Genomic DNA, 115,343 nt, shown 5'->3' with positions numbered 1-115,343 from the left:
AGCCATGATTGTGCCGGACAATCAAGGACAGGTCGGCACCGCGGCCGAGCGCTGTCTCAACCCGGGATACGAGACGCTCGAACTCGGCTGCGGCCCTGCGAACAGCCCGGGGAGCACCGGACTTGGCCAGCCTCAGCAGCACCATGTTCCGGATGGCCAGCGTCTCCATGTCGTCCGACCCGTGGCGTTGCTCGTACGTGTCAGCCAATGCCAGTGCTTCTACGTCGTCGCCGGTCGCCGCCACCCACTGGGCATGGAGGCGCAGTGCGCAGGCGGTGACCGGATCATCCTCGCCCAGGGATTCGGCCGCTGATTGGTGCAGCGCGCCGAGTCTCGCTGCGGCGTCCACGGGGTCCCCGAGCAAGCCGGTCACTTCGGCGAGGCGGATGCGGATGTTCAGTGTCAGCGGGTGTTGCTCACCGAGACCGGCGGACGCCGTCTCTGCGAGCTCGGTCAGTTCGTCGACGTCGGTCTGTTCGGTGGTGGTTACGGTGCGCCACCAAAGCGTCCGTGTCCATGCGGCGAGCGTCCATGCGTGGTCGCGGCTGAGGGCGATGCTCAGGCGGTCGGTGAACCCACGGTAGAGCTGGGCTCCTCGGGCTGGGCCAAGGTCGGCGGCGGCAGCGTCCAGGTCGTGGATGGTCCAGTTGAATACCGTTTCCGATTGCGGGTGGTCAGTCCCGAGGAGCCGGATCACATCCCCGAGCACATCCTGGGACAAGCGTGCGGCGTCCCCCGGTCGGCCGCGGGTTTTGAGCGTGTCCGAGCAACGGCGTGCTCCGGCGAGCGTTGCGGCGACCTCCGCGTGCATGGGTCCCGCGCAGCGGACAACGGCGTCGAGGAGGTCGCGAAGTTCTACGCAAGCGCTCTCGGGGTCGGCTCCGGGGTGCGCCGAGTCAGCCAGCCACCGGGCGGCGGAGCGCCGCGCCCGCAGCGTATCGATGTGATCCGTGCCCAAGACGTGGGCGCGTTCGCGTGCCAGTGACCGCTGTTCGCGCTCGGCGCGCGCCGGATCACCGGAGCCTCCGCGCGCGTTGGCAAGGATGAATCGCGCGAAGAGGGCCTCGGGTGAGTCAGAGCCCCGGGCTTCCGTGAGCCGCTCGGCCAACGCCGCGACCTCGGTTACCGTCGGGCGGAAGTCGCGGGTGGCGCACCCGCGCCAGTCGGCCAGGCGCACCCGCGTGCTGAGCTCGGCGACGCCGCCTTCGTGGCCCTGCCTCACGATTTCGTCTCGGAGCGTGGTGAGCGCGTTCACAGCGCCTACCGGGTCACCGGCGCTCCCGGCCTCCCAGGCCCACTCATGGGCGAACCCTGCGAGGCGCTGGGTTCGGGGAGCGTTGGGGCCCCACACCTGCGCCGGCCACGCCCACGCCGCAGCGGCAAGAGCGGCGGCCGGAAGGGGCCCCTCGTCGGTGTATGCCTGGTGTGCGCACGCGGCGATCCAGTCGTCTAAGGCGCCGAGAGACTCGTGCTCGACTCCGAGAACGGTCGCGGTGTCCACGAGGAGCGCGCCGAATGCCGCGGCGGCTGCGCTGTGGCGGCTCGCGAGGTGCAGAGCGTGGGCATGGGCGTGCCGAGCGGTGCGGGTCTTCTCGTCGAGTCGGCCCAGGGCGCGGGTGAAGGCTGCAACGACATCGTCGAGCTCCTGCGCCGCTTCCGCGGGTACACCGACCTGGCTGCGGAGGGAAGCGAGAATGGTCCTAGCATTCAGGGTGTCCGGTTCGTCCCACCCCAATGCCTCCGCCATGTCCTGCACGAGGAGGGCGAAGTGCGGGATGGCGTCCGTGGGGGTGTCCTGCGGGGCGCCCCAGAGATAGAGATCGCCGCGCATGTTCAGCACGTGCCGGTGCAGCGCCCCCAACACCTCGGTAGCGCAGGTCACCAGCACGTCGATCGCGGCGGCCGCACCGGTTCGGTCGGCGGCTGCGGTCTTCTGGAGAAAGTCGTGGCAGTCGTCGACCAGCCGCGCCGCGGCGTCAGTGCCACCAGCGGCCGCCGAGGCCAGGGATCGTCGCAGCACGTCAGCCGCCGCATCCGGCCTGGACACCTTGAGGCACGACGACACAAGCATCATGGTGATCATGGCACCCGGGACGCTGCCGAAGCCGACGTCCGGACCTCCGGGCGGTGCAGTGTCTGCTCCGGGCGGTCGCTCGATACCGAGCTTGCCGAGGTCCTCAAGGACCTGCAGCGCCTGGGAGGCATCTGCCTTCTGCGTGCCTCCGAACAACGAGATGATGTGGTGCATGGCCTCAGCGATCGAGTCTTCGCCGCGCAGCATCCGCCCCAACGCCCGCATGAAGTCAACGTCGCGAGGGGAGTTGTCGGAGAAATCGGCGGAAACTCGCGCGGCCACCGCGTCCATGGTGGTTCCCAGCGCGGCGAGTTCCGGATCGGCGACGCGTTCGGAAGGCACGAAGCCGGGGGCCCGCGTAACCTCCCGCACGTGATTCATCACGCTTCCGAGCACCGCGTAAAAATCTGTGGTCACGGCGACCGACGCAGCCGAGCCCAGTATCCGTTCCGCGTCTGCCCGCACAGCGGCGAGCTCGTCCACGGCTTCCGGGTCGCCGTTCCACATCCGAAGCATGGCCAGATCGGCCCGCGTGCGGAGAACATCCGGAAGGCTGGAGCCATCGAGCCCGGCCACGGGCTCAAGCATGCGCAACGCAGGCAATGCCGCAGCGTAGTTCCCTCGCTCCATGTGCAAGGCGAAAAGGGCACGCGCGCACGCGATGGTTTGTGGGTGGTCGCTGCCGAGGGCGTCCGCCATGGCACGCATCACCTGGTCATACAGCTGTGCCGCCTGGTCGGGATCACCGGAGCGGAAGTACCAGTAGGCGATCGATCGCTGGGTCACCAAGGCGCCGACGTCCCGGCGTCCGTACAACCAGGCCTGATCGGCAGCGGTTCCTTCCAGCAGCGCGATAGCGCGCTCGTGTGCGCCGGATTCGCCGTACCAGCGGGCGGTTCGCATGTGCACGTTGATGGTCCGCCAGTCCGAGGCTCCGAGTGCGGCCTCGTGACGTCGGCTCAGCTCCTCAAACTCGGCCACCGCGCCAGCGGCGTCACCGTCCGCACCGGTCAGGTGCGCCAGCAGGACACACGCTTGCAGGGTGGCAGGCCCGTCCTCGCTGAAGACCTGCGTCAACCTGGGCAGCAGCGCGGTCAGCTTTGCGCGGGCCTCGATGCGGTCGTCGGCGTCGATGAGGAACTGCGCCTCGGTCAGGCATACATCCAGGGTCCGCGGGTCGTCGTGGCCAAAGCGAAGCTCGCATTCCGCCCGATGCTGCCCGAAGAATTCGGCCGCGGCCTTCTGGTACCCGGCCTCCGCAAGCCCGAACCCGATGGCTAGCGGCAAGGAACTGGGCTGCGGATGCCATAGGGCGTCACCCGCGACGGTCAACAGGTGCTTGGCGTTGGCCCGCATCCGTGCACCCTCCGGGAGGTGCTGCGAGAACATGCCCCATACGCCGTCAACTGCGTTCAGACATACAGCGAACCGCGCATCGGCCTGCTCAGCCGTGAATTGCTCGCAAACGACACGCTGGACCAGGGAGTGTACGCGCACCTGCTGGTGCGGTCCGCCCGTGGCTTCGTCTGCGAAGTCCAGGAGGTTGAGGCGACGAAGTACCTGCAGGGCGTCGGCAACCTCGTCTCGGGTGACGAAGCGGGCGTCGTCGGCCCCGATGCAGTCCAGCCCGGCGGCCCACGCTCGCTCCTGGGACAGATGGTCGCAAACTGCTGGGGCGGTCAGTACCGCCAGGGGGATCCCGCCGGGATCGAGGCAGGCGGCAAGGTCCAGCAGCGGACCGGCCATGCCCACCGGCTCCGAACGGTTCGCGAGCTCCACCGACATCGACCATGTCGCGGTGATGACGTGATGCCCGTCGCGCAATTCGTCCGGGCCGGGCATGGATGCGGATAAGAGCCGTTCGCGGAGTCGCCGCCGATACTCGTTGCAGGACAACTGGTTGTCGACGATGTATGCGGCCGCTTGCGCCAACGCCACAGGGAGTCGATCCAGATCGGCGGCCAGACCGGCGAAATCGGACATGGTCCCTGACCCGCGGGGACTCAGTACTGCTGACAGATATGCCACGGCCTCGGCACGCGTGTACAAGTCGACCGGCCAGAGCTCCCGCCCTTGCTCGCCGAGGACCGCGCTACGGTGCTGCGTCGTCGTCACAGTCACACAGCCCGGACGCGTCGGCGGCCACAGCTCGCGCAAGTCGGCAGGGTCGGCCAGGTTGTCCAGGACAACCAGCCAGGGCCGGTCGGCTGTGTGGAGCCAGCTCAGGAACCGCCGCGCAGCGGCCTCGGGCTCGGGTTCGGCGAGCCCGGTGATCGCGAAGGCCGCGTTCGCGTACCTCGTGACCACGTCGAGCCGCGAACCCGCGTCACACCACACCACCAGGTCGGCCTGCCGCCCGTCCCAGACTCGGTGGGCGAAGTCGGTGGCCAACTGGGTCTTTCCGACCCCGGCGGCCCCGCTGAGGACGACACAGCCGCCCCCTTCGGCGCCCGCCAGCTCGGTGAGTTCACCCGACTGTCGCCGCTCCTGGAACGCATGTGCCCGCGCCGGCAACGGCCCGAGCATCATCGGCCACTCCGGCACGTGGGACGGCAGTACTACTTGCTCGATGTGCTGCGCGGCCACACCCGTGCCCGCGGCATAAATGTTCAAGGGCCCGTGGCCGTACCCCGAGAGGTCACCGGTGCGGTGGCTTGCTACGAATCCGCTGGCCTCCCAGCCGCTCCCGGAGGGTTTGTCGGGTTCACCGCCCCGTTGATCACCCCGGCCGCCACTCCGCTTTGGGTCGCGGTAATCTTCACGTCTCCGGCCGCCGCGAACCCGCGGTCGCCGGCGACGGCGCCCGATCCGCCGTCGGTCATCAACCCCGCCCCTTGCTGCGCTACCTGCGCGGCCTCAGACAGCACCTCTGCGATGCGCCGCTGCTCGTCCTCGTCTGCGGACTCCAGCAGCCCGACGAGCCGACGGGTCCATGCCTCGCTGACGCTCTGCATCAACTCGGTGCCACTGCCCGCTTGTTCGGCCTCCGCCAGCGCTGCTCCGTCGCGCTCGAGCAATTCGACGGTCATGTCCACCACAGGGTCGGGATCAGTTCCCCCGCGCCCGAACAGCCGGGCGATCCGGTCCCTGACCACCGTCCACACATCTGTCCCGGCCGCCTGCACCACGGCCATCCCACCCGCGCCGGCCGCTGCCGATAGCGCCTCCACCAACACAGAACCCTCCCGTGAAGCCGTAGATCCGCCTTGCTGGTCCGGGCCGATGCCCGTGCAACGACAACATGCGGGGCCGACGGCCCGGTTCCCGCGTGACGTCAGCGTAACGGGGGACCAAGTGCTTGATACCCGATTCCGCGATGCTGACGGCCCACATGCGGTGCCCGCTGCGAAGGATCCACACGGTCGTGGCAGTCCTCTCCGGTGCCGGCTGCAGCATGTCCGCAACGATGACGATCGTGGGTGACGTCGTCTACCTGGTCGACGTGATCACCGGTTCCGCCGCCACCCTCACCTCGCCCGACGGTGTCTAGGACGTGCGCGAGTGCGGCCTGGTGGTGCCGCCGTGATGCCGTCCAGGGAGGGGCCGATCTCCTTCCAAGATGTGATCCCTCAATACCCCGTTATAACGGGGGTGCATGGTCTATCCTGAACAGGTCGCCTCACCTCTCCAACCACCCATGAGGCGGCCTCGCAGGGAGGTGCGATGATTCAGATCACTCTCGGCAAGAACAAGGACGTCGACCCGAACAGTGATCCTCTCCAGCGTTCACAGACCGGCTGGAGCGACGGACTGTCCGACCGGCAGCTCCATGAGATCGCCCGCGGAGTCTGGGTGATGCCCGGATCGCGCGTCCAACGAGAGCGGTTCGCGGTCGTCAACGGCGGCGGGATCATTCGCCAGGCCATGGAGATCGACCGGGTTGTCGACGTCCCCGGGGGGCGACGGGCCTTCGAAGGCCGCATCCTCGGCCCCGGGCATCCGGTCCACGACCATTACGTTGGCAAGCCCGCCCCGAACGGCGCCCAGCAGAACCCCATCACCTACTTCGACTCCCCCCTGGGCAACCGCGAGTGCAACTGCGGATGCGGCAAGCCCATTAGCCGGGGCGACTTCCTTCCCGGCCACGACCAGCGAGCCATCCACGAGAGGATCGCCCGCGTCGGAACCGTGATGGACTTCATCACCTGGTTCGACCAGACCTGGAAGCCGGAACAGGACCAGCGAGACGACGCCGCGTGAGGAAATGCCACCGAAGCGAGACGGAAACTGCGGGACATTCGATGAGACAGCAGCACAAGCAGCAGGTCACCGCAGTCTCGAATGACAACGGCGGCCGGAACCTACACGGCCACGACGCCGTCATGGACGAAGGAGAGTAGACCGTGGGGGACATCGAAGAGGCCCTGGAGCGCGCCGATTTCGAGGTGTTCACCCGGGAGCCGCCCAAGGGCCTCCAGGCCCGCGTCAATTTCCTGATCAAGCAGTTCAAGACCACCAAGGCCGTCGCCCGGGAGCTCGGAGTCACCCAGCGTTCGGTGGAGCGCTACCGCACGGGCGAGCGGAAGAAGCCGCCGAAGCCCATTGAGGACCGCATCGATGCCGCCGTACGCTCGCGCTGGCAGCCCCAGGTCCGCAAGCGGCGCCGCAAGCAGGCCGCCACCGCCACCGGCATCACCGTCGAGACCCGCGCCCGCTTCGGCTACACCGCACCGATCGGCACCACCGACGACGGCCGGGTCCGCCGGCTGACCGTGCACCTCCCGCCGCAGTACGCACAACAGCTCTTCGACGCCCAGCAACAGGGCGCCACCGACCAGCAGATGCGCGCAATCGTCGCCGAAGGACTGCAGGAAATCTATTTCAAGGACGGCGGACGCCGAGCCGACAACCTCGAAGTCGAATTCACCGACATCGACTACATCGACGTCTCATTCTGAAGCGGACACGCGCCGCGCCGCGCCGATGCCGATGACCAACCCTGCACCCTGCACCCTGCACCCTGCGCCGAGAAGCTGCGAGAACCGGACAGATAACCCGCTCCGGACGAAAGCACCTCGTACGGACGAGGCAACAGCTCGCGCAGGACATGGGCGTGGCTCTGGGCACCGTTCACAACAAAAAGCCGTACGCGGCCGAGGGCCCCCGCGCCCATCGGCTCAAAAGGTGCCCGGGTGATGCTGTGGGGCAGCGAGCAGACCGAAGCCTTCCTGGCCGACGAGCCGACGCCCGACCTCCCACCTTCCACCTTCCACCTTCCACCGTCCACCTGGCGGAGCCGACGATGACCTACTGGACCGCCAGGAAGCTGCTGCCGAAATCTCCACGTCACGCCGAAGACTTGGGACGACTACAGGCGGGGTTCGTGCGGGGTGAGCAAGCGGCAGATCCAGACGGCGGCCCTGGGCGGCGCGGACTAGGATGAGCCGCTGAGCTGTTGCTGGAGGCGATCGAGCTGGACGCCTTCCGCCGCCGCCCTTGCATGACACGGTTTGGTGCGGGCTGCGGCTCGGCGGCCGTGGCGCCCAGCTGACCCCGAACGGGGCCGCATCGGCACCAGGCGTTCGCGCGGCCCACCGAGCGGTTCGCCATGGACGCGTGCGCGATGACGGAGCGAGGACCATCCGTCCGTACGGGAGATACTCGACTCCCACGCCTGGCCGGCCGAAGGGCCGGACGCCTGGATCCGAATCGGCGTTGGAGACCGGCTACACCTCGCTGACCTCGACGGTGTCGGTCCGCACCGCCCTCGCCTCGGCGTCGCCCTTCCCCGCTGGGCGTGGCAGGTTCCTCCGACCGTAGCCGAATCGGCGTCTCCTCCTACAGGAGAAGGGTGGAGGTCGACACCGACGGATTCCGCCGCCCGACGCCGGGCTACGTCCCTAGGTCAGGCAGCTGCCGCATCGGCGCGCGGCGATGAGGGAGGTGTTCCCCTCGGTGGCCTGAACGGGACGCGTGGGGCGGATGTCCTCCCACAGGCCCGGCGCTGGTTCCGGTATCCAGCCCCAGCCGGCCGCTCGGTGACTCTGCTCCGGGTGGTGATTGCACTGGTCCGGAAGGTGAGCCACGCCGTGTGGGGAGATGAGAATCCTCTCGGGTGGTACAGCAGGGCCTCGCACAGCCTGAGCAGAGGCTGTGGCTTGCCGAGCTCGCGGCACGGAGCCGTCTTCCGGGCAGTCACAGCCCTCGCCGATGAAGAGGTCACAGCGGTCACATCGCTTGGCAGCCATGACGGTCATGGTTGCAGCCGCCTCTGACAACCGTGCTGAGGGCTGCTCCCACGCGCACGTTTGCACTTCCGTGCGCCGTGAGTGGCCCGCGTGTGGTTCGGTGCGTGGGGAGCACTTCATCGCGTGCCTCGATTCGGGAGGCACCGGTCGAAAGAAAGCGGGACGAGCTCATGCGGTCACACACTGACCCCTGGCTCACCGAACTATCGGCGCTACCTACGCAGTCGTGGCGATCGACCAGCCCCGCTGGACGCTGTCGCTGGTGGCCTTCCAGCGGCCCGGCGCAGTCCAGGAACTCATCCCCGTGCAACTCGGCGGCGTCCTGGTCGGCCTTGGAGCGGTTGGTCTTGGCGGCGACGGCGACCAGGGAGCGTTCGGCGCCGAGGGCGAGGGCGAGAGCGAGGGACTGGGCCTGGGCATTGGGCGGGCGGGCAGCCGATGGCCGTCCCTGCCTTGTGACGAAGCAAAAAGTCAGACGAAGGCCGCCCTCCCGCCCGCTGAACAGCGAATCACTGATCAAGTGCGAGTCGCGTCCGAGTCGCGTCCGAGTCCGGACCATAAAAGACAAGCTAATAAGTAGGTGTTTCTGATCCCCGACTGGCCCAGCCGTGTGGACAACAACCCGAAGGGCTCTGCGCGCCGTTCTCGACACCCCGCTGTCTGGGCGGAAGCATGATGACCATGAAATGCGAGGCTGAAGTGGGGCGGCGTAAGATACTCGAGGGTATTGCAATCATGGGTCTCGGCGTGGCTGCCACTGGTTGCACCAGCGGGCAGGTCTCCACAAAAGCCGAGGCAAGGGAATCTGATTCCAGCAGTCAATATATTTTCGGATATGGGTCATTGATTCAAAAGGAATCCCGAGAGGAGACCTGGTCGAAAGCGGGAAAGTCCTTCCCGGTCTCCGTCCAGGGCATCACGCGTGGCTGGTACGACCGGGTTGACACTGTCAGCTGGGGGCCCACTTATCTGGGAGCCTTTCCGGATCGGAGGTCGACCTGTAACGGCGTAATCTTCCAGGTGGCGCAAGGTGAATTGAGGGAATTCGCCGATAGAGAGGAGGGGTACAAGCTGATCCGCATTCCTCCTGGTGACATCACCATGCTGGATGGCAGATCGGCTCCACCACCCGGAAGTTTCTGGTACTTCGGGAGCGCGTCGCGTAGATACGTCAGTCAGGATTTCCCCATTGTTCAGTCGTATGTAGATGTATGTGTGAGTGGATGCCTGGAGGTTGAGGATGAATTTCCGGCATCTCGCACAGCAAAGTTTGCCCAGAACTTTTTCACCGCTACGACCGACTGGAAGACTCCCTGGATCAATGACCGCATTTATCCGTGGCGGCCCTTTGTTCATGTCCCGCAGGCCAACAAGATCGACACTCTGATCCGGGATCAGCTTGGCGAAAAAATGTTCCGCTCCATTTCCCTTCCCGGTGCCAGAGTTTAAGCGCTGTCCCGTGAGCGATGTAGAAATATGCCCTGTCGACCTCATGGAGTTCCGGCCAGGTGGAGGGCCAGGTGACGAGGTTCAAAATCGGTTCGCGACCCGGGCGTCTTCGCCGACGCGAACTACATGCGGGTGCAGGTGTGGACGGTCGTGCTGCCGCTCTCCTCGATGTGCCGGATGCGCAGCACGCCGTCCTTGCTGTTGCAGGTCACGTCGAGCTTCTGTCCGTCCATGGCGTCGGGGGCGCCCGGCGGTTGCCATGGCATGGTCAGGGAGACGGAGTCGCCCACCGTCGCGGGCACGTTGGTGACCGCGGCATCGTGCAGGCTCTCCGGTCTGTCCGGCGACTCGGGTGCCTGCAACGCCAGTTGGCTGCCCTGGAGGGACCAGGTGCCGTGCAACGGCTCTTCGTCGGGGAAGGTGATGGACCAGGTGCCGTCGTCGATCCTGGCGGTGCCGGTGATCTTGTCGTCGCCGGGGTCCTTCCATTCGACCTTCCACGTGCCGCGCACGAAGGCGGCGAACGCCTTTCCGGTGGGACCGGACGTCGCCGACCCGCCACCGGCCGCACCGTTGCTGCCGCCCGCCTTCCCGCCGTCCACCATCGACGAGGTAAGAGCGGCCCTCCAGGAGCTGCGACCGAAGGGAGCTGAACTGAAGTGACCGACCGGACGTCATCCCCCATGCTGAATCGTCTTCGCGCGGTTGAATGGATGGGGGACTGGGACTACGCGTTCGGGCATGTCATGTCACGCCGCATTCTGTTGCGTGAATATATGCGGCGGGCGGCAGTGTGGGCCCGGTTCTACTCGGCCGAGAGCGAGTGGCCTTTCTTTGATGTCACCCAGTATGCGCACCCCGAACTTCAACTTCCCCCGGAATTCGCTGCAGAGCTTGAAGAATCCCTGAGCCATGTGCCCAGCGGACCCGTCAGGCGCACTTGCGCGGGTGCGGTGCGCATGGCGGAACTCCGGGCACAGAACCCGGCCGCGGTTCCCGACCTCCCCGATCTCTACGAGCCACTGGTCCTCTTCTACGAGCGGGGAGGCGAGTTCTTCCGTGACAACGCCGGATTCCTCGATCTGACAGGCGTGCTGTTCCGGCCCGGAACCCTCCAAGGCCACCTCCGCACCCCGCCCCTCAGCACGCTCCGCGACACCGTCCTCGATGCCGTCGACGCCGAGGGGCACATTTCGTACTACACGGCAGCCGATGGCCAGGGGCCGCTTCTGAGGCGTCGCGAGCTGCGGGACGAGCAGCGCGACGAGCTGTTCAGCGGGGACCTCCGATGGAAGCCGATGCATCCGATCCCCAGCTCTGAAGAGGGGGCGAAGAACGCAGGCTTGGTCAAGCTCGACGAGATCGCTGCGGCCAACCTCATATGGGCGGCCGTGGTCGGCGCTGCCCGATGAGCGGACCACCAGGGCGCATCGGCCCCGACGCCGACTCCTGCAAACGGTGGCTGAGCGGCGGTATCGCGACTGTGGCGGGGATCTTCGGCCTGATGGCGAACCTGCATCGTCGTCCTGTGTCATGTCGACGCTGCCCTCTGCCCATGGGGCCGCTTTTGCCGCTGCCACGGCCATGGTCATAGCGCACGGAGTGCGCCGGACACGTTCACCCCGTACCGGGTCACCGACTCCCCGGCCCTGCTCTCCCCTGCGTACAGCCGCAGCGGTGGCGGCAGCGGCCCCGTTCTCGTGGTCACCGCGGTGACCACCACACCGCGAGCGCTCAGCGACCCCCGCGCGCACGCGGGGGCAACGCCCAAGTCCTCTCCTCCTGTGCCTGCTCCGCCTGCGCAGCCCACCGACCGGCGCGTTCGGGCCCGCCAGGCCCTCGGCGCCGACGCACGACGGGCGCGATGACGAAGGCCCTGCAGCCCATCACGGCGAGGCTCAAGGACGGGCAGAAGTGCTGGCCCGAGAAGGTCAGAGAATGACGTCACAGCGTCGGGAAGCGGACTTCCTGATCCGGATCGGCTTCGCGGCCGACGCCGCCGGGACGGCTTCGAAATGGCCCTGCAGGCAGGGCTCTGATGAACGCCGGTGTTGAGGCCTACTTGGCTCAACTGAAAGCGAATCGATGAGAGTTGGTATCTGCGCGACAATGATCTGACGCAGCGTCAAAAAGCTGGCGTGGATGCTAAGATCGACCTATCCGCATTACGTGCGACGGAGCAGGCCGCCACATGACACTCCCCATCGACCGGGAAGCCCTGGAAATGGTGTTCACCCCGGAAGAGCTGTGCACGCTGCCGGAGGAAATGCTGGCAGGCATCGAAGATGAAGCCAGCGTGCACTTCCTGCGCGACATCGGCCTGCCCTCCCGCCCCACCCCCTGGTTCGACCTCATCGATGAGTCGGACAGCGAACTCGGGAAGGTCGGCGCCTGCTATGCCGACATGAGGGACCGCTGGGATAACTTGCCCGATAACGCGGGAGATTGGGTACTCATCGGTATGGTTCCCTACGACGATATCGCCCTGGATGTCGCCACCGGGGCTGTCCAGTGCCTCCCCCAGGACGGTGAGGTCTACCCGCTCAACAAGGACCTCCGCTCCTTCGCGCATTTCCTCTACCTGCTCGAGCGGGAGCGCCCGAACTATGACGAGGAACTGGAACAAGAACTCGACCCCGAGGGGGCAGTGCGGCGCCTGACCGCGCAGATGCAGCAAATCGACCCCGAAGCCCTGAACGTTCCTCATTCCCGCTGGCACGACATCCTGGACTGGGTTGCCTACCCTGACGCACGGTAATTCCCGTACCCTGCCTGCACCTGCGGCTGTTGCCATAGCGTCAAACAGACTCCAGAGAGCTGTCCATGGCCGCGCTTGAGGGCATGGGCGGTGCGGCGGCAGCCGCTCACGCCGCTTACGCCGCCCGAGGCACTCACGTCATGCCGCTGCCTGCGTCATCGTGCTGCCCGCGTCATCGTGCTGCCCGCGTCCCCCTGACGCCTACGGGTCCTGCGCCGTGTGTGTCGCTGGTGTCAGGGATCCGCCAGGGCGTCAAAGGGGCTGGTGCCGCGGCGATATGCTGCCTGCGATGTGCTCTTCTTGTATGACTGCAGCGATGTATGTGCGGTGGCGGCGGGGGGTGTCTGCCCGTCGGCACCGGTGCGCTGCCTGTTGTCTTCGTGGCTCGGAGGACTTGTGACCGAAGGTTTGGATCCCCGTAACACCGGTGTCGTTGCGCCTCCCGGATGTCCCGCGCACGGTCTGGGGCAGGAGGGTATACGCCGTCTGTACGGGGAGGGTGAGTCCGATCCGCGGGCGTTGCACGAGCGGTTGCGCCGGGAGCACGGGCCGGTGGCTCCGGTGCTGTTGCACGGGGATCTGCCGGCGTGGCTGGTGTTGGGCTATGACGAGAACAAGTACGTGACGACCCGCCCGCTGCAGTTCACCCGTGACTCGGGCCAGTGGACGATGTTCCGGCGTGGTCTGGTGCCGGCCGACTCCCCGCTGCGGCCGACGCTCCAGCCGCAGCCGGTGTGTGTCTTCGCCGACGGGGAGGAACACGCGCGGCTGCGTGGTGCGGTCACCGACAGCCTGGAGAAGTTCGCGCTGCGCGGCATCCGCCGCTACACCGTCCGCTACACGCAGCAGTTGATCGACGAGTTCGCCGCCGACGGCCGGGCCGATCTGATCAGTCAGTTCGCCGAGCGTCTGCCGATGATGGTGATGACGCGGCTGCTGGGGATGGCGGAGGCCAACGGACCACAGCTGGTCAGTGCGGCCCTGGACCTGATGCGTCTGAGCGAAACGGCGATGCAGTCCAATGACTTCATCGTCCAGACGCTGCAGGACGTGGTCAGGCGCCGTCGGGACAGGCCGGGCCAGGATCTGCCGTCGATGCTGCTGTCCCACTCCTCCGGCCTGACCGATGACGAGGTCCTGCAGCACCTGCGGCTGATTCTGGTGGCGGCGAACGAGACCACGGTCAACCTGATGGCCAACACGTTGCGCATGGTGCTGACCGACCGGCGGTTTCGGGCGAGCCTGTCGGGCGGGCACATGACGCTGCCCGATGCCTTGGACCAGGTGCTGTGGGACGCCCCGCCCATGTCGGTGGTCCCGGGGCGGGTGGCGAAGGAAAGGTGTGTGCTGGGCAACTTCGAGATCCAGCCGGGAGACCTTCTACTGCTGGGTCTGGCGGCCGGCAATACCGACCCGGCCCAGCGCCCCGACCTTGCCAAGCCGCTGCACGGCAACCGGGCGCACCTCGCCTTCAGCAGCGGGCCGCACGAGTGCCCGGGCAAGGACATCGGCCGGTCCATCGCCGAGGGAGCCATCGATACGCTCCTGGCGCGTCTCGCCGACCTGCAGCTCGCCGTCGACGAGAGTGAACTGTCCACGCGCAACTCCTGGCTGACGCAACGCCAGGAAAGGCTGCCGGTGGTCTTCGCGCCGCAGCCGGGCGAGGACACCAGGACCCGTCTGCCCCTTCCGCCGGTGGCCGAGCCCCCGGTTCCGGTGCCCGCGCCGACGACCCCCGCACGGGCCGGCGGTGCGCGCCGCCCGTGGTGGAAGGACCTGCTGGGCAGGGCCAACTGACACCTCTTGTTCACCTTTGGCCTCATGTAGTCGCGTCCTTCACGTGAGACACAGTGGTTGAGATTCCGGTTGGTCAGTACGATGCCGCTCGGTTGATCACTGCGACGCCCTGTCAATCTGACTGTCTTGGCATGGACAGTCCACATGGCGTCGAGATGGAGGTAGCAGCCGTGGGGCCCGATTTCATACCCGCCCTGTGGGCTCCGGTCCCACCGGCAATCCACCCTCGCTACGCGGACATCAACGCCGCGACCGCCCGCTGGGCGCACGCCTACAAGGTGGGTTCCCCGCAGCTGCGCGGCCGTCTGGTCACCCAGGACATCGGCCTGTTCGCGGCGCGTATCCTGCCCGACGGCGACGAGGACGTCATCACGCTGCTGTCGGACTTCGTCCTGTGGCTGTTCGGCGTCGACGACGGCCACTGTGAAGAAGGCGCACTCGGACGGAATCCCGGGGAACTCAACGCCGCCCTGCACGGGTTGCTGCGCATAGCCCAGCAACCCGGCACGCCGATGCTTGTCGACGATTCTCTGGCCTGGGCCCTGCGTGACCTGAGCCGGCGCATCGAGGGCCACGCCACCCCCGCCCAGACGGCCCGCTGGGTCGATGCGCTGCGCGAATACTTCTGGTCGGTGGTCTGGGAGGCCCACCACCGCTCGGCCGGCACGGTCCCGAGCCTGAACGACTACACCCTGATGCGCCTGTACGACGGAGCAACCACGGTGGTGCTCCCGCTGCTGGAGATGGGCCACGGCTACGCGCTGGACGCCGACGAACGCGACCACCCCGCCGTACGCGCCGCCGGCGAGATGGCCTCCTTCGTCATCACCTGGGACAACGACCTGCTCAGCCACCACAAGGAGCACCGCTCCGGCGACTACTACCTCAACGTGATCCGTGTCCTGGAGCACGAGAGGGGCTGCACCACCGGCCAGGCCCTCGCCACCGCGGTCGCCCAACGCGACCGTGTGCTGCGCCTGTTCCTGCGCCTGCGCACACACCTGGAGGCCCAGGCCGGCCCGGAGCTGCGCCAGTACCTCGAGAGCCTGGGCCGCTTCATCCGCGCCAGCCAGGACTGGGGCATCTCCTCCCTGCGCTACACCACCCCCGACGATCCGGCGCCGCTGCCGAGCACCTTCAGCAGCCGGCCCACCGACGACAGCGACGATGCGCTGGACATCCCGGTCATCGCCGAGTGGTGGTCCCTGCTGCCCGCGGCCACGCACGAGAGCGTCTCTGCCTGCACTGCCCCCTGACCGGCGCTCACCATCATCAACAGAAAGGGTTCTTCGGTGACACGACGTGACGCACTGGGCGTACCCCGCGCCCCAGGCGGCCTGCCTCTGCTGGGCCACACCCCCAAACTGGCCCGCGGCCCACTGCCGTTCCTGCGCTCGCTGCGCGAAGTCGACGACCTGGTCCGGGTCGATCTGGGCACGATGCCGATGTACGTCGCCACCACCGCGGACCTGATCCGCGAGATCACCACCACCCAGGCCCGCTCCTTCGAGAAGGGCCGCCTGTACGACCGGGTCCGTCCCCTGGTCGGCGACGGCCTGGCCACGGCGAGCGGCGACACCCACCGCCGCCACCGGCGGCTGATACAACCGGTCTTCCACCACGAGCGCATCGCCGGCTATGCCGAGATCATGAGCGAACGGGCCCGCGCTCTGGCCGACTCCTTCAGCCACGACCAGCACATCGAACTCCACGAAGTGATGGGGCACTTCGCCATCGAGACCCTCGCGGCGACGATGTTCTCCGCCGACATAGGCCGCTCCGCGGTGGAGTCGGTCCGCCGCGATCTGCCCGTCATCCTGCGCACCATGCTCGTACGTGCCGCATCCCCCAAAGTCCTGGACTGGCTGCCGATCGGCCCCAACCGGGCCTTCGACCGCGCGGCCGGCACCATGCGGCAGGTCATCGACGAGGTCATCGCCACCGCCCGCCGGACCGAGGGCAGCGAACGCACCGATCTGCTGTCCCTCCTTCTGCAGGCGCGCACCGACGAAGGCGAGGGCCTGAGCGACGAGGAGGTCCGCGACGAACTCGTCACGATGCTGTTCGCCGGCACGGAGACCACCGCATCCACACTCACCTGGGCGCTGCACGAGCTTGCGCACGCACCGCAGGCGGAGAAGGAAGTCCTCGCCGAGATCGACGATGTCGTCGGGCAGGGCCCTGTGACCATCGAGCATGTCGGCCGACTCCCCGCCATCCGGCGCGTGCTGGACGAGACGATCCGCCTGCACGGCGTGACCCTGCTGATGCGCCGTACGCTCGAGCCGGTTCACCTCGGCGGCCACCGCCTGCCCGCAGGCACCGAGGTCGCCTTCAGCCTCTACGCCCTGCACCGCGATCCGAACCTCTACCCGGAGCCGGACCGGTTCGACCCCGACCGGTGGAAGCCCGAGCGCCAGGACGACCGGCCGCGCCACGCCTATGTGCCCTTCGGCAGCGGCAACCGCAAATGCATCGGCGACGCCTTCTCATGGACCGAAGCCACCATCACCCTCGCAACCCTCCTGTCCCGGTGGCAACTGCGGCCGACCGGCGAGCACACCACCCGCGAGGCCGCCTCTGCCATGGCGCACCCCGACCGTGTCCCCATGCGGATCGTCGCCCGCACCCACTGACGCAACGAGGCCGCGCCGGTGACACAAACCCGTCACCGGCGCGGCCCACGCCCCGGCGCCGGCCCGGTACGGCGCCTGGGCGTGGGCAGTGATCTGCCTGACGGCACTGCCGTGTACGGAGCCGGCCGCACCGAGTTCGCCTCCTGGCTGCATTTCGCGGCCACGCTCCTTGGACGCACCGCATACACAGAGCGTGTCGCCGCTGCGGAGCCGGGCATGCCGTGGCGGGTGGTGTAGGCCTGGTGGCGCCCCAGGGGCGCTGATTCGATCTCGAATCCGGCGAAGAGCGTCCGGCCCCGCCCGAGGACGCGCACTGACCCACCCAGCCCCAGAAGGCGTTCGACGCCCCCCCCGCGGAGCAGGACGACGAAACCGATGGCGTCCCTGGGCCGGCTGACGGTGTCCAGGCCGCTGCACAGCCGGCGCCGCTTGTGTCGTCCGGGAGCCGTTCTGTGTGTTGACGGGGTACGACGGTGCGCTGCTCCCGTTTCACGTATTGCCGCAGCGCCGTGATTCCGCGCGTGAAGGCGTCCAAGGACCTGCCGGCGCCAGTGGCCGCACTACCCAGTGGCTTCTGCCAGCCCGTCCTCACCACGCGGGTCCCCTGAGTCAGGGACGTGGCTCCGGCGCCAGACCCGCCGAATGCTGCATGAGCGACGCGGTGAACGCGTGCCGCGGCGCGGTGCGCACCTGTTGCGCCGGTCCGAGCTCGACGAGTTCACCGGCGTCCAGTACAGCGATCCGGGCGGCCGCCGCCGCGGTGTCGAGGTCGTGGGTGATCAGGACCAGGGACAGCTCCTGCCGCTCGCGCAGCAGCGCGGCGAGGGTGTCGAGCAGGCCGCGCCGGGTGACCGTGTCGAGTCCGGAAGTGATCTCGTCGCAGATCAGCACGCGCGGCCGGGCGAGCAGGGCGCGGGCGAGCGCGGCGCGCTGCAGCTCGCCGCCGGACAGCTGACCGGGTCTGCGCCGTACCAGTTCCTCCGTAAGACCGAGGGCTGCCAGCTCACGCAGAGCCTCGGCCAGGGCATCGTCGGGAGACGCTCCTCGTAGCCGTATCGCCGTGCGTGCCACCTGGTCCAGGACCGGCCGGTATGCGTCGAACGCGGCCCTCGCGTCCTGGAAGACGTACTGGACCGCGGCCAGTTGCCCAGGGGTGCGGGCGCGCAGGCTGTGCGGGAGCGGAGTGCCGTCCAGCAGGACATCCCCGTCATGATCCCGGTGGAGTCCGGCCAGACAGCGGGCGAGAGTGGTTTTGCCGCTGCCGGAGCGGCCGACGACGGCCAGGCACTCGCCGGAGAGGAGGGTGAGTTCGGGGAGGTGCACCACTTCGGTCGTACGGCGGGAGCCATTGCGGTGCCGTGCGGTGAGGCCCCTTATCTGGAGCACCGCGCGCCCTCCCGCAGCGGGCGGACCGTCGGCCACCGTGCGTTCCGCCGCCAGGAGTTCGGCGGTCCATGGATGCTGCGGTGCGAGCCACAGCCGCTCGGCCGGACCGGCCTCCACCACTTGGCCGCCCCGCAGGACAACAACCTCGTCGGCGAGGGAGCGGACGACATCCAGGTCATGGCTCAGCAGCACCACGGCGATGCCTTGCCGGGCGACCGCCGCCAACCGGCCGACGATGCGCCGCTTCGTCACCGCGTCCTGCCCCGTGGTCGGCTCGTCCGCCACCACCACCCTGGCGCCGAGCAGCAACGCCTGCGCCAGAACGACGCGCTGCTGCTGACCACCCGACAGCTGATGTGGATGGCGACGCAACAACCCCTCGCCGTCGGGGAGTTGGGCCATGGTGAGGGCCTGCAGGACGCGCTTGTGGGCGGCGGCCCGGCGCTCGGACCTGGGCAGGCTCCGCACCTGGCCGCGGGCGATGTCGTGCAGCAGCGCGCCCACCCGGCGGGCGGGGTTGAGGGCGGCCCCGGGGTGCTGGGGTACGTAACCGACCAGGCCGTCGGGCACCCGTACGTCGCCGGTCACCCGCGAGCCCGCCGGGTACTCGCCGAGCAGAGCGAGACCCGTGGTCGTCTTGCCGCTGCCGGAGGCACCGACAAGCGCGGTGACCTGCCCCGGCCGGACCCGGAGGCTCACCCCGTCGACAATCGGCCGGCCGTCGATCTCGACTCGCAGGTTGGTGATCTCAGCGACCGTGTCCACACCCGATTCCCCTCTTCCGGTACGGCTTTTCCAGTGCGGCGTCGAAGAGCAGGTTGCTCCCCATGGTCAGGGCGATGATCAGCAGCGCCGGCACCACCACCGCCCAGGGCTGGAGGAACAGCCCCGTACGGTTGCGGTCCACCATCACCGCCCAGTCGGCGGCATCCGGCGCGACACCGACGCCGAGAAAGGCCGCCGTCGACACCAGATGGAGCACACCCGTCAGCCGCATGCCGGCGTCGGCGGCGAGGGTGCGCGCAGCCGATCTGCCGACATATCCGATGGCCATGCGCCACCATGACTCGCCCTGCATGCGAAGCGCCTCGACCGCCGGACGGGAGGCCGCCTCGGCCGCGGTGGCGCGCACCATCCGCGCGGCGTCCGGGACGTTGACCAGGGCCACCAGCAGCGCGAGGCCCACCGCACCCGGTGAGACAACGCAGGCCACCAGCAGGATCAGCAGCAGCGACGGCACGGCGAGCAGCACATCCAGGGGCCGCATCAGCAGCTCGTCCAGCCATACCCGGTGCGTGAGCGCCCCCGTCAGTCCGACGGGCAGCGCCACCAGATAGGCCAGGCCGGTCGAGACCAGTGCGACAGCGACCACGGACCGTCCGCCCAGCAGTACTTGCCGCCAGGTGTCCCGGCCGACGAAGTCCGTGCCGAGCCAGTGTCCGCCGCCGAGGGCGAAGGAGGGGGCTCGCGGTCCGGGCCCGCCCGCGAACAGTGGCCCCAGCAGAGCGAGGGCAACGGGGACGGCAAGGATCAGCAGGGCGAGCATGAAGCGTCCCGGCCGGGCGCCCGCGCGCGTCATCATGCGGCCACCCCCGCCCGCGGAGCGAAGCGGTGGGCCACCAGGTCGGCGAGAAGATTCAGGACGACGGCGGTCAGGCCGAAGACCACAGCCAGGCCCTGCACCACCGGAACATCGCGTTCCGCGATGGCATTCATGAGCACCGTTCCCAGTCCGGGGATCACATACAGCGCCTCCACGACGACGACCCCGCACAGCAGCCAGTCGATCGTGCGGGCGAGCTGCTGGGCGGCAGGCGCAAGGGCGTTGGGCAACGCATGCGCGTACCGGATACGGGCGCCCGGGATGCCGTAGCGGCGGGCCTGGGCGGCGTACGGCGAGGCCAGCGCGTCGATCATGCCGGCGCGCACCAGGCGGGCCAGCGAGCACACCGGCCGCGACAGCAGGACGAGCACCGGCAGGACGAGCGCCGCCGGGTGGGCGAGCAGGTCGGTGCCGTACCCGACAGCGGTCGGTGGCAGCCAGGCCAGACGCAGGGCGAACACGCTGACCAGCAGCACGCCGAGGGCGAACTCCGGGACCGCGTACACGCCGAGCGTCAGGGCACTGACCAGCCGGTCCACGAGACGGCCCGCGTGCCGGGCGGCCAGCACACCGAGGCCGACCCCGGCCGGTACCAGCAGCGCCACCGTCAGCACGGCGAGCAACACCGTCGGCCCGAAGCCCTCCGCGAGGTACGAGCTGACGGGCCGCCCCGAGGTCAAGGACGCGCCGAGGTCACCGTGCAGCAGACCGGCCGCCCAGTGCGCGAGACGGACGTACGCGGGGCGGTCCAGATGCATCGCCGCGCGGATGGCCGCGATCCGGTCCGGGTCGGGCTGGTCGCCGGCGAGAGCCACCGCGGCGTCGCCCGGCAGCGCCTCGGTGAGGACGAAGACGAGCAGCACCACGGCCGCCGTCTGCGCGGCACCGAGCAGCAGCCGCCGGGCGACCCAGGAACGCGGCCCGCTCACGCCAGCCAGACCTTGTCGAAGCGCGCCCAGTCGAGGGAGTTGGCCGGAGCCCTCCGCTCGACGCCCCGGACACTGCGGGCGGTACCGACGATCCAGTCGGCGAATCCCCAGACCAGGAAGCCGCCCTCCACGTACAGGCGGCGCTGCATGCGCGCATAGACGGCGGCGCGGTCCTTCTTGTCCTTGGTGGACTGGGCCTGCTGATACAGGGCGTCGAAATCCCTGTGCCGCCAGTGGGTGGCGTTGGTGGTGGAACCGGTCAGCAGGCGCTGGGAGACATGGGATTCGATGGGCATGGCGCCGGAGCGGTAGCAGCACAGCGTCCCGGAGTCGAGGATGTCCGTCCAGTAGCTGTCCTTGCTGCCGGTCTTGATCTCTATCGTCACGCCGGCCCTGGCCGCCTGGTCACGGAAGATCGTCGCGGCCTCGGTGAAGCCGGCGGCGACGGGGGAGGTGTCGAGGGCGACCTTCAGCCGCTCGGCGCCGGCCTGCTTGAGCAGATGACGGGCCCGGCCGAGGTCCTGTTCGCGCTGCGGCAGACTGCCGGCGTAGTACTCGTAGCCCTTCCCGAACAGATCGTTGCCGATCTCGCCGGCGCCGGACAGTGCGCCGTCGACCAGCTCCTTGCGATCGGCGATCAGGAAGAACGCCTCCCGGACCCGCTTGTCGTCGAACGGCGGGCGGTCGGTCTTCATCGCGAAGGCCTGCATGGCGCTGTTCCGCAGCCGGACGATCCGGATCCGGCCCCGGCCCTCATGCGCGCGGGCGGTGGCGGGGTTCAGCTCGTGGGCGTACTCGACCTGCCCGCCCAACAGGGCATTGACGCGCGCCGATTCCTCGTTGGCCACGACGAACTCCAGCTCGTCGAGATACGGCGCACCGTCCCAGTAGTCATCATTGCGCCGGAAGACCGCGGACTTGCCGGGGGAGAAGGACACACAGCGGAACGGCCCGCTGCCGACCGGCTTGTGGTCGAAGTCCTGCGCGCCGTCGGGGACGATGTACGCACCGAACGCGGCGAGCACATTGGGGAATTCGGCGGTCGGGCGGGTGAGGACGAACTCGACGGTCCGCTCGTCCAGAGCCCGGCTGGCCTTCAGGTCGATGGGCTCCAGCGACGCCTTGGCCCGGAACGCCTTCCTGGGGTCGGCGATGCGGCGGTAGCTGTAGAGGACGTCCCGGGCGGTCACCGGGCTCCCGTCGTGGAACGCCGCCTTGCGCAGGGAGACCTTCCACCGGTCCAGGGCCGCGTTCGGCTCCCACGCCGAGGCGAGCCGCGGCCGGGCGGAGAGGTCGGGGCCGTAATCGGCGAGCTTGTCGAAGAGCGCCTTGGCACGGGCCGCATCGGCGAAGAGGTTGGCCAGATGCGGGTCGAGGGTCTCGCTCGCGCCACCGCCGGCGAAGGCGGCACGGAGCCGTCCGCCGCGCCGCGGCTTACCGTCCCCCTCGGCGTCGGCGCCGGCACGCGAACCGGCGCAGCCGGCTAGGGCGAGCGCGCCGAGCCCGGCGGCCCCGCCGGCCGCAACAAGGAAGCCACGGCGATGAAGGCCGGGGAGGCGGGGGCCGGGGAGGCTGGGGTCGGGGAGGTGGCGATTCGGGAGGTGGGCCTCGGGAAAGCGGGGGGTGGGAAGGCGGGGGGTGGGAAGGCGGGGGTCGTTGTCGGGGACGTGGGCCATGAAGGTGTCCTTCGGGGAGTCGCAGGGGAGAATGCTGGCGGCCCTTACGGAGGGTGATTGCTCGACGCAGAGGGTGACAGTGAGGGAACTAATCACTCTCCGTAGTCGTTGCCGTGAAAGAGGAGGAGGGCAGGCGGCAGGGCGGCGGGCGGGCACGGAAGCGGGCAGGAAGGGGGCGGGAAGGGGGCGGGCAGGAAGTGGGGCGGGCGCAGGCGGGGAGGAGGGCGTGCAGGGGAGGCCGGGCGCGGGGAGGCCGGGCAGGGGGGCGGGAGTGAACGCCCTTGGCTCGCAAGGGCTTTGACCGCAGCAGCTTTGGCGCGCAAGGTCCTCGAAGTGTGAGCGTGACGTGAGCAGACGCGATCAGGTGCTCTCCGCGAGGCGGGCGACGAGATGGAGCCGGTCGCCATCGACCGTGGCAGCGGGCGGATCTCCCGCACGCCAGGGCGGCTCGGTGCGCGGCCCCGGCCCGTCGTACAGGGCGAGCATGTCGAAACCGTGCGCGGCAAGGACATGGCGCAGCTCCTGGGGAAAGAGAAGCCGCCAGGCCGAGTGCTGCTCAATGGGTGGTGACCCGTCGGCGGCGGTCCACACCCGGGTACGGCGCAGCAGTTGCGCGGCTCGGTCCACGCGCAGGGTGGTGGTGGACCGATAGCTGACGCCCTGCCAGGCGAAGTCGTTGACGGACGCGCCGTCGAGCGTTTCGGTACGGCCGAGGAAGAAGGCTCCGTTACGCATCTCCGCGATGAGCAGGCCGCCGGGGCTCAGAGCCCGCTGGCAGGAGACCAAAAAGCCGTCGAGCTCGTCGTTGGTGTGGCAGTACAGCAGGGCGCTGTCCAGGCAGACCACGGCGTTGAAGGGCCGTTGCCTCAGGTCCAGGTCGAAACGGCGCAGGCCGGCCCGGATGTACTCCGGGCCGGGGTGGTGGGCGCGGGCGTGGTCCAGCATCGCCGCGGACAGATCGGCGCCGACGACCGTACGGCCGGCCTCGTGCAGATGGGCGGCATCGCGGCCGGTGCCGCATCCGATGTCCAGGACCCGAGGGCCGGCCCCGTACCGCCGCAGGCAGTCCTCGGCCCAACGCCCGGCCAGCTGTTGGGAGTCGGGGAAGCGGGCCTCGTACAGGGCCGGGTTGTCGGTGAGCAGATTGGCGTCTCTCGGGAGCAGGTTGGTGTCGCTCGCGAGCAGATTGGTGTCTCTCATCCGTGTCTCCGCACGCATCTGTGCCTCCGCACGCATCGATGCATCTGCACGCATCGATGCGTGCGGATGTATGGGGGTCTGCGTATGCATCCGTGCCTCCGCACGCATCCGTGTCTCCTCATGAATCGGTGGCCTCCCTGCCTCTGCACGCATCGCCCTCTCCTCATGTCTCTCCTCGCCGTCTCCACACGCGGGTCCCGTGCGGGCCAAGCCGGCACCCGTGCGGGGCACGCCGGCACCGGTACGGGGCACGCCGGCACCGGTACGGGTCACGCCGCCACCCGTGCGGGTCACGCCGCCACCGGTACGGGTCACGCCGCCACCGGTACGGGTCACGCCGCCACCCGTGCGGGCCACGCCGGCACCGGAACGGGTCACGCCGCCACCCGTGCAGGCCACGCCGCCACCGGATACGGGCCAGTCGACACCGGTAGGACTCACGCCGGCACCCGTACCGGCGCCACCTGCTCGGGCAGGGAGCGGAGGCTGTGCAGCCAGGCGATCGCTGTGGCGGAGACGAGTCCGAAGGTCAGGCAGCACGCCCAGGGCAGCCACTGCGTCCCCGTGCGTTCGCCGGTGTCCATGGCCCAGCCGACGACCGCGTTGCCCGCGGCCGCGGCGACGCCCGAGACGACGTAGAACAGCCCGAAGTAGGTGCCGGTCAGTTCGGGGCGGCCGAAGCGGGGGATCAGCTCCATCACGAACGGCTGGGCGATCATGATGCCCAGGTAGAGGAGCAGCGCACCGGCCAGGACGGGCAGCGCGCCGAGTGCCGCCGCTGCGGGGCCGCCGTGTGCCGTCCCGGATCCCGCCACCGCCATCGGTGGTACGAAGCCCAGGCCCATCAGCGCAATGCCCGCGCCGATCCATCGCGCCCGGCTGGCCCGTTCCTTCAACGCCCGGGTGAGGCGCAGTTGCAGCGAGAGGTTGGTGAGGGTGCCGACGAGGAAGACGATGCCCGCCGCGCCGTCCCAGCCGGTGGCCCGGCGGGCGCCGTCCGGGAGGAGCAGATAAAGCTGGTTCTCCAGGGTGAACATGCCGACCATGGCCAGGGCGAATGCCAGGAAGCCGCGGTTGCTGACGACTTCCCGCCAGTCCGCGACGACGCTGTTCCCGGACGGCGCGACCTCGTGTGCGGGAAGCACGACGGCCTGGGCAATGGTGAGCACCGCGAAGACTCCGGCCGCCGTGAGCGCGGAGGCCCGGAAGTCGACCAGCAGCAGGGCGCTGCCGAGCAGCGGCCCCACCAGGGCCCCCGTGGTCGCGAACACATTGAACAGGGCGAACGCCTCGGCCTTGCGTTCCCCCGACTCCAGGGCGAGGTACGTCCGCACCGCCGGGTTGAACAGTGCCCCGGCCAGGCCGCTGAGCACCGACGCGGCCAGCAGTACGGCCAGTCCGTCGCCGAGCGCGAAGAGCCCGAAGCCGACGGTGCGCAGCGCGCAGCCGGCGATGATGACCCGGCGCGCTCCCAGCCGGTCCGCTGCCGATCCGCCGATGAGGAAGAGGCCCTGCTGGCTGAGGTTGCGTACGCCGAGCACGATGCCGACCGCCGCCGCCGACATCCCGAGGTCGTCGCCCAGGTGGACGGCGAGGTATGGAACGAGCAGGTAGAAGCCGGTGTTGACGCCGAGCTGGTTGACCAGGAGGAGCCGTATCGCGGTGGGGAAGCCGCGTATCTCGTGCCAGGTCTTCATGACGGCTGCCCTTCGCCGACGCGCGGACGTATCCCGAGGCCGGGGGCGCGGCTCGCCCGGACACTGCCGTCGGTGCCGCCGATGCCGGTCCAGGGATCGTGGGCGAGCAGCAGATGCCCGTCGAGGTCGGTCCACCGGGCCCGGTCGGCGAGATGGACGGCGGGGGCGATCCCGAGCGTGCTGGCGGTCAGACAGCCGAGCATCAGCTCGGTCCCGGACCCGTCGATCAGTTCGGCGATCCGCAGTGCCGCGCTGACGCCGCCGCATTTGGGGAGCTTGACGTTGATGCCCTGTACCCGGCCCGCGAGCCGGCGGGCATCCTCGTGGTCGACCGCGTCCTCGTCGGCGATGACCGGCAGCGGCGAGCGTTCGGCGAGCCGCGCGAGCGCCTCGGGGTCGCCCGGCGCCAGCGGCTGTTCGACGGCCTCGATTCCCAGCTCCGCGAGGCGGGGCAGCAGGCTCTCCGCCACACCGACGGTCCAGGCGCCATTGGGGTCCACAAGCAGCCGCGCATCGGGCGCCGCGGCACGTACGGCCCGTATACGCAGCAGATCGTCCTCGGGGTCCGGGGCACCGGCCTTGATCTTCAGGACCGAGAAGCCGTCCCGGACCAGGCGTCCGGCCTGCTCCTCGGCCTGCTGCCGAGAGGTGATGCCGATGGTGCGGGCGGTCGCCGCGGAGGGCGTGTCCGGTGTGCCGAGGAGCTGGTGGACGGGGGTGTCCGCGCGCTTGCCGGCCAGGTCGAGCAGCGCCGACTCGACCGCCGCGGTCACGGCGGGCGGAGTGCCGTCCGCCGGCAGCGCGCCGCTGCGCAGGGCCGCCAGTGCGGTCTCCGGATCACCGAACCGGCCCAGTTCCAGGGCGACTTCGTTCAGCAGGCGGGTGATGGTGGCGGCGTCGAGACGGTAGTACGTACTTGCCACGACTTCTCCGTGGCCGCGCTGTCCCTGGTGCTCGATGGACAGCCAGACGGCGTCGCGGGCCGTCATCGTCGAGCGGGAGATGCGCAGTGGCTCGGCGAGTTCGAGCCGTACGGTGCGCTGACTGACCTTCACAGGTCCTCTTCCTGGTCGTTCTGCTGGTCGATTGCCACATCTGCTCTGCCGGCCGTTCGCGGCAACGGCCCCCGCAAGGGATCCGCCACCACCCGGCACCGGGCCCAGCCGGCGGCCTCCACGGCGCTGGGGTGCGGGATCTCGATGGGGCGGGTGGCGGCGGTGGCCGGATCGAGACCGTGAGCGGCGAGGAAGCCGTCGTCGTAGACGCTGCCGAGGTAGCGGTACGCCCCGTCCGGAAAGACCGCGGCGACGACGGCTCCCGGATGGATCCGGGCGGCCCAGGCCGCCACCAGGGCGACCGCCCCGGTGCTCCAGCCGCCGCCGACGAAATTGCCGCGCGCCAGCCGACGGCAGGCGCCGATGGCCTCGGCGGGGCCGACCCAGTGGACCTCGTCGAATGCCTCGTAGGCGACATTACGCGGATGGATGCTGCTGCCCAGGCCGCGCATCAGCCGGGGCCTGGCGGGCTGGCCGAAGATGGTCGAGCCGGTGGCATCGACGCCGATCAGCCGCAGCCCGGGCCAGTGCCGCCGCAGCGGGCCGCTGACCCCGGCGCTGTGACCGCCCGTGCCGACGCTGCACACCAGCACATCGAGGTGGTCCAGCGAAGCGGCCAGTTCGGCGGCGAGGGAGGCGTAACCGGCCACGTTGTCGGGGTTGTTGTACTGGTCCGGCCAGTACGCACCGGGCAGTTGCGCCAGCAGTTCCCGCAGCCTCGCCAGCCGCGCAGCCTGCCAGCCGCCCTCGGCCGCCGGGCGGTCGACGACTTCCAGCCGGGCGCCGTACGCGCGCAGCAGCTGCCGCATCGAGGGCTCCAGCTCCGCGTCGCCGACCAGCACGATCGGATGCCCGAGGGCCTGGCCGGCGAAGGCCAGCCCGACGCCGAGCGTGCCGGACGTGGACTCCACCACCGGCGCCCCCGGCCGCAGTTCGCCGCGCTCCTTGGCGCCGAGCAGCATGGAGACGGCCGCCCGCGCCTTCATCCCCCCGACGCCGAGCCCCTCGAGCTTGCCCCAGAATCCGGGCTGCGGGCAGGGCAGGTCGGCGGTGATACGGGCGAGCGGAGTTCGACCGAGCAGGGCGAGAAGTTCCCGGTTCCCGGCGGGGCGGAGAACGGCCGTGGTCACAGGGCGGCCCCGCGTCGCTCGTCACAGCCGTAGCGGTGAATGATCCCCGGACCGCCGTCCAGCCAGAAGAACGGGTACGGCTCGGCGCACACCGCGCTCACCCCGGCACCGAGGAAGCGCGGCAGCACCGCGCTGCCGGTCTGGGCGAACATCACCAGCGGCTTGCCGTACCGCAGCGCCTGCTCGCGCAGCGGCTCGAAGCTGCCGTTGCCGAGCGTCATTCCCGACGCGAGGACGGCGTCGCAGCGCTCCAGCTCGGCCAGTGCGTCGGTCCGCACCGGCTCGCCCCACTCCGTCGTACCGCCCTTGAGATCGCAGGGTATGTACGGCACACGCCGCGCGCGCAGCGCCTCCAGCAGCGAGTTCACCACTCCCACGACGAGCACGGTGTGCCCCGGTGGGACGGTGAGCAGCCCGGCGACGGCTCGGGCCCTGGCCCGGGACTTCTCCAGCGAACTCCCGGCGGGCAGCGGCCAGGGCCGTGCACCGGCCGCGGGCCCATGGGGCAGGACATGCATCAGATAGGTGTCCAACGCGGCCACGCGCACCGGCAGCAGCGGGTGCTCCAGCAGCCGGGCGACATCCGCGCCGACGCAGTCGGCGACGGCACCGTCGGGGAGGGCGCCGGGCTCGACCGCGCACGAGCCCACGGCTTCGGCCAGGCGCAGGCTCAGCACCTCGTTCCGGTAGCCGCTGCTGCGCCCGTCGTGCCGTACGGCCTGGCACGTGGTGAACGCCACGGCGATCCGCTGGGTCCGCGGATCGGGGCCGAAGCCGCCGCGCAGCACGCGGTCGACGAGTTCACCGTACGAGGCCGCGACGGTATCCGCGCTGGTGAGGGCGGTGCTGGTGAGGGCGGTCATCGGCCGACCACCTTCGGGCACAGGGCCGGGAGCAGTGCCTCGGTCCGGTCGCGGGCCCCGAGTCCCTCGGCGTCGCCGGCCATGACGTGGCCCAGGTACTCGTTGTTGCTGCCCGCCGCCCTGACCGTCGTGCCGGGCTCGGACAGCTGGACCTCCAGCACGCCCGCGGCCGTGCGCACCTCGTCGGCACCGTCGATGGACTCCAGCACTCCTGCGGTGTCCGGCACCAGGAACCCGATGGCGGCGCTGCGCAGCCCTGTTGGGCGCCGGCGCAGGTCCGGTTCGCGGCCGAGCGCCACATCGACGCAAGCGGCGGCAAGGTCGATCCCCGTCACATGGCGGATCAGTTCCGTGATGCGATTGCCGGCGGGGCGCGCATTGACCTCGACCACACGCGGTCCGTCGGCCGTCAGTTTGATCTCGGTGTGCGCCACGACCGCGTCCAGACCGAGCGCCGTCAGCGCCCGAAGGGCCGTCTCGCCGGCCGCCTCGGCCTCCCCGTCGGCGAGTGCCGCCGGAAACATGTGGCCGGTCTCGACAAAGGCCGGCGCGCCGCCGACGCTCTTGTCGGTCACCCCGACCACGTGTGCCGCACCGGCGAACGACACGGTCTCGACGCTGACTTCGGGTCCCCGCAGCAGCTCCTCGAGCAGGACGGCGGGCGCGCGCCGCTGGCCTCGCGCATTGACGGGGAAGTCCGCGAGCGCCCGATAGGCGCCGGCCAGCTCCGCCTCGTCGTCCACGCGCCGCACGAACATCCCGGCACACAGGTCCACGGGCTTGAGTACGAGGGGATAGCCGATCTCCCGCGCCGCGCAGGCGGCCCCGGCCCAGTCGGCGCAGACCGCGAAACGCGGCCCCGGCACTCCGGCATCGGCCAGCACACGGCGGGTCGTGTCCTTACGGCAGGCATTCCCGACCGCCGTGGCGGCGGGGCCCGGCAGCCCCAGACGGCCGGCGATCCGCGCGGCCGTCGGCAGGTAGTAGTCGCAGGACGTGACCACCCCGTCGAAGCGCAACGCGGCGTGGGCGCGCTCGACGAGAGGCAGCAGCGCCTCGATGTCGTTGGTCTCGGCCGTCAGCACATGGCGGGCCGAGAGCAGCGGGTGCGCGGCGCCCTCGGGGGCGGAGCGCAGGTAGTGGTGCAGATCACGGGTGACGAAGGTGAACTCGTGCCCGCCCTCGCGGATCGCCCGAGGCAGCAACCTGCTCATCGATCCGACCCAGCTCTCGACCATCAGCAGATGGGCCACGGCTTCCCCTTCTCAGTACGCGGGTTGGAGGCATGACGCGTCGGCGGCAGCCGTCCGGGACGGCCGGCTCGCCTTGACGAACCCCACGTTATCGATAATCGTTTTCATTGTCATCTAGCCATCCGTCGCCACTCTGCTCCGCCCACCCCTTTCACCGCGCCCGGCCTCTTCCCATCTCCTCTCGCCTCCTCTCGTCTCCTCTCGTCTCTCCTCGTCTCCTCTTCTCCCGTCCGCCGATTCCCGGAATGCGAGCCCCGTGACTCCCGCCCTGCGCTGCCGAAGCCTCCTCTGCGCCCTCCTGGCAACCGCCGCCATGACTCCGGCCACCCCCGTCCACGCCACCACCCCGCCCCCCTCGCTCCGCTTCGGCGCCTGCCCGGACTCCGTACCGGCCCCGCCCGCCCCCGACCGCGTCGAATGCGGCCGGCTGAGCGTCCCGCTCGACTGGGCACACCCGCACGGCAGGCACATCCGCATCGCCGTCTCCCGCATACGCGCCTCGGGACCGCCGGAAGAGCGGCGCGGCATCCTGCTCGTGAACCCGGGCGGGCCCGGCGGCCCAGGGGTCCCCTACGCCGTCACCAAACGCGCCAGGCTGCCCGAGAGCGTGCGCCGCTCGTACGACGTCATCGGATTCGACCCCCGCGGCACCGGACAGAGCGCGCTCGCCGACTGCGGCCCCATGGGCGGTCTCTTCGCCGGCCCCGGCCCGGATCCGGTGCCGGCCGGCCCCAGGGCGGAAAGGGCGTACCTCACCTCCCTGAAACGCCTGGCGAAGGACTGCGCCACCGGTATCGGCGACGCCCTGCCCCAGCTGTCGACGACCTGGACCGCCCGCGACATGGACGCCCTGCGCGCGGCGCTCGGCGAACAGCGGATCGGCTTCCTGGGCGTCTCGTACGGCAGCTACCTCGGCGCCGCCTACGCCGCCCAATTCCCCCGGCACGTCGGGCGGATGGTGCTCGACAGCGTCGTCGGCCCCTGGGACTGGTACGACTTCGACCTGCGGCAGAGCCGGGCACTGCTGCGCCAGCGCGAGGTGTTCTTCGCCTGGACCGCGCGGCACGCAGCACGCTTCGGCCTCGGCACCGGCGCGGGCCGGGTACGCGCCGCCTACCAAAGCGCACGCGACAGCCTCGCCACCCACCCCGTGAACGGCTTCGGCCCGGCCGAGTTCGACCGCGCCGTCTACCGCGCCCTCGGCCGCACCGAACGCTGGGCGGCCCTCGCCTCAGGCATCCACGCCTACCTGCGCGACGGCAGCACCGAACTCCTCCGCCCCGACACCCCCTTCGACGGCGCCGCATCACGCACGTACGAGTCCGCGAACCGCGCGGTGAAGTGCGCGGACGGTCCCGGCCCCACACCGCGACGCGTCACGGCCGACCTGCGGCGCATGCGGCGACTGGACCCCCGGCCGATCCTCACCGGCATGGAAGCCGCGGCCTGCGCCTACTGGCACCACACCCCCGCCCACCGCACCCGGCTCGGCGGCCCGGACGCTCCCCCCATCCTGCTGATCGCCTCCGAACACGACCCCGTCACCCCCCTCGCAGGAGCCCGGCAGCTCCAGCGCCACCTTCCCGGCTCACGCCTGGTCACGCTCCACAACGACTACTCCCACGGCGTGTTCGCCAGCCGGGGCAACGCCTGCGTGGACGGCGCGGCCGCCTCATATCTCGTCGACGGGACGGTCCCCGCAGCAGACGTGGAGTGCGCCGGGCCCGGCCTGCCGACGCCATGAACCCGACCTGCAGCGCCAGTTACTGTGGGGTCTGAGCTCCGTAACGCCACTGCGCTGGGATGGTCACCTCATGGATCGCACAAAGGGGCCCGGCGCTGAGGTGCTGCTCTTTACGCCTGCGGAGTACGTGGCGGTACAGGCTGCGGTCGCTGCCGGAGCCGGTGGCCGGGCCGGCGGACAACCCTGCACACTCAACTCCCTTTTCGAGCGGTGGAGCGCTGTGGTGCTGGAGTTGGAGGAGGGCTATGCATGGTCGGCGCCCGAGTTCGACAACGACATCTGGTGCCGGAGCGCACTGGGCACGGTCTGGCCCCAGCTGCCTCCACGGGTGCGATCCGTCCGGCAGCCAGAGCTCGACGGACTCGACGACCGGTTCCGCGCGGCCACGGTTCCCTGGCCCGGCCGGCGCGGGGAGGACGGAGCGTGGTGGAAGTGGCGCATCCCCCGGCTACTCGAAGCTGAGACAGGGGACCGATGCGCCCAAGGTTGGCCCCTGGGCTGGGACATGATGCCGTTCCCCAAACCGGGCGCCGTCACTGTCGTCGTCTGAGCGTCGTCGATGCGCGAGGGCCACGAGCCGCGAGGTCCACCGTGCCGGGGCCGGACCCATGCGCCCCTCGCGTACACACAGCCGACGACAAGCCGACAAGAATCTGACGAGAATCCGAGACGAGGTTGTCACACGAAAACCGGAATGCGCGGCCAACTGCCGCTGTTCTGAGCTGACATGACTGTGGGAGTAGCACTCAACGCAACCGACGCCGACAACCAGATCGACGCCACCGTACGGCTCGCTGCGGAGGCCGCGGCCGCTGGGCTGCGGTCCGCCTGGTTCGGGCAGACCTTCGGCGCCGACTCGCCTCAGCTGGCGGCGATCGTCGGGCGGGAAGTACCCGACCTGCACGTCGGTACGTCCGCCATCCCCGTCTTCGGACGTCACCCGCTGCTCGTCTCCAGCCAGGCGCAGACCGCGCAGGCGGCCACACACGGCCGCTACCACCTCGGACTCGCACTCGGCACCAAGCTGCTGACCGAGGCGGGCTTCGGCATCCCTTACGAGCGCCCCATTGCCCGCCTGCGGGAATTCCTGATCGCGCTGCGTCAGCTGACCGAGACCGGCGCCGCCGACTTCCGCGGTGAGCTGCTCACCGCAACCACCCCCGTCCCCGCGCGCGTGCCGGGCGCCGAGGGCGGCGTGCCGCTGCTCGTCGCCGCGATGGGCCCACAGGCACTGCGGGCCAGTGGCGAGCTGGCGGACGGGATCCTGCCGTATCTCGCCGGGCCCCGAGCCCTCGCCGAGCACATCGTCCCGGCCGTCACCGCAGCGGCCGAGGCCGCAGGCCGTCCCGCGCCCCGGATCGTGGCGCTCGTACACGGTGTGGTCACCGACGATGTCGACTCCGTACGCGAGACGGTCACCGAACAGCTCGCGTTCTACGAGCAGATCCCCTCCTACGCCCGGGCCATCGAACTCTCCGGCGGCAAAAGGGCCGCCGATGTGGCTGTGATCGGCGACGAGCGGACGGTCGCCGCCGAGGTGCAGCGCTACCGGGACGCGGGGGCGACGGAGGTGGTCTTCTCGGGAACGGAAACCGCCGGCGACGCTGCCCGGCGCCGTACCTGGACACTCCTGGGGGAGCTGGCAGGCTGAGCGCAGAGGTCGGGGCGATCGAAGCCGGAGACAGTTGTGTGGAGTTGTCCTGGCTCGCTGAGGGGCCGCGTCCGGGATCAGCCGGCCGTCTGCCGCAGCACCATGCAGACGAAGCCCCAGGTGTCTCGGTAGATTCGCAGCCACTCCGAGCGGCGGATGGAGGCTGTCTCCAGCACCTGCGGGCTGTCCGGGGCGGCGGGGTGGTCCAGGGCCCATGAGGCCAGCGACCCCCAGCAGGTCCACTCGTAGTCGTCCAGCTCGCGGCGCGTGCTGACGTGCCCGTGGACAGGAGTCCACCCGTCGGCGGCGACGCGGTCCACCGTGGTGGCCAGGTCGGTGAAGTCCCCCAGCATCTCCACCGCCTCCTGTGAAGGCCGGCGCTCCCAGATGCCCTCACCGATGAGCACGCGTCCGCCGGGAGCCAGGTGCTTGCGTGCGGCCGCGAGGGTGGGGAGCAGGCCACCGAAAGCGTGCGTGGCCCCGACGCTGAGCACCAGGTCGAACGAGTGCGGAGAGGAGAAACTTTCGGCTTCTTGGCAGTGGAGGCCGAGGCGCTCTTGGACGCCGAGGCCGAGCGCGGCCCGGCGGGCCTGCGCCAGGGCGTCCTCGGACACGTCAACCCCCTCGGCGTGAAGCTGCGGGTACGCAGTCAGGGCACGCAGAAGCCATTCCCCGGTGCCGCAACCGAGGTCGAGCACACGCTCGTTGCCGCCTGTGAGGCCGCGTTCCAGCAGTTGGCGCACCGAGTCGTCGTCGAGCGGGGACTTTATCGGGTGGCCGGCATGGGCGATCCTGGAGATCTGGTCACGATTCACCGGCGCAGCCTGGCAGCGTCAGAGACCGCACACACCTTATTTTCTCGGGCCTCTGAGCAGAAGCGTGCACCCATGACGTGGCGGGGGGACCCCCGGACGCCAGGCCCGTGGGCCGGGGCAGACTCCCCGGCCCATGGACCTTCCCCGTTCGCCTTACACGGACCCGTTCGCGGCAGCGCGCACGATCCGTACGACCTCCTCGGCGCTTACCCCGGGACGGTCGAGGGCATCCACGTCCTCCGCGCCCGCCTCCCGCAGATGGGCACGGGCCGCTTCGACGTCGCCCTGGCGGGCCGCCACCTGGGCGTAGAGCCGGTGCGCCGTCCGATGACGGGAGCTCCGCTCGAGGATGACGTCGAGCTGCTCACGGCACTCCTCGTCCGCTTCCTGCGCGCAGAGCACCTCGGCCAGCTCGAGCCGGGGATCGAAGAGCGAGGTGAGCATGAACCCCGAGTAGCGGGACCGGACATAGCCGTGGATGTCGACGGCCGTACGCAGCCAGGTCACCGCGTCGTCGGGCCGCCCGAGCGCGCGGAAGGTACGTCCGAGCCAGTACGCGCCCTCCGGGACGTCCTTCTCGTACGCCAGCCGCAGCAAGGGCTCCGCCTCGGCGGCGTCACCGCGCAGGAACAGCGCGCGGCCGGCCTTGAAGGCGGGCATGCCGTGTCCCTCCTCGGCGGCCTGCCGCCACAGCCGGACCGCCTCCTGCTTGTCGCCGTAGTCGTCCGACCGCTCGGCGCACCACCAGGCCGCCGGCCCGCTGCCGAGCCGGGCGGCCCGGCGCAGCCAGCGCTCGGCGCCGGTCTTGTCATCCATGTCCAGATACAGCTGGCCCAGCTCATCGGTGGCCTCCGGGGCGAGCTCGGGGTTCTCGGCGGCCGGGCGGTAGTGGTCCAGCAGGCGCTCGGGCCGGGTCCCCATGCCCTTCAGCATCCGGCCGAGAGCCAGCCCGGCCCCGGCGTGGCCGGCCGCGAAGGCGCGCTTGTACCACGCGATGGCCTCCGGGAGGTCCCGCTTGTGGGCCAGGAGGTCGGCCAGTTCGGTGGCGGCTTCGGCGTCGCCGGCCTCGGCGCGGGGACGCAGGGCGAGCAGGCGGGACTCGTCCTCCGGAGCGAGCACATTGTCCGGCTCCTCCCGCAGCTCATCGAGGTGTTCGAGCTGCTCCTCGTAGCCCTCGTGCTCCGACCGTTCGATCCATGTGTACGCCTCGTCCAGGCGGCGCCGGCGCTTGTAGAGCAGACCGAGGTTCCACTGGGCCATCTCGTCGCCGCCCTCGGCTGCCTTGAGGTACCACTGCTCCGCCAGCGCTATCTCGCCGCGGCCCTCGCGAAGGACGGCGAAGACACGGGCTCCGCGCAGGCTTCCCCGTTCATGGGCGCGCAGGAGGAGGGCGTCCGCCTCCTCGAAGCGGTTCTGTTCCCGTTCGATCACGAGCGCGTGATCGACGAGGGCGTGGTCGCAGCCGAGTTCCGCCGCCCGTTCGTAGATCTTCTCCGCGTCGGCGACCAGCCAGGGGTAGGCGCGGAAGACGTTCTTCTCGTACAGCAGGTCCTCGATGGCATCGAACGCCTCCTCGGCGTCCTCGGCCTCCGTCAGCTCGTCCGCGTACTCGACGAGCTTGCCCTCGGCCGTGTCCATCGCGTCGAGGGCGTGGTGGGCGATGTGGTCGCCTGCATCGGCCGCCTCCCAGAGCTGCTCACGTGCCGCTTCCTCCTGACCGTTTCGGGCCAGCAGCACCGCACCGTTGGTCTTGCAGGCGAGGCTGCCGAGCGCCGCGCCGCGGCGGTACCACTCGGCGGCGCCCTCCAGATCTCCGCCCTCCTCCAGGAAGTTCGCGAGCCCGAAGGCGCAGCCGCCGTCGGTGTCCGCGGCGGAGCGGTACCAGCGCTCGGCCGTCTCCCATTCGCCGCGGTCCTTGGCTGTCACGGCCCGCTTCCGGGCGGCCGTGGCGAGGCCCGCTTCGGCGCCGCGCTCCAGCCACGGCACGGCCTCGTCGACCCGGCCGGTGGCGATGAGCAACTCGCCGTAGGCCGCGGCGGCTTCCGGACTGCCGGACTCGGCCGCGGTGGACAGCAGCGGCTTTGCGGCGTCGTAGTCGTCGGCATCGAGCAGCCGCCGCCCGTCGGCGAGGAGTTCTTCGGTGCTCTGAGCCGGGAGGTCGGTGCTCAACTGCTTTCCTTTTCTGCGGAGACGGGGCTGCGCCGACTGGGGCAAGCGGGGCTGCGCCCGCCGGGGCAGGTGGCTCCCGAAGACTACTGACCTTGAATGCGTGGTGTCGTGGGGGGGCCGAGGGATGGTGATCCTGGTGCGGATCAAGACCCTGACCGGGCACCGGCTCCACAAGAGCTACCCCCCCGATCCGGAGGAGCTGGTCGCTGATCGCCGCTGTCCGGCGGGACCGGCTCTTGCCCCCCGCCTGACCATTCACAGGGCCGCCCCCGTTCAAGCTCACCATGCATTCGAACGCGGGTTCCTGGCACCAGATGATCATTGATACGGTCCCGCCACGGCTGACGCAGAGGGATCACCGAGCGGCCCCGGCCGGTTCCCTGGAGTGGGACTGCACCCACGTCCCGTTCGCGTGGAGCCGTAGGAAGCCGGGCGGCCCGGCGAATGCAGTCTTCGCGGACCGCGAGGCCGGATCGGCCGGCCTGCTGCAAGTACTTGATGCCGGCGGCGGCTTGCTGACCGCTTCCTCAGCCGGAACCGCCTGTCGGTGTGGACCTCGAGCAGCGGGAAGGTCGGACAGCCGGCCCGCCAATTGGCTGTCAGCAACTGGCTGTCAGCAACTGACGCAGCCCCGTCCGGGCGGCGGTGGGGCGTCGCCGCTGCCCCGCCCCGAGGCACATACACTTCCCGCGGATGGTGGCCAACGAGTGCGGAAAATCTGGGGGATGAGCAATGCGTGCAGGGGTCTATCTCGCGCACCCGCGACCGGGCAGCTTCAACCATGCGGTGTTCGATGCCGTGGTGGATGAACTGCGCGGTCGTGGCTGCCAGGTGCTCGCGCACGACCTCTGCGCCGAGGGCTTCCCGCCGGTACTGGCCGCCGACGAGACGGAGACGGTGCAGTCATCCGCGTCGGCTGCCGACGCGCACGTGGCATTGCACCGGGAGGAGGTGGCCACGCTCGATGCCATGGTGTTCGTGCATCCGAATTGGTGGGGTATGCCACCTGCCGTTCTTACGGGCTGGATGCAGCGCGTGCTGGTACCCGGCGTCGCCTACAAACTCGGTACTGCAGAAGGTGAGCCTGCGGGGCTGCTGAAAGCCGGCCGGGCGCTCGTTCTGAACACCTCCGATACTCCCGCCGGCCGGGAAGAGAGCGAGTTCGGGGATCCGCTGCACAGGATCTGGTCGGCATGCGTGCTGCCGTACGTAGGGGTCACCGACGTTCGCCGGGTCGTCTTCCGTACCGTCACCGATTCCATCCAGGAAGCACGCGCCTCCTGGCTGCATCAGGCGCGTGAGCAGGCCGCCGCGCTGCTGGTCTGACACCGACGGGTAGGACACCGACGGGTAGGACACCAGGGACATCCGCGGCGGTCGTGGTCTGCGCCTTGAGTTGGGGCTTGTGAGGTGCCCGGTGCCCGGTGTCCGCCCCGCAGCGGGTCGGAGCCCGCTCCACGCAGGGGACAGGTTCCGACGAGCGTGGCATCGACCTCGGGGCCGTCCAGGAGGAGGACGCGCCGGGCCGTGCGGAAGGAAGCCGTAGCCGTTCCTAGCCGTTCGTGGCCGTGGGTATCCTTCCGCGCCCCTTCACCGTGCCAGCCGTTGGCACAGCGTCACAATGTCCGCGCGAACCCGCCCCGCCGCCGCGCGGCATACGGGCAACATGGCCCGCCCCGTAACGGGAGCGGCGCTCCGCTGCCCCGCCTGCCGTCGCGGCGCCACCCGCACCTTCTTGTGCGGCCGCGTCACCCGGCGGTGCGGCGGCGCGGATCGGCGTGGGTGCACCGTCTCCCGCGGAGCACCCACCGGCAGCGGAAAGCTCACCGTCCGCCGCGGCGGCACGGCCGGCGCCGTTCGGCGTGCCCCGCGGCCGCGCTGACGATCCTCGGCCTTCGACGCCTTCGACGCCTTCGCTGCCTTCGCTGCCTTCGGTGATGTCGGCGTCTTCGCATCCCTGCGCGGAGTGGTGACCAGCCGCTCTCGCACTGGGCGGTGAGAGATGCCCGGACCCTGAGGAGCCTCAGCGATGGTGTGCGGCGGTGAGGGCGACGGCGCCGTCCGTCCGCCGCCTGGATGGGGCCCCACCATCGTGCAGCCGCACAGCCCTACGAGCGCCAGCGCCACCAGGGCGCGTACCCGAGCCGCCCCGAGAACCGGCGACCGCGCCACGGCCACGGCACCCTGCCCCCGGCCGGACATTCCCACTGCCGCAGACCGGCGCCAAGTGATCACGACCTGACCAACGGCCCGCGCCCGTGGGCGTCACGCCGTATGTGAGGCGAGTCCGTGCGACTCCCTACGCGTAACGGATGACGTCCGCGTGGTCCGGCGCAACTTCCTCTCGGCCGTTGACCGTTGCCTCTACCGGCCTATCGCGCCATCGATCCGCTCTCGGAGCAGGTCGGCGTGTCCGTTGTGCTGGGCGTACTCCTCGATCATGTGGATGAGGACCCAGCGCAGTGACACCGTTCCGCGCCACGCATCGTGGCCCATGACGTCGAGGTCGGGCGCTTCCGCGACGAAGCGATCAGTGAACGCTGTCTCTGCGCGCCAGGCTTCCCACGCCGCGGCGACAACGGCAGGATCGGGCACCGCCCCGTCGAAGTCCTCGTCAGGGTTCGCGTCCGAGGAGAAACGAGGCCTCGCCTCCTGCTTGGCCAAGACATGCCGGAACCAATGACGCTCCACATCGGCGAGGTGTCGCACCAGTCCGAGCAGCGAGAGAGTGGAGGGCTCCACGGACCGGCGGGACAGCTCCGCCTCCGCGCCCGTGCATTTCATTTCCAGCGTCCGGCGCTGGGCCTGGAGGAAGTCAAGGAGCATATGTCGCTCATCGCCGCTCATCGCCGCTCGTCGGACCGGCGAACCGACGGTCGTGCTCGGTACCAACGAACAGTTCGGCTCTTCTGGTGGGCTTGGTCATACCTGCCATCATCAACTCCGGCCAAGGGAAAGCCGAACCCACCGGCGGACGAACCGACTGCCGCCACGCCCGACTGCCGCCACACACCTGAGCCCGCACCTGCCCCCGGTGGGAACCTTCAGGGCCCTTGCCGGGCCCCGGAACCGGCATGCCGCGTGCAAGAGCAATCTCAGTGGCGCAGAGGCTCAGTTCAACCGGCGGCTCAGCGAACCGGAGGGGGAGGTTCTTCCTCTTCGCCCATCTTTCGGTACTTCTTGTAGGCGGGTCGCTGCATCAGTATCCGCTGTACGACGTGCACCGCGTCCGCCACGTCGGGGGTGTCCGACGGATGTGTCTGGGGCAGTGCGAAGAACGCGGCTCCGGCGCGGGCCACCAGGAGCCAGCAGTCGGCCTCCTCCTCGGTGAAGCCCAGGCGTAACACCCTGCGCCTGTCACGCAGTTCGGCCGCCGTCCACCGCCCCGGGCCCCCTCCGCTGCCTCTTGCGCCGGCGTCGGTCCTCTCCTCCACGTGGCCCTTCGTGCGCGCCCCGTCCGCCGGTGTCGCTGCCGCCGGTGCCGCTCCCGCTCCCGTGGCCGCCGCCCCCGCCAGGCCGGCCGCCGAGCGTACCGCCACCCGTCGCGATATCTTTGTCATGCTCACCACCATCCCACGGTCGCACCGCCATCGCACGACCCCGGCACCACGACAGCTCCACCACCCACGCGGTCACCCGCGGTCTGCCGCTGGTCGGAGCGCCGGGGCCGTCGTCGGGTGTACGTGACGGAAGCCTGGAGCCGGTCCCGGAAGGGGCGTGACACGTGCGCCGTGGGCAACGGACGGCATGGCTGCCGCAGCGGTGGTCACTGGGGGAGCGGCAGGTCATACCGGCACCAGCGACACCCCTGCGCGCGTGGCAACCGCGCGCAATGCGTAGCCTCATGAGGGTTGCGGGGGCGAGGGATGGTGGGATGGAAGAGCCGGTCGTCGAATCCGTCAGGTACACCGCTGTGTGCACGGGCTGCGGTGCGCAGCTGGAGTGCTGGGGCACCCAGGGCTTGGTCGCGGGCTCGTTGCGGTGGGACGTGGAGTCCACGTGTGTGGCCTGTGGGCAGACGACGGCCGTGTGCGGCGCCGGCATCCCCCACCGGCTGAGGGACCGGCTGCTTGCCGAGCATGGGCCGGCAACGTTGCAGCTGACGGACCCGTCGGTGAAGCGTGTCGTCCTCATGCGCGTGCTGCGCGCCGAACTCGGCATCGGTCTGACAGACGTCAAGGCGGTCCTGCACCGGGTGCTGGCCGGTGCCTGTTCAGGAACGCTGCCCGAGGTGGAACATCTCGCCCGCACGCTGCGTAGGGCCGGGGTTGGTGCGGTAGCCGCCCGCCCCTGAGGCCGACCGACCGCATGGCGTCGGCCGATCCGGCGGAATGTCAGGCGGCGGGCCTCATCGCTCTCGTCGGGACTCCGGACGGACGGCCGACGGGTCGGGGATGCGGCCCCCGGCCGTGGCTGTGCGCGTCAGCCGCTCGTCCCCTCGGTCAGCCCCGCCGGGTCCTGCCGAGGCGACGTACGTCCCCTCGAAGCCGTGGTCACCGTGCACGCCGACGGACTGGGCCGCCAGTTTGTCGTCGGACACCTTGGTGACGTACACCATGTCCAGCTCGGTTCCCAACGCATGGGCACAAGCGACCAGTTCGCCTCGATCGGGGCCTCGCCTGTTGCGCGTTCCGTTGAGTGTTTTGTTGCGCGTTCTGTTCCGCAGGCGGTCATCAGCACGGACGACATGGGCAGTGCGAGAAGCGGCAGCACCCTTGGTATGCGGGTCATGCGCGCATCATGTCCTACGGGTTCGAAGGAGAAGCCCTGTGCTGCCGGGGCACAGGCTCCGCGGTAACAGGGATGGCGTGCCCACAGCACGCGGACGAGGAGCGGGGAACCTCGTAAGAAATCGGCAGAGGCCACCGCCGACCCCAGTCGAGCGTATTCGTCCGGGCCTCCTGGCGTCGGCAGTTGCCCATACGTCCTCGGGCCGGAAGCCGTGCGTGAGTTCATGGATCCGCTAGGGACGCGAGGTGTGCGCGGTGTGGGGGAGTCTCATCGACGGGCCTCCGTATCGGCATCCGCCAGGGGAGTGGCAGCCCCGCCGCTCTGCGGATCGGTCGTGCGGGGCGCGGGCGGCAGACCGAGCACGCCTCGAACTGCCCTTTCGGCGAGTTCGACGTCGAAGGGGGCGTGCCCGGCAAGTTGGATCACCAGCCCCGAAAGCGCGCCGAGATAGGCGCGCGCCGTCTCCTGGAGCGGCGGGCCCGGTGGGATCGTTCCGCTTGCGCGTCCGGCAGCGATCCGACCGGTACAGTCGGCAACGAGCCGATCGCTGATCTCCTCGAGCGCCCGGCCGACCGGATGGTCCTGCCCGGCGAATTCGATCTTCAGCGTCATCATGACGCGGGCCACGTCCCGGCGGCAGTAGACGGCGTGGCCCCGTGCGATCGCGATCAGCGCATCGACGGGGTCGGCCTCCTCGGCGGCGAGTCGGCCGACCTCGGCATTCCAGGTCTCATCGACCCACTGCACCACCGCCAGCGCCAGCTCTTCCTTGTTGGCGAACTGGTGATACAGGGCCCCACGGGTGTAGCCCGCCTCACTGGCCACGCGCTGCAGGGCCAAGTTGGCGTACCCGTACGTGGACAGTCCGCGCGCCGCGGCCTCCAATAGGGCGCTCCTGCTACGCGCGCGCCGGTCCGCCTGCGTCCGCCGGTCCCTCTCCGCGTTCTCCATCGTGGTGGTCACCTTCCCGCACATACATTCATGCATGTATGTTACTTGCGTGGACGCAGTGCCGCCACTGGGACTGACCGAAGGGAGCCAGGCGTATGAACGTCGGACCGGAAACGCACCGTGGCATCGGCCCGAGCAGCTCGATGGAGAGGACTTCCGTGCCATCCGCCCACCAACAGCACGAAGTCCCCCAGGCGATCCGCTCTTTCAGCACCATGGCCGACCCCGACTACGTCGACCTCTTCACGCTCGAGACGAGTGATGCCGGGGGCTGGTCACCCGAGCAATGGGCACGGGCAATGTTCGAAGACGTCGCGGGCGAGCAGGGGCAACGCGTCTGGCGCGAACTCCTCGGTCTGCGCCTCGAACGGCCAGGATCGCCGGGCTGCGTGGCCGGTTGGAGGATCGCCGATCGCGGCGACAGCTGGGTCAGGGTCGAGGCAAGCTCCTCGTTCCTGACGGCGCATCTCGTCATCCAGATCGGCGACGGTCAGGTGTCGTTCGCCACGTTCATGCAGTACGACGGTCCAGAGGGGGCACGGATCTGGACGCCGGCGTCCCCGCGGCATCGCGGAGCGGCGCCCAGCCTGTTGGAGCAGGCGTATCACTTCCTGCAGTCGAGGCCGTGCTGACGATCCACCCGCGAAGTACGGCGCTTACTGCTGCTTGTGCGGAGGGGGAGGAGGAGTGCGGCGGGGCGCAGGAGCAGTACAGGAGGGGGAATCCGCGTGGGCAGGGCGATCACCGGCTCGCCCGCCGCGCAGCACGGTCGGCGCCTGGCGGCGAGCTGTTGGTCCGCGTACCCGCGCCGACAGCTCGCCGGCAGCCGGTCGTGGATCTCGTCCTGACCGCACAGCCGGCCTGATGCTCGGCGTGGGCGACGACGCTCGCGAGCGCTGATTCCCCCAGGTGCCCGGCCGAACCTCACGCTGTTCCCGGCCCGCCCGCACCACCGCCCCGGTCCACCGTCATCATCTCGACGTGCTCCCTCGGCACCGCAGTGGCATGTGCCGCAGCGCCCCCGGTGTCCCGCTCCATCGCGGTGATGACAGCAGTGCCCGGTAGGGCGTGCCCTCCAGCGCGTTGAGGAGGACGTAGTCACGGCCGGGACCGGTGGCAACCTCGCGGATGCGGGCCCACGCCTGCTCCTCGGTCGGGAGCGCGAGACCGAGCGCGGAGGCTACCGCGTCCCGCTGCTCAAGGAGATCGGGTTCGTCCTCCAAGTGCTCCTCGGCTGCCTCCCGGCTCTCCTCGACCGTGAAGTCAGTGCAGTCCCGCCACCAGGGCACTGTCAGCAGAAGCAGGACCAGTTCGGTCAGGCCGATCGCGACAAGCGCCGCGCCGCCTTCCGAGTCGGCGTACAGGATCGGGCGTTCCTCGCCGCCGTCACCGCAGAAAAAGTACGTACCACCGCTGCCGTCCCCGGCGAGAGCCTGCAGCCGCTCACCGGAGGCAAGCCGAGCCTGTTCCACGCGGTCCGCCCGGTCGAGGTCGAAGTCCCCAGGCCACAGCAGGAAGTCGGCCGCAGGCTCGTGATCGCGAATGGCGCTGAGCAGCGATGACATGTCCGCACCCTGACGCGGCTTGCGACGGGTGAGGCACACAGGGGAAGTGAGCACGTGTCTCGTCGTATCGGCGGCCGCCGAAGACACCATGAGCTGCTCCCCGAGCAGGAGCAACGGCCCTGGAACGTTCCGCCACCGCCCGCGACTTCGGCCGCGGTCGCCCCTTCCGCGGCGGCAACCACCGGCCCCTGGCACCTCCGTACGCCGCGCTCGCGCTCGCGCTCGGGCTCGCGCTCGGGCTCGGGTTCGGGTTCGGGTTCGGTACGCCACCGGAGACCTGTCCTTCCGTCGTACGGAGGAATGGCTGCGCCAGATCTGGCCGCGCTGAACGTTCCACCGGCAGCTCGTACGAGGGGACCGCTGCCGGCCGTCAACTTCGCCGGCTCATGGGGGCTGGCCGGCGCCGACCGGGTCAGGCCGTGATCCGGCCGAGGACCAGCATCAGGATCAGCAGCGCCGTCAGTATCCCCAGGCCGATGCCGCCCGCCCTGGCGCCGCGGCGGGAGAGGAAGATACCGAACACCGTTCCCAGCGTGGTGAGGGGCACCGCAGTGTGCGCGATGACGAGCAGCACCTCACCGAAAGGCAGCGGATCGCGGACACCGTCCTGGCACGTATCGCAGGCGATGGCCAGCAGCGGTCCCATCACCCCCGCCACGGCGCCGACTGCCAGCACTGCTACGGCGAGGACCAGCCGCCCGAACCACTCGGCGGCGCTGCGCGGACGGCTCGAAAGGTCCGGTTCGGAGGCGGCGGAATCGGAGATGAGGTCGGAGGTTTCCATACGGCGGACACTACGAAACGCGTGCGGCGGCCGGAATCCGTTTTCGTACTCAGATCGCCATGGCCCCTGGGGGCCGTCTCATGTGGTGCGCCGACAGCCAGGCCATCGACACAGCCGGCGTCTTGGAGCGGGAAGGGCTCCGGAGCTCCCCCACATGCTCATATGCCCCCGGCGCGACAGCGGGGAGCCCCGTCGTCGCGCCGGAGACAGCAGATGTGCCGTGCGGGGACCCTGACCGGGGCCGTCCTCCAGGCGTTGGCCGGGCTTCCCCGAGAAGCCTGGCCATCGGCCTGTCATCGCGACTGTCGATCGGACGACGCCCGCGCCCGGGCCCCATTCATCAGCCCTTGTCTTCCTTGTCTTCACTACCCCCCTTGTCGTCCTTGTCTTCCTTGTCGTCCTTGGCGGTGAAGGAGTTGTTGCAGCCCATGGACGAGCCCATCTTGGTGCTCTGCGCACCCGAGTCGCCCTCGCCGCCGAGCGCGCTGCCCAGCGCGCCGTTGAGGAGTCCGACCTCGCCGAGAATGTCGACGTTCGTGTCGTGCGACCGACATGAACTTCCCTGCTTGATGTCGAATTCGGTGCCGCTGCTCCCGCCGTCGGCGTGGGCGGTGCCGGCGCCAAGGAGGCCGACGGTACCGAGGGCAGCGACCACAACAGCGGCCTTGCGAAGCTTGCGCATTTCATCTCCGGTGGATTGAACTGATACGACCAGTAATTGGTCGACTTCGTACAGTTACGAGAGGGTAGTGCGAATATCACGTCATCGCGTGGGGCGACGCGCCGGAGCCACGATCGTCGCGAAATGACGCCTGCCCGGGAAATCCCGCATCCTGAGCCGGTCAGGGCATCGACTCGCTTGCAACAGGCGAAGGCGCCGACGCGGCCTCAAGGTGGCGGCCGGCGCCGGCACGGCGACCGGGAGGTGCGGGCAGCGCTCCTGTGCGTGGCCATGTCCGGCTGTACCTGGCAGCAGTTGTCTACCTGGGACGCCACCGACGGGTCGTTGAACGGTCCATGGCCTGCACTCTTATCTGCTCCCGGCGACCTACCGGATGCGGACCCCTATCGGGGATCAGGCCGGCGGCGAGCGAGAGGGATTCCCCCGGGCGTGCTCTCGGCTGAGCCGAGAGTCCTGTGTGCCTCGACGGTGAGGCCGGCATCGTCGAGCCAGGCGGTCACTTGGCCGGGCCGGCGACGATGGGTGTGGACCTTCATCAGGTGGCCGCCGCAGTTCATTCCGATTCCGGCGATCGCAGGCTGCCCAACAGTCCACATGAGATGGCCTCTTGGTAGCCGCAGTGCAGTGCAGTGCAGTGCTGAGCGCGCCGGCGGTGGGGTGTGTCGTCTCAGGTGGCGCCCGCGCCTGGGAATCCCTTGGTCACGGCGGAGGTTGGGGTGGGGCTACGCCTCGAAGCGTGCGGTGTTGTCCCCGGCAGGCCGCCCGTCAACGCACCCACCACACCCGGACACCGCACCTCACCGCGCCGCCCCACCGGCCTGGACGGCTGTGACGACGACGCGCCGGCCACCGCCTTCTCGAGAGCTGCCGCCCGGAGAGCCCGGCGTCGGTGTGGTCGCCGGGCACGGTCTACGTGGAGCACGGCGACCCCAGCCGCGCCGTCGACATCATCCGCAGGTGTACATGGGTGGCGGGCGTCGCCGCCGGTTTGACGGTTTGCCCGCCACACCCGGGCGCGTGTACGCACCACCTGCGGCACGCTCAGTGCTGGTTCTTCTCCAAGGCGTTGATGTAGTTGTTGATGAAGTGGTCGCGGACGCCGTCGGATGCGGGTGCCAGTGCATCGGCGGTGAAGCCCCGGGCGTGGTCGAGGAGGCCGCCGACCACGGGCATGGCGTCGCGCAGCTTGCCCTTGGAGTCGATGTACCGCAGGGCGTCGACATGATGGAAGACCGGCTCCGGCGGGAGTTGGGGTACCACGTCGTTGTTGTTCACGAAGCGGTACATCCGGTCGGCGAAGGCCGTATTGAACTCCTGGGCCAACTGCCGGTCGCAGGTGCGTGGCTGGCCGAAGGTGTAGATCCCGTCGGCCTTCAGGCGCGGCTCCTCGAAGTGCAGGCGGGCACCGGCGAGCATGGCGAGTGCGCCGCCGAGGCTGTGGCCGGTGAACCAGATCGTCTGGCCGTTGTCACGGAACTCGTCGATGGCCGCATGGACCTGTGGCCAAATGGCGTCCAGCGCCTCGCCGAAGCCGTAATGCATGAACCCCTTGCCGCCGGGACCGGGCCACGGCGGGGTGGTGGCATCGGACAGCCAGTCGCGCAACTGCGCCGGCTCCGTCCCGCGGAAGCCGGTGATGATCATGTGCTCCCCGCCGAGGGTGTATGCCTGGGTGTCCTCCAGTGGGAACGGGGGGCGAAAGCGGCTCTCGTGATGGCGCACTCGGCCGAAGCCCCACTCGCGCGCCTTGCTCTCGATGGTCTTCTCGTCCTTGTAGGCGAGGTCGGCTGCATGGGCCATGCACAGTGCGTGGCCGAGGCTGTAGCCGGTGGCGTGCTGGTCGATGGTGAGAGAGGTCAAGGGGGCTCCTCAGGGGGACGGGGAGGCCGGCGCCGAGAGCGCCGATCACCAAGCGTGTTCATCGACTACAGAAGGTAGTCTTCCCCTGGTCCGGTGCCCCTCATTTCTCCGGGCGTGGCGCGGTCACGAGCGGGTCGGCGGGCCCTGTCCTCGTGGAGCTGCCGCCGCCCGGCGTATCACACTCGTCGCCGCAGATGAAGGGCTGAATCACTGGCCTTGGCGGCCTCGGCGAGTCTGGGCCACCCACTCCCGCGCCGGCTCGGCATCGCCGTATTCGTCGTGCCAGTTCCACCATTCGTACGGCGGGGTCTGGGGGTAGTCCTCGGGTGAGTCCTCCCATTCCTCCTGTCGCCCGAGCGCGGTCATGTCGAGGTAGCTCCAGGTGCTCCCCAGTGCCTCGTCGCCCCGGGCGTTGATGAAGTAGGTGCGGAACACGCGGTCGCCCTCGCGGATGAAGGCGTTCGTGCCGTGCCACTCGTCGACACCGAAGTCGGAGTCGAAGGCGTCGGTGATGGTGTACCAGGGCGTCGTCCAGCCCATCCGTGCCTTCACGCGCGCGATGTCGGGCTGCGGTGCGCGCGAGGCGAAGGCGAGAGTGGTGTCGCGGGCGTTCAAGTGGGCGAGGTGGCCGACGTGGTCAGCCACCATGGAGCAGCCGCGGCAGGCATGGTCGGGCCAGCCGAACACGTCGGGCTCGAAGAAGGCCCGGTAGACGATCAGCTGACGACGCCCCTCGAACAGGTCCAGCAGACTCGCCTTGCCCTCGGGTCCGTCGAACTCATACTCCTTCTCCACCGCCAGCCACGGCATGCGCCGACGTTCGGCGGCCAGTGCGTCACGGGCGCGGGTCAACTCCTTCTCCTTCACGAGCAGCTGCTGGCGCGCAGCCTCCCACTCTCGCGGCGAAGTGATCGGGGGTGTCTTCATCGTGACGTCCACCTTCCAGTTCGGTCCGGGCCCATGCGCCGTGCAAGGGGTCGGAGCGGGCCGCCGCTCGGCAGGGCCTCTGCGTCCAGGGTCGGCCGCCATCGAGGAGGGCGCACGCCGATGGCATAAAATCGAACATACGCACCCATGGGTGGGGGTTCCCGCCCTGAGTTGCGGTACGGCGAAGTGCGTGTGCGCGGGTGGCCGGTGGGAGAGCGGCGAAAAGGGCCGACCGTGCGGCTCAGTCGCGGTCGGTTAGGGTGACGGTGGGGGCGTGAGCTGGGCGTTTCGGACGAATCGACGGCCATGGTGCCCCGGGGGACTTGGGGGATGCCATGCAGCCGACAGCACGTTCCGTACGCGCCGTGAACCGGCTCACCGCGCGGTGGGCGAGGAGCCAAACGGGACCGGACGGGAGCGTCTTCTCCGCCACCAGCCTGTGGCCGCCGCTCGCCTTCCTCGCGGACGCCGCCGGCGGACCGGCGCGGACCGAACTGGAGGACGCGGTAGGGCTGCCCGCCGACGAGGCCGCCGAAGCCGCGCGCGGCTTCCTCGAAGCAGTGGGGTCGATCCGCGGCATGCGGGCCGCGCTCGGGCTCTGGACGAGGGCCACTCTGCCGCTGCACGCCAGGTGGACGGCACGGCTGCCTGCCAAGACAACCGGCACTTTCAGCGGCGACGCGGCGGCCGACCGCAGGACCCTCGACGCCTGGGTCCAGGAGTGCACCGGCGGCCTGATCCGCACCATGCCGGTGGTGATGGACGACGAGACCGAACTCGTCCTGGCAGCCGCGCAGACGGTGCGGACCCGCTGGTTGCAGCCGTTCCACGAGACGGAGACGGTCCCCGACAGCGGTCCGTGGCAGGGGCGGTATCTGCTCGGGCTGCGCCGCACCACCTCACTGCCTGGCCGGGTGGCCGTGACGGAGACCCCGGACGGCCCGCTGACCGTGCTCAAGGTGCTCGGCGACACCGGCGTCGACATCCATCTCGTCATGGGAGCACCGGCCATGACGCCCGCTCAGGTCCTGTGTCACGGGATCGGCACGCTCTCCTCAGGCGCCGGTGCCCTGGTCCCCGGCGACCGTCTTCCCCTCGGTGCGGCGGGCCCCGGGCTGCGGGTGTCGACCGAGCGCAGTTGCACCCCCGAGCCCCTGCTCGACGTCCGCACCGTCCCGTTCCGCATCGAGGCCGACCACGATCTGCTGGCACGGCCCGCGCTGTTCGGTCTGTCGACGGCCACGGACAGGAGCCGCGGACACTTCCCGGGCATCGGCCCGAAACCCTTGGCGATCGGCTCGGCCCGCCAGGCGGCCCTCGCCGTGTTCGACGCCGAGGGCTTCGAGTCGGCCTCCGTGACGGCGTTCGGTGCCGTGGGCGCCGGTATGCCACCGCCGCCGCGGCACACGGTCCGCCGCATCGAGGCCGTCTTCGACCGCCCCTTCGGCTTCCTGACCGTCCACCGCACTTCGCGGCTGGTCCTGACGGCGGGGTGGGTGGCCGAACCCGTCCTCCTCGAGCACCACGAGGACGACGCCGAGGACGCCGAGGACGGCCGGGACGGGCGGCACGGCCAGGACGGCGCGCAGGACGCCGCCCGGAACGGGGACATGACATGACACCGCTGCTCGACGGCCTCGCCGTCAACCCGGCCACCCCGGCCGACCTGCTGCTGCGGCTGCTGGCACCGGAGTACGAGAGTGCCTGGCGCGCGCTGGCCTCCCGGCGCGCCTCCTTCCCCGAGGAGGTGACCGCCGCGATCGTGACGCACCCGCACCCCCGGGTCCGCAAAGCCCTGGCCCGCAACCCGTTCGTGGACCCCGAGGCGCGCGGGCTGCTCGTGGACGATCCCGACTGGTTCGTCCGGCTCGGCCTCGCCGCCCGCCCGGACAGGAAGCGGCCCGTCCGCCCGCTCCCCGACTGGGTGATCGACCGGATGCTCACGACGTACGACAACGACTGCCTGCAGGAGTTGGTCTTCTCCCGTCAGATCCCCTACCGCGTCCAGCGCTCATACGGCAGCCATCCCATGGCCTCGATCCGGCGCATGGCCACCTACCGGTGGACCCTCCTGTCCGAGGACGAGCGGGCGGCGCTGCTGAAGGATCCGCACCCGAAGGTACGGGCGAGCGCGGAGAGCATGCTGGAGACCGACGACGCGAAGGCGATGGAGCGCAGGCTGGGGCCGCTGCCGGTGCCGCGCAATCATGGGACCAATGGGATTCTCGTCAACTACCGCCTCTCCCGGGCCGTCGTCGACTGGCTGCTGCGCGACCCCGACCGCGACAACTCCTGGGCCCTCGCCCACAACTACAGCACTCCGCGGGACGTCGTCGCCGGGCTCGTCGAGCATCGCGATCCGGAGGTCAGACGGGAGCTGGCCCGCCGCGGCGACCTCGCCCCCGCGCTTGTGGAGGTCCTCGCGCGCGATGTCGACCCGCGGGTGCGCACGGCGATCTCCTTGCGGCCCGAGCTCAGCGAGGACGAGCGGGCGGCGATCGACTACACGGTGGACACCGACACCGACACCGACAGCGACTTCGGCCCCGTAGAACACCATGCCTTTCCGGCCCCCGACCCGGCCGTGTCCGCCGCGTACGCCCGCTCGCGCCACCCGCTGCTGCGCCGCCGGGCCGCCCAGGACCCCGCGCTGCCTGCCGCACTCGTCGCAGCGCTCGCGCGGGACGACGACCTGGGCGTACGGGTGCTGCTTGCCCACAACCACCCGGCGCCGCCACCGGAGTTGCTGCTGCGCGCCTACCTCGAGCACCAGGGCCCGGCCCGCGACCTGCTCACCGAGCATCCGCGCTTCCCCGTCGCGGGACTGGGTGCGCGCTTCGCGGACGCCGACGCACCAGGCGGGCGGCGCCTGGCCGTCCTCGACCCGGGACTCGCGCCCGACGCCGCCGACCGGCTCACCCGCGACCCGGACGCGGCGGTCCGCTCGGGGGCGGCCCGCCACCCCCAACTGCCGGCCGGGCGGCTGCTCGCCCTCCTCGGCGACGAGGAACTGGGCGAGCACGCCGCCGCCAACCCGGCGTTGCCCCTGACCGTGATGCGCGATGTGATGCGAAGTTCCCTGGCACCCGGCTGATCGACCTGTCCCACTCGAAGCCGCGGCTCTGATGGACCACTTCGATGCCGTCGTGGTCCGCAACAGCGGACCCGTGCTGCACTATCAGAAGGAGTACGACGCCTTCCGCGACCGGGCCACCGCATGCGGCACCCGGGTCTGCAACCCTCTGACCGGCCGCGGCGACATGGCCGGCAGGCAGTACCTGCTGGACCTGACCGAAAGCGGATACCCGGTCATTCCCGCCATCGACCGGCCCGAGGACATGGTGTCTTCTCCTACGTCGACGACGCCTTCCAGTACGCCCTCCACGCCCTCCACGCCCCTGACCCCGCCCGGCGCTGGGTCCTTGAGCTCTGTGCACCCACGGAAGCCGATCTAGTCTTCGCCGGCGCTTCATCGACTGGAACACCCTCGACCACGGCATCCAGCGCGTGGACGCCTGCCGCACCCAGGAGGGCGACCTCCTCCTGGTCGAGCTGGAAGACTTCAACCCCTACCTCTCCCTCGGCCTCGTCACCGCCCGGACCCGCAATGCCTTCGTCGCCGGCATGACGGCCTCTCTCCACCAATACCTGGGCACCCCTACTCCCCTGGGGCGGTGATCGGGACGGCCTGGCCCGTCACACGTACCCGTGCGTCGTCGGGGCGAAGGTCGACATAGAGGTCACTGGGGCGGCCCATGTCCTCGCCCTGCCGGATGTGCACCCGCACGGGTTCGGTGACGAGGCCCAGGGTGCGCAGGTAGCCGCCGAAGGCCGCGGCAGCGGCGCCGGTTGCCGGGTCCTCCACGACGCCGCCGACCGGGAACGGGTCCCGGGCGTGGAAGTCGAAGCGGTCGGGGGCGGCGCGGTTCACCAGGTGGACGGTGGTCCAGCCGTATTGCCGCATGACGTCGTGCAGTGCGTCGAAGTCGTAGTCGAGGGCGGCCAGTTGTGCCCGGCTGCGGACCGCCAGGACGAGGTGGTCGTTGCCCGCGAAGGCGATATGCGGCGGGAGGTCGGCGTCCAGGGCGTCCCGGCTCCAGCGCAGGGCCCGCAGCACCGGCTCGACGTGCATGTCCTCGGCCGGGCGGGAGTGCGCCGGCACGCTGGTGAGGGTGGCGCGGACCGGCCCGCCGTCGGCGGTGGTGCCCACCTTGATCTCGCCCACGGGCGTGTCGAACAGCAGGTCACCGGTTCCGGTACGGGAGGCGAGGGCAACCGCGGTGGCGATGGTGGCGTGTCCGCAGAACGCGACCTCGGCGAGGGGGCTGAAGTACCGCAGCCGGTACCGGCGGGCGGCGGGGTGGGGGCCCGTCCCGCTCGAGCCGGGCCGAGAGTCGGGGAGTGCGGTGACGAACGCGGTCTCCGAGTAGCCGACCTGGGCGGCGACGGCGAGCATCTGGTCGTCGTCGAGGGCTTCGGCGTCGAGCACCACCCCGGCGGGGTTGCCGCCTGCGGGGTCGGTGGTGAAGGCGGAGTAGTGCAGTACCTCCGCCTTGGCGCCGGGGACGGCGAGCGGGCTCGGGGCGGCGGGGGACTTGCGGGGCGACTTCCGGGGGGACGTGTGTGTGCTCATGAATGCACCGTGCCATCCCATGGTGATCGCGTCCAACGATGGTTCTTGGTGCAGCCCATCGACGTTCGCGATAGCGTGCGCCGGTGGACACCAGACTTCTGCGTACGTTCGTGACCCTCGCCAGGACGGGCAGCTTCACCGCCGCGGCCCGCTCGCTCCATCTCGCGCAGTCCACGGTCACCGTCCAGATCCGCACGCTGGAGAAGGAGTTGGGGACACCGCTGTTCGACAGGATGCCGTCCGGGACGGTCCTGACCCGGGCCGGACTGCGGCTGCTGGAGGAGGCCGAGGAGGTGCTCGATGCGATGGCCAGGCTGCGCGCGACGGCCACGGCCGCGCAGGGCGACCCGGCGAGCGGGCTGGTCGAGGGCCAGGTCGCGGTCGGGGCGGGCGATTCGCTGTGTTCCTCCCGGCTGCCGGGGGCGATCGCCGCCTTGCGGCGCGACCATCCGCGCCTGGACGTCCATCTGGACGCCGTCGGCACGGCCGCGGCGGTGGACGGACTGCGTACGGGCCGGCTCGACCTGGCGTTGCTGCTGGAGCCGGAGGTCGCTGAGCACGACCTGCTGGCCTGCCGGATCGCGAGTGAGCCGCTGACGTATGTGGCGGCGCCCGGCCATCCGCTCGCCGGACGCGTGGCCGGCTGGGACGAGTTGGCCCGTGAGAGCTTCTTCGTGCACGAGGAGGGCTGCTCGTACAGTGACCGGCTCGTGCGAACGTTGCTGGGTGCACCCGGCGCCCGGCCACGGATCACCCGCTTCGGCAGCATCGACGCCGCCCGGTCGTGTGTCGCGGCCGGTCTCGGCCTGACCCTGCTCCCTCGCATCACGGTCGAAACGAAGCTCGCCGAAGGCCGGTTGGCCGCGGTGGACGGCCCCGAGACTCCGCCCGTGCCCGTCCAACTCGTGCGGCACCGCAGGCGGTGGGTGTCGCCGGGTGCCCGGGTCGTCGCCGAGGCCCTCACGCAGGCATTCGGCGGGGAGTCCTAGCGACTGATGCGCAGCGGGGGGTGCTTGAGGTGTGGGTGCGTCGGCGTTCGACCGCACAGGCTCTGGCCTTGCGGTCTCGGATCGTGCTGGAGTGCGCCGAGGGACACTCGACCACGGAGGTGTCGCGTCGGATGCGGAGTACGCTCCGCGGTGGCGCACATGAGCTTCCTTCCTGGACCCGATGAAGCACTCGACGAAGTCTGTAACGTCGATGCATGTGTCCAGCTGCCGGACGGAAGTCGCTGGAGCGCAACGCTCTTCACCGTTGCCGAGGCCGAGCGATTGATGGCTCGGTGGGCGGAGACCGGAGAGGAGTCCGGCGGCCGCCCTTTCTGGTGCCCTGATGGCCTGATCGTCAAAGACCCCGGAATCCCGTGGATGGTCGAAGCCATCACGGCGCTCCTGGACGCCGGAGATTTTCGCCGCGTCCTGCAGCGCCTGGACCGGCCGGTGAGGACCCGCGTCCCCCGGCTCACTCGGCAAGCGGCCGCGGCCGTCCGGCGTCGCCCCGAGTTCTGAAGCGGCGTGACGGGAGGCGGGTGCCCGCTCGCTCGCCGCCGACGCCCAAGACCTCCGGTCCCTTACGACCCTGCGGGGTGGCGGCCTTTCGGTTCGGCGAAGTTCAGCTCGCCTGCTCGCACGGCCGCCCTGTCCGTCCCGCCCGTCCTGTCACGCCATTCTGGTGATCGCCCGCATGCTCGGCTGTCGCCGATCCGCTACGAGCACATCAGCTTCCTGGGCCGCTACGCCTTCAACTGAGCAGGAGCCCGACCATGGTCGCGGCCATCGAGCCGCGACCATGGTCATGGCTGGATCAATCCTGCGGTGCGGTTTCGGCCGGCCTCTGCTGAGTGGGCTTGGCCATGGGCTTCTTGTACGGGCTGAACTGGAAACAGAACAGGGCGGCGGCCACCAGGACCACGGCGCACACCACGAAGGTGGTCTGCATGGCGTTGACGAAGCCCGTGGCGAACGTGTCGGCGGTGACGCGTTCGTACAGCCTGGCCGTGGCGGGGTTCAGGCCGCCGGGCGGCGTGGGCGGACGGAAGTGTTGCGCGGCGGCGGTGCTGTTGTCGATGAACTGGGCGCGCACATTCTGCGGTAGTCGGCCGGCGCGCTTTTCAGCCTCGCTGCGCAGCGTCGAGGAGAGGCGGGCCGACAGCAGGGCGCCCAGCACGGCGGTGCCAAGGACGCCGCCGATCTGCCGGGTGGTGCTGGAGACGCCGGAGGCCGCCCCGGCCAGTCGGGGGTCGACGCCGTCCATGGTGGCCTGCTGCAGTGGTGCGAAGGTCGCGCCGCTGGCGATCCCGATGATGGTCAAACCGGGCAGCAGGCTCCACGCGTTGCTGGTGGGGCCGGCCATGGCGGCCAGCACCAGCAGGCCGATGGCCAGCAGCGTCATCCCGGTCATCAGAATGTACTTGCCGCCGAACTTGTCCGACAGCCGTCCGGCGTACGCCGAGCCGACCGCGGTGAGCACGGCGTTCGGCAGCACCACCAGGCCGGTCTCCAGCGCCGAGTACCCGCGCGCCATCTGCAGGTACAGCACCAGCACGAACATGATGCCGATCATGCCGAGCTGGAAGACAAACCCGACCCAGTTACCGACCGCGAAGTTGCGCGCGCCGAACAGGGCCAGCGGCATCAGCGGCTCGTCGCGCTGCCGGTGCTGCCAGATGACGAACACCACCAGCAGCGCGACGCCCGCGGCGATGACCGAGGTGATGCTGATCGGCCCGGTGATGGCGCCCCAGTCGTAGCGCTCTCCCTCGATCAGGCCGAACACGATGCCGCTCAGCCCGGCGGTGGCCAGCGCGACGCCGACCAGGTCGAGCCGGTGGGGGCGGCCCGAGCGCATGGGCGGCACGAAGGCCGGCGCCAGCACGGCCGTGATGATCCCGATCGGGACATTGATGAAGAAGATCCAGCGCCAGCTGAGGTGGGCGAGCAGAAAGCCGCCGACGACCGGGCCGACGATCGGGGCGAAGCCGGCAATCGCGCCGAACACGCCGAACGCGCGGCCGCGCAGCTGGGGCGGGAAGATCGTCAGGATCGACGAGATGACCTGCGGGAACAACAGCGCGCCGCCCAGTCCCTGCAGCAGCCGGGCGGTCAGCAACTGGGACGGTGAGTCGGCCAGCCCGCACAGCGACGAGGTGCTGGTGAAGGTGATGATGCCGATCACGTACAGCCGGCGGTACCCGAAGATGTCCCCCAGCCGCCCGGTGGTGATCAGCAGTACCGAGAAGGCGAGCAGGTAGCCGTCGATGATCCACAGCACCTCGTCGTAGGAGGCGCCGATGCTGTGGATCAGTGTGGGGACGGCGACGTTGACGATGGATCCGTCGAGCAACGACATGAAGAAGCCGATGCACAGGATCGCGAGAACCAGCCACGGACGCTGTGTGGCTGGTTGTTCGGCGGATTTGATTTCCGGCACTCCGGAGACCTCCCTAAAGGGAAGCGTCTGCTGGGTGGTGACACGGACCGGTCGCTGATATCAGAACGTGCTCACGCCAGAACGCGGTCGCCAGCAGATCCCCGTGGGCTCGGAAAGAACCAGAAGGGTCGACACGCGTCGCCACCATCACAGAACACCCTTTTCCAGGATGTGGTGAGTGACTTCCACCTTCCCCGCGTCATCGGGACCCGGGCGAAGCTGGTTGGCGAGGCGGAAAGCCCAACGGTGAGAAGCCAGCCGGCAGCGTAACAGAGCGTTCGACACCCTGCGCATCGTCAGGGCGACCCAGAGAATCCAGCCGACATAGCCGACGCACTCGGCCAGATGGGCATCTACCGGGACGGGCTGCCGCAGGATCCTCTCCCGCGTACCGTCCGCCGCCCCTTTGCGATGCCTGTCGTGCACCGCTTAAGAGCGCAATCAGCCCCCTTGTGACATCCGCCATAGGCGGTTCCATCGACAACTAAGACGGATAGTAGAAGATCCCCTCGCGACATATGGGATTTGTCCGTCTTGGTTGAGGAATGGTCCATGGATGTCTGGACGGTATTCGATCGGCCCCGCAGGTGCGCTCACATCTCGGCGCATAAGGACTTCTGACGGGGAAACACCATTTCGCGGAAGATCCACCTTCCGGGCAGCATGCCCCTACACCCATGACAAGGGTCATGCACTGCTACTAGGTGGAATAGTATTCGGCTTTCTTGCTCTGTGCGGCGATGGTCCCAAGAATGACGACCCCACGGCGTCTCCGCAGCTCAGTGAGGTCATCGATGACGAAGCACCGCCGACAGCGGCAATACCGGAAGATAACGATTGCTGCCCTTGCCGTAGGTGCTGTGGCCGTACCCTCCGTCGCATTGGCGTGTCTGAACGGGCAGAGGGACGAAGACGGTCGGGCCGACGGTCGATCGAAGAGAGACTCCGCCCTTCAGCACCACGACTGGTCGGGGAAGAGCACCTGGAGCCCGAGGCCGACGGCAGAACCGACGAAGTCGACGAAGCCGTCGAAGGCCCCCACTCCGACCTCGAAGGCCTCCCGATCCACGCCCCCTGCGAAACCCTCCGCCCCGTCCTCGGAACCCTCGCATTCCGCATCCCCTGTGAAGGCCCCCGCCCGGTCCTCGTCCTCGGACGCCTCGACATCTGCATCCCCGGCTTCCGGGACCGCGGCCCGCATTCTGGAAATCGTCAACAGTGAGCGCAGCAAGGCCGGATGCTCACCGCTGACCCTGAATGCGAATCTGACCAAGGCCGCGCAGGACCACAGCAAGGACATGGCGGACCACCGCAATATGTCCCACACGGGTTCCGACGGCTCTTCTCCGGAGGACCGGATCACGCGGGCCGGCTACAACTGGACCGCCTACGGCGAGAATGTCGCCTACGGCTACTCCACTCCCGAGAGCGTGATGCAGGGCTGGATGTCCAGCCCCGGCCACAAGCGCAATATCCTCGACTGTTCGTTCAAGGAGATGGGCGTGGGTCTCGCGCAGCCCGGCGATTACTGGACGCAGGACTTCGGGACGGCGGGATAGTCGATTTCCGGCGGGCCCCGTCCCGCGGTGCGTTTTGTCGATCATGCGGTGCGCCAGATGAGGGTGCCGGGGGCGGGGGATGGTGACGAGGAAGCGGTCGGTGCGTTTCTCGTAGCGGGTGGCGATGCCGCGCCATCGCTGGAGACGGTGGAAGCAGCGTTCGACGACATCGCGGCGCCGGGAGACGGCTTCGTCGAAGCTGCACCGGCGCTCACCGCTCCTTGCCCGGCCGCCAGTTGGCCGACGCGCTGGGGAACCGCGGCCTTGATGCTTTAGCGTCGCGTAGGTGTCCGGGACGTGCGGTAACTCATCGTTGCTCCTGCAGGGCGAGCGGCGCGGGACGCCCGTGGTGCCCTGGCAACGGCGTGGTGACCGCTGACTCCGCCCGCCGCCTCGAACGGGCCGTCGACCGACTGATGACGCAGGTCGGACGCCTCGCCGACGCCTCCCCGCTCATCCACCTCGGCCGCGCCGAAATCAGACGCCTGATCACCAGACGCACCGTCTTCGCCTCCCTGCACCACGAGTTCGTACGTGCCGGCACCAACGACGGCCCGGCCGCCGCCGACCGCGCCCGCGGCAAGACCAGTGGACGCCCGCCACGACTCAGCGCCGAGCAGATCGAACAGGCACAACAGCTCTACGACTCCGGCGCCTCGGCCCCGAAGATCGCTCGCCCTCCTCAAAGCCGCACCGCCACCGTCTACCGTCGCATCACGCTCAGAGGGGCATCTGAAACCCCTGCTGCCATGACCCCAGGAACGCAAGTGGGCCTTGACAAATGTGAATTGTCAAGGCGCACTTGCCTTATGCCTCTTCCAGACCTGGACGACCTCATTGCGGAAGTAGACCGGACCTGCGATGCCGCACATCGCCCTGGCGAGCAAGAACAGCCCGACTGGCTCGCGCTGCTGACAGTGGCGGCGAGCCTGGCCGGACAACTACAAGTGCTGGCCGATGACTTGGTCGAGGACTATGTCGAGCACTGCCGAATGCACGGCTCCTCCTGGACGGACATCGGCACCGCCCTGGGCGTGACCCGTCAGGCAGTCCAACAGCGCTTCCACGCCCCACACAAGCGCTACAGCCCCGAGACGATGACCAGCGACCTCCGCCAGGCAATGGCCCACGTGAAGCAAGCAGCGGTGCAGCACCGCAACAACTACATCGGCACCGAGCACGTGCTCTGGGGTCTCACCGCGGAAGACAACAACGCCACCCGCATCCTGAAGGCCGCCGGTGTCTCTCCCGAGACGGTCCACCGGTCCGTCGGAACCCGGCTCAGTATGGGTGCCTCTCAAGCAGCCGAGCGGATCGCCTGGACTCCCTACTCCCGCAAGGCAATCGCCATCGCGGAAGCGCGATCCGAGCAGTACGGCTCCGACCACATCGACTGCGACGACCTGCTGATCGGCCTTGCCCGGGTCGGCCGCGGAGTGGCCGCCGCAGTGCTCAGGGACGCGGGACTGGAGGCGGCAACCCTCGATGACGCCGCTTCACAGCTCCCGGACACGACAAGCTGAGACACGGCCCCCTTTCACACCCTGACGGACACGATGAACTGAGACGCCGGCCCCGGCAGGTCTCATCACAGAGGGCATCACAGCTGGTCAGAGGGGAGGCGAGAGCTAGACCACAGGAGACGGGACACTTAGCCGCGACGGCGCGTCCCGCCTCTGGCCTTGTTGCCGAATATCTAGCGCAGCCCGTGTCGGTCCACCCAGGAGGAGATCGCCGCGGCGATCTCGGAGGGGCGGTCCTCGGGGGTGTGGTGCCCGGCCGGGGCGTCATGGTGCTCGACCTCCAGGGCGGCCATGTGCTCCGCGCACCAGGCGACGAGGCCGGGGCCCATCATGGCGCCGGGGCCGGGCGCGAAGTCGATCAGCAATTTGGGTACCTCTTCGCTGTTCGCGAGCCACGCGTCATACGCCTCGATGCGGGCCACGACATCGGCGGGCTCGCCCCCCAGGGGCATCGCGCGCGGCCACCGCAGCAGCGGTCGGCGGCTCTCCCGGGTCGGGTAGGGCCGGAGGTATACCTCCAGATCGGCGGGGTCGAGGGGAGTGGCGACGGTGCCGGGCAGGCCCTTCTCGAGCATGAGGTTGTCGTCGAGGATCATGGCCTCACCCACTCCCTCTGTCTTGATGGCCCGGAACAACTCGCGGCCGCCCTCGGGGAACTCCTCCCAGGTCATCGGCTTGACGATGGTCTCGGTGAAGGCGACGCCGCGGACCCGGCCAGGGTGGCGGGCGGCGAAGTCGAAGGCGAGCGCGCCGCCCCAGTCGTGGCCGACCAGGACGACGCCGTCGAGCCCGAGCGCGTCGAACCAGGCGTCGAGGTAGCGGGTGTGGTCGTCGAAGGTGTAGTCGATGTCGGGTTTACCGGAGTCGCCCATGCCGATGAGGTCGGGGGCGAGCAGGCGGCCCCGGCCGACGGCCGGCAGGACGTTCCGCCACAGATGCGAGGAGGTGGGGTTGCCGTGCAGGAAGACGATCGGCGCGCCCGAGCCGCGCTCGCGGTGGACGATCGTCGAGTCGAGGACGGGGGTGGTCGGCATACGGGTTCTCCTGGGAGTGCGTTGAGTTGAGGGGGCGTGGCGCCCCGGCGGATCAGCGGAAGGCGACGGCGCTGCGGCCGGCCCAGTCCGCGAAGGGGCGCGGCGCACGGCCCAGGACCCGCTCGACGTCGAGGCTCACCCGGCGCTCGGCGGGCAGCGGCTCTCCAAGGATGGCGAGGGTGCCTTCCACCACCGGCTCGGGCATGAACGCGAGCATCTGTTCCCGGGCCTCCTGGCGGGTCTGCTCGACGAAGCGGACCGGCTCGCCGAGCGCGGCGCCGATCGCCGCGGCCCGCTCGCGCGGGGTGGTCGGGGCGGGGCCGGTGAGCTCGTACACGGCGCCGGCGTGATCGGGCTGCAGCAGTGCGGCGGCCGCGACCTCGGCGACGTCTGCCGGGTCGACCATCGGCAGGCCGACGTCGCCGAACGGGGCGGCGGCCACCCGGTCGGTGCGAATCGACTCGGCCCAGGCGAAGGCGTTGGAGTCCAGCCCGCCGCAGCGCAGCACGGTCCAGTCGAGGCCGGAGCCGCGGAGCGCGGCCTCGAAGTCGGCGGGGTGGCGGTAGGCGTCCGGGCGGGTGGCGACGCCGAGAGAGGAGACCAGGACGACCCGGCGGACGCCGCCCGCCTTCGCGGCGTCGAGGATGCCCTGTGGGTCGTCGCCGGCCACCAACAGGAACAGCGCGTCGGCGCCGTCGAGCGCGGGGCGCAGACCGTCGGGGGCGGCGAGGTCGGCCCGCACGTGGCGCACGTCGGCGGGGAGGTCGCGCGCCTCGCCGCGCGAGACCGCGGTCACCGCCTCGCCTGTCGCGGCGAGGAGGCGGACCAGCTCGCGGCCAACGTTCCCGGTGGCTCCAGTCACTGCAATCATGAGGCACTCCGTGTAGTTAGTTAGTCGACTGACTTACTTGGGGGACGGTAGCACGCCGCCGAGGGGGATCTACAGTTGGTTAGGTGACTAACTCAGCGAAGCCCGGGGTGCGGGCAGCCGACAAGCGCCGACGGCTCACCGCCGCGGCAGCACAGGTCCTGCACGAGCAGGGTGTCGAGCGCACCACCCTGGCCGACATCGCGCGCGCGGCCGACGTCCCCGTCGGGAACGTCTACTACTACTTCAAGACCAAGGATGAGCTGGTCCGGGCCGCATTGTCCGAGCACAGCACGTACCTGGACGAACTCACGGGTTCGCTGGACCAGTTGCCCGGCCCGCACGACCGCCTCAAGGCACTGATCGAAGCCTGGGTCAGCCAGCGCGAGGTCGCCGCCCGCTACGGCTGCCCCACCGGCACTCTGGCCGTTGAACTCGACAAGCGCGCCGACGGGGCCCTCGACGCGGAGGTCGGCGCAGTGATCCGGCGGCTGCTGGACTGGGCCGCAGACCAGTTCCGTCTCCTGGGCCTGCCCGATCCGGACGGTCTCGCCGTCACCCTCGTCTCCGCCTATCAGGGCATGTCGCTTCTGGCCAACGCCCTGCGTGACCCGGACATCATGACCCGCGAGGGAGCCCGCCTCCTCGGCTGGCTCGACTCCCTCAAGGTTCCCGGCCAGACCCCCTGACCTGCCGAGCGATCGCACCCTCGGCCATCGCGGCGCCCTCGGAGCCGGTGCAGTCGATGAGTGGGGAGTGGATGGCCCGGGGCTTCTTCTCCACGTGCCAGTAGATGAGGACCCCGCGGCCGGAAGCACGTGGGTTCGCGGATTCCTGGACGTGGACTGGGTGGAACCCGCGCGTGTTCGGAGGCCGCTCCGGCATCGCGGACCATCGCACGGACGCAGCCGATGCCGAACTGGTGGCGGTGGCAGTGGCGTTGCTGGGGGAGGGGCCTTTCGGGTCCGGCGTCGGTACGGTCCGTGGCTACGCGGCACACCCGGTTCCGCCGCTGGGGCATGGGCGGAGGCTTCACCGCACGCTCGAGGCCGTGCAGGCGCCGGGGCCGACGCGGCAGGCGGCATCGATCGGCTGGGGTCGACTGGCCGGCTGATCGGCTCCGCTGTCGTCCGTGCCCACCAGTGCGTGACCAAGACCGGAAAATGGGGCGCCTGCCGCTCCCGAGCGGGAGCGGGCCGGCCGGTGAGGCATGCGCCCCCCGCGCCCCTCATGGCTGCGAGGTTCTCCCGTTCGCCGACGGAGATGATCACTGTCGAGTCATCTTCCGACCCGCGCGGGGGTGCCACACCCCTGCCCCGGCCAACTCGCTGCACCCGCTGCCGATATGATCGACACACGCTTTTGAACTCGTTCAAAAAGGGGTCAGTCATGTCTGAGCCGAATGTGCCCGACCGAACCGACACACCCGCCGTCGCCCTAGGTCCCACCGCACTTTTCCTCGGTGTATGGGCGCCTGCGCTCGCGTTCGTCATGTTCCCTATGGCGATCATCGCCGGAGGTCTTGCCGCCACTCTCGGCGCGGCGGGCATCCACTACGCCTGCCACGGCACCGGCCACCTCTGGACCGCCATCGCCGGAACCGCCCTCGGCATCCTCGGACTCGCCTGCGCCCTCACGTTCATGGGGGTGCTCAGCGGTTGACCCCCGAGCCGCTGCCCGATCGCTCCTCGGCCCACCCGACTCCCCTCGGACGGGCCGCAGCCCATCCCGGAGCCATCGGGCGGAGCACCAGCACCGGAACGGGGATCGGCAGTCGTCGCAGGACACCGACGGCGCAAGGTCCCAGATCTTGCGCGCGTCACGGACGAACCGGCCTGCGTACCCGGCGTCGGCCCACACCAGGGTGATCGTGCAGAACGCCTCGCGCAGCGCGGCGGTGATGCGGAACGCACCGTCACGGTCCTGCAGGGAGGCGGTCGTGACCACGACGGCCGGCAGCGGCCCGCCGGTGTCGACCGCGACGTGCCGCTTGCGGCCCTTGATCTTCTCCCCGCCCTCGTACCCGCTGCCGGCGGTCGGGACGGTGCCGGCGGCGCGGACGGTCCGGGAGTCGATCGCGGCCGCGGTCGGCACGGGGCCACGCCCGTCGGCCGGACGCGCACGTTTCACGCAGCGCTGCGTAGATCCGGCACCACGCCCGCGCGCGGGTCCACCGGCGGAACAGGGCGTTGGACGGTCCGGTGCGGCGGGAAGCCGGCCGGCAGGACCCGCCAGGCGATCCCGCCGCGGACCAGGTAGAAGATCGCGTCCAGGACCAGGCGCCGGCGCCACTTCTCGGGCCTGCCCCCGCGCCCGCCGCTGCTCCCCGCCGCCGGGAGCAGCGGCGCGGGCAGCGCCCACTGCCCTGGTAGGACTGGCAAGCCTGGACAACTCCTCTCCTGCCAGGGGTCCTTCACCTTCCGGGCGAACCGCCCACCGACCGAGCGCGCGGGCGGACCCTCGCATCGTCCGGAGGGTCCGCCCGGCCCCTGACACCGTTGCCGACGCCGTCGATGAAGGCGCATCAGTGGTGGTGGGGCCCGTCAGTGGTGGTGGCCGTGTCGGCCGAGGGTCTCCACGGGGGTCGCGCCGGGACGGGTCCACTGCGGTACGGGGCGGCCGGTCGGGCCCCAGGTGGCGACGCCGTCGGCGTCCGTGCGCCAGTACCAGCAGATCGGCGAGCCATGCCCACCGACCGGCGAGCCGGCCTGAGGAGCCTCGGGCCGGCCCTCGGGGTTGTCCTCCCACCCCTCGCGGCGGCCGTAGGGCGTCATGTCGAGCAGGCCGAGGGACCCGTTGACCGGCTCGTTGCCACGGCCCGTCGTGGAGTAGGTGAGGAACACGCGGTCGTCGTCGCGCAGGAAGCAGGTGAGGTAACCCATGGCGCCGCCGACCGGTGCGTCCACGTCGCGCACCGAGTACCAGGGCTGGGTGTAGCCCATGAACTCGACGTAGGCGGCCACCTCGTCCCAACGGCCCGTGGTCAGGATGGCGAACGAGACGCCGCGGGCATTGAGGTAGACGGCATCCTTCAGGTGCCAGGCCGTGGTCGTGCAGCCCTCGCACTGCCCCTGGTGCGGCGCGCCGTCGTACCACATGTGCTTGTAGACCACGAGCTCGTCGCGGCCCTGGAACAGGTCCAGGAACGGGACCGGGCCGTCGGGTCCGACGACCTCGACCGTCCCGTCGAGCTCCACCATCGGCAGCCGGCGGCGGGCCGCGGCGATGGCGTCGCCCTCGCGGGTGTGGGCCTTCTCGCGGACCAGCAGCTCGTCACGGGCGGCCTGCCAGGTGGCCAGGGCGACGATGGGCGGGCGGCCGGGCAGTGCGGCGGTCGGGTCACTCGGCGTGGTCGTCATGGTGTCCTCCGTGGTGTTTCGTGCCGGGCAGCGTCGTACGACGTGCTACGACGGTCACCAGGACAGACTCGCGACCCGGCCGAAACTCATCGCGGCGGGGGCGCCTCCGGCCCAAGCCTCCGCGAAGCCCGCACATGACGAATCGCCAGCGCAGTCCGGAACGTGGCGACGCGGCTGACGAAGACGACCAGGCCGAAGATGCGCGCGTGGTGCCGATGGCCGGTCGCGTACCTGACGCACACCATCGGATTGGCACGCTCGGCCTGCATTCAGGCTGACACGTCGGCCACCGGCCGGCCGACAGGTGTGGGTGCCGAGGTGCTGGCCGCCCACACGGCTGGTCGACGCCGGTAGCTTGTGACCATGACTGGTGATTGGCGGCGGGACCGGATCGGGGCCGCTCTGAGAGGTGAGAACCCGACCGTGTTGCGGCGGCTGGAGTCGGGGTTCGCGGTGATCGGCGACGTTCAGTTCCTGCCGGGCTACTCGGTTCTCCTCGTGGATGAGCCGCATGTGCAGCGGCTGTCAGACCTGCCGAAGGGTAAGCGCCTGTCGTTCTTGTCCGACCTGGACCGGCTCGGTGAAGCGGTTGAGCGGGCCTGTCGGCGGCTGGATCCGGCTTTCCGGCGGGTCAATCTGGAGATCCTGGGAAATACGGACCCGTTCTTGCATGCCCATGTGTGGCCGCGGTTCGCCTGGGAGCCGGCCGATGTGGTGGGTGCGCCGGTGTGGCTCTATCCGCGTGATCGATGGAGCGACGAGCAGTTCAGGCTCGGTCCGCAGCACGATGCGCTGCGGGATGCGATCGGCAGCGAACTGGACAAGCTGCGCTCGTTGGCCTGACGGTGTGGGCCCGCAGACCATACGACCTGGGGAGCAATTGAGGTGGGTCAGCCGGCGTCGATCTCGACGGTTCGGCCGTCGGGATCGGTCACCTGGTGGCGTCCCGTAGCAAGCGGCGGGTTCGCTGTGCCTCCGTCGATGGCCAGGCCCAGTCGCAGCGCGTCGGTCTGTCGGCCGGGACGGGACGGGTAGAGCTCGAAGACCGTGCCATCCGCGAGGACGGCGGCGTAGTGCTCGGGGCCTTGCCCGTGCTGCTCGGCCATGAAGGTCAGACCAAGGCCCGCATAAAACTTGCGGCACTCCTCCAACTGCGGCGTGTACAGCACCAGCAGCGTCACTCGGATCGCGCTTGGACCGGTCATGGGCTCCTGCCTGCATCGGGAACGAGGTGTGGGCGTATGGCGACAAGCGCCGTATGGGTTGGGCACGTTGTGGCGCAAGCCTGGCCCATGCGGCCTGTTCCCATCCTGCCCTGTACGGGTCTTCCACGCCCGTCCAGGCCCGTCTTCCGGACCATCGAAGGGAGATCGATCGAGGTGGCGGGCTGCAGCCACGAGTTGCAGATGACCCGGCAATCGAGGAGGCCCACGAGAACGGCGAGCTGCGGCGTATCAGCTATTCGGAACAGCACCGGACTGCAAGACAGTTCGCCACGGCACTCAGCCGTCACCTGTACGTCATGCGAGACCGTCCACCCGGGGACGAGGACGTTCGGCCGCTGGAAGCAGCCAAAGATACCTACCGCAACCGTTGGTCCGAGGCCCTGATGATCGCCCCCGACGCGGTGATTGCTCCGGATGGCGACGGCGGCCACCCGCTGTCCCTGCAAGCGGCTCCGGACTCGGTACCCAACGCTGGGTCGTGGACCCGCCTTTGCCCCTCTGCGCTGGTGCCGCCGCCTGCGGATCCGCCGGGGGATCCGCGACGACATCCGCGACGACATCCACGAGACGTCCCTGAGGCTCCCGTGCCCACTGACCTGCCGGCCTCGCGTGTCACAGCCGGCCCGAGGCGCCCTCGTCTTCCCGCAGCAGCCACTCCCTGACCGAAGGAACGCGGTCCAGAAGCCGATTGACCCGCATGCCCTCGTCGCGCGAGGTCACCCCCGGCAGCGCGGTGAAGTCATCTGGAAGCGTGTCCAGCAGGCTCATCACGCGGTCCCCCGCACGGAGCGTGATCAATAGCTCGCACCGCAGAGGACGCGGGATGTCCGAACGAGGGAGCAGGGTCTTCCACAGGGCCGGCCAGAGGTAGTGGGTTCCATCGGGCGCCGCATTCGCCAGCACCCACGTGGGGTCCAACCGCTGGTTGAGGTCGAGCTCACGTGCCCGCTCCTCCAGCCTGAGCAGCGAGGCCGTATCGATGGCCTTCAGCCCACGAGGCAGCGGTTGACCAGAGTTCATTGCCCCATGCTGCCCGACAGCACCCCTTGACGAGGAGCCGTCCCGCCAGCGGCTCATTGCTCCCGAAGCTGCCGTGAAGTGACAAGTGGCTCTCTGCAGCCGAACCAGGGCAGGAGTGGGAGCGAGCCGGAGCACCTGATCGAGGTCTGCACGCTACGGAACGAGGACGAGAAGAGGCTGCGAAAAAGTCCGGGGCAAACCGGCCTGTCAGACCTCGGTCGTCCGCTGAGGCACATGCGGTGATTCCGCGCGGGAAACTGGCAGCATGACGACCAGTTGTGATCTTGCCGCTCCGAACGACATACACGCCTACCTCGTCGACCGCTTCAACCTCGCGCTGCGCAGACCGGGGGCGTTCGGCGGGGAGTCGGCGCTGCGGATGCTGCTCGACCATCTGTTGTTCGTGGAGCGGCGGCCAGAGGTCTGGGCCGAAGAGCAGGAAGGCTTCGAGCGGCGTGGGGCATGGTCCGCGCTCGGGGCGCAGGGTGCGTTCGTGTCTCTGCTGCCCCGCGACCATGGTGACAGCACGGCCTCCGTCTATGCCGAGATGGCGCACCGCCGAGGCTGGCTCACCGCCGACCATGTGCTGGACCCCGCCGCGTACGCCAGGGTGTGCGGCAGTGTGCGTGAATGGGCCCGGCGTGACCGGGTGTGGAGCGACATCGTCGCCGAATACGGCCCGCCCTCGGTGCTGTGCGGCGGGACGAACCCGCTCTACGGCAAGACGCTCGGCTACCTGACCGAATCGCCCAGCGAACCCATGGTGTTCTTCCACCTGTGGAACGGCACCGACCCGGCATCCGGACAGTCCTGGCCGCCGGACCACCCCGAACCACTGCTTCTCGCGGTTCGCCACGGTGACGGCGCATTCGCCGACACCTTCACCTTCACCCCGGAGGGGCGACACCGCAGGCCGGCACCCCACCCCTCACCGTTCTCTCAGTAAGGGCCGCTTGCCGCTGACGGGACGTCAGGGCCGGTCGTCCCCTTCTTCGTTGCCGGTGAGCGGCACCGTTTCCGCGGCTGCATCCGTCGGCTCATCGGAGCCCCTCCCGGGCCGACGTACCGACGTACGCGCCGCCGCTTCGCGAGGAGGTTGTCCGTCGGCTGCGGACGGACAAAAGGCAAAGGCAAGGAGGGTACCCACTCCTTGCCACTCTCAAGGTATAGCGCATGGGGGGCCTTGCGGCAAGACCCGGGTCGTGCCGCAGAATTCGCCGGCCGAAGCAAGGACCTGCGGAAATGGGGGTTGGGATGATTGACGTGATCATTGCCGGCGGCGGACCGACCGGCTTGATGCTGGCCGGCGAGTTGCGGCTGCACGGTGTGCGCGTGCTGGTGCTGGAGAAGGAGGCGGAGCCGGCCAAGTATGTCCGCGCGCTCGGCCTGCATGTGCGCAGCATCGAGGTGATGGCCCAGCGAGGCCTGCTGGAGCGGTTCCTCGCGCACGGCCGGCAGTACCCGGTCGGAGGTTTCTTCGCCGCCATCGATGCGCCGGCGCCCGACCGGCTGGACACCGCGCACCCCTACGTCCTCGGTATCCCGCAGCCCACCACCGATCGCCTGCTGGCCGAGCACGCCACCGAGGCCGGCGCCGAGATCCGTCGCGGCTGCGAGCTGGTGGGACTGAGCCAGGACGACGACGGGGTGACCGCTGAGCTGGCTGACGGCACGCGGCTGCGCTCGCGCTACCTCGTCGGCTGCGACGGCGGCCGCAGCACGGTGCGCAAGCTGCTCGGCGTCGGTTTCCCCGGCGAGCCCAGCAGGGTCGAGACGCTGCTGGGCGAGATGGAGGTGGCCGTGCCGCCGGAGACGGTGGCCGCAGTGGTGGCCGAGGTCCGCAGGACCGAGAAGCGGTTCGGTCTCGGTCCGTTCGGGGGCGGGGTGTACCGCGTCGTCGTGCCCGCCGAGGGGCTGGCCGGGGACCGCTCGGTCCCGCCGACCCTCGAGGAGGTCAAGCAGCAGCTGCGGGTGTACGCCGGCACCGACTTCGGCGTGCACTCACCGCGCTGGCTGTCCCGCTTCGGCGACGCCACCCGGCAGGCCGAGCGCTACCGGACGGGCCGGGTGCTGCTGGCCGGCGACGCGGCGCACATCCACCCACCGACCGGCGGGCAGGGCCTCAACCTCGGCGTCCAGGACGCGTTCAACCTCGGCTGGAAGCTGGCCGCCGAGGTCGGCGGCTGGGCACCGGAGGGGCTGCTGGACAGCTACCACACCGAACGACACCCGGTGGCCGCCGACGTGCTGAACAACACCCGCGCGCAGATGGAGCTGATGTCCACCGAGCCGGGCCCCCTGGCAGTGCGCCGGCTGCTGTCGGAACTGATGGGCTTCGAGAACGTGAACCGGTACCTGATCGAGAAGATCACCGCGATCGGGGTCCGCTACGACTTCGGCGAGGGCCACGAACTGCTCGGCCGGCGGATGCGGGACGTGCCGCTGAAGAAGGGGCGGCTCTACGAGCTGATGCACGGCGGCCGCGGACTGCTGCTCGACCAGACCGGCCGGCTCTCGGTGGCGGGCTGGGCAGACCGGATCGACCACGTCGTCGACGTCAGCGAGGAACTGGACGCGCCCGCGGTGCTGCTGCGACCGGACGGCCATGTGGCGTGGGTCGGTGAAGATCAGCAGGATCTGCTCAGCCGGCTGCCCAAGTGGTTCGGCGCTGCCGTCGGCTGAGCGCGCAGTGGTGTCCCGAAAGGGCGGGGCCTTGATCCGCGAGTGGGCCTCGGCAGTGCCACGGAGAAGATCCGCTTCACACCCGCCACGGGATGATCTTGAAGTCCTGACGGGTCACCTTCGACGCCCGCCCTACGGCGGTGCAGTCTCGTGCCCGTCGTGTCCGTGTGCTCGTCGTGCCCGTTTGCCCGTCGTGCTCGCGCAGCATGCGCATCACGGCGGCGGGGGAGGGGTGCCGGTCCTTCTTCGCGTCCTTGAAGCGTTCGGACCGTGTCCGGCCGGTCGGCGCGGTCCGGCTCGGCCGACAGGCCTACGGCAGGGCGGTCGTCGGCAGGACAGCGGTGACCTGGAAGCCGCCGTCCTGCCTCGGGCCGGCCTCGAAGGCACCGCCGAGCAGCTGGACGCGCTCGCGCAGTCCGACCAGGCCGTGGCCGCCGCCCGGCAGGTTGAGCGATGCGGCCGTGCGGTCCGGAGGGCCGTTGCGGATCTCCACACGCAGCTCCCGGACCCCGTGGCGTACGCGGACCTCCACCTGGGCACCAGGGGCGTGCTTGCGCACATTGGTGAGCCCCTCCTGGACGATCCGGAACGCGGCTCGTTCCACGGCCTCCGGGTACTGCGCCGGTACCTCGCCCACATCGTCGAAGTCGACGTCGAGGGCGCTCTCGGCGATCAGCCGCCGCAGGTCGGACAGCCGTGGTTGCGGGGTCAGCTCCTCGCCGTCCCCGCCCGCCGCTCGCAGCACCCCCACCATGTGGCGCAGCTCGTCCAGGGTCCGTACCGCGAGCGTGCGGATGGTCGCCGCGTCGTCCTTCGCTGCCTGATCGCTGGTGCTGATCCGTAGCGCGCCGGCCCGAAGGCTGATCAGGCTGACCTGGTGGGCGACCACATCGTGCATCTCGCGGGCCAGCCGCGCCCGTTCGGTCGCCAGCAGTTGGTCGGCCAGCAGCCGGTCCTCACGGGCCCGGCTGCCGGTCAGCTCTTCCAGCCGCGCGGCCAGCTCCGACCGCGTGGCGACGAGGAGCCCGAGCATGATCGGGGCCACCGCGGTGAGGAGCGCGTCCACGACGTTGAATACGGTCTCCCGCCCCGAGAAGCTGCTCAGACCGCTGAGCGGATAGGGCAGGAAGCGGGCAATCGCGACCAGCAGGGCGCACGCCACCTGAACCCGGAGGTCGGTCCGGAGGCGGGCCAGCGTGTAGAGGGCGATCATCGGAGCGAACCAGACGTAGCCGATGTACAGCCCGGGCAGCGTCGCGAGCAGCACCGTCACCGGCAGCCGACGGCGCAGCAGCAGGGCGGCGGCCGCGAGCAGGGAGACGCCCAGCTCCAGGCCGGGTGAGACACCGTTGACCAGCAGGGCGTCGGCGACCGCCGCCGCCACAGGGCCCAGGATCACGAACAGCCGCTTGCCCCGTGCGGACGTCCCGACGCCTCTCACTCCGGATCCCGCGGGGAGTCGGGGCCGTGCCGGACGAGACCCGCCCGGTCGGCGAGCACGGCCGCCTGGACACGGTTGAGGCCGCCCAGCTTGCCGAGCAGCGTGCTGACGTGGTCCTTCACCGTGCCGTGCGCAAGCTGCATCCGCTCCGCTATCGCGGCATTCGACAGGCCCTCCCCGACCAGCGCGAGTACCTCCCGTTCGCGGTCGGTCAGCGTGCGCACGGCGCGAGCGGCGCCTTCCGCGCCGCCGGAGGCATCCAGATAGCCGCCGATCAGGGTGCGGGCCACGGCGGGATCCAGGGTGCTGCCGCCGGAGGCCAGCGCCCGTACGGCCTGGACCAGCTGCTCGGGCTCGGTGTCCTTGAGGAGGAAGCCCGTCGCGCCGTGGCGCAGCGTCGCGGCGAGGTACTCGTCGGCATCGAAGGTCGTCAGCATCGTCACGGCGGGCAGTCGGTCCCCCAGGGTGGCTCTGAGCTGGTGGAGCACCGTGAGGCCGTCGACGTCGGGCATCCGGATGTCCAGCAGCACCACGTCAGGGCGGTGGGCGAGGACCGTGTCCACCGCCTGGCCGCCGCTGCAGTCCGCGACGACCTCGATGTCCGCGGCCGTGCCCAGGATCATCCGCAGCCCGGAGCGGACCAGCTGCTCGTCATCGACAACGACCACGCGGATCACTTTCTCTCCTTCCCCCTACGCCCACCCCGGACCCTTGTCAGATATGTCACTCTATGTCTGAATGTAGGAGGTCACCTTGGCCGAGGGCCGGGCACGACCCCCGCCGATCGGCGGGGGCGGATCCCGACGCCGGACGGATCCGCCGGGGGTCCCCCGACCGCCAGGGTGCTCCTATGACACGACACCCCGCTCCCCAGTCGCCCGTCTCCGGCGACGGCGCATCCGCCCGGAACAACCGCTCCAAGCGGCGCAGAGCCGTGCGCAGGGCCGCGCTGAGCGCCGTGACGGTCTCCGGTCTGGCGGCCGCCCTCCTGGTCTCGGCCGTCCCCGGACAGGCGGCTCCCCGCCCCGACGGCTTCGTGTCGGTCTACGGCCAGGCCAAGCCCGATGCCGCGGACGAGAAGGCGTTCCTCGAGGAGAACCATCTGCTCGAAAACGTCGCCGACAGTCTCAACAAACGCATCCGCATGCCGGCCACCGTCGAGATGACCGGCCGTTCCTGCGGAAACACCGATGTGGCTTACGACCCTGAAACGTCGCAGATCGATGTCTGCTACGAATTTGTGGCAGAGGCCCGTGACCTGTTCGAGAAGGCGGGCACCGAGCAGGTCGCGGAGAAGACCGCCGGTGTGATGGCCGAGACCCTCTACCACGAGTCCGCGCACGCGTTGATCGACAAGCTGCGCCTGCCCTTCACGGGCCGCGAGGAGGACGTCGCCGACCAGTTCGCGGCGTACAACCTCATACCGGAGGGCCCGAAGGGCCAGCGGGCGGTCCTGGCCGCCGCCGCGAACTACGACCTGCTGGCCGAGCGGCCCGACCCGAAGGGCATCGACTTCTCCGACGAGCACGCCCCGGATGCCGCCCGCGCGGCCAACTACCGCTCCTACCTCTACGGAGCGAACCCGCAGCGGTGGAAGTCGCTGGTCGACGGCAAGCACCTCACCCGCGACCGCTCCGAGTTCTCCGAGATCGAGTACGAGGGGCTCCAGCAGGGCTGGTCCGGGCTTCTCGCATCCCACCTGAGGTGAGGTCCCTGATTCCGATGCCGTGCGCGTGATGCAGGCGCCGCGGTGAACGGGGTCAGGCTGCTCGCGGGGGCCTGACCAGGCTCATGGACAGCCTGGTCAGGAGCCCTTTTCGCGGTGACCGACTGCCGGGTCGGACGGAGACTGTGCGGAACTCGCAGCCATGGGGGAGGGACGGTTTCCCCAGCTCGGGACGGGAGTGGACAGGGACTGAAGGCCTCCTGTCCCGACAGCCGCCGGGACAGGCAACCTGAAGCGGTCCGAGGCGCCTCCGTCCTCAGCGGCACGTCCCACGGATGAGCGCCTGCAGCTGCTCGGCGGTCTGGTCGAGGGGCTGGGTGCTGCGCTTGGCGCGGCACATGGCCACGGTCCCTTCGACGGCCGCGACGATGAGTGTCGCGAGCTGTACAGCCCGCTCGGGCTCTGCGCCGTGCTCGCGCAGCGAGGCGGCCAGCAGGCTTTCCCACTCGTTGAAGACGTCCGCGGCGGCCACCAGGGCGGCGGGCGTCTCGTCGGTTGGCGGCTCCTCGATGGAGACGGCGAGGACCGGGCAGCCGGCCCGGAAGTCGGTGTCGACGACAATCTTGCGCCACAGGTCGAGGAAGGCACGCAACCCGGCGACCGGCCCGGCTTCGAGTTCCTTGCGCAGAGTACGGGCGACCGTCTCGCCGGCATAGCGGACGGCTTCCGTCCCCCCGGCGCCCTGACCGAACAAGGCCGCCAGAGCATTCAGCGTGACCTCGCCGCGGTGCTGCTGCGCTGGGAGGGCGCACCCGACACGGCGTTCTTCGGTGCCCAGGCATGGAGCTATCTCGTCGAACTGCCGGCAGGCGCCCAAACCACAGCCGAGGACGACGCGCCGGTGCTGGTGCACGAGCAACCCGACGGCACCTGGGGCGCGGGCGGCTCCGTCAACCGTTACGCCGACCTCGTCGCCCAGGCCCCGTCTCACCCCACCCCACCCCACCCCACCGCACCCAACCCCACCCCACCGAGAAGCGCTGCACATGCACACCTCCCGCGCTGCAAGGACGTCGCGGCGGATGGTGCTCCAGAACGTGCTCGAACCGGTCCAGCATGGCCAGCAGCATCATCGCGCGCCGGCAGCGCACCGAACTGGTGCTGCCCCGGCGCGCGATCTGCTGCAGCCGTTGCCCTCTTGGCCGGTCAGTCTTCGCACCCGCACCGGCGCGGCCATCAAGTCATCAAGCCACCAAGCCACCAAGCCACCAAGCCACCATGACTCCTGGGCAGTTGAATCAGCCGCGTCCGATCACTGACCCGCGGCTGACCTAGCATCTCGGGCCATGAGCGAAGCCGAACATGTCCTTGACTGGCTGCAGGGCTGGTACGCCGCGCAGTGCGACGAGGACTGGGAACACGAGTGGGGCGTGATGATCGAAACGCTCGACAACCCAGGCTGGTCCGTCCGCATCGACCTGGAGGGAACAGACCTGGATGGACAGGAATACCCCCGCCAGGACCGCAAACGCAGCGAGCACGACTGGGTCACGGTATGGACCTCTGACAAGACCTTCCATGCTGCGTGCGGCCCCGGCAACCTCACCGAGGCACTCACCCTCTTCCGCTCATGGGCGGCAGACAACAGTTGACTGGACGCCACCGTTCACGGTGCCGGGGGAGAGGTGAGTGACCAGAGCAAGTGCTGTCCGCCGATCCGAGGCCGGCGAGCGGCTGGGTCGGCGGATGATGGCACAGTGCTCGTCAGGCCTGGGCAGGCGCGACTTCTTCGTTGACATCGACGGCGTCGGACGCGTGGGCTTCGGTAGTGCTCTCGAGCGCCGACGTGGGGTGGGAGTAGAAGACGCTCCGTCCTTGCTTGCTGCGGTGTGCCAGACCCTTGGCGACGAGTGAGTGCTCCAGGGTGTTGCGTACGGCGGTCTCGGGCGCAGCCTGGTTCGGGTGTTCCTCTGCCAGCAGCTTTGTCAACTCCGCGACGGTGCGCGGCTGCTCGTTGAGCAGCCCGAGGAGGTGATCGGCGCGAGTGGGGCTCTTCTGCCGTGTTTTGCCCTTGGCCGACGTGGCCTTCCGCGTCTTCTTCGGACCTCCTGCCGCTTTGGCCGGGGCCTTGTTCGCCGGCCGGTCCTTGGGGACGGAAGCTTTCGCGCGTCGTGCCGCAGGAACGGTCACCGGCTTCGCCGCATCGGCGTCGGTCTCCGGCGGCTGCGGTGAGACAGCTTCGTCCTGAGCGGCTGATCCGAGGTGTTGCTGGAGGTCCTCCAGCTTTGACTTGAGCTTGTGCAGGTCGTCGATCTCTTGCGTGATGCTCTTCAGCTTGGCAGCCACCTGCACAGCGAATTCCGAGTCTGACATGGCTCAGCCTGCTCCTCTGTCGCCTGAACGGTCTGCGGTTGGCTGGATGTTACTCGTCTTTCTCCGCAATTAACCCAATGCTCTTCCACTTCCCTCACCGAGACATGGCATCTGAGTTCGGATGCAGAGTCGAACGGGCCCACCAGCATGGCGTGTTCGGGTTCGAATCTCCGCAGGTGCCTGTCAAGGACAGGGACGTGAATTCGCCACTTGAGATGTCCGCAGTACGGGGGGTGTGTGGCCGACATCGCCGGGTCTGGCGCACTGACCGACCCTGTCGACGCCGAGAGGGCCGATGTCAGACGACTGCCTCAGCCGCTGTGGTAACAGGACGGGGATACAACGTTCTGCGCGCGATGCCTACCACGATCTGGCCGACTCCCACTGTCACAGACGGGCGCTTGAATGCCCAGATGGCCCAGGGAACACACTCACCCCCTGAGCGGGTTCTGCGCTGAACGACGTCACAAGTCGATGAACTTGGGTTCGGGATCAATTCCTGTGGAGTGCCCACGCTGAGTGAGTCTATTGATCTTGGTAATAGGCCCCGGGAGGTCGCCCGAAATCAGCCGTGGGCGGTCATGCCGTGGTTGACGGTTCTGGGCCCTGACCCTGTCTGCCAGGGCTGCGGTGTCTGGTCGAACCGCATGCACGGCTCCTGCCTGCGGTTTCCCGCTGGCCTTCCGCTCGCCGACCGCACCCGCGAGAAACGCTGACGCTGCCGCCCCGGAAGACCTGCGGACGCCCGTCCACCCACACTCCGCGTCACACCCTCTCCCTCGGCACCGACGAAGCCGGTCACTGGGATGAAGAAGCCCTCTGGAGCGTCACTTGACCTTCCAGAGGGTCAGTGTGGTGACGTAGTCGGGCATGTCGCTGGACAGGCCTTTCTTTGTGTCGGGCAGGACATCGGTGATCCGTAGCATCGCCAGATTGTGGTCGCTGGTGACGGTACAGAGCACCATGCCCTTGGCAAGGATTTTTCCCTGGTTCAGGTCGTCCTCGGAGATCGAGGCCGGCAGCGCGTCGGTGTCCACGCCGGTACTGCACGCCTCCGGGGTGGTGCCGGTGCTCCTGCCCATAGCGGTGTGGAAGCGCAGGTCGGCGTCGCCCCAGTCCTGGTAGGTGAGCTCCATACCGTCGTCCTCGCCGATCTCGCCATCGGGGAAGAGTTTCGGCGCGTCCAGGTCCACGTACGTGCCGGAGTTGAAGGCCGGTGCGCGCAGGGTCAAGGGCTTGTCCTTGAAGACAAGCGTGTACGTGGTCTGCGGCGGCGAGGGTGAGGTTGAGGATGAGGGTGGGGACGAGGGTGAGGAGCTCGGGGCGGAGGTGTCGGTGTGCTTGCCGTCCCGCCGGGTGTCGTCGGTGCTGCCGTCGGGGCTCACGATCACCCAGGTGACGACCGCGGCGAGGGTCGCGGCGACCGCACTCGCGGCGACGAGCAGCGCGGGGCGGGTGCGCTTGGCAGGCGGAGGAGTGGGCGTGGCCGTCGGCGACGGTGGATGAGCCGGGCCGGGCGGCGGTGTGCGGGGCGGCGGGGGCGACACGGTGGGCTGCCCGGCCAGGTGCGCGTCGGCGTCCGGCTGGGTGGGCGTGGCGGTAGGAATCCGTGGGGACGTGGGCTCCGGGGGCCGCGCGGCAGCCTCCTCCCGGCGCGCGATCCGCTCCATGAGCGGCGTCGGCAGCCAGTCGTCGAACGAGCGCAGCGGGCGTCCGGCGGCCTCCTCGCACAGCCCCGCGAGTTCATCCGTCGTGATGCGGGCTGCCGGATCGGCGGTGAGGCAGCGTTCCAGCAGCGCCCGCAGCGGCGCCGGGTAGGCGCTCAGGTCCGGCGGCGTCCGCTCGGTGTTGGCGATGCGTACGCCGAGGGCGGTCGCGCCTCCCTCGCCGTACGGATGCCGGCCGGTCGCTGCGACCGCCGCGATCAGGCCGAGCGAGAACAGATCGGTGGCCGCTGTGACGGGCTCGCCCAGTGCGTGTTCGGGCGACATGTACTGAGGGGTGCCGATGACTCCGCCGCTGCGGGTGAGCTGCGTGGCATCGGCCGCCTGGGCGATGCCGAAGTCGATGACGTACGGCCCGGTCGAACCGAGCAGGATGTTGGCGGGCTTCAGGTCGCGGTGGACGACATCCGCCGCGTGGATGGAGCCGAGGGCCCGGGCCGTGCAGCCGATCAGCTGGAGGACTGCGGGCAGGGGCAGCGGCCCGTACGCGGTGAGCGCGTCGGCGAGGGAGAGGCCGGGCACGAACTCCGAGGCGATCCAGGGAAGCGTGCCGGTGGTGTCGTGGTCGACGACCGGTACGAGGTGGTAGCCCTGCACCCGGCGGGCGGCCCGCACCTCCTGCTCGAAGCGGCGTCGGAAGTCCGGGTCCTGGCCGTACTCGCGGCGGATCACCTTGAAGGCGATGGGCTGCCCGCCTCGCGTATGAGAGAGGTACACGGTGCCCATGCCGCCCTCGCCGAGCCGGGCCAGTAGCCGGTAGCCGGCTGTCTCGCGAGGATCGCTGGGATCGAGCGGAGCCAATATGTCGTCGATGCCGTTCGTCACGGCAGCCCACCCTATGTCATGTGACAACGCGTCAAATCACTGGGCGGAAAGCTGAATACCACTGCGGTCGGCCACCGTCGGCCGCGCGGCATCAGTCGCGCGGCCGGCAACAGCCCGCGGCGCAGGCCCATCAGGTTGGTGCCGCTTCAGCGGCGGGCGACGGCCGGAGGTCCACGCTGACGCCGACCCGCCCGAGGGCCTTGGCAGACGGAAGGTCCCGGCGCACGCCGTCGCGTCGCCGATCCGAGGTGTCGAGTGTGTCGTCCACAGTGCCCCACACAGCCAACTTCCGTTTCACGCCCACCCATTGACATGGATTCACGCTTACGTCAGAACCCTGACATGACTTCAGTGCGGAGGCTGTCCTGGGCTACCTGGACAACGTTCTGGCCTGGGCCACCCTGCGCGGGGGAGCAGAACCTGTCGGGCGAAGAGGTGGCCGACACCGTCGGGTGGGCGATGACCACGCTCCTGGCCGATCTCCGCCCTCGTAACGACGAAGCCGCCAACGCGTCGCCGAGGGCGTTGCTGCGCCGCCGCTCCCAGGGCGCCGGTTATGGCTTGTGGTTCTTCGGATACATCCTGCTGGCCTACCTGGTCATCTGCACCGACGACCCGACCATGGCCGGCACCGACATCGGCACGTCATACGTCACCCTCTACCGGCAACTCGCCCTTCCCCTCACCACGGCCGCCGACCTCGCGCTCGGGGCATCGAGGCCACCTGGCTCGACGACGACGACAAACGTCGGCTCCGCAAGGAGTTCTCCACCGAGATCGCCACAGTCACCGCACAACTCCCGCTCTCAGCGGTCGTTCTCGGCGCGCGGAGTCCCACACGGTGTGGCCACGCCGGTGACCTGCCGTACGACCATCGCCACGGGCCGGCCCGCACACCGGACGATGCCCACCGACCCGACCGGCCTCCCGCAACCTGGACGGTCGCTACGGAGACCGGCCAGGTGTCACCAGAAGAGTCGCCTGTCCGTCGACGTGGCCACCCCTGTTGCCGAGGTCTCCAGTCCGGTGTCGCTGAGTGGTGGGCGTTCACGAGTCCGGTCCCGGCTCTCGGCCAGGTAGCTGATCAGGCCGGGGCGGTACGGGACTTGGCTGCGGCCACGTCGCGGGTCCTGGTCGGCCGGTGCAGGGCGGCCAAAGAGCGGAGTGGGCGACTGACGATCCGGCGGTGATCGGCCGGATCGAGACCAGGCAGGGCGGCCCCGGGCGGCGGCTCGATCACTGTCTGCGGGTGCGCCGGATCGCCGCGGAGCCGGAGAGATCGCTGGTCCGGCTCGTACCGGCGGACGGGTCACCGGCCCTCAGCGCAGCGACGGCGGATGCGGGGTCGTCGGCGAAGAAGCGAATGGCGCGGGCCTCGGCGGGCTTGCCCAGGGTGCGTAGATACCGCACCGGCTCGGTGAGTTCCACGGTGACCGTCGTCTGGCCGGCCACGGCCAACTCGGCGACGCCGTTCTCATCCACGGTGGCCGGCCTACCGTCCGGGAACTTCCGGTCCAAGCGGACGGACGCTATACGGTCGGCCGGGATGCGGATGTCCAGCAGTGCGCCGTAGCGCAGGCGCAGCGAGCCGTCGGCCCCGATCACGTGCGGGCGCACCACACACGAGGCGTGCAGGGCGATGACGAAGTAGCAGCCCCAGATGTCGACGACGAGAGTGACGGCGTGCACCACCGGCCAGGAGATCAGGTAGGCGAGGCCCACGGTCTCGACGATGCAGACGAAGAGGAAGCCGTACATGACCGCCGTCTGGCCCGCGGCGTACGGAACGGGCAGGTCACCATCGCGTACACCGTGCGGGCCGCGGCGCGTCACCCAGCGCAGGAAGCTCGTGGAGAGGAAGAACTCGTGGGCGGTCAGCTTGCGCACGGGCGCCGGCACGGTGTCGGCGAGCGCGGCGAGGAAGGCGGGGCGGCGGTCGAGACCGTCGCGGCGGTGCCGGCGGTAGTCGAGGGAGAACAGGGCGGTCGCCGCGGCCATGAGCGCGAGCACTGCCAACTCCACTGCCAGCCGGACGGCCGGTGCTATCGGCACTCCGCCGGCCACGCAGAGGACGAGCACGAGCTCGCCGGGTACGAGCGCGGCGGAGGACCAGCGCACGGCCTTTCTCAGCGCCTTCACTTGGCACGCTCCTGCAGCAGCTCGATGGCGCGGCGCACCGCCGCAGCCTGGGCGGGGGCGAAGTCCGCGAAGAGAGCGTCCGCGAATCCGCTGTTCTCGCCTACATCGCCCTCGTCCGGGATGTTCATCGCCTGCACTGCCTCGTCCGGGACGCTGTCGACGATGGCCCGGGCGGTCGTCTCCACCCGCGGGTCGTCCTCGGCGGCCTCGGCCAGCCCGTCCAGCTGGGCGTAGACCTCGTAGGCGCGCGGCATGGCCTCCGCGTCGGCGCTGAGGCTGTGCATCATGGCGTCCAGCCAGCCGCGGTCGCCGCCCGGCGAGCCGGTCTCCAGCAGAGCGAGCAGCTCCCGCTCCTTGGCTGCCATCGCCGGCTCCGGCCCGGGCAGCCGCGCCGAGGCGCGCGCCATGTCGTCGAAGAGGGCGGCCAGCTCGGGGGAGACGGGGGCGTCGGCGGGCAGCCGCCCGGTCTGCTCAGCCTGCTCGAGCAACTGGCCCAGGCGGGCGCGGCGCTGCCGGATGGCCTCCTCCTGGCGGGCCAGGTCGGCGTCCAGCTCGGCAAGGATCTCGACGAGGTCCTTGCCCGCGTCGTCCGCCAGCACGCCCTTGACCTCGTCCAGGCTCAGGCCGAGCTCGGTCAGACGTCGGATGCGGGCCAGCTCGACGGCGTTGCGCAAGGAGTACTCGCGGTACCCGTTGGGCTGCCGCGGCGGCTCGGGCAGCAGCCCGATGCGGTGGTAGTGGCGCACGGCGCGGGTGGTGATGCCGGTGATGCCGGCGAGCTCTCCGATTCGCATGGCACCAGGAGAAACGTTGTCGCTGCGACAAGGTCAAGCGGCCCGGTCCACGGCTGACCACGCCGGTCGAATGCGACGCGCCGACCGGCTCTTGGTGATCCGGCGATGGAGCGGGATCCCGGCTCGGCATCGGCGCCACCGGTTCCGCTGACCCCAACCGCTGAGGCCTGTCTGATGGGTCGTGTGCTGCTGAGGCTCAGGCAATGGACACGTGAGGGTGATCGATGGCCATCAGAACCGATTCCACACGAAATCGCCCCATACTGTGTTCTGCGTCGAGACACATGGCTTCGTCAACGGCCCGTACGTGCAGCGGGGTTGGCATTCGAGCCTTCACAGGAGGAGCTGCCCATGCGTGCCCGCCGTCTCATCCCGACCGCCCTGGCCGCCATCTTGATGAGCGCCACCGCCGGAATCGTCACCGCCACACCGGCGGCCGCTGACCCCTGCGGTTTCTACGAGACCAGCCGCGACGCCTTCTACCACCACTGCACCGGCGACGGCTCGCGTGTTGTCATCAAGGTGGAGGTTGCGCTCGCCCCGGACTACGAAAGGTGCGTCGCACCCGGCAAGACCTGGCTGGGCTCCGCCTCCAGGATTCAGGGCGCGCACTACGTCGGCCGCACCTGCTGATCGCTATCGCGGCCCTGTCCACGATCCGTCGGACAGGGCCCACGGCCCAGGGCGTGTTTCAAAAGTGACTGGTGGGACCTTGGACACCGATGCACTGTGGGCCGCCGGCGTGCTGTGGGGCGCGTTCGAGAACGCGGTCGCGGACAGCATGGCCAACCTGCAAGGGTGTTCGCCATGGACCCTGAGCCGAGTACCGATCCGGTGCGCCACTACGACCCGGGACGATGGCTGGCTCGGTTCGCCGGCCACATGCTCGTGGTCTGTCCCCGATGCGGCGGCTGCGCACTCGTCGTTCCCCGGCCTGGCCTCGCAGCGCCCAGATACTTCAGTGAGCTGCTGTTCCAGCCACGCCGCCTGGCCTGCGGAGGGTGTGGTGCCGTCGCGGATTGGGAGCCGGAGGTGCGGGGTGCCGGGCTGGTCGGAGTGGGGCTGGGCGGCACTGAGGATCCGTTCTTCCGAAGGCCGCTCTGGCTGCAGACCCGTTGTGTCGGCCAGATCCTGTGGGCCTACAACGAGGAGCACGTCAACGAACTGTCGGCCTATGTCGGCGCCACGTTGCGTGAGCGCGGAGTCGCGCGTCCGACGATGGCGATGTTCGCGCGGCTGCCGCGGTGGATGAAGAGGTCCGACAATCGCTCCGCGGTCCTGGCCGGCCTGGAGACGCTGCGGGTTCTGGCCAAGCGGTCGGCTCCCGCCGATCGGTCCGATGCGGCGCATGAACGTGGCGACCGTCCTCGGCCCTATGGGGGCATGTACTTCCGGGGCGGTCCGTATGAGGGCAGGACCTGAGGGCCGGCTCGGCGATCGCACAGGGCATACGCCGGATGCCTCGACCGGCGACGCCTGCCTGCCGCCCCATCACCCTGGCGGTGCGGATTTCCCGGTCGGTGAGCACCGCATGCCCGGCCGTCTCCAGCGTGAGCCCGACGTCGACCACGGTCAGGCCGGTGCAGTGGTCGCTGAGAGGGCGCTCTGCGAGGTCTTCGCGGGTTCTTGAGGGGGTCATTGGCGGCTGACCGTACGGGTCACGCCGGCGACGATCGTTGTCGCCAGGATCCAGCCGGTGATGATCAGGGCGTACGACAGCCACTGGTGCCAGCCGTCCGGTGCGAACGCCGGCTCCTGGCCGAAGTTGATGATCGGCAGCAGCAGGTCGAGGGTGTAGAAGACGGGGTTGAAGTCAGGCGCCTCGTCCGCCTTGATGGGGCGTGGGTGGTCCAGGCCGTACGCGATCGATCCGATGGTCATGAGGGACAGCAACCAGACGGCCGCGCGCACCGGGTGGAAGCCGTAGCCGACGGTGGCGTCCTGGACGTACCCCCACAGCCGTCCGTACCAGGTGAGCGTGGCGCGTCGGCGGCGCTGCTTGGCGAGTTGGACGAGCCGGGCCGCGTCGTCGTCGCCGACGTGGCGGTAGGCCGCCGTCAACTGCTCGTAACCGTCCGGCTCATACCGTTCGCCGTTCCGCTCGAGCATCGAAAGGCGGCGCTCGGCGGGCTCGTGCGGGGTGAGTACGGTGTACGTGAGATTGCTGAGATACACCTGGTCCGGCAGCATCTCCGGTTCAAGGGTGAGGATCTCTATGTGAGAACGCCGCAGATTCAGGGCGCCCTCGATGCGATCGCCCCTGCGCAGCCAGAGTTCACCGATGACACAACTGCTCGCCCGCAGTGCCGTGTCGCCCGGATTCGACAGGTGGGCGTGGAGCAGGTCGAGACGGCCCGAAATGCGCGAGCCGCGGAGCTCGACCCGGCCCTGCGCGCGGACGCACACTGCCCGTACATGGGCTCCCACGTTGAGGTTCTGCGCATCCAGCGCGATGCCATCGGGCCTGTTGAACTCGGCGTCCTGAATGTTGATCCGCCCGGCGACGGAGGCGCCGGTGAGCCGTACCTGTCCGTGCGCGCGCATCTTTGGCGCCCACAAGTCGCCCCCGATCGCGACCTGGTTGAGCTGCAGCACCGGCTCGGAGTCGTCCGGCGCCGTGAACTCCGCCCGCTCCATGAACAGTGCCCCGGAGATCTGCGCCCCGCCGAGCCGCACCGGTCCCTGCATACGGCAGTCCGTCATCCGCAACACCCCCGCGATCTGCAAGGTCGCCGAGGTCAGGCCCGGCAGTACGGACTTGCTCAGATTGAGCTGGCGCAGCTCGGCACCGTACAGGTCGGGAACGCCGTCGAATCGGCAGCGGCTCAGCCGGATGGCGGCGTCGATCGTGGCGTACTTCAGGTCCAGTACGCCGGTAATCCGCGCCCCCGCGATCTTGAGCGCGGCGATCTCTCCCTCCTCCTGCGGCGCCTTGAGCAGCAGCGTCCGCAGCACACTCGCCCGTACGGTCCGCTCGGCGCCCCAGGTGTTGCCGAGCGCGGGATCCTCGTTCTCGGCGGCGCGGAAGTCCACGGCCTCGCCTCGCGGAAAGGCCCGCCAGATACGCACCTCGGCCGGCGTCAGATCGTTGCTCTCGCTCACGCCGGGACTCTGACGTGCTGCGTTCGAGCTGTCAACTGCCGTACGGAGCAGGCCGTGCGGCCCGGGCTCCCCGCTCGGCCTTGCCCCGCACCTGCCCGGCCCTCGTCGAGCCCGGCCCCTGCCTCATGGACTGCGCGGCGTTGACTCCTGGGTCGCGGGCTGCGGCGAGGCGGGGCGAGTAGCCGGGGTGCCGCCTTGCGCAGTCGATTCTCCTCAGGGATGACCCGTGCAGTGGGTATGGGCGACGACGGAAGCCGGTTTTTCTGAGGCGCTGCTGTGGCCACGCTGAGTGACAGCCGTGCGCAGGCAGGACTTCACCAGCAAGTCCTTCGTCTGCCGGTGGTCCAGCTGGCACATCACTGGTGACCTGGGGAAATGGCCCGCGCGCGGAGGAGGGCCCTGATGGCTGGCTGCTGTGGGGCTTCGTTGCCCTGGACGATGAACAAGCTCGTCGATGCGTGCAGGGGCGTCGTGCGGGCGGGCCTGTATCTGGACCGCGTACAGCTAAGTGCTCTCCGGCCGGGCCAAGGGCGGCGCGCTCCTCGCCCGCAGGCTCCCAGGCCGTGTCTTCAAAACAGGTATGTCGGGTGACGCTGCTGGTCACGGCCGGGTCGCGGTGGCGTGTCGCAGGATGCATATGAGTGAGACTGCCTCCCCGCCCCTCGAAACTTGCCCCTTACAAGCCCGCTATGGGTGGCACGGATGCGGGTGCCGCGCACACGACCGATGAGTTCCGCCTCGACCGATGAGTTCCGCCTCGCCGCGTCGTCTGCTTGTGGGGGAACATCCCCCGTCCGCGCCTGCGGAAGGCCGAGATGAGATGACAAGGAGCGTGCACACCGTGGACCAGGAGAACGTGAGCGCCATCCTCACTGTCGCCGTGCCCGCCGCGAGGGTGTTCGCGGTGCTGGCGGACCCGGCGACCCATGCTGCGATCGATGGCACCGGCTGGGTTCAGAAAGCTGTCGACCGGGCGCCGCTGACCGAGGTGGGGCAGGTTTTCCGGATGGACATGTATCACGCCAACCATCCAAACGGTGACTACCAGGTGGCCAACAAGGTCCAGGTGCTCGACCCGCCGCGCGCCATCGGCTGGCTGACGGGGCAGGAGAAGGGCGACGGTCACCTGGAGTTCGGCGGCTGGATCTGGCGTTACGACCTTGCGCCGCTCGGTCCGTCCGAGACGGAGATCACGCTCACCTACGACTGGTCGGCGGTGCCGCAGTGCATCCGGGAGTACATCCAGTTCCCGCCGTTCGGCCCTGAGCACCTCGCCAACTCGCTGTACCACCTGGCCGAGCTTGTCTCCGGTAGGTGATGTCGTCGACCAAGATGACCATCAGTACCGGAGATCTCGGATGCAGACGATACCGACTGACGCCTGTTTTGATCTGACCGACGCCCAGTGGGCGTGCTCAGAACGCCGCCGGCGCCCCCCGTCCAGGGCGAGCCAGACGATCACGCCCTTGGGCGCTCGCGCGGCGGACGGACCACGAAGCTGCACCTTGCCTGCGGTCCGCGAGCGCATCCGCGTCCCACGCCTCGGCGGGGGCCGCCCGCGCACCCGCCCGGACCGGGTGCCGGCGGACAAGGCCCGTACGTCCCAGGCCACGAGGTACGACAAGCTCGCCGTCCGCTACGAGGCCACCGTGCAGATCGCCGCCATCAATGACTGGTGATGACGTCACTTTGAAGACACGGCCCAGAGGGTGTTGCAGGCGTCATGGGGCGGGCTTTCCCTGGATGGCGGGCCTGGAGGTGGGCGGCCGTGGTGCCTGCCGATGGCGACCGTCCAATACCGCACGAATCTCACGATGCGTCAGCTCGCGCCGTTCTTCGGGATCTCCCCGGCCACCGTCTGCCGGCTCATCCAGCGGCTTGGGCCCTTGCTCGCGCTGGAGCCGGCCCCGCGGCCCGTCGCCGATGCCGAGCGGTTGTGGACTACCCATTCGACGGAACCGACCACCCGCACCAGGATGGCCGGCGGTACCGGGCCGGGTGAGTACCAGCAGGAGAAGGCCGGTTGACCGGTGCGACGGTTGCGGCGAATGAGACGCTGGTGGTGACCGCGGGCGGGTTCGGCCGGGTCGACCATGGCCCGATCGCTATCGGCTCCCGGAGCGTACGTGGACCGCGGCAACCGCGTTCGGCACCGCCGCTGAGAGGCGGTCCTGTTCGAAGGTCCAGAGCAGGTCCGCCGCGACGCTCACCGCGATCGTGGCGGGTTCCTTGCCGGTGATCTCGGTCATTCCGATCGGGGTCTTGATCCGGTCGATGGTGGCGTCGTCGTGGCCGCCCTCGGTGGCCAGGCGGTGCCGGAACCGCGCCCATTTGGCGGCCGAGCCGATCAATCCGATCGAGCCGAGATCGGTGGTGCGCAAGGCGGCGTCGGCCAGTGCGGCATCCTCGGCGTGATCATGAGTCATGATCAGGATGTGGGTGCCGGGCGCCAGCTCCGCGAGCACCTCCTCCGGAAGCAGCGGTGTGTGGTGCACGTGGATCTGCGCCACCGCATCCGCGAGCACGTTGAGGCGTGCGTCGGTGAGTATGTCGGAGCGGGTATCGATCAGGTGCAGGTCGAGGTGGTGGCGGGCCAGGATGCGTGCCAGCTCCAGCCCGACGTGCCCAACGCCGAAGATCGCCACCGCTGGGACCACCGGCAGCGGTTCGAGCAGTACGGTGACGGCTCCGCCGCAGCATTGCACGCCGTGTCGGTTGGTGACCTTGTCGTTGAGGGCGAACTCCATCAGGTCCGGCTCCGGATCGAGCGTGCCGATCAGCTCGCGGGCCCGATCGATCGCGACGGCCTCGATGTTCCCGCCGCCGATCGAACCCCAGGTCTCGGCCTGTCCCACAACGAGTTTGGCACCGGCCCGGCGGGGCGCGTGGCCGCGCACGGTCGCGACGGTCACCAGCACGCCGGGTTCCCGGCGGGCTCGCAACCGCGCGACCGCGGCCACCCAGGTCATGTCAGGCATTACTCAAAGCGCTTGTGTCGGTGGGGATCTCGCTGCCGTGACGAGCGTGGCCGTTGCGCTGCGCGCGGGCTGCTTCGATTGCCCAGTACACCGCCTCCGGCGTTGCGGGCGAGGCCAACTCGACGCTGACTCCGCGCGGCCCGAATGCGGCGGCGGCCTGCCGCAACGCCTCGCGGACCGAGAACGCCAGCATCAGCGGAGGCTCACCCACCGCCTTGGACCCGTATACCGCGCCCTCCTCGGTGGCGTTCTCCAAAAGCGTGACGTTGAACTTCTCGGGCATCTCCGAAAAGCTCGGCAGCTTGTAGGTGCTCGCGGCTTGGGTCAGCAGTCGGCCGCGGTTCGGCCCGTCACCGGTGTCCCAGCGCAGGTCCTCGAGCGTCAGCCAGCCCGCACCCTGCACAAAACCGCCCTCGACCTGACCGATGTCGATCATCGGGGACAGGCTGTCGCCGACGTCGTGCACGATGTCCACCCGCCGGATGCGGTACGCGCCGGTGAAGCGGTCCACCTCCACCTCCGCTGCGGCGGCGCCATAAGCGAAGTACTTGAACGGTGAGCCCTGGAACGCCTTCGCGTCCCAGTGCAGACCCTCGGTCCGGTAGAAACCGGCCGCCGACAACTGCACTCGCTGGAAGTACGCGGTGCGCACCAGGTCGTCCCAGGCCAGCTCCTTGTCGCTGCCCAGGGTGCGTGCGACGCCCTCGACGATGCGCACATCCGAGGCGTTCGCACCCAGCTGGGTGCCGGCCACCACCAGCAGCCGTTCGCGCAACTGCTCGCAGGCGTTCTTCACCGCCGCACCGTTGAGATCCGCCCCGGCACTGGCGGCGGTGGCAGAGGTGTTGGGCACCTTGTCGGTTCGCGTCGGCGCCAGCCGCACCTTGTGCAGCGGGATGCCCAGCGTGGTCGCGGCCACCTGCAGCATCTTGGTGTGCAGGCCCTGGCCCATCTCGGTGCCGCCGTGGTTGATCAGGACCGAGCCGTCCTTGTAGATCAGCACCAGCGCGCCGCCCTGGTTGAAGGCGGTGAGGTTGAACGAGATGCCGAACTTGATGCCGGTGATCGCAAGTGCCCGCTTGGCGTGCGGGTGCGCGGCATTGAAGGCGGCGATCTCGCGCTTGCGGTCGGCGATGCCGGCGTTGTCCTGAACCTCTCGCCAGACAGCGGAGATCCGTTCGGGGTGAGCGACCGGCTGTCCGTACGGCGTCGCCTGACCCTGCCGGTAGAAGTTGCGCTCCCGCAACTCCACCGCATCCAGGCCGAGCAGCGGCGCGCACCGGCCCATGATGTCCTCGATCACCAGCATGCCCTGCGGTCCGCCGAAGCCGCGGAAGGCGGTGTTGGAGACCTTGTTGGTCTTGGCGATGCGACCGGTGACGCGCGCGTGGGGAATCCAGTAGGTGTTGTCGATGTGGCACAGCGCACGGGCCACCACCGGCTCGGAGAGGTCCAGGCTCCAGCCGCCGTCCGCGGTCAAGGTGGCGTCCAGGGCCTGGATGCGGCCCTCGGCGTCGAAGCCGATCTTCCACTTGGCGTGGAACCCGTGCCGCTTACCGGACATGGTCAGATCCTGCGTCCGGTTGAGCCGCAGCCGGACCGGCCGACCGGTCAGCTTGGCGCCGAGCGCGGCAACGGCCGCGAACCCGTGCGGCTGCATCTCCTTGCCGCCGAAGCCGCCACCCATCCGCAGACACTGCACGGTCACCTCGTGACTGTGCAGCCCGAGCACGTGCGCGACGATTTCCTGGGTCTCCGAAGGATGCTGGGTGCTGCTCTGGACGAACACCTGCTCGGCCTCGTCGACATGGGCCAGCGCCGCGTGCGTCTCGAGGTAGAAGTGTTCCTGATCGGAGAACTGGAACTCGCCGGTGAACACCTGCGCGGAGTCGGCGAAGCCGGCGTCGACGTCGCCGGTCAGCATCACGGGCCGAGCGCCGTGAAAACTGCCCGCCGCGATCGCGTCCTGCAGCGTGATCAGCGAGGGCCGTTCGTCGAGTTCCACCTCGACGGCCGCCGCACCGAGCCGGGCCGCCTCCAAGGTCTCGCCGAGCACCCAGGCGACCGCGTGGCCGTGGAACATGACCTCGTCGGGGAACAGCGGTTCGTCGTGCTTCATCCCGGCATCGTTGACGCCGGGCACGTCGGCACCGGTCAGCACACGGACCACGCCGGGCACGGCGAGCGCGGGCTCGGTGCGCAGTGCGGTGATCCTGCCGTGAGCCTTCATGACCTGGACCGGGTACGCGTGCAGCACGTCCTTGGTGCGCTGGACCAGGTCGTCGGTGTAGAGCGCGGTGCCGGTGACGTGCTGGAAGGCACTCTCGTGCGGCATCGAGACGCCGACGACCGGCTTCTCGGGACGCTCGGACAAATGACTCATGACGACACCGCCTCGGTGGTCTGTGCGTGCAGCTTCAGCAGGCTCTGGCCGAGCATCGCGGAACGGTAGTCGGCGCTGGCGCGATGATCGTTCATCGGCGTGCCCTCGGCCTGCAGCACCCCGGCCGCGGCCTCGACGGTCTCCGCCGCCCACGGCTTGCCCTCCAGGGCCGCCTCGGTGGCGAGGGAGCGGATCGGGGTGGCGGCCACGCCGCCCAGGCCGATGCGCGCCTTGCGGACGATCCCGTCCTCGATGTCCAGCGCGAAAGCGACCGCCACGCTGGAGATGTCGTCGAAGCGCCGCTTGGCGATCTTGTGGAAGGCCACGACCGGCGACAGCGGCAGCGGGATGCGCACCGCGCGGATCAGCTCGCCGGGACGGCGCACGCTCTGCCGGTAGCCGGTGAAGTAGTCCGCCAGCGGGACCTCCCGCTCACCGTCGGCGTCGGCGAGCACCACCGATGCCTCCAGCGCGAGCAGCGCCGGCGGGCTGTCGCCGATGGGGGAGCCGGTACCCAGGTTGCCGCCGAGGGTCGCACCGTTGCGGATGAGCCGCGATGCGAACTGCGGGAACAGCTCTGCCAGCAGCGGCACGCCGCCGTCGAGGCGGCGCTCGATCTCGGTGAGCGTCAGCGCCGCGCCGATCTCGATGTAGTCGGATGCGACGCGCAGTTCCCGCAGTTCCGGCAGCCGGTCGATGGCGACGACACAATCCGCCCTCCGGGAACGGATGTTCACCTCGACGCCCCAGTCGGTGGAGCCGGCGACCACCACCGCGTCGGGCCGCTCGCGCAGTACCTGCAGCGTTTCGGCAAGGGTGCTCTTCCGCAGGAACGCGCTGTCGTTCTGGGTGTATTCGGTGGCACCCGGTGCGGGCGGGGACTGCTCGCGACGCTGCGCCAGCGGGTCCTCATCGGTGGGCGTACCGACGGCGAACGCGGCATCGCGAATCGGGCGATAACCGGTGCAGCGGCACAGGTTTCCGCTCAGCGCGTGGAGATCGAAACCGTTCGGACCGTGCTCGGCGTCGGTACTGTCGGCCGAGCCCGAGGCCGCATGCGCGCAGCGGTCGGGTCGGTAGTACTCGGCGGCCATGCTGCAGATGAATCCCGGTGTGCAGTAACCGCATTGGGAGCCGCCGCGGACCGCCATCTCCTCCTGCACCGGGTGCAGGGCGGGCCGCGTGCCGGGTTCGCCAGGGGTGGCGAGACCCTCGGAGGTGATGACCTCCTGACCGTCGAGCGCCGCGACCGGGACCAGGCAGGCGTTGACCGCCACCCAGTCGGTGGGCTTGTTCACCCCGGGACGGGCCACCAGGACCGAACAGGCGCCGCATTCACCCTCGGCGCAGCCCTCCTTGGTGCCGGTGAGGCCACGCGCACGCAGGAAATCCAGGACCGTTGTGTGGGGTGCGGCCGGGGAAATCGGTGCGACCTTCCCATTGACCGTGATCCGCGCCGCTACCATGGCACATCCTCATTTCGGTGCGCGGTCGTTCTGATGATCCTAGTCGCCATTTCAGGGGACTTTCTCTTTCGGTGGCGCAGCTTGAGAAACCGGAGCACGAATCAGCACGCATCGACGTGCCGCAGCCGGTGACAGAGATCGAAAGGCGCCGGGGCCGCAATCGGGCACGCCGGGACGGGGGCTGCTCAGCAGCCGTGTGCTACACGACCCGGAATCCAGGCGGCCTGCTGAGCGAGGCGATGCAGGTCAGAGATGGTCGACATCCGACTTCGCCTCCTTCCAGCAGCTCACGAGTCGGTGCGCTAGAAACTAAGTTGCCGCAGGCCCATCGTCAAGCCGACCTGCGGAAACCGACGGTAGCCTGTAGGAACCTACAGTAAACTGATCGGGTGTAGCTTGATTTATCGTTGCTCCATACAAATAAATGCGGCGGCAATGTCTCTCGCGGCAAACGCGTCGTCGCGATGCAGCCTGCTTTCGGTGATATTGCTTACCGCGTATCCTCCGAACACAGCGTTCCAGAGAACTTTTCGATGTCGCCATCGGCGAAGGTGAAATAGTCCTCCTCCTCTTCCTGCAGGAAGTGCAGGCGCAGTAGCGCATACTCGCGCTGCACGCCGAGCGTCGTGCTGCTCTTGCTGATATCGCCGGTTTCGTCGAAATCCAGCACGCCATCGACCATGCCGAGCTGCGACGGTGCGTACCGTCGCGCACATCGTCGCGGAGCGCATCGGCGTCCCACTTGGCCCGCGGCAGCAGGTGCTGCAGCCCATCGGGGGTGGCATGCCCGGTGTGCTCGGCCGGCGTCCAACAGTTCTTGCGCGGCAGGTCCGACAGCAACCCCAGCATCAACTCCCGCGCCCACCTGCGGAAGCGGCAGCAGATCGTGCGTCGGGGCAGCACCAGCTCGGTACGGTTCCGGCGCGCGATGATGCTGCTGGCCTCGACCGGCCGGGAACCGAGTGCTGAACCCACTGGGGAACAGGTGGTGCCGTGCTCGTTCCGGCTCAGGCAACCTTCGCGAGCGCCGGGCGGTCTTGCCGGATGCCGAGGCCGGGGCAGTGTCCTTGCGGATGCGCCGGCATATGGGCAGAGGACGACTTGCCGAGTGCCTGAGTGAGGGTGGAGATGACGAATCCGAACACCGTGGTGACGTGGGTTGACGCACGCGAGAGACTGCCTCGGAGCGGTACACCGGTGGCAGCGGCGATCACGGGCCGGTATCCAGCTGACAGCGCCACTGCGTCCGATACGGCGCTGGGTGAGGAATTTTGGCTGGTGAGGCCGATGTACTTCACGACTCTGCACTGGAGTGAGGACGGGGCGGAGCACAGGGACTGCTTCGTCGACTCCGACGGGGTCGTCCGTTTGCCCTACGGCCTGACCAGTGCTGAAACCGTGACTCACTGGGCCGAGCTGCCCACCCTGCCACGCGGGATGACGCACGTCGTTCTTGGGGAAGACGTGCAGCCGGCTCTCCAGAACGCCTGGGGCGCTCGTTCCATCACCTGACCCACAGCCTGCTCGGACACGTTACGCGAGTGCCTACATAGACGGTCGGTCCAACTTGTGTGGTGACCGGTGTGACGGGGGTTCAGGCTGTGGTTTGAGGGGGCGTCCGCCCCGGCGGATGCCTCTCGGGCCACACGGCGGCCCGGCCGATCAGCTTCTGCTTGGACACACCGACCGACCGCCGGCTCGTCGTCCCGTATGGGGCACGATCCGCGTCGACGGTCCCGCTGGGCGCATCACCGTGACGTACTGGCGCCCCCACGCCCTCCCGTAACCGTTGATCACCGTGGGTAGTTGACGTGGTATGCACGACGTACGCACCGTAAGGGCGCCCTCCATGCTGCGGCTCGCGGCCGCCTCACTCGCCGGGACGGCCATCGAGTTCTACGACTTCTTCGTCTACGGGACCGCCGCGGCGCTGGTCCTGGGACCCCTGTTCTTCCCCACGTTCTCATCGGTCGCCGGGACGCTGGCCGCCTTCGGAACCTTCGGCGTGGGCTTCATCGCCCGGCCGCTCGGCTCGGTCCTGTTCGGGCACATCGGGGACCGGCACGGCAGACGCCCGGTTCTCATCGCGTCATTGCTGCTCACCGGCGCCTCCACGGTCGCGGTCGGCTGCGTGCCGACGTACGAGACGATCGGGGTGGCCGCTCCCGTGCTGCTGCTCGTCCTGCGGTTTCTGCAGGGGCTCGGGCTCGGCGGGGAGTGGGGCGGGGCCGTGCTGCTGACCGCGGAGCACGCGCCCGCCGAACGGCGCGCGCTGTGGACGAGCGTTCCGCAGGTCGGGCCGTCACTGGGGTTCCTGCTCGCCAACGGCGTGATGCTGGCGCTGTCGGCGACGCTGTCCGACGCGCAGTTCGCGTCCTGGGGGTGGCGCGTGCCCTTCTGGGCGGCCGGGCTGCTGGCCGTGGCGGGGCTGTGGCTGCGGTCGTCGGTCGCCGAGAGTCCGCGCTTCCTCGAAATCGACGACCACGCGCGCATGCCGTTCGCCGAAGTCGTGCGCGACCACTGGCGGCTCGTCCTGCTGACCGCCGGCGCGCTCGCGGTGGGATACGCGATCTTCTACGCCGTGACGACCTGGTCCCTCGCCTACGCGACGGAGCGACTGGGCGTGAGCCGTACCGTCATGCTGACCTGCATCATGGCCGCGGTGGTGGTGAAGGGCTCACTGACGCCGCTGGCGGCGCTGCTGGGCGACCGCTTCGGCCGGCGGCCCCTGTGCCTGGCGGGATGCGCGGCCTCCGCCCTGTGGATGTTCCCGATGGTCGCGCTGCTTGCCACGGGGGCGCCGCTGTTGATGTTCCTCGGCTTCCTGGGGGCGATGCTGGCGTTCATCACGATGTTCGCCGTGATCGCCGCGTATCTGGCGGAGCTGTACGAGCCGCGCGTGCGCTGCACGGGGGCCGCGGTCGGCTACAACCTCGGCGGGGTCCTCGGCGGCGCGCTCACGCCGATCGTGGCGACGGCGCTCGCCGAGCAGGGTGGCCCGGTGCCCTGGGGCGTGGCCGCGTATCTGACGGGGATCGCTCTGCTCAGTCTGGGCTGCTTCGCGCTGCTGCCGGAGACGCGCCCGGTGCAGGCGATGGCGGCGGAGCCCGCGGCGGGATGACCGATCAGGAGTGACGGCATGCCTGAGAGTTCGCGCAAAGAGGCGTGCATTCACGGGTGGCGGTGCGGGCGGTAGCGGCAGCGTCTCCGGCCACGGCCGCACCGACGAAGACGCAGGGGGATTACGGGCCGTGGTGCTGGATGGCGCCGGCCGGTGCGCTGCCCGATTCGGGTGCGGGCCCACGGTCGTTACTTGGCCGCATCCTCATCTCCCCGGCGCGGGACGACACCTTCCCCACCCGGCAGGCCGAGGAAGCGGGGGTACGAGCGGTGTTCCCGCTCGTCGACCCCGACCAGCAGTGGCTGCGCGAGGTCAGCGTCCTGGTCGGGGACGGCCACCTGCGGGTGATCGTCGACGCGACGGCTTGGTCGCGGGCTGGTCACGATCTGCACGCTCTCTCCAAAGACTCCACAAGAAGTTCGAGAAGCGATCGAGCTTCCCTACGTTACGTTCCTCCCGTCGCCTGATTCGCCCGCCTTTACGGCCCCTTGTTCAGGCGCGAAGTCATGGGGGGAACCATGGACATCGCACTTTCGACCGACGACACCGGTGGCCCTGCCCGCTGCTGTGTGTTTCTCTCCGACAACAGGACCGGCGGCCCCGTCTCCGGAGCACTGGCCTTCCTCGAAGCCCAGCTGACCGTCACCGAGGAGGGCTCCGGCGGTGACGGGGTGAATGCCGCCCGCGCCAGGAACACGGTCCGCATCCCGCTGGGGCTGCTCGGCAGTGACCACGCCGGGTACCTCTCGTGGGACCTGGCGCCTCTGTGGCGGCAGGTGCTGCAACTGGCCGAGCGGCCCGACGGCTCCACCGCCGAGGTCCGGCTCACCCATGTGTGGCTGTACCTCGGCGGTCCGTTGCAGAGCGCGGTGGACGTCCTGGCCGAAGCCGACGAACGGGCGCAGGCACTGGTCCTGCGGCTCGGCGTGGACCGCGGCGGAGTCTTCACCGGCTCCGCCAACGGCTTCCCCGCGATGCAGTCGCCCTCGCTCCTCGACTGGTACCTCTCGCCGGCCTCCTTCGCGTACGTACCGGCCGAACTCATCGGTCAGGACGGCTGCGAGACCCTGCTGCCCTCCAATGTGGCCACCCAGCAGTACCAGGTGCACCAGATCGTGACCGTCCCGCATCTTCTGGCGAGCCTGGACTACGGCGCTCAGTACGCGGCACCGGCCGGGGACGACGGCGGCACCTCCGACGGCTCCTCCGGCTTTTCGGTGCCGATCGCCCTGGTCATCAGCTACGACGTCACCTGGATCCCCGTAGGGCACGGGCTCGGCCAGGTCACCTACAGCCTCCCGCTGGCACCGGGCGAGCAGGTGCAGCTCGCGGTCGTGGACTGGTCGCGCACCTCGGCGGACAGCCGGCTGGAGGACATCGCCCTCACGGACGACCTGGAGCATGCCCTCACCCGCGACCGGACGGTCGACGAGGTGGTCAAGGGCGCAGTCAACGAGTGGCAGCGTGGCGGCTCGGTGATGGCGGGCGCGGCGGGGGCGGCGTCCATGGGCATGTTCGGCGGCTCCGCCGCGATCGGCGGCGGCTACGCCACGACGACCGGCGACCGCAGTGTCTCGGCGGACACCGTGCAGAACCTGCACGACCAGATCCGCCAGCACTCCACCTCCGTACGCGATATGCGCAGCACGGTGGTGGTGCAGTCCCGGCAGACGGAGAACTCCACCGCCCAGACGCGGACCGTACGCAACCACAATCACGCGCATGCGATGACCCTGCTCTACTACGAGGTGCTGCGGCACTTCCGGGTGCTCGTCGAGCGCGGCACGGTGCGTCCCGCCGTCCTGCTCCCCGCCGCGTCCCCGAACCTCGACGACGAGCTGGTCATCGTCCGCTACCGCCGCCTTCTACAGGCCGGGCTGCTCGATCCGCAGCTGGCCGGCGGATTCGACGCGGTGGAGAAGTACGCGGCCTGGCAGGAACTCCAGCCCGAGGTCCCGGTGCCGCCCGACCCGGGCAGCGTCGAGTTCATCCTCTTCCAGTTCCGCTTCACCATCGGTGACCTGTCCAGCTTCCAGGACCGGGTGCCCACGACCGTCACCCTGACCCAGCGAGCGCCGGACGGCGGCCAGAAGGTCACGAACCTGGTCCGTCCGTAGCACAGCGACTGGGACCCCGATCCGGCCCATCTGCAGAATCCCGGCGACTTCCAGCACACCCACGCGATGGTCGATCTCGCCGGTGTGCCCAGGCCCGACGAGCGCGTCAACTGGCGGGATCTGCGCACGATTTCGGTGACCCTGACCCCGCCCCACACCGAAGGCAGAAACGACGACGTCGCCGTGGAGCATCTGGTCGTCACGGCCGTGGACACCGCGGGCAACACCCACCTCCTGGTCGACGAGCCCAGCGGCAAGCTGTTCCAGAAACCGTCCACGACCTGGGCGCTGGCGGCCCGTCAGGCGCCGGAGCCCGCGCCCGCGCCGACCCCGTTCCAGCGGCTCAGCGATGAGGAGAACCTGCTGCGCATCCGGTTGCGCAGGCACCTGGTGCAAAACCGCGAGCACTACTACGGCTGATCCGGCTCGGTGAGGACCCCAACGCCCGATGGACGGAGCTGGCGGGCAGCCGCCTTACCGTCGGGGGCACCACGCGCCCGCTGTTCCAGGCCGTCGAGAATCGCGCCCTGGAAGTGCTCGGGGATTCCACGGCCTTCCCGCTCGACCCCGCCCTGTTCGACGACGCGGACGAGGGACAGGTGCGCCTTCCCGAGGTGGATCCCGCCCGCAGCGAGCAGTTGATCAGTCTGCCGACCCGGGGAGTTTTCGCCGAGGCCAAACTCGGCCACTGCAACTCCGCGGAGGTCATCGACAACACCCGGTTCTGGGACTGGCAGAAGTCGCCCGATCCGGACAGTGCCCCGCAGATCGCCCCGGTGTCCACCGGGAGCCGGGAGGTGGTCGTCTCCACGACGCCCTCGGGGCTGCCCGCCTCATCGGTGACCATCGTCCAACCGCCGCAGGCCCCCGATCCCGTGGGCATGGCGGCGGCCCTGCAACTCCTCGGCCAGGGCGACATCTTCCGCGACATGTCGATGCAGAAGGAGATCGCCGCGCTACTGACCTCGCTCGCGAGCAACGCGGCCGGCCTCGCGGGAAAGAACCCCGGCACGCCCGGTACGCCCGGCGCCGGTTCGACGCCGGGCACCGGCGCGGGCGGTGGTACGGGAACGAGCACTCCCGGCACGGGAACCGGCCCCGGTGTCCCGTCCGGCGGCGGCACCGGGAGCCCCGGCGGCGGTGCCCCGGGCGGGGGCACCGGAACCGGAGGCACCACGCCCCCGGGAACCGGCGGAACGGTCCCCCACCCGGGCGGCACCCCGGGCACCACCGGCCCCGGTACGCAAACCGGCTCCGGCGACGGCGGCTCCGGCACCCCGAAGCCGCCTGCTCCGGCCCCCCGTCCCACTCCCCGGCCACCCGTACCGATTGGCTCGGACAACCGGTCGTTCGTGTTCAGCTTCGCCCCGGTCAGTTTCGGCCCCAGCGAGGCGGACTGGGAGCGCGGCAGGTTCGCCATCGCGATCTTCCAGGACGGCAAGCCCGTGCTCAGCCAGGACAATGTGGTGCCCGCGGCGCCCAGCGTCATCCTCAATGGCAAGGTCGCCCCGAACAAACCCTTGGACATCGTGGTCGACGGCTCGTCCACCCACTGGGTGACCTACCCCTCGATCTACTCCTCCGCCATGGCGGGTAACCCGGCCACCACCGGGACGCCTCCCGGCATCCTGATCACCACACATCTGGTCGGCAAACTGACGCTCGCCGGTCTGGATCCCACGCAGCGCAGTTACGTCTTCTCGATCCAGCGGGAGGTCAAGTTCACCTCGGTGACGCTGAGCGAGCAGCAGATCCGGCAGCAGGGCCTGGAGAAGGCGGTGTCGGGGCAGATCAACGCCGGCTTCGACAAGGTCATTTCGTTCGGCGCGGGGCTCACCTCGTCCGAGACATCCTCGACCAGCAGCGGAACGACCACCAACAAGACGGACACCGTGCCGGTCACGTACTTCAGCGGACTGATGTCCGTCGTCCAGGTCAAGAACTGACAAACATCAAGACCTCACGAACAGCGCCCCCGCACGGGCCGTCTGTGGAGCATCAAGGTGCCTAGGTTCTGCTCTACCGCCTATCGCTTGCGTTCCGGCGCGAACCCTCTTGGTGCAGCAGGTTGTGGAGGGTCTCGGCGGTGTCGTCGTCGCGCCAGGACTACGCCGGACCTTCCGGCTCGCTGAACCCTCGCCGAGATACCTGCCGATGCGGCGAGGCCGTGGTCGGCCAAAGGGCTGTTTGCTGAGGGCGCCAAGGCTGACCCGCCCAACCACCCACCCGCAATCCAGCCCATATCCGCCATTCTGCTGTGCAGCCCGATAAACTCGGATACACACGCTCGCAAGTGCCGATGGAAGAGCTACGGGGATGGTTATGTCTGGCGCCGATACCGGTCCGGCCCGTCCGACGCTGCTTCTGGTGCACGGCGCCTGGCACGGCGCATGGTGCTGGGCGAAGCTGGAAACGGAGCTCGCTGCTGAGGGGTGGGTGTCCCGGACGGTCGATCTGCCGAGCGCCCTACGGGCAGACCCGTCGGCCGGTCCGCTCCCCGGCGTACTCGACGATGCCGACGTCATCCGGGAAGCGATCGCTGCCATCGCCGGCCCCGTCGCCGTCGTGGCGCATTCCTACGGTGGCATCCCGGTGACCCAGGCCACCGCCGGCGCTGCGAACGTCACCCACCTTGTGTATCTGGCTGCCTATCAGCTCGATACGCAGGAAAATCTGCTCTCTTTCCGAGGCGAGTTCGAGCCGGAATTAGTGGTGAAGGAGGGGCTCGTACATCCCACCGCCGATGCCGCCGCCGACCTTTATGGAGATGTTTCCGAGGAAGAAACCGCCGCCGCCGTTGCCCGGCTCGTCCCGCACAGCGCTCGCTGCGCCAGGGATCGGGTAACCCAGGCGGGCTGGCACTCCCTTCCGTCCAGCTACATCGTCTGCGATCAGGACCGGATGGTTCCGCCCGCACAGCAGGAGAAGATGGCCGCGCGGGCGAACAGCTCCCATCACCTGGCCAGCGGCCACTCGCCCTTCCTGTCGGTCCCCGGCGAGCTCGCCGCTCTTCTGACGCTGATCGCGGGCTGAACGGGAATCGGACGGAAGCCGTCGATCTGCGATTCGTGATCCGAGACCCACGTAACACGTGATCCGTGTCCGCCCGACAGCGCCTAAGATTCCGCCGTGAACGACACCACCCATGGCATACGGATCAGACCAGGCAGCCTGGCCGACGCACCGGCCATTCTGGACATGCTCGACGCCGCGGTGGTCTGGATGAACGATCGCGGCAACACCGAGCAGTGGGGCACGACACCGTATTCGCAGAAGCCCGGCGGGGTGGCGCGGGTCGAGCGGTACACGACCGAGAACGCCCCCTACATCGCGGAGTTGGACGGAACACCTGTCGGGGCCCTGGTGTTGGACTCCGGGCCCAGCCCGCAGATGCCGATCGCGCCGGCCGAGGAACCCGAGCGGTACGTCCGGCTGCTGGTCTCCGACCGACGGTACGCCGGTCTGGGCATCGGGGCGGCGCTGCTGGCCCATGCCGCCGAGGAGACCCGGCGGGCCGGCGTGGCGCTGCTGCGGGTCGACTGCTGGGCGGGCGGCGGGGGCGAACTGGTCGCGTTCTACGAGCGCAACGGATTCCGCCCCACCGACCGTTTCCTGTCCGGGGCCTGGCCGGGACAGGTGCTGGCCAGGCGGGTTGGCTGACGGCGCGGGCCGGGCATCCGGCGACGGTCTCGTCCGGCGGGTCCGGGAACGGCTTGCCGCCGGTCGACGGGCGATCCCGTCCGACAGCGGCCGACGACACTCCTGTCGCCGTGGAGTGCTTTCGCCGGCACCCGGTTCGCCCATCTCGGCGGCATTGGACGGAGACAGGCGCAATCCAGCCACCCTGACCCATCGGACAGGTCCTAGTCCTGCCTCGTCCAGCGCTGCGAGGCCTCCCCGGCGCACGTCTGCGTGATCAGACCGCTGCTCATGCCCAGGTCGAGGCAGCCGCCGCCGTAGTCGCTCCGGAGGCTGCCGCCCGAACCCGTATGCCACAGCCGGCCTGTGTCCTGGGCGCAGTCGCCCACGAAGACGGCCTGGCCGAGCCCGTTGGAGTACAGGCACTGGCCGGTCTGCTTGTTGACGAGCTTGAAGCTGCCGTCCGACCTGCTCCGCACGGTCCACCGGGCGGTCGAGTCGGAGCAGGCCTGGTGGTCCGCGGCGCCTTGGACCTGGGTGATGCACGTGCCGTCGTCGCCGTTGCGGTAGCGGTAGGTGCCGGAGGTGGAGGAGGGGGTGGGTGCCGGTGGCGTCCCGCCGCCGGAGGTGCCGGAGCCGCCCGAGCCCCCCGAGCTGTCGCTTCCGCCCGTGCCGTCCTGTGCGCCGGTCCCGGCGCCCCCGGCGGCCGGGGCCTGGGACCCGCCCGTCCTTCCCTGCCCCTTGTCCTCGTCGTCCTCCTTGCCCTTGCCCTTGCTCTTGCCTTTGTTCTTGGCCGACGACTTCGCCGGTGACGCCGTACCCGTCGGGCTCCCGCCTGTCGTCGACGACGGCGCCGGGACCGAGACGGACGGGGTGGCCTGCGCCTCGGTCTGCGGCGAGGACGTGTACGGCAGGTTCTGGAGGGCGAGTGTCGTACCGCCCGCGACCACGACGACGGGGACGGCGGCCAGGAGGATGCGGCTACGGCGGCGGCGTTCAGGCCGCTCGGACCCTTCCGGTCGGGACTCGGTCCCGGCCTTCGGCTCCGGCTCGGGGTCCCTGTCCGGTTCCCGTTCTCCGTCGGGGAGCGAGACCGTGGGTACGTCGACCTCCTGCACGTCCGAGGCGAACGCGGCCCGCTCGGACAGGCACTCGGTGAGGGCCGCCGGCCACAGCGGGGCGGTGAACGGTCCGTGCTGCGAGGCGCGTTCGAGGAGTTCGGCGGCGGTGGGGCGGCCCCCGGGGTCCTTGTCGAGGCAGGCCGCGACGACCTCGGCGAGGTCCGGCTCCAGCTCCCGCAACGGCTCCAGGTCGGGCTCTTCGTGGACGATGCGGTACAGCACGCCGTGCCCCGACTCGTCGCCGAAAGGCGGTCGGCCGCACGCCGCGTACGCGAGCATCGAGCCCAGCGCGAACACGTCGGTGGCGCCGCTCAACCTCCGTGATCCCGAGGCCTGTTCAGGAGCCATGTACGCGGGAGTGCCCACGACCACACCGGTCCGGGTCACCTGGCTCTGTTCGGCGGCCCGGGCAACGCCGAAGTCGATGAGGGTGAGGCCGTCGAGGGTCAGCATGACATTGGACGGCTTGAGGTCCCGGTGCACCATGTCCAGCGCGTGCACCTCCGCCAGCCCCGCCGCCGCCTCCCGCAGCAGCAGCCACAGCGCGTGCGCGGGCAGGGAACTGCCGTGCAGGTCAATGGCTTCCCTCAAGGTGAGCCCGGGGACGTACGCCGTGGCGAACCACGGCGGCCGTGCGGCGCGGTCGCTGGCGAGCAGCGGTGCGGTGGCATCCGCGGGCAGCCGGGAAAGGTTGTCCAGCTCATGCCCGAAACGGCGTACGAAGTCCTCGTCCTCGCCGACGACGGACGACAGCAGTTGCTTGACGGCGACGTACCGGCCCTCTTGGACCCCGAGGTACACCCGCCCCATGCCTCCGGCCCCGAGCCGGCCCGCCAGCGGAATCGATCCGATCCGGCGCGGGTCCTCCGCCTCCAGCGGCTCGGCCCCGCTTCCTCTCAGCTCCACCACATCAGCCCCGTTAGAATTGGAATCAGTTTCTAGAAATCTACTCTAGAAGCCAGAGAAGGAATCCGATGAGCCCGAAACAACAACGCGGAGAGGCGACCGCCGACTTGCTCCTCGACGCCGCGCTGCGCGTCTACGCCGCCGAGGGGGAGCGGGGCATCACGGTCGGCGCGGTCACCCGGGCCAGCGGAGTCAGTCTGGGCAGCCTCTACCACCACTTCGGCAGCATCGACAACCTTGTCGCCACGCTGACGCACCGCTGGCTGAGCCGGCTGCTGGGCGAGCTGGCCATGTCGCTGCAGGGCGCCCGCACCGCCCGTACCGGCATCCGCGCTCTCGTACGGACCTACCTGGCGTTCATCCAGGAACACCGGGACGCCGCTCTGCTTCTGCACTCCTCCACAACCGACCGTTACGGCATGGCCCAGGGCACGGAACTCCGCGACGCCCAGGAGGCCCGGCTCTCGGCCTTCGCCCAGTGGATCCAGCCCCGCGTCGACTCCGGCGAACTCGCCCCTCTTCCCCTGTCGTTGATCGAGTCCCTGGCCCTCGGCCCGGTCGTCGGCGTCGCCCGCCGCTGGCTCTCGGGCATCGACGACGTCGACCTCGACAAGGCCGCCAGGATCCTGCCGGACCGGATCTGGCGGTCACTGGCCCCATGATGCGCCTGCCCGGTCGGGTCGGGTGACGGGATGGTTCGTCTCTCTTCTCCGTCGGTAGCCCGCGCGTGCAGGAAGTAGTCGGCCCACTCCGTGATGTCGGGGTAGGAGGAGTCCCGGCTGATCCGGGTGACGGCGGAGTCGACATCGAAGTCGGTGTTACGCAGGTCAACGCCGGGGCCGAGGATGGCCCAGTGGGCTCCGCTTCGTCCGTAGGGCATGCCGACGCTGCCAGGGTTGATCACCAGGCGGCCGTGGGCGAGGCGGACACACGGCATGTGGGTATGGCCGCAGACCACGGTGCGGACGTCGGTGTCGAGCCCGCCGAACACCTCCTTCCAGCGGGCGAGGCGTGAGTCGACGAGGACGACCTCTTCGTCGTCACGTGGGGTGGCATGGCAGAACAGGACCTTCCCCAGGCCGCGCACGGGCAGGGAGAGCGATCGCGGCAGTCGGCCGAGGAGGTCGAGGACCTCGGTCGGCTGCGGGCCGGCGGCGATGTCGCCGGTGAGCACAGTGCGATCAGCGGCGCGCACGTCCGGCTCGGCCGGCACCGCCTCCAGCGCGGGCAGGACTCCGTAAACATCGGATAGGACGGCTACCCGGTTCGGCATGGGCACCACTGTGGGGTGAAGGGAGCTTGAGAGTAGGAACGTTCTCCTGGGGCGCAGCGGGGTGGCGCCGTTTCAGGGTGGAGGGTCGCCGGGCGCGCGTAGTTCTTCCGGGCTCGCCCTCCCGACCGGCGGGTGTGCATCAGCTGTGTGCATCAGCTGGTCAGGAGGAGTTCCCCGCTCGTTCATTTGGTGCGCGCGTGATCGTTTCTGCGGAAAACCTACTCACCGGTCGGCCAGGAAGAGTTCGCCTACGAGGGCCTGATCGGCCAGGCGCGCGGGTCTTAGGTTCTCCCCGGTGACCAGTTGGCAAGGCGCTCAACTCCTCATTTTTCGCTCTTCTTTGACGAAGGAGTAGATGTGGAACGTCGTACTTTCCTGCGCGGAGCCGTCATCGGCACCTCGGCCGCCGCCTTCGGCGGCACCCTCATGCACGGCGCCGCCTACGCGGCCCCGGCCCAGAACGGCCCCGGCCCGTACGGTGCGCTGGGCGTCGCCGACGCCAACGGCATCCAGCTCCCCAGTGGCTTCAGCAGCCGGCTCATCGCCCGTTCCGGCCAGGTCGTCTCCGGTTCCTCCTACACCTGGCACAACGCTCCCGACGGCGGTGCCTGCTTCGCCGACGGCAACGGCTGGATCTACGTGTCCAACTCGGAGGTCAACCCCGGCGGCAAGGTCAGCGCCGTCAAGTTCAACTCCTCGGGCACCGTCACCGGCGCTTACCAGATCCTGTCCAACACCCGGCAGAACTGTGCGGGTGGCGCCACCCCGTGGAACACCTGGCTCTCCTGCGAAGAGGTCTCCCTCGGCTCCGTCTACGAGACCGACCCGTGGGGTGTGAATGCCGCCACCCGCCGCGACGCGATGGGCAAGTTCAAGCACGAGGCCGCCGCCGCCGACCCCGTGCGCCATGTCGTCTACCTGACCGAGGACGAGACGGACGGCTGCTTCTACCGGTTCATCCCGACGACGTGGGGCAATCTGTCCTCCGGCACCCTGCAGGTGCTGGTCGCCGGCACCGGCACGTCCGGCTCCTTCACCTGGGCGACCGTGCCCGACCCGGACGGCTCGCCCACCACGACCCGCAACCAGGTCTCCGGCGCCAAGCGGTTCAACGGCGGTGAGGGCTGTCACTACGCCGGCGACACCGTCTGGTTCACCACCAAGGGCGACAACCGACTCTGGCAGCTCAACCTGACGAACAGCAGCTACGAGCTGGCCTACGACGACAACCTGGTCAATCCCGGCCCCGCCCCGCTGACCGGCGTCGACAACGTCACCGGCTCCTCCTCCGGCGACCTGTTCGTTGCCGAGGACGGCGGCAACATGGAGATCTGCATCATCACCCCGGACGACATCGTCGCGCCGTTCCTGCGGATCACCGGCCAGTCCAGCTCGGAGGTCACCGGACCGGCCTTCTCCCCCGACGGCACACGGCTGTACTTCTCCAGCCAGCGCGGCACGTCCGGCAGCTCCTCGGGCGGCATCACCTACGAGGTCACCGGCCCCTTCCGCACCTAGCCGTGACCCACCCGAAACCCGCCTCCGGGTGACCAGGGGCGGCGCGGCAGTCCCCGGTGCCGGCCGCCACGGTGGTCGGCACCGGGGGGTGGGTCCACCGCCTGACCAGGACCCCGGATCGCGCGCCTGAACATCCCGTAAGCCCGTGATCCGGTAACCGCAGATCAGGCCCGAGCGGCTCCGGGTGGCCCCGGCCCATGTGCCGGGGCCACCACCGCGGTCCCCACCCCAGCTCTCCAGAGGTCGGGCCACCGCGATGTCCGGTCGATTGTCAGGCGCGGCAGCGCAGCATCTCGAACGGCGGGTTGGCGCGGTAGTCCGCCCAGTGGTCCTCGCCGAACTCGCGTACGCCGGCCTCGGACACGTTCAGCGGCACCCAGGTCAGCTCGCTGAATCCGCCGGCCCGCAGAGCCTTCTCGAGGACCTCGCGGCGCGGGCGGTTGGCGACGAACGAGACCGGGTGGTCGAGCAGCGCCGTGACCCGCACCTGCGGGCCGACCTCGGCCTCCTCGCCGGTCAGCTCGCAGCGGAACCCGTACTTCTCCGGGGACGGTCCGTCGAAGCGGAAGTCGGGCGACTGGTTGAGCACGAAGAACTCGCCGCCGGGCTTCAAGTTCTGGTGCACGGAGCGGCACATCCGCTCCATGGTGGCGACGTCCGACGCGTAGTTGAGCATGTTGACGCCGAGCGCCACGTCGAAGCGCTGCTCGAGCGACCGCAGTTCGGCCACGTCGCCCACCTCGTAGCGCACGCCCAGCGGGGCGCGCTCCTCCAACCCCTGTGCCACCGCGACCATTTCGCCGGAGATCTCGACTCCGAGCACCTCCGTGGCGCCGCGCCGCTTGAACTCCCTGCTGTAGAAGCCGGTACCGGACGCCAGATCGAGGACCGACTTGCCGCGTACGTCCCCGACCAGGGCCAGGAACCCGGGCACTGCCGCATAATGCTCCAGCGGCAGGGCCTTGAAGCCCTCGTACGCCTCACCGATCTCGTCATACTGCTGGACGCTCACCGTGCTGTCCTCCCGTGCGCTTCGTCATGTCATGGGCCTCGGCTCCCCGCTCCCGGGACACGCCGCAGCCTCTGGCTGGCAGTCTCTCCACATCCCGGCAGGCCGTCGTACTGGCAGAAGCCACAAAGATGCCGACATCGTCCCGGCTCCGGGTACAAGCGGGCGTACGGGTTCGCGCGGATGACGGACAGCCTCGGCGTGATCTTCGGCCCGCTCCTCGCGCTCGGTCTGGTCGCCTGGCTCGGCGTGCAGTCGGCCATCGGCCTGTCCGCCATCCCCGGCCTGCCGGCCGCTGCCGCGATCGTCCAGCGATCCGGTGGGCCCAACAGCCCACCACCCGGGGTGATATGGCGTTGACGATCCGCCTCCGGCCTCTGCTGCGTCCTCAACGGGCAGCAGAGCCGCGACAAGGTCAATCATGCAGCTCACCGACGACAGCCGACGACAGCCGACGACAGTCGGCGGTAGCCGCCGCGCGGTGGCGGAAGTCATGGGCTGTCGGGCCTGACCAGTCCCGTCTGGTACGCGATGACCACGAGTTGGGCCCGGTCCCGGGCGCCCAGCTTGGTCATCGCGCGGTTGGCATGGGTCTTGGCAGTGAGCGGGGTGACGAAGAGCCGTTCGGCGATCTCGTCGTTGGACAGGCCGGATGCGACAAGGGTGACCACCTCGCGCTCCCGCGGGGTGAGGGGGGCAACCAGTTGCGGTGCTGCGGCCCGGTCGGGTGGCGCGGGCTGGGCCAGGAAGCGGGTGATCAGGGCTTTGGTCGCGGCCGGCGAGAGCAGGGAGTTGCCGTCGGCGACCACGCGGATGGCATCGAGGAGTTCGTCAGGGTTGATGCCCTTGCCGAGAAAGCCGCTCGCCCCGGCGCGTAGCGCCTCAGCGACGTACTCCTCGTTCTCGAAGGTGGTCAGCACCAGGACCTTCACACCCGCGAGGTCCTCGTCCTCGCTGATCAGCCTGGTCGCAGCGAGTCCGTCGAGGTCGGGCATCCGGATGTCCATGAGCACCAGGTCGGCACGGTGGCTACGGGCCGATGCGACGGCTTCGCGTCCCGTTGCGGCCTCCGCGACGACCTCCATGTCGGGGGCGGAGTCGATGAGCATCCGGAAGGTGCCGCGCAGGAGTGCCTGGTCGTCGGCGAGCAGCACACGGATGGTCATGGTCAGCCCTTTCGGCCGGTGCGCAGCGGCAGTTCGGCGTCGATCCGGAAGCCCCCGCCGGGGCGTGGTCCGGCGGCGAGGGTACCTCCGGCGGCCTTGGCCCGCTCGCGCATCCCGATCACGCCGTGGCCGCTGCGGGCGGCAGGAGTTCCGTCGGTGTCCGTGACGGCAGCGCTGTTCCCGCGGGCGTTTCTGCCGCTGCCGCGGGCATTGCTGGTGCTGGTGCTGCCGTCGTCCTCGACGGCTATCCGCAGGACGTCGGCGCGGAAGTCCAGGCGGATCCGCGCCGACGCCGGTCCGGCGTGCTTGCGCGTATTGGTCAGGGCCTCCTGGATGATCCGAAAGGCCGTCAGATCGCTGAGAGGTGTCAGCTCGCGCGGATTCCCGGTGCGCGCCAGCGTGACATGGAGACCGGAGTGGCGGAAGGAGTCCAGCAGACCGTCGAGGCCGGCGAGCCCGGGCTCCGGTTCGCGGGGCGCAACCGGGTCTTCGCCGTGCCGGAGCAGTCCTACGGTGGCACGCAGTTCGTCCAGCGCTGCCCGGCTGGTGTCCCGGATCCGTTCGAGTGCCTGGTAGGCGTGCTCGGGGTCGGTGCGCATGAGGTGGTGGGCGACACCCGCCTGGGCGTTGACCAGGGTGATGTGGTGGGCCACGACATCATGCAACTCCCGGGCGATCCGGATGCGTTCCGCGGTGACCCGGCGGCAGGCTTCTTCCTCCTTGGTGCGCTCGGCCCGTTCGGCTCGCTCGACGGCGGCGGCGAGCACTTCGCGGCGGCTGCGGACGGCGTCGCCGACGGCCACCGCCATGACCGTCCAGGCGATCAGGGCAAGGGCCTGCGGGAGCTTCTCCACGTCCGGGCGGAGGACCAGTGACGCGGTGATAAAGGCGACGGCTGCGCCCATGCCGACGCGCCAGGCACGAAGCCGGTCGGTGCGGATCGCCAGCGTATAGAGCGCAGCGGCCGTGGCGGCGGGCATCGGCCGGGGGAGAGGCAGCAGGGCAAATTGGGCCAGGTGGAGGGCCGCCGTCATGGCTACCACGGTAAGCGGCCAGCGGCTTCGGGCGATCAGTGGCACACAGGAGATCGCGAGAGCGATGACGGACCAGGCGACCGGAGCGCGGTAGGCGTAGGCGAAGGCGACGGCCAGCGGGGTGGCCAGGAGGAAGCAGGCCACCGCGAAGGCCAGATCGCCCAGGGGTGGCCGGGCTGCCCGCTGCCACTCCCTGAGCCGGTTGGTCATCTGCACTCCCACACCGTACGCAGCTGCGGTCATCGGTGGCTCCTCGCTACGGGGAGGGGGCGAAGCCCGCGCGCCGCGGGGCCTGGGTCGCGGTGCGGCCCGCGGCCGACGCGCCCACCAGGACGAGGTGGTCCACGGCGGGCACTACTCCACCACCTCGATCGCCAGCGCGGGGCAGCGGGCGGCGGCCTCCTTGACCTGGGGCAGCAACTCCTCCGGCGGGAGGGCGTCGAGCAGTACGACGATGCCGTCCTCGTCCCGCTGGTCGAAGACGTCGACGGCAGCCAGTACGCACTGGCCCGCTCCGACGCACCTGTCCTCATCAATGACAATCTTCATCGGGATCCTCCGAGTGATGATGTGTGGTCCGACGACTCGCTGCACTCGCGCCGGCCTCACCAGGTCACCGGCAGTTCGCGGACCCCGTAGACGAGCATGTTGTCGCGCATGGGCACCTGCTCCACCGGCACCGCAAGCCGCAGCGTCGGGAACCGGTCCAGCAGCGCGGACAGAGCGGCCTTCATCTCCACCCGGGCCAGCTGCTGACCGAGGCACTGGTGGATACCGTGGCCGAACGCCAGATGCGGGCCGTACGGCCGGCCGACGTCCAACTGCTCCGGGTCGCCGGTGAAGTGTGCCGCGTCCCGGTTCCCGGACGTCAGGGAGGCGAGCACCGTGCTGCCTGCCTTGATCTTGTGGCCGTTCAGCTCCACGTCCTCCAGCGCCGTGCGCCGCAACCCGAACTGAACGATCGTCAGATAGCGCAGCAGCTCCTCCACCGCCCCGTCCATCAGGGACGGGGCGGCGCGCAGTGCCGCCAGCTGATCAGGGGTGCGCAGCAGACACATGGTGCCCAGCGCGATCATGTTGGCGGTCGTCTCATGCCCGGCGAGCAGCAACAGCGCCCCGACACCCGCCAGTTCGTCGTCGGTCAGCTCGCCGGAGCGGACCAGGTCGCTGAGGATGTCGTCGGTGGGGTTCGCACGCTTGGCGACCGCCAGTCGGTGGATGTACCCGTGGAGCGCTTGCTGCGCCTGCTGGACCTCCTCGGAACTCACATCGAGCCGGAGGAGCGTGGCCGAGTTCCACTGGAACTCCTCACGGTCGGCGTACGGCACTCCCAGCAGCTCGCAGATCACCAGCGAGGGAACCGGCAGGGCGAAGGCCTGGACGAGATCGACCGGGCCCTCGGCTCCGGCCATCGCGTCCAGCCGCTCGGCGACGATCTGCTCCACCGCCGGGGTCAACTTCCTCATGCGGCGCACGGTGAACTGTCCGGTGAGCAGCCGCCGGAGCCGGGTGTGCTCCGGCGGGTCCATCATGAGGAACATCCCGGGAGCAGGCGGTGGTACCGGTGCGTCCTGCGCCGTGGAGTCGCCGGTCCGCGCAAAGCGGCGCTTCGCGCTGAACCGCGGGTCGGTGAGGACCCGCCGCACGTCGTCGTACCTGGTGACCAGCCAGCCGGCCGTACCCTCCGGGAGGGTCACCGGCGTGATCGGTTCCTGCTCACGCAGCGTCCGGTACTCCGCCGGCGGGTCGAAGGGGCAGGTCCGCACCATGGGCTGGGTCCTGGTGGGCTGGGGAGACGTCACGGAAGAGTCCTTTCCAGACAGGGGGATATCTCGGTGTTCATGAGGTCGTTCCTGGCGTCGTTCATGAGGTCGCTCCTGCCGTGGTGGGTGCCGCAGCGGTGCTCACCGACGGCACGCAGGTAGACGCGCCAGCCGAGCAGCAGGTCGAGCGCGAGGACGAGCGGCACGAAGCTGTCGACGAAGCCGAGCGCGACGGCCTGGCCGGACAGGAACAGCGGCAGCTGGATCGCCAGCGTCACAAGGCTCCCGGCGAGGATGACCAGGTTGCCCTTGATGTACGCCCGGCGCCGCACCCTGCACCGGCGCCAGCCGGTCCCCTCCTTCGTGACCAGCCCGACCACCACGCCCATCAGCGGCCGACCGAGCAACAGCAGCACGGCGTTCACCACGGCCATCACGCAGTGCACTGTCAGGGGCAGCAGGAAGAAGTCGGTGGCCTGTCCGGTCCGTGCGGCCAGAGCACCCTGGACACACACCACGCCGAGAACCGCGAGTGCGCGCCACACCGGTTCCCTGCACACCACCCGGTAGACGCAGACCCCGGCCCCGACCGCCAAGGCGAGCACCAGCGCGACGGCAAGCCGGTGGGTAAGGCCGAAGCTCACGGTGAATCCGAAGACGGGCGCAACATCGACCACCGCCGCGCGCAGTCGATCGCGTGCGGCCGCCCGGACGGCGCCCGCACCGTCCTCCACATGACGTGCTCCAGGGCCCACGGCTGCTCCACTCTCCTCGACCTCCGGTGCGCATGTCGCCGCTTGCGGCACAGTCCACCGTGCCGTCCCGCCCCGAGCCTGTCGTCGCCCGTCCGCAGACTCTTGGCCTGCCGCAAACGCAGTACGAGGCCGCCGCGCCTACCACGAGCGCAGACCTCGCACACCTGCCACCGGGGCTCGACGGACCCACCGTCGCAACGGGTCCCGGCGGCACCCATCGTGAGGAGCTCCTCCAGGGCGTTTGTGCAGAACCTGATGGCCGCCGTGATGCCGCGCCTGGTGTACGGGGAAGGCGCGGCCTTCAGGGACGCCGCCCAGGCATCCCGTCGCGTTCCACCGAACCGGTGGTGAGTTGTTCCCGCGTCCCGATCGCGGAGCAGCATGGCAGCGACGAGGACGTGTCGTGCGAGCGGCTGGCGCTTGTTCGGGGCTGGAGCGAGCGACACGGGATGCGTTGACCAGCCGGCTGACGCGCATCGACGAACTGGGATGGAGGGAGCTGGCGTGGGCCGCGTTCCAGGAGGCGGTCAGTTTCTTGTTCGAGACTGACGTCGATGTCGTCGCCACTGTCCACGCACACCACGCCCCATTCGCCGACGCCCTCAAGCGGCGTGCCGACATCGAACTCGTCCAGTTGACCCGGGCGAGCCGCGGCGCCGTCCCCGGAGAGCTCGCAGTGCAGCTGGAGAGCTGCTGATTCGCCGCATGTCGACGGTGGACGGCCATTGCTGTCGCTCGTGGTCACACCGGGCGGCTCAGCAGACCGTCGGCCTGGTTCGCGATGCTCGCGGCCTACGGCCTCGTCCTGGAAGACACCGACGCACGGTTCATCATGACAAGGAGCCCACCGGTTTCGGACAGTGGGTGGCCGAATGCCGCCTCGGGACGTTGCTGGTGAGCGGGCCTGAAGGCCCCCACCTTCGGCGAGGACAGGGACAATGCCGGCCCGCACTCCTGACGTTGTTGGCAGGGCAACGGGCCGGCCCCATGCCCGTCGTGGGTCAGCGGTGGGTGAAGTCGGGCGGGCGCTTGTCGACGAAGGCGCTCATGCCCTCTTTCTGGTCGGCGGTCGCGAACACCGCGTGGAAGAGTCTGCGTTCGAAGCGCACCCCCTCCGCCAGGGTGGTTTCAAGGCGCGCGCCACCGCCTCCTTCGCCATCATCGCGACCGGAAGCGACATCCCCGCGACCGTATCGGCGACCGTGACCGCGACCGTGACCGCGACCGCGACCGCGACCGCGAGCGCCTCGCCGAGCAGTGCGTCCGCGGGGACGACGCGCGAGACGAGCCCGGCACGCACCGCCTCGGCGGCATCCATGGTGCGACCGGTCAGACACAGCTCCATGGCCTTGGCCTTGCCGACGCCCTGGTCAGCCGTTGGGAGCCGCCGATGCCGGGGATCACCCCCAGCTTGATCTCCGGCTGGCCGAAGACCGCGGTGTCGGCGGCGAGAAGGATGTCGCAGAGCATCGCCAGTTCGCAGCCGCCGCCGAGTGCGTATCCGGAGACGGCGGCGAGGGTCGGCGTCCGCAGCGCGCCGAGCCGGTCAGCACGATGCAGCCGATGTCCGGATCGCGGTCGAGCGCCTCTGTGGCCGCCACGACCTCGTTCATCACCTGAAGTTGAGTGCGTTGAGCGCTTCTGGCCGGTTGAGGGCGAGCAGGCCGTGCGGCCCTTGCGTTCGACGAGGATTGTCTCGTACGCAGACTCGGCAGACTTCGCGGAGTCCGCGGAGTCCACGGAGTCCACGGATTCCGTGGTCATGTGCGATTGCCCTTTCCTGACGCGCCCCTGATCGTTCGGACGATTCCCGAGAAGTCCTCGTTGGCGCCGGTATTCTCCGCGTAGTGGGCAGACAACTCGGCCGCTCGCAAAGCGAGTTCGGTGGGTACGTTCCCTGCGCGGGCTGCACTGGCGGCGAGGCCCCGAACCTTTTTTGGCCATCAGGGGGCTGCGAATCCGGGCAGATAGTCGCGGTTGGCGGGGCTGCCCGGCACCGGTCCGGGAACCGGGCAATTGACGGTCAGGGACCAGCACTGGCCCGACGCGGTGGACGCTACGTCGAACAGGGCCTGGTGGGAGAGCCCCAGGCTTTCGCCGAGCACGAACGCCTCGCTGACTGCGATCACCGAGACGCCCAGAATCATGTTGTTGCAGATCTTGGCGGCCTGCCCGGCGCCCGCGCCGCCGCATTGCACGGCCTTCTTGCCCATGGCGGCCCACAGCGCTTCAGCCTCGGTGAACTCCGTCTCACCACCGCCGGCCATGAAGGTGAGCGTGGCCGCCTCGGCTCCGACGACGCCGCCGGAGACGGGCGTTCTGTGGGGGTCCCGCGAGTGCGGTGGACTGTTGCACTGGGCGGGCTGCGGGGCTGAGTTGAACAGGTACTCCAGCCGTGTCGTGCACGTTGTGGATGTCGTTGTGGACGCAGGCACGACTGAGGAGAGAGCACGTGCAAGCATTCAAAGTCCTTATGCCTTCGGGCGATTGCTACTGGACCGTGCTGGATCAGCAGATGCAGGTGATGCCCGCCGCCGACGGGTTCCTGCGCTACGTACGGTTCAGCCAGGACCGAGCCGAGTCAACGACGGAGGCGTACGCGAGAGCCATCGTTCTGTTCCTGCGCTGGTGCGCCCTGCTGGGTCTGGACTGGCGCTCGGCGGCGGGACATCTGGGGGCGTTCATGCTGTGGCTTCGCCACGCTCCCGCCTCCGCGACGGTGGGCTGGGTCTCGCCTGGTCCAGGTGCCAAGCCGGTCCGCGGACCGCGCCGGATCAACCGCATCCTGATCGCGGCCCGTGGCCTGCTGGTGTTCGCCGCGGGTACCGGCGACGTCCCGTCCTCGGTCGTCTCGCAGATCTACGAGATCGCCGACACTCGTGATCTGCCGCCCGAGGCCGCCGGCTCCGACAGCGGCTTGCACTACCGGCTGCGCGCCCGCCACCGGGTCAAGGAACCGCAGTCCAACGTGGACCGCGCCTCCGATGAGGAGGCGGTCGGCATGCTGCGGGCCTGCTGCTCGGCCCGCGATCTGTTCCTGATCATCGTCATGGCTCGGGCCGGTCTGCGGCGGAGCCAGACCGTGGGTCTGCATCGCGAGGACGTTCATTTCCTCGTCGACTCCAGCGCTCTGGGCTGCGACTTTCCCGGCCCGCACTTGCACGTCGTGCGTCGCCGGAACATCAACGGCACCTGGTCGAAGTCCCGGGACTCCCACATCGTTCCCGTCGACCGTCTTGTCGTCCAGGCCCACGACCAGTACGTCTTCGAGCGCAGAGCCCTGCTCGGCGATGACCTGAGCGACTTCGTCTTCGTGAACCTCTTCCGCGAGCCGATCGGCTCGCCGATGCGGCCGGACGGGGTCAACGATCTTGCCACTGCTCTGTCGAAGAGGGCTGGGCTCAGCCGCGTGATTAAACCGCATATGTTGCGGCACTGTTTTGGCAGCAACGTGGCTAATGCCGGTGGCGAGTTGGACGTGATCCAGGCTCTGCTCGGTCAACGCTCCCCCTCCTCGGCGAAGCCATACCTCCACCCCAGCCGACAGCGGCTTCGCGATGCCGTCGAGCGCGTCGGCAGCCCCCGACTCACGACGGGGGCCACGCGATGACCCTGGCCGCGTTGCACTCGGCGCCCCCAGAGGCGGAAGATCCGGCAGCGTTTCTCTGGCGGCTGGTTCCGAGCGAGTTCCTTGCCGAGATCGGATGGGACGCTCAGCGCCAGGTGCTGGCGATGCCCATGGACCATCCGCTGCTGGGCTGGACTCCCTGCAAGACGGCCGACTGCGGCTCGCCGACCCGAGCCCGCACCAGCCTGTGTCAGTCCTGCGAGCATTCGTTGGCCGCTAGCGGACAGGACCAGGACGCCTTCCTCGCCGCCCACCGCAGGAACCGCCGCTTCGGCGTCGATCGCTGCGCGGTCGGATGTCCTCGCCCTTGGAAGTCCAGCCGTGCTGCACTTTGCGAAGCTCACCTGCACCAGCAGCAGTTCATCCACAAGGTGTCCATCGAGGAGTTCCTCGCCAGGCCCACGGTCGCTCCACTGCCCGGGTTCGGACAATGCAAGGTCCTCGCCTGCGACCGCTTCCGATCCGGCAGGCAGCACGAGTTCTGCAAAGCCCATCGCGCCCGCTGGCGCCAGGACCTGCGAGCCGACTCCAGCCTGGATGAAGAGACCTGGTGCCGCCTGCAGTCCCCGGTCCCCGTGCTCAACAACGTCACCTTGCGGGGCCTGTCTCCGCTGACCAGCGCCCAAATCGTCCACGGCGTCTATGAACGCTGTCGTCAGGGACTCAAGACCCCTCTCAACGAGCTGAGACCGCTGGTCAACGACCTCCGGAGACAGCAGTCGGCCTCCGTCGACGACCTCAACACCGATCGCGGACAACGGGCCCGCTGCCTGCTCTCGTCCTTCCAACTCGTCCACCGCCGGGCGACGTCCTCGCCGGCCAGTGAGTTCCTCAAGGACACCTGGGACCTGCACGTGTTCGGCCACTCGGGATGGCTCCGCTTCGGACAGATCACCCAGCCATGGCTTCGGCAAGCCGCCAAACGCTGGGCCATCGACGACCTGCCCCACCGTCGCGGCGACAGTACCGGCGCCACCGTCCAGTGCCACATCGCCTACATGGCCAAGCTCTCCGAGAGCCTGCGCCTGCAGAATGCCGCGCAGGGCCTGGACATCGTCACACTCGGCCGCGACGACATCGTGCAGTTCACCAACCGGCTCTCCTACCTGGAATCCCGCAAGGACCTCACTACCCGCCTGCGGCGGCAGACCTGCCGCCATGTCCGGCGCATGCTCACCCGCATGCGGGTCCTCGGGCTGACCCGAGCTGGAGAACCCCTGGAAGGGCTGGCACCCGACTTCGCCCTGCGGGAAGAAGACATCCCCCGCGAAGCCGAGCGCGGCGACGAACCCGGCCGAGCCCTGCCCCTGGAAATCGTACGCATTCTCTGCGACGCCCTCCCGCTTCTGGACTCGATGGCGTCGCGCGACTTCCGCGTCGCCATCGAACTCCTCATCGACACCGGCCGCCGTCCCGACGAGATCTGCCAGCTGGCCTGGGACTGCCTCCGCCAGGACAAGGAGGGCGGCTGGGTGCTGATCTACGACAACCTCAAGGAACAGCGGATGGGCCGCGAGCTGCCCATCACCGCAGCAACAGCCAAGATCATCCAGGAACAGCAGCAGGCCGCCCGCGGGCGCTTCCCGAATACCGACTCCCAGCAGCTGAAGCTGCTGGGCCGTACCCAGCGCAACCACTTCGGCCTGCACGGCCTCAGCGATAGCACCCTCACGCACAAGCACCGCGACTGGGTCGAGAGCCTGCCCCCGCTGATCATGTCCACCGGCCGTGAATTCCCCAAGCAGGACGTCATCCCCTACTCGCACCGCCATACCTATGCCCAACGGCATGCGGACGCCGGTGTCCCCGTCGACGTCCTGAGTGAGCTCATGGACCACGACTCTCTCCGAGCCACACAGACCTACTACCGAGTCGGCGAAGCCCGGCGCAGAGCCGCCGTCGACCAGGTCGCCCGTCACCAACTGGACCGGCACGGAGCCCCGATCTGGCGCGAAGTCGAGACCTTAATCGACGGGCAGCGCGCCCGCCACGCCCGCCACGCGATCGGCAAGGTCGCCGTCCCCTTCGGTGGCTGCACCGAGCCGAGCAACGTCCAGGTGGGCGGCGGAGCTTGCCCGTTCCGCTGGCAGTGCGGCGGCTGCGACCACTTCCGCACCGACCCCTCCTACCTCCCCGAGCTGAAGGCATACCTAGACGACCTCCGACGCACCAAGGAGCGCGTGCTGTCCGCCACCGGGCTGGACGACTGGGCCAGAGAGAAGGCCATCCCCTCCGAGCAGGAGATCGAGCGGATCAAGAACCTCATCAGCCGGGCCGAGGATCACCTCGACCACCTCTCGGAAGCCGAGCAGAGCGAACTGGAGGAAGCAATCGCTCTCATTCGCCGCGGGCGCCAGGCCATCCCCCTAGGGACTGTTCTTGGTTGTGATCAATGGGTTGACCGGAGGCTGGCGATCCAGATCGTCGCGGCACGGAGGTGGACTCCGGCGAGGTAGCTCTCGGGAGACTTGTCATAGCGGGTGGCGATGCCCCGCC

97 protein-coding genes and 11 pseudogenes (1 of these 108 running past the window's edge) are annotated in these 115,343 nt (G+C 69.6%); 50 read left to right on the top strand and 58 right to left on the bottom strand.

What is annotated here, in order from left to right; translation table 11 throughout:
* Together AB0D04_RS04475 and AB0D04_RS04470 are read right to left on the bottom strand one after the other, a co-directional pair.
* Positions 1–4,687, bottom strand: partial view of a tetratricopeptide repeat protein gene (locus AB0D04_RS04475; protein ID WP_362699291.1) — the 5' portion only. The gene continues 173 nt to the left of window position 1, outside the view; 4,687 of the gene's 4,860 nt are visible here — the first part of the coding sequence; it begins with the start codon at positions 4,685–4,687; its stop codon lies beyond the left edge, outside the window.
* Between the two features lie 44 nt (positions 4,688–4,731).
* Positions 4,732–5,250: a hypothetical protein gene (locus AB0D04_RS04470; protein WP_362699289.1), complete on the bottom strand. Its 519-nt coding sequence runs from the start codon at positions 5,248–5,250 to the stop codon at positions 4,732–4,734.
* A gap of 188 nt (positions 5,251–5,438) precedes the next feature.
* On the opposite strand from AB0D04_RS04470, the gene AB0D04_RS04465 reads away from it, so the two are divergent.
* The 4 genes from AB0D04_RS04465 (at position 5,439) to AB0D04_RS04450 (ending at position 9,711) form a co-directional block, all read left to right on the top strand.
* The gene (locus AB0D04_RS04465) at positions 5,439–5,564 is read left to right on the top strand and encodes a hypothetical protein (protein ID WP_362699287.1); all 126 of its coding nucleotides are present in this window, start codon (positions 5,439–5,441) and stop codon (positions 5,562–5,564) included.
* 173 nt (positions 5,565–5,737) lie between these two features.
* Positions 5,738–6,274, top strand: a complete 537-nt coding sequence (locus AB0D04_RS04460) for a hypothetical protein (RefSeq protein WP_362699285.1) — start codon at positions 5,738–5,740, stop codon at positions 6,272–6,274.
* Positions 6,275–6,417: 143 nt separating this feature from the next.
* A complete protein-coding gene (locus AB0D04_RS04455; RefSeq protein WP_362699283.1) occupies positions 6,418–6,972 on the top strand; it encodes an XRE family transcriptional regulator in 555 nt (184 codons plus the stop codon).
* Positions 6,973–8,943: 1,971 nt separating this feature from the next.
* The gene (locus AB0D04_RS04450) at positions 8,944–9,711 is read left to right on the top strand and encodes a gamma-glutamylcyclotransferase family protein (protein WP_362699281.1); all 768 of its coding nucleotides are present in this window, start codon (positions 8,944–8,946) and stop codon (positions 9,709–9,711) included.
* 122 nt (positions 9,712–9,833) lie between these two features.
* Here AB0D04_RS04450 and AB0D04_RS04445 read toward each other — a convergent pair whose 3' ends face one another.
* On the bottom strand, positions 9,834–10,316 hold the full coding sequence (locus AB0D04_RS04445) for a hypothetical protein (RefSeq protein WP_362699279.1): 483 nt from the start codon (positions 10,314–10,316) through the stop codon (positions 9,834–9,836).
* A 54-nt stretch (positions 10,317–10,370) separates the two neighbouring features.
* On the opposite strand from AB0D04_RS04445, the gene AB0D04_RS04440 reads away from it, so the two are divergent.
* The 5 genes from AB0D04_RS04440 to AB0D04_RS04420 all read left to right on the top strand — a co-directional run bounded on the left by AB0D04_RS04440 (position 10,371) and on the right by AB0D04_RS04420 (position 16,902).
* On the top strand, positions 10,371–11,123 hold the full coding sequence (locus AB0D04_RS04440) for a hypothetical protein (protein ID WP_362699277.1): 753 nt from the start codon (positions 10,371–10,373) through the stop codon (positions 11,121–11,123).
* Positions 11,124–11,902: 779 nt separating this feature from the next.
* A complete protein-coding gene (locus AB0D04_RS04435; protein WP_362699275.1) occupies positions 11,903–12,469 on the top strand; it encodes an SUKH-4 family immunity protein in 567 nt (188 codons plus the stop codon).
* 561 nt (positions 12,470–13,030) lie between these two features.
* Positions 13,031–14,266, top strand: a complete 1,236-nt coding sequence (locus AB0D04_RS04430) for a cytochrome P450 (RefSeq protein ID WP_362699273.1) — start codon at positions 13,031–13,033, stop codon at positions 14,264–14,266.
* Between the two features lie 131 nt (positions 14,267–14,397).
* Positions 14,398–15,522, top strand: coding sequence for a selina-4(15),7(11)-diene synthase (locus AB0D04_RS04425; protein WP_362699271.1), 1,125 nt, complete (start codon positions 14,398–14,400; stop codon positions 15,520–15,522).
* Positions 15,523–15,558: 36 nt separating this feature from the next.
* A complete protein-coding gene (locus AB0D04_RS04420) occupies positions 15,559–16,902 on the top strand; it encodes a cytochrome P450 (RefSeq protein ID WP_362699269.1) in 1,344 nt (447 codons plus the stop codon).
* A 609-nt stretch (positions 16,903–17,511) separates the two neighbouring features.
* Here the strand turns inward: AB0D04_RS04420 and AB0D04_RS04415 are convergent.
* From AB0D04_RS04415 to AB0D04_RS04370, 10 genes are all read right to left on the bottom strand, one after another.
* The gene (locus AB0D04_RS04415; RefSeq protein ID WP_362699267.1) at positions 17,512–19,053 is read right to left on the bottom strand and encodes an ATP-binding cassette domain-containing protein; all 1,542 of its coding nucleotides are present in this window, start codon (positions 19,051–19,053) and stop codon (positions 17,512–17,514) included.
* On the bottom strand, positions 19,037–19,870 hold the full coding sequence (locus AB0D04_RS04410) for an ABC transporter permease (RefSeq protein WP_362699265.1): 834 nt from the start codon (positions 19,868–19,870) through the stop codon (positions 19,037–19,039). The genes AB0D04_RS04415 and AB0D04_RS04410 overlap by 17 nt, the downstream gene beginning before the upstream one ends.
* The gene (locus AB0D04_RS04405) at positions 19,867–20,820 is read right to left on the bottom strand and encodes an ABC transporter permease (protein WP_362699263.1); all 954 of its coding nucleotides are present in this window, start codon (positions 20,818–20,820) and stop codon (positions 19,867–19,869) included. Before AB0D04_RS04405 ends, AB0D04_RS04410 begins: the two co-directional genes overlap by 4 nt.
* Positions 20,817–22,496, bottom strand: coding sequence for an ABC transporter substrate-binding protein (locus tag AB0D04_RS04400; RefSeq protein WP_362699261.1), 1,680 nt, complete (start codon positions 22,494–22,496; stop codon positions 20,817–20,819). Before AB0D04_RS04400 ends, AB0D04_RS04405 begins: the two co-directional genes overlap by 4 nt.
* 360 nt (positions 22,497–22,856) lie before the next feature.
* A complete protein-coding gene (locus AB0D04_RS04395; protein ID WP_362699259.1) occupies positions 22,857–23,696 on the bottom strand; it encodes a class I SAM-dependent methyltransferase in 840 nt (279 codons plus the stop codon).
* 437 nt (positions 23,697–24,133) lie between these two features.
* Positions 24,134–25,393 (bottom strand): MFS transporter, encoded by a 1,260-nt coding sequence (locus AB0D04_RS04390; RefSeq protein ID WP_362699257.1) that lies wholly within the window; start codon positions 25,391–25,393, stop codon positions 24,134–24,136.
* Positions 25,390–26,448 carry a dipeptide epimerase gene (locus AB0D04_RS04385; RefSeq protein WP_362699255.1) on the bottom strand — a complete coding sequence of 353 codons (1,059 nt, stop codon included), beginning with the start codon at positions 26,446–26,448 and terminating at the stop codon, positions 25,390–25,392. Before AB0D04_RS04385 ends, AB0D04_RS04390 begins: the two co-directional genes overlap by 4 nt.
* The gene (locus tag AB0D04_RS04380; RefSeq protein ID WP_362699253.1) at positions 26,445–27,578 is read right to left on the bottom strand and encodes a cysteine synthase family protein; all 1,134 of its coding nucleotides are present in this window, start codon (positions 27,576–27,578) and stop codon (positions 26,445–26,447) included. The genes AB0D04_RS04385 and AB0D04_RS04380 overlap by 4 nt, the downstream gene beginning before the upstream one ends.
* Positions 27,575–28,441, bottom strand: a complete 867-nt coding sequence (locus tag AB0D04_RS04375; protein WP_362699251.1) for a DUF364 domain-containing protein — start codon at positions 28,439–28,441, stop codon at positions 27,575–27,577. Before AB0D04_RS04375 ends, AB0D04_RS04380 begins: the two co-directional genes overlap by 4 nt.
* Positions 28,438–29,694 carry an ATP-grasp domain-containing protein gene (locus tag AB0D04_RS04370; RefSeq protein WP_362699249.1) on the bottom strand — a complete coding sequence of 419 codons (1,257 nt, stop codon included), beginning with the start codon at positions 29,692–29,694 and terminating at the stop codon, positions 28,438–28,440. Before AB0D04_RS04370 ends, AB0D04_RS04375 begins: the two co-directional genes overlap by 4 nt.
* Before the next feature lie 256 nt (positions 29,695–29,950).
* Here AB0D04_RS04370 and AB0D04_RS04365 point away from each other — a divergent pair, with 256 nt between their 5' ends.
* The 3 genes from AB0D04_RS04365 (at position 29,951) to AB0D04_RS04355 (ending at position 33,089) form a co-directional block, all read left to right on the top strand.
* On the top strand, positions 29,951–31,438 hold the full coding sequence (locus AB0D04_RS04365) for an alpha/beta hydrolase (RefSeq protein ID WP_362699247.1): 1,488 nt from the start codon (positions 29,951–29,953) through the stop codon (positions 31,436–31,438).
* 70 nt (positions 31,439–31,508) lie between these two features.
* On the top strand, positions 31,509–31,988 hold the full coding sequence (locus AB0D04_RS04360) for a hypothetical protein (protein WP_362699245.1): 480 nt from the start codon (positions 31,509–31,511) through the stop codon (positions 31,986–31,988).
* Positions 31,989–32,165: 177 nt separating this feature from the next.
* Positions 32,166–33,089 carry an LLM class F420-dependent oxidoreductase gene (locus tag AB0D04_RS04355; protein WP_362699244.1) on the top strand — a complete coding sequence of 308 codons (924 nt, stop codon included), beginning with the start codon at positions 32,166–32,168 and terminating at the stop codon, positions 33,087–33,089.
* A 77-nt stretch (positions 33,090–33,166) separates the two neighbouring features.
* On the opposite strand, the gene AB0D04_RS04350 is transcribed toward AB0D04_RS04355, so the two are convergent.
* Complete coding sequence (locus AB0D04_RS04350) at positions 33,167–33,904, bottom strand: class I SAM-dependent methyltransferase (protein ID WP_362699242.1); 738 nt, start codon at positions 33,902–33,904, stop codon at positions 33,167–33,169.
* Between the two features lie 153 nt (positions 33,905–34,057).
* A complete protein-coding gene (locus AB0D04_RS04345) occupies positions 34,058–36,073 on the bottom strand; it encodes a tetratricopeptide repeat protein (RefSeq protein ID WP_362699240.1) in 2,016 nt (671 codons plus the stop codon).
* A 732-nt stretch (positions 36,074–36,805) separates the two neighbouring features.
* Between AB0D04_RS04345 and AB0D04_RS04340 the strand changes: the two genes are divergently transcribed.
* Positions 36,806–37,399: an NAD(P)H-dependent oxidoreductase gene (locus tag AB0D04_RS04340; RefSeq protein WP_362699238.1), complete on the top strand. Its 594-nt coding sequence runs from the start codon at positions 36,806–36,808 to the stop codon at positions 37,397–37,399.
* A 1,038-nt stretch (positions 37,400–38,437) separates the two neighbouring features.
* On the opposite strand, the gene AB0D04_RS04335 is transcribed toward AB0D04_RS04340, so the two are convergent.
* Together AB0D04_RS04335 and AB0D04_RS04330 are read right to left on the bottom strand one after the other, a co-directional pair.
* A complete protein-coding gene (locus AB0D04_RS04335) occupies positions 38,438–38,899 on the bottom strand; it encodes a DinB family protein (protein ID WP_362699236.1) in 462 nt (153 codons plus the stop codon).
* A gap of 302 nt (positions 38,900–39,201) precedes the next feature.
* Positions 39,202–39,633 (bottom strand): hypothetical protein, encoded by a 432-nt coding sequence (locus AB0D04_RS04330; protein ID WP_362699234.1) that lies wholly within the window; start codon positions 39,631–39,633, stop codon positions 39,202–39,204.
* A 314-nt stretch (positions 39,634–39,947) separates the two neighbouring features.
* Here AB0D04_RS04330 and AB0D04_RS04325 point away from each other — a divergent pair, with 314 nt between their 5' ends.
* Positions 39,948–40,367 carry a hypothetical protein gene (locus AB0D04_RS04325; protein WP_362699232.1) on the top strand — a complete coding sequence of 140 codons (420 nt, stop codon included), beginning with the start codon at positions 39,948–39,950 and terminating at the stop codon, positions 40,365–40,367.
* A 54-nt stretch (positions 40,368–40,421) separates the two neighbouring features.
* On the opposite strand, the gene AB0D04_RS04320 is transcribed toward AB0D04_RS04325, so the two are convergent.
* On the bottom strand, positions 40,422–40,649 hold the full coding sequence (locus AB0D04_RS04320; RefSeq protein WP_362699230.1) for a hypothetical protein: 228 nt from the start codon (positions 40,647–40,649) through the stop codon (positions 40,422–40,424).
* Positions 40,650–41,071: 422 nt separating this feature from the next.
* Positions 41,072–41,767: a TetR/AcrR family transcriptional regulator gene (locus tag AB0D04_RS04315; RefSeq protein ID WP_362699228.1), complete on the bottom strand. Its 696-nt coding sequence runs from the start codon at positions 41,765–41,767 to the stop codon at positions 41,072–41,074.
* An 83-nt stretch (positions 41,768–41,850) separates the two neighbouring features.
* On the opposite strand from AB0D04_RS04315, the gene AB0D04_RS04310 reads away from it, so the two are divergent.
* Positions 41,851–42,387, top strand: a complete 537-nt coding sequence (locus AB0D04_RS04310; protein ID WP_362699226.1) for a hypothetical protein — start codon at positions 41,851–41,853, stop codon at positions 42,385–42,387.
* 339 nt (positions 42,388–42,726) lie between these two features.
* Here AB0D04_RS04310 and AB0D04_RS04305 read toward each other — a convergent pair whose 3' ends face one another.
* From AB0D04_RS04305 to AB0D04_RS04295, 3 genes are all read right to left on the bottom strand, one after another.
* Entirely contained in the window at positions 42,727–43,320 is a 594-nt protein-coding gene (locus AB0D04_RS04305) for a hypothetical protein (protein ID WP_362699224.1), read from the bottom strand.
* 412 nt (positions 43,321–43,732) lie between these two features.
* Positions 43,733–44,104 carry a hypothetical protein gene (locus tag AB0D04_RS04300; protein WP_362699222.1) on the bottom strand — a complete coding sequence of 124 codons (372 nt, stop codon included), beginning with the start codon at positions 44,102–44,104 and terminating at the stop codon, positions 43,733–43,735.
* 340 nt (positions 44,105–44,444) lie between these two features.
* Positions 44,445–44,786 (bottom strand): hypothetical protein, encoded by a 342-nt coding sequence (locus tag AB0D04_RS04295; protein WP_362699220.1) that lies wholly within the window; start codon positions 44,784–44,786, stop codon positions 44,445–44,447.
* A gap of 192 nt (positions 44,787–44,978) precedes the next feature.
* On the opposite strand from AB0D04_RS04295, the pseudogene AB0D04_RS04290 reads away from it, so the two are divergent.
* A pseudogene (locus AB0D04_RS04290) lies at positions 44,979–45,083 on the top strand (IS5/IS1182 family transposase); the annotation flags it as partial.
* Positions 45,084–45,827: 744 nt separating this feature from the next.
* On the opposite strand, the gene AB0D04_RS04285 reads toward AB0D04_RS04290, so the two are convergent.
* Both AB0D04_RS04285 and AB0D04_RS04280 read right to left on the bottom strand, forming a co-directional pair.
* Complete coding sequence (locus AB0D04_RS04285; protein ID WP_362699218.1) at positions 45,828–46,646, bottom strand: lipase family protein; 819 nt, start codon at positions 46,644–46,646, stop codon at positions 45,828–45,830.
* Between the two features lie 207 nt (positions 46,647–46,853).
* Complete coding sequence (locus AB0D04_RS04280) at positions 46,854–47,573, bottom strand: DUF899 domain-containing protein (RefSeq protein ID WP_362699216.1); 720 nt, start codon at positions 47,571–47,573, stop codon at positions 46,854–46,856.
* A gap of 335 nt (positions 47,574–47,908) precedes the next feature.
* Between AB0D04_RS04280 and AB0D04_RS04275 the strand changes: the two genes are divergently transcribed.
* The 3 genes and pseudogenes from AB0D04_RS04275 to AB0D04_RS04265 form a co-directional block, all read left to right on the top strand.
* Positions 47,909–49,192: a serpin family protein gene (locus tag AB0D04_RS04275; protein WP_362699214.1), complete on the top strand. Its 1,284-nt coding sequence runs from the start codon at positions 47,909–47,911 to the stop codon at positions 49,190–49,192.
* Complete coding sequence (locus tag AB0D04_RS04270; protein WP_362699212.1) at positions 49,189–50,667, top strand: translation initiation factor 2; 1,479 nt, start codon at positions 49,189–49,191, stop codon at positions 50,665–50,667. Before AB0D04_RS04275 ends, AB0D04_RS04270 begins: the two co-directional genes overlap by 4 nt.
* 10 nt (positions 50,668–50,677) lie before the next feature.
* Positions 50,678–51,251 (top strand): annotated as a pseudogene (locus AB0D04_RS04265) (hypothetical protein); the annotation flags it as partial.
* Here the strand turns inward: AB0D04_RS04265 and AB0D04_RS04260 are convergent.
* On the bottom strand, positions 51,232–52,206 hold the full coding sequence (locus AB0D04_RS04260) for a PhzF family phenazine biosynthesis isomerase (RefSeq protein WP_362699210.1): 975 nt from the start codon (positions 52,204–52,206) through the stop codon (positions 51,232–51,234). The pseudogene AB0D04_RS04265 and the gene AB0D04_RS04260 sit on opposite strands and share 20 nt — an antisense overlap.
* Before the next feature lie 83 nt (positions 52,207–52,289).
* On the opposite strand from AB0D04_RS04260, the gene AB0D04_RS04255 reads away from it, so the two are divergent.
* Positions 52,290–53,195, top strand: coding sequence for a LysR family transcriptional regulator (locus AB0D04_RS04255; RefSeq protein ID WP_362699209.1), 906 nt, complete (start codon positions 52,290–52,292; stop codon positions 53,193–53,195).
* Between the two features lie 159 nt (positions 53,196–53,354).
* Entirely contained in the window at positions 53,355–53,714 is a 360-nt protein-coding gene (locus AB0D04_RS04250) for a hypothetical protein (protein WP_362699207.1), read from the top strand.
* A gap of 295 nt (positions 53,715–54,009) precedes the next feature.
* Here AB0D04_RS04250 and AB0D04_RS04245 read toward each other — a convergent pair whose 3' ends face one another.
* Entirely contained in the window at positions 54,010–55,635 is a 1,626-nt protein-coding gene (locus tag AB0D04_RS04245) for a DHA2 family efflux MFS transporter permease subunit (protein ID WP_362699205.1), read from the bottom strand.
* 1,124 nt (positions 55,636–56,759) lie between these two features.
* Between AB0D04_RS04245 and AB0D04_RS04240 the strand changes: the two genes are divergently transcribed.
* The 3 genes from AB0D04_RS04240 (at position 56,760) to AB0D04_RS04230 (ending at position 58,717) form a co-directional block, all read left to right on the top strand.
* Positions 56,760–57,194 carry a CAP domain-containing protein gene (locus tag AB0D04_RS04240; protein ID WP_362699203.1) on the top strand — a complete coding sequence of 145 codons (435 nt, stop codon included), beginning with the start codon at positions 56,760–56,762 and terminating at the stop codon, positions 57,192–57,194.
* 27 nt (positions 57,195–57,221) lie between these two features.
* Positions 57,222–57,470, top strand: a complete 249-nt coding sequence (locus AB0D04_RS04235; protein WP_362699201.1) for a hypothetical protein — start codon at positions 57,222–57,224, stop codon at positions 57,468–57,470.
* A gap of 92 nt (positions 57,471–57,562) precedes the next feature.
* Positions 57,563–58,717 (top strand): Clp protease N-terminal domain-containing protein, encoded by a 1,155-nt coding sequence (locus AB0D04_RS04230; protein ID WP_362699199.1) that lies wholly within the window; start codon positions 57,563–57,565, stop codon positions 58,715–58,717.
* Positions 58,718–58,890: 173 nt separating this feature from the next.
* Here AB0D04_RS04230 and AB0D04_RS04225 read toward each other — a convergent pair whose 3' ends face one another.
* Entirely contained in the window at positions 58,891–59,859 is a 969-nt protein-coding gene (locus tag AB0D04_RS04225) for a haloalkane dehalogenase (protein WP_362699197.1), read from the bottom strand.
* Positions 59,804–60,622, bottom strand: coding sequence for an NAD(P)H-binding protein (locus AB0D04_RS04220; protein WP_362699195.1), 819 nt, complete (start codon positions 60,620–60,622; stop codon positions 59,804–59,806). Before AB0D04_RS04220 ends, AB0D04_RS04225 begins: the two co-directional genes overlap by 56 nt.
* A gap of 83 nt (positions 60,623–60,705) precedes the next feature.
* Here AB0D04_RS04220 and AB0D04_RS04215 point away from each other — a divergent pair, with 83 nt between their 5' ends.
* A complete protein-coding gene (locus AB0D04_RS04215) occupies positions 60,706–61,308 on the top strand; it encodes a TetR/AcrR family transcriptional regulator (RefSeq protein WP_362699193.1) in 603 nt (200 codons plus the stop codon).
* Here the strand turns inward: AB0D04_RS04215 and AB0D04_RS04210 are convergent.
* Positions 61,283–61,504: a Tn3 family transposase gene (locus AB0D04_RS04210; RefSeq protein WP_362699191.1), complete on the bottom strand. Its 222-nt coding sequence runs from the start codon at positions 61,502–61,504 to the stop codon at positions 61,283–61,285. The genes AB0D04_RS04215 and AB0D04_RS04210 overlap by 26 nt on opposite strands.
* Positions 61,505–62,008: 504 nt before the next feature.
* Between AB0D04_RS04210 and AB0D04_RS04205 the strand changes: the two genes are divergently transcribed.
* The gene (locus tag AB0D04_RS04205; RefSeq protein WP_362699401.1) at positions 62,009–62,281 is read left to right on the top strand and encodes a hypothetical protein; all 273 of its coding nucleotides are present in this window, start codon (positions 62,009–62,011) and stop codon (positions 62,279–62,281) included.
* Positions 62,282–62,461: 180 nt separating this feature from the next.
* Here the strand turns inward: AB0D04_RS04205 and AB0D04_RS04200 are convergent.
* From AB0D04_RS04200 to AB0D04_RS04190, 3 genes and pseudogenes are all read right to left on the bottom strand, one after another.
* Positions 62,462–62,713 (bottom strand): annotated as a pseudogene (locus AB0D04_RS04200) (transposase); the annotation flags it as partial.
* A 32-nt stretch (positions 62,714–62,745) separates the two neighbouring features.
* Complete coding sequence (locus AB0D04_RS04195; RefSeq protein ID WP_362699189.1) at positions 62,746–63,000, bottom strand: transposase; 255 nt, start codon at positions 62,998–63,000, stop codon at positions 62,746–62,748.
* A 162-nt stretch (positions 63,001–63,162) separates the two neighbouring features.
* The gene (locus AB0D04_RS04190; RefSeq protein WP_362699187.1) at positions 63,163–63,978 is read right to left on the bottom strand and encodes a DUF899 domain-containing protein; all 816 of its coding nucleotides are present in this window, start codon (positions 63,976–63,978) and stop codon (positions 63,163–63,165) included.
* Between the two features lie 363 nt (positions 63,979–64,341).
* On the opposite strand from AB0D04_RS04190, the gene AB0D04_RS04185 reads away from it, so the two are divergent.
* A complete protein-coding gene (locus AB0D04_RS04185) occupies positions 64,342–64,821 on the top strand; it encodes a diadenosine tetraphosphate hydrolase (RefSeq protein WP_362699399.1) in 480 nt (159 codons plus the stop codon).
* 47 nt (positions 64,822–64,868) lie between these two features.
* Here the strand turns inward: AB0D04_RS04185 and AB0D04_RS04180 are convergent, their stop codons facing one another.
* Positions 64,869–65,183 carry a glyoxalase/bleomycin resistance/dioxygenase family protein gene (locus tag AB0D04_RS04180; protein ID WP_362699185.1) on the bottom strand — a complete coding sequence of 105 codons (315 nt, stop codon included), beginning with the start codon at positions 65,181–65,183 and terminating at the stop codon, positions 64,869–64,871.
* A gap of 633 nt (positions 65,184–65,816) precedes the next feature.
* Complete coding sequence (locus AB0D04_RS04175; protein WP_362699184.1) at positions 65,817–66,224, bottom strand: hypothetical protein; 408 nt, start codon at positions 66,222–66,224, stop codon at positions 65,817–65,819.
* A gap of 265 nt (positions 66,225–66,489) precedes the next feature.
* Between AB0D04_RS04175 and AB0D04_RS04170 the strand changes: the two genes are divergently transcribed.
* Complete coding sequence (locus tag AB0D04_RS04170) at positions 66,490–67,170, top strand: hypothetical protein (RefSeq protein WP_362699182.1); 681 nt, start codon at positions 66,490–66,492, stop codon at positions 67,168–67,170.
* A 308-nt stretch (positions 67,171–67,478) separates the two neighbouring features.
* The gene (gene rox / locus AB0D04_RS04165; RefSeq protein ID WP_362699180.1) at positions 67,479–68,906 is read left to right on the top strand and encodes a rifampin monooxygenase; all 1,428 of its coding nucleotides are present in this window, start codon (positions 67,479–67,481) and stop codon (positions 68,904–68,906) included.
* 310 nt (positions 68,907–69,216) lie between these two features.
* Here the strand turns inward: rox and AB0D04_RS04160 are convergent, their stop codons facing one another.
* Both AB0D04_RS04160 and AB0D04_RS04155 read right to left on the bottom strand, forming a co-directional pair.
* The gene (locus tag AB0D04_RS04160) at positions 69,217–70,347 is read right to left on the bottom strand and encodes a histidine kinase (RefSeq protein WP_362699178.1); all 1,131 of its coding nucleotides are present in this window, start codon (positions 70,345–70,347) and stop codon (positions 69,217–69,219) included.
* Positions 70,344–71,024 (bottom strand): response regulator transcription factor, encoded by a 681-nt coding sequence (locus AB0D04_RS04155; protein ID WP_362699177.1) that lies wholly within the window; start codon positions 71,022–71,024, stop codon positions 70,344–70,346. The genes AB0D04_RS04160 and AB0D04_RS04155 overlap by 4 nt, the downstream gene beginning before the upstream one ends.
* Before the next feature lie 173 nt (positions 71,025–71,197).
* Here AB0D04_RS04155 and AB0D04_RS04150 point away from each other — a divergent pair, with 173 nt between their 5' ends.
* Positions 71,198–72,055: a DUF4344 domain-containing metallopeptidase gene (locus AB0D04_RS04150; protein WP_362699175.1), complete on the top strand. Its 858-nt coding sequence runs from the start codon at positions 71,198–71,200 to the stop codon at positions 72,053–72,055.
* Positions 72,056–72,329: 274 nt separating this feature from the next.
* On the opposite strand, the gene AB0D04_RS04145 is transcribed toward AB0D04_RS04150, so the two are convergent.
* Together AB0D04_RS04145 and AB0D04_RS04140 are read right to left on the bottom strand one after the other, a co-directional pair.
* Entirely contained in the window at positions 72,330–73,004 is a 675-nt protein-coding gene (locus AB0D04_RS04145) for a hypothetical protein (protein ID WP_362699173.1), read from the bottom strand.
* Positions 73,005–73,131: 127 nt separating this feature from the next.
* A pseudogene (locus AB0D04_RS04140) lies at positions 73,132–73,250 on the bottom strand (IS630 family transposase); the annotation flags it as partial.
* Positions 73,251–73,359: 109 nt separating this feature from the next.
* On the opposite strand from AB0D04_RS04140, the gene AB0D04_RS04135 reads away from it, so the two are divergent.
* Positions 73,360–73,665 (top strand): immunity 53 family protein, encoded by a 306-nt coding sequence (locus AB0D04_RS04135; RefSeq protein WP_362699172.1) that lies wholly within the window; start codon positions 73,360–73,362, stop codon positions 73,663–73,665.
* A 112-nt stretch (positions 73,666–73,777) separates the two neighbouring features.
* Here AB0D04_RS04135 and AB0D04_RS04130 read toward each other — a convergent pair whose 3' ends face one another.
* Together AB0D04_RS04130 and AB0D04_RS04125 are read right to left on the bottom strand one after the other, a co-directional pair.
* Positions 73,778–74,386, bottom strand: coding sequence for a hypothetical protein (locus AB0D04_RS04130; protein WP_362699170.1), 609 nt, complete (start codon positions 74,384–74,386; stop codon positions 73,778–73,780).
* An 827-nt stretch (positions 74,387–75,213) separates the two neighbouring features.
* Entirely contained in the window at positions 75,214–76,935 is a 1,722-nt protein-coding gene (locus AB0D04_RS04125) for a serine/threonine-protein kinase (protein WP_362699168.1), read from the bottom strand.
* Between the two features lie 459 nt (positions 76,936–77,394).
* Here AB0D04_RS04125 and AB0D04_RS04120 point away from each other — a divergent pair, with 459 nt between their 5' ends.
* The gene (locus AB0D04_RS04120) at positions 77,395–78,015 is read left to right on the top strand and encodes a hypothetical protein (RefSeq protein ID WP_362699166.1); all 621 of its coding nucleotides are present in this window, start codon (positions 77,395–77,397) and stop codon (positions 78,013–78,015) included.
* A gap of 156 nt (positions 78,016–78,171) precedes the next feature.
* Here AB0D04_RS04120 and AB0D04_RS04115 read toward each other — a convergent pair whose 3' ends face one another.
* Complete coding sequence (locus tag AB0D04_RS04115) at positions 78,172–79,074, bottom strand: hypothetical protein (protein WP_362699164.1); 903 nt, start codon at positions 79,072–79,074, stop codon at positions 78,172–78,174.
* The gene (locus AB0D04_RS04110; protein ID WP_362699162.1) at positions 79,071–79,868 is read right to left on the bottom strand and encodes a MerR family transcriptional regulator; all 798 of its coding nucleotides are present in this window, start codon (positions 79,866–79,868) and stop codon (positions 79,071–79,073) included. The genes AB0D04_RS04115 and AB0D04_RS04110 overlap by 4 nt, the downstream gene beginning before the upstream one ends.
* A 351-nt stretch (positions 79,869–80,219) precedes the next feature.
* Between AB0D04_RS04110 and AB0D04_RS04105 the strand changes: the two genes are divergently transcribed.
* Both AB0D04_RS04105 and AB0D04_RS04100 read left to right on the top strand, forming a co-directional pair.
* Positions 80,220–80,501 carry a DUF6355 family natural product biosynthesis protein gene (locus AB0D04_RS04105; protein ID WP_362699160.1) on the top strand — a complete coding sequence of 94 codons (282 nt, stop codon included), beginning with the start codon at positions 80,220–80,222 and terminating at the stop codon, positions 80,499–80,501.
* Between the two features lie 399 nt (positions 80,502–80,900).
* A complete protein-coding gene (locus AB0D04_RS04100) occupies positions 80,901–81,290 on the top strand; it encodes a hypothetical protein (protein ID WP_362699158.1) in 390 nt (129 codons plus the stop codon).
* Positions 81,291–81,503: 213 nt separating this feature from the next.
* Here the strand turns inward: AB0D04_RS04100 and AB0D04_RS04095 are convergent, their stop codons facing one another.
* Complete coding sequence (locus AB0D04_RS04095) at positions 81,504–82,970, bottom strand: membrane-associated oxidoreductase (RefSeq protein ID WP_362699157.1); 1,467 nt, start codon at positions 82,968–82,970, stop codon at positions 81,504–81,506.
* Positions 82,971–83,811: 841 nt separating this feature from the next.
* Between AB0D04_RS04095 and AB0D04_RS04090 the strand changes: the two genes are divergently transcribed.
* From AB0D04_RS04090 to AB0D04_RS04080, 3 genes and pseudogenes are all read left to right on the top strand, one after another.
* On the top strand, positions 83,812–84,288 hold the full coding sequence (locus AB0D04_RS04090; RefSeq protein ID WP_362699155.1) for a polyketide cyclase: 477 nt from the start codon (positions 83,812–83,814) through the stop codon (positions 84,286–84,288).
* A gap of 144 nt (positions 84,289–84,432) precedes the next feature.
* A pseudogene (locus tag AB0D04_RS04085) lies at positions 84,433–84,649 on the top strand (hypothetical protein); the annotation flags it as partial.
* A 60-nt stretch (positions 84,650–84,709) separates the two neighbouring features.
* Positions 84,710–84,874: pseudogene (locus AB0D04_RS04080) on the top strand (transposase family protein); the annotation flags it as partial.
* 201 nt (positions 84,875–85,075) lie between these two features.
* On the opposite strand, the gene xdhC reads toward AB0D04_RS04080, so the two are convergent.
* The 4 genes and pseudogenes from xdhC to AB0D04_RS04060 form a co-directional block, all read right to left on the bottom strand.
* Complete coding sequence (gene xdhC, locus AB0D04_RS04075; protein WP_362699397.1) at positions 85,076–85,939, bottom strand: xanthine dehydrogenase accessory protein XdhC; 864 nt, start codon at positions 85,937–85,939, stop codon at positions 85,076–85,078.
* 1 nt (position 85,940) lies between these two features.
* Positions 85,941–88,331: a xanthine dehydrogenase molybdopterin binding subunit gene (gene xdhB / locus AB0D04_RS04070; RefSeq protein WP_362699153.1), complete on the bottom strand. Its 2,391-nt coding sequence runs from the start codon at positions 88,329–88,331 to the stop codon at positions 85,941–85,943.
* On the bottom strand, positions 88,328–89,797 hold the full coding sequence (locus AB0D04_RS04065; RefSeq protein WP_362699151.1) for an FAD binding domain-containing protein: 1,470 nt from the start codon (positions 89,795–89,797) through the stop codon (positions 88,328–88,330). Before AB0D04_RS04065 ends, xdhB begins: the two co-directional genes overlap by 4 nt.
* A gap of 601 nt (positions 89,798–90,398) precedes the next feature.
* Positions 90,399–90,646 (bottom strand): annotated as a pseudogene (locus tag AB0D04_RS04060) (transposase); the annotation flags it as partial.
* Positions 90,647–90,925: 279 nt separating this feature from the next.
* Here AB0D04_RS04060 and AB0D04_RS04055 point away from each other — a divergent pair.
* Both AB0D04_RS04055 and AB0D04_RS04050 read left to right on the top strand, forming a co-directional pair.
* Complete coding sequence (locus AB0D04_RS04055) at positions 90,926–91,309, top strand: AQJ64_40280 family protein (RefSeq protein ID WP_362699149.1); 384 nt, start codon at positions 90,926–90,928, stop codon at positions 91,307–91,309.
* A 337-nt stretch (positions 91,310–91,646) separates the two neighbouring features.
* Entirely contained in the window at positions 91,647–92,918 is a 1,272-nt protein-coding gene (locus AB0D04_RS04050; RefSeq protein WP_362699147.1) for an MFS transporter, read from the top strand.
* 188 nt (positions 92,919–93,106) lie between these two features.
* Here AB0D04_RS04050 and AB0D04_RS04045 read toward each other — a convergent pair whose 3' ends face one another.
* Positions 93,107–93,301 (bottom strand): hypothetical protein, encoded by a 195-nt coding sequence (locus AB0D04_RS04045; protein WP_362699145.1) that lies wholly within the window; start codon positions 93,299–93,301, stop codon positions 93,107–93,109.
* Between the two features lie 135 nt (positions 93,302–93,436).
* On the opposite strand from AB0D04_RS04045, the gene AB0D04_RS04040 reads away from it, so the two are divergent.
* The 5 genes from AB0D04_RS04040 (at position 93,437) to AB0D04_RS04020 (ending at position 98,695) form a co-directional block, all read left to right on the top strand.
* Entirely contained in the window at positions 93,437–95,035 is a 1,599-nt protein-coding gene (locus tag AB0D04_RS04040; protein ID WP_362699143.1) for a hypothetical protein, read from the top strand.
* Positions 95,036–95,101: 66 nt separating this feature from the next.
* Positions 95,102–95,455, top strand: coding sequence for a hypothetical protein (locus AB0D04_RS04035; protein WP_362699141.1), 354 nt, complete (start codon positions 95,102–95,104; stop codon positions 95,453–95,455).
* A gap of 113 nt (positions 95,456–95,568) precedes the next feature.
* On the top strand, positions 95,569–96,981 hold the full coding sequence (locus AB0D04_RS04030) for a hypothetical protein (protein WP_362699139.1): 1,413 nt from the start codon (positions 95,569–95,571) through the stop codon (positions 96,979–96,981).
* Positions 96,982–97,357: 376 nt separating this feature from the next.
* Positions 97,358–98,068 (top strand): alpha/beta fold hydrolase, encoded by a 711-nt coding sequence (locus tag AB0D04_RS04025; protein WP_362699137.1) that lies wholly within the window; start codon positions 97,358–97,360, stop codon positions 98,066–98,068.
* 96 nt (positions 98,069–98,164) lie between these two features.
* Positions 98,165–98,695 (top strand): GNAT family N-acetyltransferase, encoded by a 531-nt coding sequence (locus AB0D04_RS04020; RefSeq protein WP_362699135.1) that lies wholly within the window; start codon positions 98,165–98,167, stop codon positions 98,693–98,695.
* A gap of 203 nt (positions 98,696–98,898) precedes the next feature.
* Here AB0D04_RS04020 and AB0D04_RS04015 read toward each other — a convergent pair whose 3' ends face one another.
* The gene (locus AB0D04_RS04015) at positions 98,899–100,704 is read right to left on the bottom strand and encodes a serine/threonine protein kinase (protein ID WP_362699133.1); all 1,806 of its coding nucleotides are present in this window, start codon (positions 100,702–100,704) and stop codon (positions 98,899–98,901) included.
* 65 nt (positions 100,705–100,769) lie between these two features.
* Between AB0D04_RS04015 and AB0D04_RS04010 the strand changes: the two genes are divergently transcribed.
* On the top strand, positions 100,770–101,363 hold the full coding sequence (locus AB0D04_RS04010) for a TetR/AcrR family transcriptional regulator (RefSeq protein WP_362699131.1): 594 nt from the start codon (positions 100,770–100,772) through the stop codon (positions 101,361–101,363).
* 50 nt (positions 101,364–101,413) lie between these two features.
* Here the strand turns inward: AB0D04_RS04010 and AB0D04_RS04005 are convergent.
* A pseudogene (locus tag AB0D04_RS04005) lies at positions 101,414–101,974 on the bottom strand (metallophosphoesterase family protein); the annotation flags it as partial.
* Between the two features lie 357 nt (positions 101,975–102,331).
* Here AB0D04_RS04005 and AB0D04_RS04000 point away from each other — a divergent pair.
* A complete protein-coding gene (locus AB0D04_RS04000) occupies positions 102,332–103,492 on the top strand; it encodes an alkaline phosphatase PhoX (protein ID WP_362699129.1) in 1,161 nt (386 codons plus the stop codon).
* A 271-nt stretch (positions 103,493–103,763) separates the two neighbouring features.
* Here AB0D04_RS04000 and AB0D04_RS03995 read toward each other — a convergent pair whose 3' ends face one another.
* Positions 103,764–104,504 carry a class I SAM-dependent methyltransferase gene (locus tag AB0D04_RS03995; protein ID WP_362699127.1) on the bottom strand — a complete coding sequence of 247 codons (741 nt, stop codon included), beginning with the start codon at positions 104,502–104,504 and terminating at the stop codon, positions 103,764–103,766.
* A gap of 180 nt (positions 104,505–104,684) precedes the next feature.
* Between AB0D04_RS03995 and AB0D04_RS03990 the strand changes: the two genes are divergently transcribed.
* Complete coding sequence (locus AB0D04_RS03990) at positions 104,685–104,861, top strand: hypothetical protein (protein WP_362699126.1); 177 nt, start codon at positions 104,685–104,687, stop codon at positions 104,859–104,861.
* A gap of 131 nt (positions 104,862–104,992) precedes the next feature.
* Here the strand turns inward: AB0D04_RS03990 and AB0D04_RS03985 are convergent, their stop codons facing one another.
* The 5 genes from AB0D04_RS03985 to AB0D04_RS03965 form a co-directional block, all read right to left on the bottom strand.
* Positions 104,993–105,667, bottom strand: coding sequence for a response regulator transcription factor (locus AB0D04_RS03985; RefSeq protein ID WP_362699124.1), 675 nt, complete (start codon positions 105,665–105,667; stop codon positions 104,993–104,995).
* Between the two features lie 2 nt (positions 105,668–105,669).
* Entirely contained in the window at positions 105,670–106,944 is a 1,275-nt protein-coding gene (locus tag AB0D04_RS03980; protein ID WP_362699122.1) for a histidine kinase, read from the bottom strand.
* 111 nt (positions 106,945–107,055) lie between these two features.
* Positions 107,056–107,250: a ferredoxin gene (locus tag AB0D04_RS03975; RefSeq protein ID WP_362699120.1), complete on the bottom strand. Its 195-nt coding sequence runs from the start codon at positions 107,248–107,250 to the stop codon at positions 107,056–107,058.
* A gap of 56 nt (positions 107,251–107,306) precedes the next feature.
* Positions 107,307–108,503 (bottom strand): cytochrome P450, encoded by a 1,197-nt coding sequence (locus tag AB0D04_RS03970; RefSeq protein WP_362699119.1) that lies wholly within the window; start codon positions 108,501–108,503, stop codon positions 107,307–107,309.
* Positions 108,500–109,198 (bottom strand): DUF3159 domain-containing protein, encoded by a 699-nt coding sequence (locus AB0D04_RS03965; RefSeq protein WP_362699117.1) that lies wholly within the window; start codon positions 109,196–109,198, stop codon positions 108,500–108,502. Before AB0D04_RS03965 ends, AB0D04_RS03970 begins: the two co-directional genes overlap by 4 nt.
* Positions 109,199–109,622: 424 nt before the next feature.
* Between AB0D04_RS03965 and AB0D04_RS03960 the strand changes: the two genes are divergently transcribed.
* Complete coding sequence (locus AB0D04_RS03960; RefSeq protein ID WP_362699115.1) at positions 109,623–109,916, top strand: nucleoside-triphosphatase; 294 nt, start codon at positions 109,623–109,625, stop codon at positions 109,914–109,916.
* Between the two features lie 304 nt (positions 109,917–110,220).
* Here AB0D04_RS03960 and AB0D04_RS03955 read toward each other — a convergent pair.
* Both AB0D04_RS03955 and AB0D04_RS03950 read right to left on the bottom strand, forming a co-directional pair.
* Positions 110,221–110,983 (bottom strand): annotated as a pseudogene (locus AB0D04_RS03955) (enoyl-CoA hydratase-related protein).
* A pseudogene (locus AB0D04_RS03950) lies at positions 110,980–111,534 on the bottom strand (NAD-binding protein); the annotation flags it as partial. The pseudogenes AB0D04_RS03955 and AB0D04_RS03950, both read right to left, overlap by 4 nt.
* Positions 111,535–111,692: 158 nt before the next feature.
* Here AB0D04_RS03950 and AB0D04_RS03945 point away from each other — a divergent pair.
* Both AB0D04_RS03945 and AB0D04_RS03940 read left to right on the top strand, forming a co-directional pair.
* Positions 111,693–112,829, top strand: coding sequence for a tyrosine-type recombinase/integrase (locus tag AB0D04_RS03945; protein ID WP_362699113.1), 1,137 nt, complete (start codon positions 111,693–111,695; stop codon positions 112,827–112,829).
* Positions 112,826–114,712: pseudogene (locus AB0D04_RS03940) on the top strand (site-specific integrase); the annotation flags it as partial. The gene AB0D04_RS03945 and the pseudogene AB0D04_RS03940, both read left to right, overlap by 4 nt.
* Positions 114,713–115,343: the final 631 nt, after the last annotated feature.

The organism is Streptomyces sp. NPDC048483, from assembly GCF_040651455.1.
Taxonomy (GTDB): Bacteria; Actinomycetota; Actinomycetes; order Streptomycetales; family Streptomycetaceae; genus Streptomyces.
This window is presented reverse-complemented; position numbering and strand designations above follow the sequence as displayed.

Coding starts and splice junctions, on each gene's coding strand:
- AB0D04_RS04460 (WP_362699285.1), top strand. CDS start 5,738: ATGATTCAGATCACTCTCGGCAAGAACAAGGACGTCGACCCGAACAGT.
- AB0D04_RS04450 (WP_362699281.1), top strand. CDS start 8,944: ATGAAATGCGAGGCTGAAGTGGGGCGGCGTAAGATACTCGAGGGTATT.
- AB0D04_RS04445 (WP_362699279.1), bottom strand. CDS start 10,316: ATGGTGGACGGCGGGAAGGCGGGCGGCAGCAACGGTGCGGCCGGTGGC.
- AB0D04_RS04435 (WP_362699275.1), top strand. CDS start 11,903: ATGACACTCCCCATCGACCGGGAAGCCCTGGAAATGGTGTTCACCCCG.
- AB0D04_RS04425 (WP_362699271.1), top strand. CDS start 14,398: ATGGACAGTCCACATGGCGTCGAGATGGAGGTAGCAGCCGTGGGGCCC.
- AB0D04_RS04410 (WP_362699265.1), bottom strand. CDS start 19,870: ATGATGACGCGCGCGGGCGCCCGGCCGGGACGCTTCATGCTCGCCCTG.
- AB0D04_RS04400 (WP_362699261.1), bottom strand. CDS start 22,496: ATGGCCCACGTCCCCGACAACGACCCCCGCCTTCCCACCCCCCGCCTT.
- AB0D04_RS04395 (WP_362699259.1), bottom strand. CDS start 23,696: ATGAGAGACACCAATCTGCTCGCGAGCGACACCAACCTGCTCCCGAGA.
- AB0D04_RS04390 (WP_362699257.1), bottom strand. CDS start 25,393: ATGAAGACCTGGCACGAGATACGCGGCTTCCCCACCGCGATACGGCTC.
- AB0D04_RS04375 (WP_362699251.1), bottom strand. CDS start 28,441: ATGACCGCCCTCACCAGCACCGCCCTCACCAGCGCGGATACCGTCGCG.
- AB0D04_RS04360 (WP_362699245.1), top strand. CDS start 31,509: ATGGATCGCACAAAGGGGCCCGGCGCTGAGGTGCTGCTCTTTACGCCT.
- AB0D04_RS04355 (WP_362699244.1), top strand. CDS start 32,166: ATGACTGTGGGAGTAGCACTCAACGCAACCGACGCCGACAACCAGATC.
- AB0D04_RS04340 (WP_362699238.1), top strand. CDS start 36,806: ATGCGTGCAGGGGTCTATCTCGCGCACCCGCGACCGGGCAGCTTCAAC.
- AB0D04_RS04335 (WP_362699236.1), bottom strand. CDS start 38,899: ATGCTCCTTGACTTCCTCCAGGCCCAGCGCCGGACGCTGGAAATGAAA.
- AB0D04_RS04330 (WP_362699234.1), bottom strand. CDS start 39,633: ATGACAAAGATATCGCGACGGGTGGCGGTACGCTCGGCGGCCGGCCTG.
- AB0D04_RS04325 (WP_362699232.1), top strand. CDS start 39,948: ATGGAAGAGCCGGTCGTCGAATCCGTCAGGTACACCGCTGTGTGCACG.
- AB0D04_RS04310 (WP_362699226.1), top strand. CDS start 41,851: ATGAACGTCGGACCGGAAACGCACCGTGGCATCGGCCCGAGCAGCTCG.
- AB0D04_RS04305 (WP_362699224.1), bottom strand. CDS start 43,320: ATGTCATCGCTGCTCAGCGCCATTCGCGATCACGAGCCTGCGGCCGAC.
- AB0D04_RS04300 (WP_362699222.1), bottom strand. CDS start 44,104: ATGGAAACCTCCGACCTCATCTCCGATTCCGCCGCCTCCGAACCGGAC.
- AB0D04_RS04295 (WP_362699220.1), bottom strand. CDS start 44,786: ATGCGCAAGCTTCGCAAGGCCGCTGTTGTGGTCGCTGCCCTCGGTACC.
- AB0D04_RS04280 (WP_362699216.1), bottom strand. CDS start 47,573: ATGAAGACACCCCCGATCACTTCGCCGCGAGAGTGGGAGGCTGCGCGC.
- AB0D04_RS04275 (WP_362699214.1), top strand. CDS start 47,909: ATGCAGCCGACAGCACGTTCCGTACGCGCCGTGAACCGGCTCACCGCG.
- AB0D04_RS04270 (WP_362699212.1), top strand. CDS start 49,189: ATGACACCGCTGCTCGACGGCCTCGCCGTCAACCCGGCCACCCCGGCC.
- AB0D04_RS04260 (WP_362699210.1), bottom strand. CDS start 52,206: ATGAGCACACACACGTCCCCCCGGAAGTCGCCCCGCAAGTCCCCCGCC.
- AB0D04_RS04250 (WP_362699207.1), top strand. CDS start 53,355: ATGAGCTTCCTTCCTGGACCCGATGAAGCACTCGACGAAGTCTGTAAC.
- AB0D04_RS04220 (WP_362699195.1), bottom strand. CDS start 60,622: ATGATTGCAGTGACTGGAGCCACCGGGAACGTTGGCCGCGAGCTGGTC.
- AB0D04_RS04210 (WP_362699191.1), bottom strand. CDS start 61,504: ATGCCGGAGCGGCCTCCGAACACGCGCGGGTTCCACCCAGTCCACGTC.
- AB0D04_RS04205 (WP_362699401.1), top strand. CDS start 62,009: ATGTCTGAGCCGAATGTGCCCGACCGAACCGACACACCCGCCGTCGCC.
- AB0D04_RS04190 (WP_362699187.1), bottom strand. CDS start 63,978: ATGACGACCACGCCGAGTGACCCGACCGCCGCACTGCCCGGCCGCCCG.
- AB0D04_RS04185 (WP_362699399.1), top strand. CDS start 64,342: ATGACTGGTGATTGGCGGCGGGACCGGATCGGGGCCGCTCTGAGAGGT.
- AB0D04_RS04180 (WP_362699185.1), bottom strand. CDS start 65,183: ATGACCGGTCCAAGCGCGATCCGAGTGACGCTGCTGGTGCTGTACACG.
- AB0D04_RS04175 (WP_362699184.1), bottom strand. CDS start 66,224: ATGAACTCTGGTCAACCGCTGCCTCGTGGGCTGAAGGCCATCGATACG.
- AB0D04_RS04170 (WP_362699182.1), top strand. CDS start 66,490: ATGACGACCAGTTGTGATCTTGCCGCTCCGAACGACATACACGCCTAC.
- rox (WP_362699180.1), top strand. CDS start 67,479: ATGATTGACGTGATCATTGCCGGCGGCGGACCGACCGGCTTGATGCTG.
- AB0D04_RS04150 (WP_362699175.1), top strand. CDS start 71,198: ATGACACGACACCCCGCTCCCCAGTCGCCCGTCTCCGGCGACGGCGCA.
- AB0D04_RS04135 (WP_362699172.1), top strand. CDS start 73,360: ATGAGCGAAGCCGAACATGTCCTTGACTGGCTGCAGGGCTGGTACGCC.
- AB0D04_RS04130 (WP_362699170.1), bottom strand. CDS start 74,386: ATGTCAGACTCGGAATTCGCTGTGCAGGTGGCTGCCAAGCTGAAGAGC.
- AB0D04_RS04120 (WP_362699166.1), top strand. CDS start 77,395: ATGACCACGCTCCTGGCCGATCTCCGCCCTCGTAACGACGAAGCCGCC.
- AB0D04_RS04110 (WP_362699162.1), bottom strand. CDS start 79,868: ATGCGAATCGGAGAGCTCGCCGGCATCACCGGCATCACCACCCGCGCC.
- AB0D04_RS04105 (WP_362699160.1), top strand. CDS start 80,220: ATGCGTGCCCGCCGTCTCATCCCGACCGCCCTGGCCGCCATCTTGATG.
- xdhC (WP_362699397.1), bottom strand. CDS start 85,939: ATGACCTGGGTGGCCGCGGTCGCGCGGTTGCGAGCCCGCCGGGAACCC.
- xdhB (WP_362699153.1), bottom strand. CDS start 88,331: ATGAGTCATTTGTCCGAGCGTCCCGAGAAGCCGGTCGTCGGCGTCTCG.
- AB0D04_RS04065 (WP_362699151.1), bottom strand. CDS start 89,797: ATGGTAGCGGCGCGGATCACGGTCAATGGGAAGGTCGCACCGATTTCC.
- AB0D04_RS04055 (WP_362699149.1), top strand. CDS start 90,926: ATGACGAATCCGAACACCGTGGTGACGTGGGTTGACGCACGCGAGAGA.
- AB0D04_RS04050 (WP_362699147.1), top strand. CDS start 91,647: ATGCTGCGGCTCGCGGCCGCCTCACTCGCCGGGACGGCCATCGAGTTC.
- AB0D04_RS04040 (WP_362699143.1), top strand. CDS start 93,437: ATGGACATCGCACTTTCGACCGACGACACCGGTGGCCCTGCCCGCTGC.
- AB0D04_RS04035 (WP_362699141.1), top strand. CDS start 95,102: ATGGTCGATCTCGCCGGTGTGCCCAGGCCCGACGAGCGCGTCAACTGG.
- AB0D04_RS04025 (WP_362699137.1), top strand. CDS start 97,358: ATGTCTGGCGCCGATACCGGTCCGGCCCGTCCGACGCTGCTTCTGGTG.
- AB0D04_RS04010 (WP_362699131.1), top strand. CDS start 100,770: ATGAGCCCGAAACAACAACGCGGAGAGGCGACCGCCGACTTGCTCCTC.
- AB0D04_RS03990 (WP_362699126.1), top strand. CDS start 104,685: ATGACGGACAGCCTCGGCGTGATCTTCGGCCCGCTCCTCGCGCTCGGT.
- AB0D04_RS03985 (WP_362699124.1), bottom strand. CDS start 105,667: ATGACCATCCGTGTGCTGCTCGCCGACGACCAGGCACTCCTGCGCGGC.
- AB0D04_RS03980 (WP_362699122.1), bottom strand. CDS start 106,944: ATGACCGCAGCTGCGTACGGTGTGGGAGTGCAGATGACCAACCGGCTC.
- AB0D04_RS03975 (WP_362699120.1), bottom strand. CDS start 107,250: ATGAAGATTGTCATTGATGAGGACAGGTGCGTCGGAGCGGGCCAGTGC.
- AB0D04_RS03945 (WP_362699113.1), top strand. CDS start 111,693: ATGCCTTCGGGCGATTGCTACTGGACCGTGCTGGATCAGCAGATGCAG.